Source organism: Streptomyces sp. NPDC017056, from assembly GCF_044332485.1.
GTDB lineage: Bacteria > Actinomycetota > Actinomycetes > Streptomycetales > Streptomycetaceae > Streptomyces.
Genome location: NZ_JBIRPD010000005.1, coordinates 282,655 through 394,646, shown reverse-complemented (window position 1 = coordinate 394,646; position 111,992 = coordinate 282,655). Strand labels below are relative to the sequence as shown.

General features: G+C 73.5%; 98 protein-coding genes and 1 pseudogene. 45 read left to right on the top strand and 54 right to left on the bottom strand.

The annotated features are described in order from the left end of the window. Nucleotides 1-86 precede the first annotated feature (86 nt). Nucleotides 87-308, top strand: coding sequence for a dodecin (locus ACH4OW_RS12515; protein WP_360130418.1), 222 nt, complete (start codon nt 87-89; stop codon nt 306-308). Nucleotides 309-320: 12 nt separating this feature from the next. Here the strand turns inward: ACH4OW_RS12515 and ACH4OW_RS12510 are convergent, their stop codons facing one another. The 11 genes from ACH4OW_RS12510 to ACH4OW_RS12460 form a co-directional block, all read right to left on the bottom strand. Beyond that, the gene (locus tag ACH4OW_RS12510) at nt 321-1,187 is read right to left on the bottom strand and encodes an ABC transporter permease (RefSeq protein ID WP_398027182.1); all 867 of its coding nucleotides are present in this window, start codon (nt 1,185-1,187) and stop codon (nt 321-323) included. Further along, nucleotides 1,184-1,969 carry an ABC transporter ATP-binding protein gene (locus ACH4OW_RS12505; RefSeq protein ID WP_398027180.1) on the bottom strand — a complete coding sequence of 262 codons (786 nt, stop codon included), beginning with the start codon at nt 1,967-1,969 and terminating at the stop codon, nt 1,184-1,186. Before ACH4OW_RS12505 ends, ACH4OW_RS12510 begins: the two co-directional genes overlap by 4 nt. Further along, nucleotides 1,966-2,724: a PIG-L deacetylase family protein gene (locus ACH4OW_RS12500; protein ID WP_398027178.1), complete on the bottom strand. Its 759-nt coding sequence runs from the start codon at nt 2,722-2,724 to the stop codon at nt 1,966-1,968. The genes ACH4OW_RS12505 and ACH4OW_RS12500 overlap by 4 nt, the downstream gene beginning before the upstream one ends. After that, nucleotides 2,721-3,377, bottom strand: a complete 657-nt coding sequence (locus ACH4OW_RS12495; protein ID WP_360130406.1) for a papain-like cysteine peptidase — start codon at nt 3,375-3,377, stop codon at nt 2,721-2,723. Before ACH4OW_RS12495 ends, ACH4OW_RS12500 begins: the two co-directional genes overlap by 4 nt. A gap of 71 nt (nt 3,378-3,448) precedes the next feature. After that, the gene (locus tag ACH4OW_RS12490) at nt 3,449-4,942 is read right to left on the bottom strand and encodes a glycoside hydrolase family 3 protein (protein ID WP_398027176.1); all 1,494 of its coding nucleotides are present in this window, start codon (nt 4,940-4,942) and stop codon (nt 3,449-3,451) included. Nucleotides 4,943-5,018: 76 nt separating this feature from the next. Continuing rightward, nucleotides 5,019-6,215, bottom strand: coding sequence for a hypothetical protein (locus tag ACH4OW_RS12485; RefSeq protein ID WP_398027174.1), 1,197 nt, complete (start codon nt 6,213-6,215; stop codon nt 5,019-5,021). Between the two features lie 201 nt (nt 6,216-6,416). After that, nucleotides 6,417-6,878, bottom strand: a complete 462-nt coding sequence (locus ACH4OW_RS12480; RefSeq protein ID WP_360130397.1) for a universal stress protein — start codon at nt 6,876-6,878, stop codon at nt 6,417-6,419. A gap of 88 nt (nt 6,879-6,966) precedes the next feature. Further along, on the bottom strand, nt 6,967-9,828 hold the full coding sequence (locus tag ACH4OW_RS12475) for a peroxidase family protein (RefSeq protein ID WP_398027172.1): 2,862 nt from the start codon (nt 9,826-9,828) through the stop codon (nt 6,967-6,969). Between the two features lie 141 nt (nt 9,829-9,969). Continuing rightward, nucleotides 9,970-10,539: a hypothetical protein gene (locus ACH4OW_RS12470; RefSeq protein WP_398027170.1), complete on the bottom strand. Its 570-nt coding sequence runs from the start codon at nt 10,537-10,539 to the stop codon at nt 9,970-9,972. Continuing rightward, nucleotides 10,536-10,889 carry a hypothetical protein gene (locus ACH4OW_RS12465; protein WP_398027168.1) on the bottom strand — a complete coding sequence of 118 codons (354 nt, stop codon included), beginning with the start codon at nt 10,887-10,889 and terminating at the stop codon, nt 10,536-10,538. Before ACH4OW_RS12465 ends, ACH4OW_RS12470 begins: the two co-directional genes overlap by 4 nt. 189 nt (nt 10,890-11,078) lie before the next feature. Beyond that, nucleotides 11,079-11,741, bottom strand: coding sequence for a PAS domain-containing protein (locus ACH4OW_RS12460; RefSeq protein ID WP_398027166.1), 663 nt, complete (start codon nt 11,739-11,741; stop codon nt 11,079-11,081). A gap of 105 nt (nt 11,742-11,846) precedes the next feature. Between ACH4OW_RS12460 and ACH4OW_RS12455 the strand changes: the two genes are divergently transcribed. From ACH4OW_RS12455 to ACH4OW_RS12435, 5 genes are all read left to right on the top strand, one after another. Next, nucleotides 11,847-15,041, top strand: coding sequence for a bifunctional cytochrome P450/NADPH--P450 reductase (locus ACH4OW_RS12455; protein WP_398027164.1), 3,195 nt, complete (start codon nt 11,847-11,849; stop codon nt 15,039-15,041). Between the two features lie 218 nt (nt 15,042-15,259). Then, nucleotides 15,260-15,403 carry a hypothetical protein gene (locus tag ACH4OW_RS12450; RefSeq protein WP_360130385.1) on the top strand — a complete coding sequence of 48 codons (144 nt, stop codon included), beginning with the start codon at nt 15,260-15,262 and terminating at the stop codon, nt 15,401-15,403. Further along, a complete protein-coding gene (locus ACH4OW_RS12445; protein WP_398027162.1) occupies nt 15,400-16,530 on the top strand; it encodes a methyltransferase domain-containing protein in 1,131 nt (376 codons plus the stop codon). Before ACH4OW_RS12450 ends, ACH4OW_RS12445 begins: the two co-directional genes overlap by 4 nt. 134 nt (nt 16,531-16,664) lie before the next feature. Beyond that, nucleotides 16,665-17,840, top strand: a complete 1,176-nt coding sequence (locus ACH4OW_RS12440; RefSeq protein ID WP_398027160.1) for an FAD-dependent monooxygenase — start codon at nt 16,665-16,667, stop codon at nt 17,838-17,840. A 64-nt stretch (nt 17,841-17,904) separates the two neighbouring features. After that, nucleotides 17,905-18,336, top strand: coding sequence for a hypothetical protein (locus ACH4OW_RS12435; protein ID WP_360130376.1), 432 nt, complete (start codon nt 17,905-17,907; stop codon nt 18,334-18,336). Here ACH4OW_RS12435 and ACH4OW_RS12430 read toward each other — a convergent pair. From ACH4OW_RS12430 to ACH4OW_RS12405, 6 genes are all read right to left on the bottom strand, one after another. Continuing rightward, entirely contained in the window at nt 18,333-18,860 is a 528-nt protein-coding gene (locus ACH4OW_RS12430; protein WP_398027158.1) for a DUF2165 domain-containing protein, read from the bottom strand. The two genes, ACH4OW_RS12435 and ACH4OW_RS12430, sit on opposite strands and share 4 nt — an antisense overlap. A 64-nt stretch (nt 18,861-18,924) precedes the next feature. After that, nucleotides 18,925-20,937 carry a glycogen debranching protein GlgX gene (gene glgX / locus ACH4OW_RS12425; RefSeq protein ID WP_398027156.1) on the bottom strand — a complete coding sequence of 671 codons (2,013 nt, stop codon included), beginning with the start codon at nt 20,935-20,937 and terminating at the stop codon, nt 18,925-18,927. Beyond that, on the bottom strand, nt 20,937-22,190 hold the full coding sequence (locus ACH4OW_RS12420; protein ID WP_398027154.1) for a hypothetical protein: 1,254 nt from the start codon (nt 22,188-22,190) through the stop codon (nt 20,937-20,939). The genes glgX and ACH4OW_RS12420 overlap by 1 nt, the downstream gene beginning before the upstream one ends. Before the next feature lie 12 nt (nt 22,191-22,202). Next, the gene (locus tag ACH4OW_RS12415) at nt 22,203-23,333 is read right to left on the bottom strand and encodes a cupin domain-containing protein (protein ID WP_398027152.1); all 1,131 of its coding nucleotides are present in this window, start codon (nt 23,331-23,333) and stop codon (nt 22,203-22,205) included. A gap of 1 nt (nt 23,334) precedes the next feature. Beyond that, nucleotides 23,335-25,143 carry a GMC oxidoreductase gene (locus ACH4OW_RS12410; RefSeq protein ID WP_398027150.1) on the bottom strand — a complete coding sequence of 603 codons (1,809 nt, stop codon included), beginning with the start codon at nt 25,141-25,143 and terminating at the stop codon, nt 23,335-23,337. A 12-nt stretch (nt 25,144-25,155) separates the two neighbouring features. Next, on the bottom strand, nt 25,156-26,226 hold the full coding sequence (locus ACH4OW_RS12405) for a gluconate 2-dehydrogenase subunit 3 family protein (protein WP_360130359.1): 1,071 nt from the start codon (nt 26,224-26,226) through the stop codon (nt 25,156-25,158). Between the two features lie 92 nt (nt 26,227-26,318). On the opposite strand from ACH4OW_RS12405, the gene ACH4OW_RS12400 reads away from it, so the two are divergent. From ACH4OW_RS12400 to ACH4OW_RS12390, 3 genes are all read left to right on the top strand, one after another. Next, a complete protein-coding gene (locus ACH4OW_RS12400) occupies nt 26,319-27,305 on the top strand; it encodes an NADPH:quinone reductase (protein WP_398027148.1) in 987 nt (328 codons plus the stop codon). Nucleotides 27,306-27,444: 139 nt separating this feature from the next. Beyond that, a complete protein-coding gene (locus tag ACH4OW_RS12395) occupies nt 27,445-28,854 on the top strand; it encodes an NAD(P)/FAD-dependent oxidoreductase (protein ID WP_398027146.1) in 1,410 nt (469 codons plus the stop codon). Then, nucleotides 28,844-30,712, top strand: a complete 1,869-nt coding sequence (locus ACH4OW_RS12390; protein ID WP_398027145.1) for a transketolase — start codon at nt 28,844-28,846, stop codon at nt 30,710-30,712. Before ACH4OW_RS12395 ends, ACH4OW_RS12390 begins: the two co-directional genes overlap by 11 nt. Here ACH4OW_RS12390 and ACH4OW_RS12385 read toward each other — a convergent pair. The 4 genes and pseudogenes from ACH4OW_RS12385 to ACH4OW_RS12370 form a co-directional block, all read right to left on the bottom strand. Further along, on the bottom strand, nt 30,696-30,845 hold the full coding sequence (locus ACH4OW_RS12385; RefSeq protein ID WP_398027231.1) for a hypothetical protein: 150 nt from the start codon (nt 30,843-30,845) through the stop codon (nt 30,696-30,698). The genes ACH4OW_RS12390 and ACH4OW_RS12385 overlap by 17 nt on opposite strands. A 3-nt stretch (nt 30,846-30,848) precedes the next feature. Beyond that, a pseudogene (locus ACH4OW_RS12380) lies at nt 30,849-31,007 on the bottom strand (GNAT family N-acetyltransferase); the annotation flags it as partial. Next, nucleotides 31,007-31,138 carry a hypothetical protein gene (locus tag ACH4OW_RS12375; protein WP_398027143.1) on the bottom strand — a complete coding sequence of 44 codons (132 nt, stop codon included), beginning with the start codon at nt 31,136-31,138 and terminating at the stop codon, nt 31,007-31,009. The pseudogene ACH4OW_RS12380 and the gene ACH4OW_RS12375, both read right to left, overlap by 1 nt. A gap of 150 nt (nt 31,139-31,288) precedes the next feature. After that, the gene (locus ACH4OW_RS12370) at nt 31,289-31,933 is read right to left on the bottom strand and encodes an endonuclease (protein WP_398027141.1); all 645 of its coding nucleotides are present in this window, start codon (nt 31,931-31,933) and stop codon (nt 31,289-31,291) included. Nucleotides 31,934-32,165: 232 nt separating this feature from the next. On the opposite strand from ACH4OW_RS12370, the gene ACH4OW_RS12365 reads away from it, so the two are divergent. Further along, complete coding sequence (locus ACH4OW_RS12365; protein ID WP_398027139.1) at nt 32,166-33,200, top strand: phosphatidylinositol-specific phospholipase C domain-containing protein; 1,035 nt, start codon at nt 32,166-32,168, stop codon at nt 33,198-33,200. On the opposite strand, the gene ACH4OW_RS12360 is transcribed toward ACH4OW_RS12365, so the two are convergent. The 5 genes from ACH4OW_RS12360 to ACH4OW_RS12340 form a co-directional block, all read right to left on the bottom strand. Further along, nucleotides 33,172-34,263, bottom strand: a complete 1,092-nt coding sequence (locus ACH4OW_RS12360; RefSeq protein ID WP_398027137.1) for a trypsin-like serine peptidase — start codon at nt 34,261-34,263, stop codon at nt 33,172-33,174. The two genes, ACH4OW_RS12365 and ACH4OW_RS12360, sit on opposite strands and share 29 nt — an antisense overlap. Before the next feature lie 181 nt (nt 34,264-34,444). Beyond that, nucleotides 34,445-35,515, bottom strand: a complete 1,071-nt coding sequence (locus ACH4OW_RS12355) for an alpha/beta hydrolase (protein ID WP_398027135.1) — start codon at nt 35,513-35,515, stop codon at nt 34,445-34,447. 28 nt (nt 35,516-35,543) lie between these two features. Further along, the gene (locus tag ACH4OW_RS12350; protein ID WP_398027133.1) at nt 35,544-36,470 is read right to left on the bottom strand and encodes a phosphatidylinositol-specific phospholipase C; all 927 of its coding nucleotides are present in this window, start codon (nt 36,468-36,470) and stop codon (nt 35,544-35,546) included. Nucleotides 36,471-36,607: 137 nt separating this feature from the next. Continuing rightward, the gene (locus ACH4OW_RS12345) at nt 36,608-37,651 is read right to left on the bottom strand and encodes a phosphotransferase family protein (RefSeq protein WP_398027131.1); all 1,044 of its coding nucleotides are present in this window, start codon (nt 37,649-37,651) and stop codon (nt 36,608-36,610) included. Between the two features lie 39 nt (nt 37,652-37,690). After that, nucleotides 37,691-38,449: a DUF4239 domain-containing protein gene (locus ACH4OW_RS12340; protein WP_398027129.1), complete on the bottom strand. Its 759-nt coding sequence runs from the start codon at nt 38,447-38,449 to the stop codon at nt 37,691-37,693. On the opposite strand from ACH4OW_RS12340, the gene ACH4OW_RS12335 reads away from it, so the two are divergent. Both ACH4OW_RS12335 and ACH4OW_RS12330 read left to right on the top strand, forming a co-directional pair. Next, nucleotides 38,448-38,723: a hypothetical protein gene (locus ACH4OW_RS12335; RefSeq protein WP_398027127.1), complete on the top strand. Its 276-nt coding sequence runs from the start codon at nt 38,448-38,450 to the stop codon at nt 38,721-38,723. The two genes, ACH4OW_RS12340 and ACH4OW_RS12335, sit on opposite strands and share 2 nt — an antisense overlap. Nucleotides 38,724-39,222: 499 nt before the next feature. Next, nucleotides 39,223-40,518, top strand: coding sequence for a cytochrome P450 (locus ACH4OW_RS12330; protein ID WP_398027125.1), 1,296 nt, complete (start codon nt 39,223-39,225; stop codon nt 40,516-40,518). Between the two features lie 61 nt (nt 40,519-40,579). On the opposite strand, the gene ACH4OW_RS12325 is transcribed toward ACH4OW_RS12330, so the two are convergent. Together ACH4OW_RS12325 and ACH4OW_RS12320 are read right to left on the bottom strand one after the other, a co-directional pair. Then, entirely contained in the window at nt 40,580-40,957 is a 378-nt protein-coding gene (locus tag ACH4OW_RS12325) for a hypothetical protein (RefSeq protein WP_398027123.1), read from the bottom strand. After that, complete coding sequence (locus tag ACH4OW_RS12320; RefSeq protein ID WP_398027121.1) at nt 40,948-43,905, bottom strand: helix-turn-helix domain-containing protein; 2,958 nt, start codon at nt 43,903-43,905, stop codon at nt 40,948-40,950. Before ACH4OW_RS12320 ends, ACH4OW_RS12325 begins: the two co-directional genes overlap by 10 nt. Nucleotides 43,906-44,253: 348 nt before the next feature. Here ACH4OW_RS12320 and ACH4OW_RS12315 point away from each other — a divergent pair, with 348 nt between their 5' ends. Then, nucleotides 44,254-45,180: an FG-GAP repeat domain-containing protein gene (locus ACH4OW_RS12315; RefSeq protein ID WP_398027119.1), complete on the top strand. Its 927-nt coding sequence runs from the start codon at nt 44,254-44,256 to the stop codon at nt 45,178-45,180. 49 nt (nt 45,181-45,229) lie between these two features. On the opposite strand, the gene egtD is transcribed toward ACH4OW_RS12315, so the two are convergent. The 4 genes from egtD to egtA form a co-directional block, all read right to left on the bottom strand. Beyond that, complete coding sequence (gene egtD / locus ACH4OW_RS12310; RefSeq protein ID WP_398027117.1) at nt 45,230-46,192, bottom strand: L-histidine N(alpha)-methyltransferase; 963 nt, start codon at nt 46,190-46,192, stop codon at nt 45,230-45,232. Beyond that, nucleotides 46,189-46,944: an ergothioneine biosynthesis protein EgtC gene (gene egtC / locus ACH4OW_RS12305; RefSeq protein ID WP_398027115.1), complete on the bottom strand. Its 756-nt coding sequence runs from the start codon at nt 46,942-46,944 to the stop codon at nt 46,189-46,191. The genes egtD and egtC overlap by 4 nt, the downstream gene beginning before the upstream one ends. Nucleotides 46,945-47,011: 67 nt before the next feature. Beyond that, nucleotides 47,012-48,325: an ergothioneine biosynthesis protein EgtB gene (egtB, locus tag ACH4OW_RS12300; protein WP_398027113.1), complete on the bottom strand. Its 1,314-nt coding sequence runs from the start codon at nt 48,323-48,325 to the stop codon at nt 47,012-47,014. Then, a complete protein-coding gene (gene egtA, locus ACH4OW_RS12295; protein WP_360130298.1) occupies nt 48,322-49,677 on the bottom strand; it encodes an ergothioneine biosynthesis glutamate--cysteine ligase EgtA in 1,356 nt (451 codons plus the stop codon). Before egtA ends, egtB begins: the two co-directional genes overlap by 4 nt. Before the next feature lie 279 nt (nt 49,678-49,956). Here egtA and ACH4OW_RS12290 point away from each other — a divergent pair, with 279 nt between their 5' ends. Both ACH4OW_RS12290 and ACH4OW_RS12285 read left to right on the top strand, forming a co-directional pair. Continuing rightward, the gene (locus tag ACH4OW_RS12290) at nt 49,957-50,469 is read left to right on the top strand and encodes a hypothetical protein (RefSeq protein WP_398027111.1); all 513 of its coding nucleotides are present in this window, start codon (nt 49,957-49,959) and stop codon (nt 50,467-50,469) included. Between the two features lie 119 nt (nt 50,470-50,588). After that, nucleotides 50,589-51,458: an alpha/beta hydrolase gene (locus ACH4OW_RS12285; protein WP_360130292.1), complete on the top strand. Its 870-nt coding sequence runs from the start codon at nt 50,589-50,591 to the stop codon at nt 51,456-51,458. A 25-nt stretch (nt 51,459-51,483) separates the two neighbouring features. Here ACH4OW_RS12285 and ACH4OW_RS12280 read toward each other — a convergent pair whose 3' ends face one another. Next, a complete protein-coding gene (locus tag ACH4OW_RS12280) occupies nt 51,484-52,299 on the bottom strand; it encodes a class I SAM-dependent methyltransferase (RefSeq protein ID WP_398027109.1) in 816 nt (271 codons plus the stop codon). 196 nt (nt 52,300-52,495) lie between these two features. Between ACH4OW_RS12280 and ACH4OW_RS12275 the strand changes: the two genes are divergently transcribed. Next, entirely contained in the window at nt 52,496-53,617 is a 1,122-nt protein-coding gene (locus ACH4OW_RS12275) for a selina-4(15),7(11)-diene synthase (RefSeq protein ID WP_360130286.1), read from the top strand. A 27-nt stretch (nt 53,618-53,644) separates the two neighbouring features. Here the strand turns inward: ACH4OW_RS12275 and ACH4OW_RS12270 are convergent, their stop codons facing one another. Further along, entirely contained in the window at nt 53,645-55,282 is a 1,638-nt protein-coding gene (locus tag ACH4OW_RS12270; protein ID WP_398027107.1) for a phytoene desaturase family protein, read from the bottom strand. Between the two features lies 1 nt (nt 55,283). Continuing rightward, complete coding sequence (locus ACH4OW_RS12265) at nt 55,284-55,745, bottom strand: SRPBCC family protein (protein WP_360130280.1); 462 nt, start codon at nt 55,743-55,745, stop codon at nt 55,284-55,286. 217 nt (nt 55,746-55,962) lie between these two features. Between ACH4OW_RS12265 and ACH4OW_RS12260 the strand changes: the two genes are divergently transcribed. Both ACH4OW_RS12260 and ACH4OW_RS12255 read left to right on the top strand, forming a co-directional pair. Next, the gene (locus ACH4OW_RS12260) at nt 55,963-56,847 is read left to right on the top strand and encodes a short-chain dehydrogenase/reductase (RefSeq protein WP_360130277.1); all 885 of its coding nucleotides are present in this window, start codon (nt 55,963-55,965) and stop codon (nt 56,845-56,847) included. 135 nt (nt 56,848-56,982) lie between these two features. Continuing rightward, entirely contained in the window at nt 56,983-58,101 is a 1,119-nt protein-coding gene (locus ACH4OW_RS12255; RefSeq protein WP_360130274.1) for a glycosyl hydrolase family 18 protein, read from the top strand. Here ACH4OW_RS12255 and ACH4OW_RS12250 read toward each other — a convergent pair. Next, nucleotides 58,045-58,926: a helix-turn-helix transcriptional regulator gene (locus tag ACH4OW_RS12250; RefSeq protein ID WP_360130271.1), complete on the bottom strand. Its 882-nt coding sequence runs from the start codon at nt 58,924-58,926 to the stop codon at nt 58,045-58,047. The genes ACH4OW_RS12255 and ACH4OW_RS12250 overlap by 57 nt on opposite strands. 163 nt (nt 58,927-59,089) lie before the next feature. On the opposite strand from ACH4OW_RS12250, the gene ACH4OW_RS12245 reads away from it, so the two are divergent. The 3 genes from ACH4OW_RS12245 to ACH4OW_RS12235 are packed head-to-tail and all read left to right on the top strand — an operon-like array spanning nt 59,090 to nt 62,441. Further along, nucleotides 59,090-60,088, top strand: coding sequence for an NADPH:quinone oxidoreductase family protein (locus tag ACH4OW_RS12245; RefSeq protein WP_398027227.1), 999 nt, complete (start codon nt 59,090-59,092; stop codon nt 60,086-60,088). Next, nucleotides 60,085-61,290, top strand: coding sequence for an acyl-CoA dehydrogenase family protein (locus ACH4OW_RS12240; RefSeq protein ID WP_398027103.1), 1,206 nt, complete (start codon nt 60,085-60,087; stop codon nt 61,288-61,290). Before ACH4OW_RS12245 ends, ACH4OW_RS12240 begins: the two co-directional genes overlap by 4 nt. Then, nucleotides 61,287-62,441 carry an acyl-CoA dehydrogenase family protein gene (locus ACH4OW_RS12235; protein WP_398027101.1) on the top strand — a complete coding sequence of 385 codons (1,155 nt, stop codon included), beginning with the start codon at nt 61,287-61,289 and terminating at the stop codon, nt 62,439-62,441. The genes ACH4OW_RS12240 and ACH4OW_RS12235 overlap by 4 nt, the downstream gene beginning before the upstream one ends. A gap of 37 nt (nt 62,442-62,478) precedes the next feature. Here ACH4OW_RS12235 and ACH4OW_RS12230 read toward each other — a convergent pair whose 3' ends face one another. Then, entirely contained in the window at nt 62,479-62,877 is a 399-nt protein-coding gene (locus ACH4OW_RS12230) for a hypothetical protein (protein ID WP_398027099.1), read from the bottom strand. Nucleotides 62,878-63,094: 217 nt separating this feature from the next. Between ACH4OW_RS12230 and ACH4OW_RS12225 the strand changes: the two genes are divergently transcribed. Then, on the top strand, nt 63,095-64,462 hold the full coding sequence (locus tag ACH4OW_RS12225; protein WP_360130259.1) for a hypothetical protein: 1,368 nt from the start codon (nt 63,095-63,097) through the stop codon (nt 64,460-64,462). Between the two features lie 9 nt (nt 64,463-64,471). Here the strand turns inward: ACH4OW_RS12225 and ACH4OW_RS12220 are convergent, their stop codons facing one another. Next, nucleotides 64,472-64,930 carry a cell wall hydrolase gene (locus tag ACH4OW_RS12220; protein ID WP_398027097.1) on the bottom strand — a complete coding sequence of 153 codons (459 nt, stop codon included), beginning with the start codon at nt 64,928-64,930 and terminating at the stop codon, nt 64,472-64,474. 112 nt (nt 64,931-65,042) lie between these two features. Between ACH4OW_RS12220 and ACH4OW_RS12215 the strand changes: the two genes are divergently transcribed. The 5 genes from ACH4OW_RS12215 to ACH4OW_RS12195 all read left to right on the top strand — a co-directional run bounded on the left by ACH4OW_RS12215 (nt 65,043) and on the right by ACH4OW_RS12195 (nt 70,229). Next, complete coding sequence (locus tag ACH4OW_RS12215; RefSeq protein ID WP_398027095.1) at nt 65,043-66,641, top strand: ABC transporter substrate-binding protein; 1,599 nt, start codon at nt 65,043-65,045, stop codon at nt 66,639-66,641. A 29-nt stretch (nt 66,642-66,670) separates the two neighbouring features. Then, nucleotides 66,671-67,636, top strand: a complete 966-nt coding sequence (locus ACH4OW_RS12210; protein ID WP_360130583.1) for an ABC transporter permease — start codon at nt 66,671-66,673, stop codon at nt 67,634-67,636. Continuing rightward, a complete protein-coding gene (locus ACH4OW_RS12205) occupies nt 67,629-68,543 on the top strand; it encodes an ABC transporter permease (protein ID WP_398027093.1) in 915 nt (304 codons plus the stop codon). The genes ACH4OW_RS12210 and ACH4OW_RS12205 overlap by 8 nt, the downstream gene beginning before the upstream one ends. Before the next feature lie 83 nt (nt 68,544-68,626). Further along, entirely contained in the window at nt 68,627-69,577 is a 951-nt protein-coding gene (locus ACH4OW_RS12200; protein WP_398027225.1) for an ABC transporter ATP-binding protein, read from the top strand. Further along, on the top strand, nt 69,570-70,229 hold the full coding sequence (locus ACH4OW_RS12195; protein ID WP_398027091.1) for an ABC transporter ATP-binding protein: 660 nt from the start codon (nt 69,570-69,572) through the stop codon (nt 70,227-70,229). The genes ACH4OW_RS12200 and ACH4OW_RS12195 overlap by 8 nt, the downstream gene beginning before the upstream one ends. 12 nt (nt 70,230-70,241) lie before the next feature. Here ACH4OW_RS12195 and ACH4OW_RS12190 read toward each other — a convergent pair whose 3' ends face one another. From ACH4OW_RS12190 to ACH4OW_RS12180, 3 genes are read right to left on the bottom strand one after another with little or no spacing between them, the layout of a single operon-like run. Next, nucleotides 70,242-71,768 (bottom strand): hypothetical protein, encoded by a 1,527-nt coding sequence (locus tag ACH4OW_RS12190; protein ID WP_398027089.1) that lies wholly within the window; start codon nt 71,766-71,768, stop codon nt 70,242-70,244. Further along, a complete protein-coding gene (locus ACH4OW_RS12185; protein WP_398027087.1) occupies nt 71,765-73,291 on the bottom strand; it encodes a sensor histidine kinase in 1,527 nt (508 codons plus the stop codon). Before ACH4OW_RS12185 ends, ACH4OW_RS12190 begins: the two co-directional genes overlap by 4 nt. After that, nucleotides 73,284-73,976, bottom strand: coding sequence for a response regulator transcription factor (locus tag ACH4OW_RS12180; protein WP_360130238.1), 693 nt, complete (start codon nt 73,974-73,976; stop codon nt 73,284-73,286). The genes ACH4OW_RS12185 and ACH4OW_RS12180 overlap by 8 nt, the downstream gene beginning before the upstream one ends. A gap of 203 nt (nt 73,977-74,179) precedes the next feature. Here ACH4OW_RS12180 and ACH4OW_RS12175 point away from each other — a divergent pair, with 203 nt between their 5' ends. Continuing rightward, complete coding sequence (locus ACH4OW_RS12175) at nt 74,180-75,457, top strand: glycosyltransferase family 4 protein (RefSeq protein ID WP_360130236.1); 1,278 nt, start codon at nt 74,180-74,182, stop codon at nt 75,455-75,457. 22 nt (nt 75,458-75,479) lie between these two features. On the opposite strand, the gene ACH4OW_RS12170 is transcribed toward ACH4OW_RS12175, so the two are convergent. After that, nucleotides 75,480-76,955, bottom strand: a complete 1,476-nt coding sequence (locus ACH4OW_RS12170) for a long-chain fatty acid--CoA ligase (RefSeq protein WP_398027084.1) — start codon at nt 76,953-76,955, stop codon at nt 75,480-75,482. A gap of 132 nt (nt 76,956-77,087) precedes the next feature. Between ACH4OW_RS12170 and ACH4OW_RS12165 the strand changes: the two genes are divergently transcribed. The 4 genes from ACH4OW_RS12165 to ACH4OW_RS12150 all read left to right on the top strand — a co-directional run bounded on the left by ACH4OW_RS12165 (nt 77,088) and on the right by ACH4OW_RS12150 (nt 81,561). Continuing rightward, a complete protein-coding gene (locus tag ACH4OW_RS12165) occupies nt 77,088-78,347 on the top strand; it encodes a cytochrome P450 (protein WP_398027082.1) in 1,260 nt (419 codons plus the stop codon). Next, nucleotides 78,347-79,411, top strand: a complete 1,065-nt coding sequence (locus ACH4OW_RS12160; RefSeq protein WP_360130227.1) for a beta-ketoacyl synthase N-terminal-like domain-containing protein — start codon at nt 78,347-78,349, stop codon at nt 79,409-79,411. The genes ACH4OW_RS12165 and ACH4OW_RS12160 overlap by 1 nt, the downstream gene beginning before the upstream one ends. A 60-nt stretch (nt 79,412-79,471) precedes the next feature. Continuing rightward, complete coding sequence (locus ACH4OW_RS12155; RefSeq protein ID WP_398027080.1) at nt 79,472-79,987, top strand: hypothetical protein; 516 nt, start codon at nt 79,472-79,474, stop codon at nt 79,985-79,987. Between the two features lie 86 nt (nt 79,988-80,073). Beyond that, nucleotides 80,074-81,561, top strand: coding sequence for an aromatic amino acid ammonia-lyase (locus tag ACH4OW_RS12150; RefSeq protein WP_398027078.1), 1,488 nt, complete (start codon nt 80,074-80,076; stop codon nt 81,559-81,561). A gap of 21 nt (nt 81,562-81,582) precedes the next feature. Here ACH4OW_RS12150 and ACH4OW_RS12145 read toward each other — a convergent pair whose 3' ends face one another. After that, the gene (locus ACH4OW_RS12145; protein WP_360130219.1) at nt 81,583-82,362 is read right to left on the bottom strand and encodes a DeoR/GlpR family DNA-binding transcription regulator; all 780 of its coding nucleotides are present in this window, start codon (nt 82,360-82,362) and stop codon (nt 81,583-81,585) included. A 269-nt stretch (nt 82,363-82,631) separates the two neighbouring features. Between ACH4OW_RS12145 and ACH4OW_RS12140 the strand changes: the two genes are divergently transcribed. The 5 genes from ACH4OW_RS12140 to ACH4OW_RS12120 are packed head-to-tail and all read left to right on the top strand — an operon-like array spanning nt 82,632 to nt 88,762. Continuing rightward, a complete protein-coding gene (locus ACH4OW_RS12140) occupies nt 82,632-83,930 on the top strand; it encodes an MFS transporter (protein ID WP_398027076.1) in 1,299 nt (432 codons plus the stop codon). 13 nt (nt 83,931-83,943) lie between these two features. After that, on the top strand, nt 83,944-85,545 hold the full coding sequence (locus ACH4OW_RS12135; RefSeq protein WP_360130213.1) for an FGGY-family carbohydrate kinase: 1,602 nt from the start codon (nt 83,944-83,946) through the stop codon (nt 85,543-85,545). Then, nucleotides 85,538-87,043 (top strand): FGGY-family carbohydrate kinase, encoded by a 1,506-nt coding sequence (locus ACH4OW_RS12130; RefSeq protein WP_398027074.1) that lies wholly within the window; start codon nt 85,538-85,540, stop codon nt 87,041-87,043. The genes ACH4OW_RS12135 and ACH4OW_RS12130 overlap by 8 nt, the downstream gene beginning before the upstream one ends. After that, entirely contained in the window at nt 87,040-87,672 is a 633-nt protein-coding gene (locus tag ACH4OW_RS12125; protein WP_398027072.1) for a histidine phosphatase family protein, read from the top strand. The genes ACH4OW_RS12130 and ACH4OW_RS12125 overlap by 4 nt, the downstream gene beginning before the upstream one ends. A gap of 40 nt (nt 87,673-87,712) precedes the next feature. Then, nucleotides 87,713-88,762: a 2-hydroxyacid dehydrogenase gene (locus ACH4OW_RS12120; RefSeq protein WP_398027070.1), complete on the top strand. Its 1,050-nt coding sequence runs from the start codon at nt 87,713-87,715 to the stop codon at nt 88,760-88,762. 65 nt (nt 88,763-88,827) lie between these two features. On the opposite strand, the gene lysX is transcribed toward ACH4OW_RS12120, so the two are convergent. Further along, nucleotides 88,828-92,145, bottom strand: a complete 3,318-nt coding sequence (gene lysX, locus ACH4OW_RS12115; protein ID WP_398027068.1) for a bifunctional lysylphosphatidylglycerol synthetase/lysine--tRNA ligase LysX — start codon at nt 92,143-92,145, stop codon at nt 88,828-88,830. Nucleotides 92,146-92,171: 26 nt separating this feature from the next. Continuing rightward, entirely contained in the window at nt 92,172-93,383 is a 1,212-nt protein-coding gene (locus ACH4OW_RS12110) for an Ig-like domain-containing protein (RefSeq protein WP_360130198.1), read from the bottom strand. A gap of 236 nt (nt 93,384-93,619) precedes the next feature. Here ACH4OW_RS12110 and ACH4OW_RS12105 point away from each other — a divergent pair, with 236 nt between their 5' ends. The 5 genes from ACH4OW_RS12105 to ACH4OW_RS12085 all read left to right on the top strand — a co-directional run bounded on the left by ACH4OW_RS12105 (nt 93,620) and on the right by ACH4OW_RS12085 (nt 98,035). Next, a complete protein-coding gene (locus tag ACH4OW_RS12105; RefSeq protein ID WP_360130195.1) occupies nt 93,620-94,585 on the top strand; it encodes an ABC transporter substrate-binding protein in 966 nt (321 codons plus the stop codon). A gap of 29 nt (nt 94,586-94,614) precedes the next feature. After that, nucleotides 94,615-95,391, top strand: a complete 777-nt coding sequence (locus tag ACH4OW_RS12100; protein ID WP_398027065.1) for an ABC transporter permease — start codon at nt 94,615-94,617, stop codon at nt 95,389-95,391. Continuing rightward, nucleotides 95,388-96,206: an ABC transporter permease gene (locus ACH4OW_RS12095; protein WP_360130189.1), complete on the top strand. Its 819-nt coding sequence runs from the start codon at nt 95,388-95,390 to the stop codon at nt 96,204-96,206. Before ACH4OW_RS12100 ends, ACH4OW_RS12095 begins: the two co-directional genes overlap by 4 nt. Then, nucleotides 96,199-96,963, top strand: a complete 765-nt coding sequence (locus ACH4OW_RS12090; protein WP_398027062.1) for an ABC transporter ATP-binding protein — start codon at nt 96,199-96,201, stop codon at nt 96,961-96,963. The genes ACH4OW_RS12095 and ACH4OW_RS12090 overlap by 8 nt, the downstream gene beginning before the upstream one ends. A gap of 118 nt (nt 96,964-97,081) precedes the next feature. Beyond that, a complete protein-coding gene (locus tag ACH4OW_RS12085; protein WP_398027060.1) occupies nt 97,082-98,035 on the top strand; it encodes an IS481 family transposase in 954 nt (317 codons plus the stop codon). Between the two features lie 44 nt (nt 98,036-98,079). On the opposite strand, the gene ACH4OW_RS12080 is transcribed toward ACH4OW_RS12085, so the two are convergent. Next, nucleotides 98,080-98,850 carry a YwiC-like family protein gene (locus tag ACH4OW_RS12080; RefSeq protein WP_398027058.1) on the bottom strand — a complete coding sequence of 257 codons (771 nt, stop codon included), beginning with the start codon at nt 98,848-98,850 and terminating at the stop codon, nt 98,080-98,082. A gap of 275 nt (nt 98,851-99,125) precedes the next feature. On the opposite strand from ACH4OW_RS12080, the gene ACH4OW_RS12075 reads away from it, so the two are divergent. Next, nucleotides 99,126-99,320, top strand: a complete 195-nt coding sequence (locus tag ACH4OW_RS12075; protein WP_360128415.1) for a hypothetical protein — start codon at nt 99,126-99,128, stop codon at nt 99,318-99,320. Nucleotides 99,321-99,345: 25 nt separating this feature from the next. Here the strand turns inward: ACH4OW_RS12075 and ACH4OW_RS12070 are convergent, their stop codons facing one another. The 3 genes from ACH4OW_RS12070 to ACH4OW_RS12060 form a co-directional block, all read right to left on the bottom strand. Further along, a complete protein-coding gene (locus ACH4OW_RS12070) occupies nt 99,346-100,557 on the bottom strand; it encodes a phosphodiester glycosidase family protein (protein ID WP_398027056.1) in 1,212 nt (403 codons plus the stop codon). A 131-nt stretch (nt 100,558-100,688) separates the two neighbouring features. Continuing rightward, entirely contained in the window at nt 100,689-101,369 is a 681-nt protein-coding gene (locus ACH4OW_RS12065; RefSeq protein ID WP_398027054.1) for a response regulator, read from the bottom strand. Continuing rightward, nucleotides 101,366-102,715, bottom strand: coding sequence for a histidine kinase (locus tag ACH4OW_RS12060; protein WP_398027052.1), 1,350 nt, complete (start codon nt 102,713-102,715; stop codon nt 101,366-101,368). Before ACH4OW_RS12060 ends, ACH4OW_RS12065 begins: the two co-directional genes overlap by 4 nt. A gap of 298 nt (nt 102,716-103,013) precedes the next feature. On the opposite strand from ACH4OW_RS12060, the gene ACH4OW_RS12055 reads away from it, so the two are divergent. Beyond that, nucleotides 103,014-103,688 (top strand): hypothetical protein, encoded by a 675-nt coding sequence (locus tag ACH4OW_RS12055; protein WP_398027050.1) that lies wholly within the window; start codon nt 103,014-103,016, stop codon nt 103,686-103,688. Between the two features lie 148 nt (nt 103,689-103,836). Here ACH4OW_RS12055 and ACH4OW_RS12050 read toward each other — a convergent pair whose 3' ends face one another. The 5 genes from ACH4OW_RS12050 to xylB form a co-directional block, all read right to left on the bottom strand. Then, a complete protein-coding gene (locus ACH4OW_RS12050) occupies nt 103,837-104,367 on the bottom strand; it encodes a hypothetical protein (protein WP_360128430.1) in 531 nt (176 codons plus the stop codon). A gap of 866 nt (nt 104,368-105,233) precedes the next feature. After that, complete coding sequence (locus tag ACH4OW_RS12045) at nt 105,234-106,652, bottom strand: family 2B encapsulin nanocompartment shell protein (protein WP_398027048.1); 1,419 nt, start codon at nt 106,650-106,652, stop codon at nt 105,234-105,236. Nucleotides 106,653-106,856: 204 nt separating this feature from the next. After that, nucleotides 106,857-108,266, bottom strand: a complete 1,410-nt coding sequence (locus ACH4OW_RS12040) for a family 2B encapsulin nanocompartment shell protein (protein WP_398027046.1) — start codon at nt 108,264-108,266, stop codon at nt 106,857-106,859. 315 nt (nt 108,267-108,581) lie between these two features. Next, entirely contained in the window at nt 108,582-108,884 is a 303-nt protein-coding gene (locus ACH4OW_RS12035; RefSeq protein ID WP_398027044.1) for a hypothetical protein, read from the bottom strand. Between the two features lie 249 nt (nt 108,885-109,133). Further along, nucleotides 109,134-110,657, bottom strand: coding sequence for a xylulokinase (gene xylB / locus ACH4OW_RS12030; RefSeq protein WP_398027042.1), 1,524 nt, complete (start codon nt 110,655-110,657; stop codon nt 109,134-109,136). 159 nt (nt 110,658-110,816) lie between these two features. Between xylB and xylA the strand changes: the two genes are divergently transcribed. Continuing rightward, nucleotides 110,817-111,980: a xylose isomerase gene (gene xylA, locus ACH4OW_RS12025; RefSeq protein WP_398027040.1), complete on the top strand. Its 1,164-nt coding sequence runs from the start codon at nt 110,817-110,819 to the stop codon at nt 111,978-111,980. Nucleotides 111,981-111,992 lie beyond the last annotated feature (12 nt).

Sequence of the window (111,992 nt, the reverse complement as noted above, 5' to 3'; positions counted from 1 at the left end):
GTGGAACCGGTGATTCCGGGCACCCGGAGCGGATACCGGCAGGACCAACACCTGCCTAACCCATACCGGCGGGTAAAGGAGCGGGCATGTCGAATCACACGTACCGGGTGACAGAGATCGTGGGCACCTCCCCGGAGGGCGTGGACGCCGCGATCCGCAACGGCGTCAAGCGGGCGGCGCAGACGCTGCGCGGACTGGACTGGTTCGAGGTCTCGGAGGTACGCGGCCACATCGTCGACGGCGAGATCGAGCACTACCAGGTCGGGCTGAAGGTCGGTTTCCGGCTGGAGGACTCCGAGGAGGGGTGACGGCGCCCCGGCTCACGAGTACCGGGTGACCAGGCCGCGGCGGCGGAAGGCGGCCAGCATGCGGCCCAGGAAGAACAGGGCCAGGACCAGCAGCGCGGCGGTGCCCAGCGTGGCCACGGCGAGTTCGTGCCACGGCGTGGGCCCGCCCGCTGCCAGGGTCCGGCCCGCTGCGAAGACGTGCGTGGTGGGCAGCGCCTCGGCGACCGGTTGCAGCGGCGCGGGAAGCGTGTCGACCGGGTAGAAGACCCCGGACAGCGGCATCACCACCGAAAGCCCGCCCCAGACCAGCGCCTCCGCCCCGCTGCCGTAGCGCAGCACCAGGCCCACCACCGCGAGGGCCACCGCCCAGCCGCAGAGCAGCAGCAGCGCCGCGACGGGAATCAGCCCGAGGCCCAGCGACGTCACGTCGAAGGCGTACGCGCCATAGGCCAGCGCGGCCACCATGCACGTGCTCAGCGCCGTGCGCACCAGGGCGAACAGGCCCACCCCGGCCAGGTACTCCCAGCCGCGCAGCGGCGTGCTGAGCAGCCCGACCACATTGCGTGACCAGGTCTCCTCCAGGAACCCGGTGGCCAGGGAGATCTGCGTCTGGTGGACCAGATGCCACAGGACGGTGCCGCTGAGCAGGAAGACCGCGAGCGTCGGCCCGGTGCCGAGGCCGGCGCCTTGGCCCGCGCCCGCCCCGCCGCCGGCCGCCTTCGCGGCGAACAGGCCGATGGAGCCGTACAGCAGCGTGTCGACGACCGGCCAGACCAGGACGTCGAAGATCCGGTGCGGGCTGCGGCGCAGCACCAGCCAGTGCCTGCGGGCGACGGCGCGTATCCGGTGCGCACTGGCCGCGACGGGCCCGTGCAGGCCGGATGCCTCGGTGGCGCTCATCCGGCACCCGCCCCCGCCCGGTCCAGGCCGTCGCGGGCCCGGTCGCGCTCGCGGTCACGCTCCTCCGCGAGGTGCAGGAAGACCCCCTCCAGGTCGCGCTGCGCGAACTGCCGCGCCACCTCCTCCGGCGTGCCGTCCGCGGTCACCCGCCCGGCCGCGAGGAAGACCACCCGCTCGCACAGCCGCTCCACCTCGACCATGTCGTGGCTGGTGACCAGCAGCGCGGTGCCGTGCCGCGCGCACAGGTCCAGGAGCCCGGTCCGCACCCGCAGGGCGATGTCCGGGTCCAGGGCCGCGGTGGGCTCGTCCAGGACGAGGAGCCGGGGGGCGTGCAGGGCCGCCTTGGCGATGCCTACCAGCGTCCGCTGCCCGCTGGAGAGTTCCGTGCCGATGGCGGTGGCCAGGTGGCCGATGCCGAAGTGGTCCAGGGCGCGTTCCACCGCCGCGCGCGGGGCGCGCAGCCCGTACAGGTCCGCGTACAGCCGCAGGTACTCGTGCACCCGCAGGCGGTCGGGGAGCGGCAGGTAGCCGGCCGCGAAGCCGACGCCGCGCATCGCGTCGGCGCGCCGGGCGGGCAACCGGTGGCCCAGGACGTGCACGCTGCCGCCGTCCGGCTCCACCGCGCCCAGGCACATCAGCAGGGTGGTGGTCTTGCCCGCGCCGTTGGGCCCGAGCAGGCCGACCCGCTCGCCCTCGTGCACGGTCAGCCGTACGCCGTCGACGACCCGGCCGCGGCGGTAGTCCTTGACCAGTCCGCGCGCTTGGAGGACAGGCTCGCTCACGCGACCTCCCCGGCCGGCTGCCGACGGCGTGCCGGCGACCAGACGCGTTCGGCCCGCAGCGGCCCGCCGCGGGCCAGCAGGCTCCCGTGGTCGGCGGCCAGCGGGGCGAGCTGCGAGCCGTAGCAGAGCACCGCCTCGCGCTTGCGGGCCCACTGCTCGTCGGTGAGGACGAGGTCGTGTGCGACGCCGAGGGCGTAGCGGGCCAGCAGGTCCTGGTACGCGGGCCCGTAGGCCGGGTTCCCGCCGAGCGCGCGGTCGGCGTCCGGCGTGCCCCACTCGGGCAGGTGGCCGGTGTACGGGAGGTCGGCGTACAGCAGGGGCAGCGGCGCGCCGAGCCCGTCGAGGACGCGCAGGGCGCGGTCGCGGACCCGCTGGTGGTCGGGCTGGTTGGTCCCGATGGGCAGCAGGACGAGCGGGAGCGGGGCCGGCAGCCCGGACAAGTAGGCGTCGATGCCGTCGAGTTCCCCGCCGTCGCCGTACGGGCCGTCGGGGTGGTCCAGTACGGCCTGGGAGACGCCGAGCAGTCCGGCGGCCCGCGCGTCCTCCGCGAGCCGGGCGCGGTGCGCCTCGGCGGCCGTCGAGAAGCCGCAGGTGCTGTCCCACCAGGAGACGGGGGGATCGCCCGCGGGGGCGCCGCCGAAGACGGTCACCACGGTCACCGGGGCGGGCAGCAGGGGGATGAGGCCCGCCAGGGAGAGGGCGGCGTCGTCGAAGTGCGGGGAGAGGATGACGGTGCGCGGCGGGGGAGGCGTCATGCGGGGGTCCTTAGTGCCGGGGGCGGTGCGGACACGCGCAGGGGCGTGCCGAGTACGGGGGCCAGGGCCGCGTCCCAGGCGGCGTCGTCGCCCTGCCAGCGGCCGGGGGCCGCGGCGGCGGTGGCCCAGGTGATGCCGGGGCCGAGCGTGGCGGCGTCGGGCGGCGTGGTGCGGCGCACCCAGTGCAGGGCGAACCGGTGGCCGGGGTGCTGCGCCGCGATCACCGCGCGCAGGCGGCGCAGGTCGGCGGCGGTCAGCTCGTCCCAGGCGTCGTGATGGACGTACAGCACGCGGGCGGGGGAACGGGCGAGGGAGCGCCAGCGTGCCGCCAGCGCGGCGAACTTGGCCCGCACCTTCGGGAACTGGTCGTCGATGTCCTGCTGGGTGAGCGGGGCGCCGGCGCCCGCCGCGGGGTGGAACTCGTGGTAGAAGCGGATGTCGGAGCCGCGGTCCAGGGCGCACCGGCCCTCGTCGAACGGTTCGGCCAGTCCCGGCCGCAGCACGTTGCTGAAGTCCTCAGCGACGGCCTCCACGACCGACTCGAAGTCGAGGTCGAGCCAGTCGAAGAAGTGGGCACGCCCGACGCCCGTGAAGCGCCGGATCTGGTACGTGGACTCGCAGTGGTACCCGAGCCCCACGCAGCTGTCGTACACGCCGGTTCCCCCTTGTCCGTGCCGTGGCCGTCCTCCCGTGTGCCCGGTGCCGCGCCGGGGCGGGCCGCCGTTCACGTGCGTAGCGGGCCGCGCCAGGTGCGGCCGCTCAGGTACTCCGCCGCCGCGGCGGCGTTGGCCAGCCCGGCGCCGCGGGTGAACAGGGTTGCCGGGGCGTCGCCGGGCAGCGGCCCGCCCGGCGCCAGGCCCATGTCCACGGTGACCAGGTCGGGGCGCCGGGCGCGCAGGGCCCGCAGCACCGCGAGCTGCCAGGGGTCGCGCGCCGCGTCCCGCACGACCACGGCGAGCGGTCCCGCACCGGCCGGCGCGCGGACCGCGGCGGGGTCGGTGCCCGGCTCCACGTCCGTGGCGGAGGCGAGCGCGCCGAGGCCCAGGAGCGGGGCGCGCAGCCCCCAAGGCGCCTCGCCGACCGCCAGGTTGGCGACGGTGGCCAGCCGTACGGTGTGCAACGGCCGGCCGTCGGCGGGCCGGGGCACGCGGTGCGCCCACAGGGCCCGGCGGGCGGCGGCCAGGCCGACGGCAGGCGACGGCCCGTCCGGTTGCCCGGCGCGTCTGCCCGGATCGGCCCAGGCGCGCAGCGACGCGACCCGGCAGGCCGCCTCCGCCACCCGTTCCAACGTCAGCGTGCCCCGGTCCAGCGCCTCCTGGACGGCGTCGTGGACCTCGGGCAGCAGCTTCTCGCCGTCGGTCGCGCCGAGCACCACCAGGTCCGCTCCGGCCGCCAGCGCGGCGACCGCCGCGCCGCCGTACCCCCAGCGCCGGACGATCGGGGCCATCTCCAGCGCGTCGGTCAGCACCACGCCCCGGTAGCCCAGCTGTTCGCGCAGCAGTCCGGTCACGATCCGCCGGCTCAGCGTCGCGGGCAGGCCGTCCAGCCGGGAGAGCCGGATGTGACCGGTCATCACGGCCCGGGCGCCGGCCGCGATCCCGGCGCGGAACGGCGGCAGGTCCACCGCGTCGAGGGACGCCGCGTCGCGGTCGACGTCCGGCAGTTCGGCGTGCGAGTCGGTCCGGGTGTCGCCGTGCCCGGGGAAGTGCTTGAGGGTGGCGGCGACCCCGGCGTCCTGGACGCCCCGGACGTACGCCGCGGTGTGCCGCGCCACCAGGTCCGGCCGGTCGCCGAAGGAGCGGACGCCGATGATGGGGTTGTCCGGGCGGGAGTTGACGTCCGCGCACGGGCCCAGGCAGAGGTTGACCCCCTCGGCCCGCAGGTCGCGGGCGATCGCCGCGCCCACCTCCCGCGTGAGCCCGGTGTCGTCGACGGCGCCGAGGGCGTGGCTGCCCGGGTAGACGCTGCCGCGCCGGTAGTCGAGCCTGGTCACGTCACCGCCCTCCTCGTCGAGCGCGATGAGCAGGTCGGGGCGTACGGCGCGAAGGGGCCCGGTGACCTCCTCGCGCAGCGAACCGGCGCCCGGGGGGAAGTTGGTGCCGAACAGGCCGACGCCCGCCAGGCCCGCTTCTGCCGCGCGGAGGATCCAGTCGGCGGGCGAGCGGCCTGCGTAGGCCGGCAGCAGGCAGGCGTTGACCAGGGAGATGTCGGCGCGCATGGCGGAGCCTTCCGGTACGGGAGGTACGGGGAGAAGGTGGGGCGGCCGGGCCGCTGCGGTCGGCGGCGCGGCGGGGTCAGGCGCCGGCGCGCCGCAGCACCAGCCCGACGCTGCCGCGCTTGCTCAGGTACGCGCGGCCGCCGCAGACCGGCTCCACCCGGGGCGCGACGAGCCGGGTCTCTTCCACCGTCCGCCATGCCGTGGACGCGGCGAGCCACGGGCGCAGCCGGGTGCGGAGCGCCTCTGGCTCCAGGGCGACGAACAGCAGGTCGGTGGGCAGGTCGTCGAGCAGCGTCAAGTCCTGCCCGTAGTAGAGCATTTCGACCAGCAGGTACGCGGCGCCCGCCGGGCCGTCCTTGGCCAGGCCCGCCAGGTCGTCGGAGCGGACCTGTACGGAACCGCTGCCGGCCTGGGCGGTGGCGAGCCGCGCGCGGAAGAGCGGGTTGGGTTCGGTGGCGTGGACGGAGAAGCCGTCCGCCGCGAGCCGGGAGGTCAACGCGCCCTCGCAGGCGCCCACTTCGACCAGGTGCCCCCGGTCGGGCGGGCAGTGGCGCCGTATCCAGGCGGCGGTCGTGTCCAGGCGCCGCGCCTCGTACGGCGAGGTGGCGAACTCCCACGGGTCGGCGACGGCGGCGGCCTCGTCGCCGAGGCTGGCGAGCAGCGCGAAGAGCCGTTCGCGTTCGCCGGGGTCGGCGGCGAAGAACCGCTCGACGGCGGGGATGCGCGGCGTCTGCACCACGAACTCCGGCGAGGAGGTGTCCAGGAGCGCGGCGCACGCGTCGTTGGCGAAGTCCAGCTTGGCGGCGACCTGTGCCCGTCCGAGGGGGCGGTCGAGGTCGCTGACGAATTGGAGGAAGGGGGAGTAGCCGACGGCGTGCCGCACGGTCAGCAGCGGCGTGGCGGTCGCGCCGGCGGCTGCGGCGAGCCCGGCGCAGGCGATGGCGGTGTCCCGGCCGACGCGGCCGCGGCTGCGCCGGTTGTCGGCGGGCGAGTGGGTCCACACGCGTGCGGAGCGGCCGTCGGCGGCCCTGCGGACCAGGTCGGCGAGGGCGTCGGGGCCGGGCGAGGCGGCGTCGTCGGCGCCGGACCGTACGTGCGGCGCGAGCAGGGCGAGCCGTTCGGCCGGGGTGGCGTCGGCGGGCAGGGGGAGGACGGTGCCCCGGTCGGCGAGGACCACGGTGGCCGGGCCGCCGCCGGGGTCGGGGTCGAGGAGGACGGAGAGGAAGTCGAGGACGGCGTCCTCGACCCGGAGTACGACCACGATTTCGATCATGGACCGGTCCCAGGTGCGGAGCTGGCGGGGGAGCGAAGCGGGTGCTGCGAGGACTGCGGTGGGTGGCGCGCCGTTCGCAAGGACCCTAACCGCCGCCGTCGGCGTGGTCCAGACCAATCTGGTTGAGGTCTGCATTCCGGCCGTGACCGTGGCCGGAAAAGGCCGGTCCGGGCGCCGTGCACCCGGACCGGGAAGGGCGGGCTACGGAACCACCGTCACCGGCCAGCGGCCCGCCTTGACCAGCCGCACCGCCACCGACCCCATGATCCGGTGCCCGGCGGACTCCGAGGCCCCCACCACCACGGCGTCCGCCGTCAGCTCGTCGGCCATCCGCACCATGCCGCTGTACGGGTCGCCACGCAGCGTGTGGAACTCCCAGCGCACGTCGTACATCCCCTGCACCCGCTCCGTCGCCTCGCGGATCTCCGCCATCAGCTCCTCGGCGACCTCGCTCGTGGCGTCCACGACCGGCGCCCCCATGGCCGCCCCGGCCGGCAGCACCGGCTGGACGTACACCAGGGCCAGCATGGAACCCTGCCGGCGGGCCAGCCCCGCCGCGTAGGCGGCGGCGCGCCACGACGAATCCGAGCCGTCGACGCCGACGACGATGACCTTCGGGCCGTCCGTACCGCGCTCGAAAGGCGCGGGCGTGTTCTCCTCCACGTGAGGAGGTTATCGGGCGCCTCCTTCCGCTCCTCGGCAGGGCTCCGCCGGGGCGCGCACCCCCGGTGGCACGGTGCGGCCGCGTCCCTCACGAACCCGGGCCGTCGCCGCGCACCGGGAGCACCGGCCGCCACGGCGCGAAGGCGCTCGCGTCGCGCGGCAGCATCGCGGCCAGCTCGGGGCAGTGCCGCAGGATGACCGAGTTCATCCCGCCGCGGGCGATCCAGTCCATGCCGAGCGGCGTGTACAGCTCGGGCCGGAAGTCGACGGTCAGGAACCGGTCGGACTGGATGCGGCGGGTCGCCATCAGTATGAAGACCCGGAAGGCGGTGTCGCTGAACCCGAAGCCCTTCGGCGGGTTCTCGGCGAACAGCCCCACCATCGTGTCGACCTCGTCGACGTTGCGGTAGACCTCCTTGAGCCGCGCCACCGTCCCCGGATCGGAGCTGATGTCCTCGAAGCGGGCCACCCGCGGCTTGTGCAGCCCCGCCCGGAAGTCGTTGTAGCGCGGCACCCCGCGCCGCCGGGTCCGTACGAGGTCGACCACCGACAGGTCGATGATCTCCCCGTCCCGTTCGAAGCGGGTCAGCGCCTGCGGGTAGTTGTGCAGGGTGATCGCGCCCGGGTGCGCGATGCCGAGCGAGTACAGGGTGTCGGTCAGCCCGGTCTTGCGGGCCACCGCCTCGGCCGCCACGCCCTGGATGTCGTCGAACGTGACGCTCTCCACGCGCTGCCCGAAGCGGTGCTCGCGCAGCTCGTAGTCGTCCGGGATCAGCGGGTGCATCCGGTAGACGGTGACGAAGTCCTCGGTCAGCGAGTACGGCACCTTATGGTGGTCGGGCAGGGTCTCGGGGATGCCGCGCAGGGCGTGCGACTCGACCAGCCACAGCCCCAGCTTGCTCAGCCACTTGTCCGGCGGGCCCTGCCAGTTGGTCTTCAGCCCGACGTCGATGGCCTCGGTGGCCAGGATCGCCGGCGTCCACTCCACCGTGTGGATCTTCGCGATCAGCGCCGCGACGATCAGCCGGGCCGTGTGGTAGATCCGGTCCTGGCTCATGGTGGGGTACTCGGCGTGCAGCGCGTCGCACAGCGCGTTGTGCTCCCGGGCGAAGAGCGTGTGCATCACGCTCAGGCCCAGCCACCAGTTCTCGTTGAAGCCGGTCAGCGGGATGCCGCCCGCGCCGACCGGGAGGTGGCCGTCCTCCAGGCGCAGCTTCGCGCCGTCCGGCTCGCGCAGCGAGCGCGCGGTGGCCTCGTCGCCGCCGTACACCTCCGAGCCGTCCCACCACGGCGAGGTGGTGTTGGTGAACAGCAGCGGCGGCTCGCCCGGCCGCTCGATGCCGACGTTCTCGGCGAACCGCATCACGTCCTCGGGCGGCCCGCCGGGCCGGTTCGTCCAGGCGCTGCCGGGCGGCATCGGGATCTCCACCGACCGCTCGCCGGTCTTGTACCGCCGGTGGTTGACCCAGTCGTGCACCTGGAACTGGATCCACGCCGCGGCGAGGATGTTCAGCGAGGACGCGGGCCGGAACGCCGTACGGTGCAGCAGCTCGCGCGCCGTGGTCACCGGGTTCGGCACGATGTCCAGGTCCGGCCGGTACACCGGCCGGAGGTTGCGGCCGAAGGTGGAGCCGATCGCGCCCATCCGGGGCTCCGACAGGTCGGTGGAGGAGCCGTCGTACGTACGGGCCGTCCGCGCGCCCTCGTCCACCGTCTCCGGCACCGGCACGGCCCGCGGCGGCGCCTCCGGAACCTCGGTGTCGATGAGGTTGAAGCGGCGCAGCGCCTGCCGCAGCGCCACCAGGTTGAGCAGGCTCAGGTTCAGCGGCAGCTTGTGCCAGGGCACGTACCGGTTGACGGCGCGGAAGGCGGCCCGCACGGGCACGCCGACGACGGTGTTGCGCAGCGGCTCCTCCGTGCGGAACCGGGTGCCGAGCCGGTGCCCGGCGCTCGCCCGGTACGCGGCCTTGCGCGCCCGGTTGAGGTTGCCCAGCGGGCGGAAGTCGTCCGTGGTGTGCCACGGGTTGAACGCCTGCGCCTCCACCCGGCGGGCCGCCGAGCGGGCCTCGGCAGTGGTCACGTCCTGCCGGGGGATCGTCAGCCGCCCGACCGGGACCACCGGCGCGTCCGCCTCCCGCCACTGCGCCGCGCCGTCCTCGACCGGGGTGCGCTTCTCGTTCACGAACCGCTGCACGCACAGCTCGAACTCGACGTCCGCCAGCGCCAGCCGCCCGGCCAGCTCGTGGCGCAGCAGGTCCGGGTCGTGCCGGTCGGGGGGCGGCGCGGGCGTGCCACCGGGCGCGGGCCGCAGCTGGTAGCGGACCGGACCGGCCTCGCCCCACAGCACCGCGCCACGGCTCCAGTACGTCTCGCGCGCCAGCGAGCCGACCGTGTGCCGCGTGGCGGCCTGCACGTTGCGGCGCATCCGCGCGGCCGTGCGCCAGCCCACCGCCAGCGGCAGCTTCACCAGCAGCCCGAACGCCTTCTGCACGGTGTTGCCGGCCCCCGCCATCGCCTTGGCGAACGCCACGAACTCCCGCGCGTCACGCGCGTGCGACACCGGGAAGTTGGTCGCCAGCAGGTCGTGCGTCTCCTCCGCCGACACCTCGACGCGCACGGCGATCCCCCGCAGGTCGGGCGCGATGTCCGGCTGTGCCGTACCGCTCGCGTTCGACAGCCGCACCATCGCGGGGTACTCCGCGCCCGGCTGCACGAATCCGGAGGCCAGCGCCGCGGGCAGCTCCTCGTCGAAGCGCAGCCTGGCGTTCTCCACGCCCAGCGCGGCCTTGGCGTGGAAGGCCCGCTCGACGCCCGGCGCCCCGCTGCTCTTCCGGTTCTTCAGCTGCACCCGCATCAACTGCCGCGCCAGCTCCTCGAAGACCACCCGCTCCGCCTCCGGGCTGCCGCCTTCGTACGTCTCGTACTGCGTGTGACTCACGGTGTCGGCCATGGCAGGACACCCTCCGTACGGAAGAAGGGCGCTTGACGCTACTCGCCCCCCGAGTGGCCGGACAGGGGGTGTTTCGGGCGGGATTGTGGATCTACGCGGAGGTCGGGCGAGCGGGCTGTGGTGGGGCGGGGAATGGACGGCTCAGGTCGGTCCGAGCGTCTCCGCCAGCAAGTGGGCCCATTCGCCGATTGTCCCCGCTTGGGCGGGATCTCGAATCAGCGAGTAGACGAACAGAGCCAGGGAGCCCAGAACGGAGATGCCGGCGGCGAAACGGTCCCCGGCATACGACCAGCTGGTGCGTTGCAAAGCCGAAGTCAACACCCGGTAGCCGATACCCGCTGCCACGACGAAGGACACGAGGGAATATAGCAGGCTCCACCACGTGGAGGGGCTGGGGCGGCTCGTGTATATCACCTGAATGCTCGTCCCCACGATGAGCAGCGGTACGGGGGTCAGCAAGAAGAGCAAGGCAGTGCCGAGGCCGTATAGGAAGCCACCTTCACAGTAATGGTCGTCAGTGGCGTAATCCGGAGATACGTAGGGCACATCTTCGTCGTCAGAGTCCAGTTCCCGGCCCGCACCCGGGCCAAAGTGGTAGTGGGTCTCGGTGATGTGCTGGTCGCGCCCCGCTTGGTAAACAGCCCCGTCGTCCGAAGCGCTGCCGTACATTCGCCAGTCGCGCTCCTCATCCTCCCATGAGGGGTGGCTCATCGTTCCGGAATGTATTGGTCGCGGCCAGCTTGGTAAACACGGCCGTGATCACGAACCTCGGCGCGTTGGGTGACATGGGGAGGCGGCGCGGGGTTCATAGCATGAAGTATGTGCGTCAATTGACGGACTTCTTCGGCGGCGGCGTGATCTGAAAGCAGGAGGGTCAACAGGCGCCCTTGCCATGTGGCATGTACAGATGAATCGTTCTGCGGCGCTCCTGCGGCTCCCCCGTGCGAGGTGGCGTAAGCTGCGTCGAGGTCCTGCATGCACGCTTCGACGTCGTCAGGGCGAAACCGGCGCCAGAGCGTCGCAACGCGCTCTCGAGCTTGTTGCCAGCCGTCAGTCGCCATGGCTGACACGATGGCTGTTCCTGCGGTACTTGCCAATTCAATGACCTGCGGGTCCACTTGCCCCCCCGAGAACCTCCGGCTGGCCTGCTCCGTGGCAGTCAGCTGTCGAGCGTCGACTATAGATGTCGGCACCGGCGCCTGGCTGCGGTCTGGACGAGATTCAGTCGCTGACCGCCTGCGGGTGGGCGCTCACTCGGCGTTCGCCGCCGGCGCCGGCGGCCATACCCCCGGGGCCAGGACGCCCAGGACGTACGCCTTGGCGACCAGGGCGGCGCGGCCCTGGACGCGCCAGCGGCGGGAGAGGCGGGTGAGGTGGTAGTTGACCCCGTCGACCGTGAGGCCGAGCCGGCTGCCGATGGCGGCGGTGGTGGCCCCGGACGCGGCCAGCGCGAGGATGCGGGTCTCGACGGGGTTGGCCGCCGCACGGGCCGGGGCCGGGGCGGGCGGGTCGTCGTGGACGCGGAGCAGGGCCAGCAGGGCGGGCAGGTGCTCCGACGGGTCGCCGACGGGATCGACCGTCAACTCGCCCTCCCGCTCGGCGCCGACCGCGCCGACCCGCCAGCGCACCCCGACCGGGTACCGGGACCTGCGGCCCTGGCGCAGCGCGTCGACCAGGCGGTCCACCTGCGCCTGCGAGCGGGGGCGGAAGAGGTCCAGCAGGTTGCGGCCGCGCAGCCGGCCGGGGGCCGCGCCCCACTCGGCGGCCATCGCCGGATTGGCGATCAGCACCTCGCCGTGCGCCGTGCACACCGCGACCGGCACGGGAATGCGGTCCAGCAGGATCAGGAAGTGGTTGTGCCACGAGCCCCCCTCGTACGGGCCCGCCGGGCCGCCCGCCATCGTCTCGTCCATTGCCCCTTCTCCGGTCCGGCCGCAAGAGCGGACAGCGAAAAACCACTGCACAATCATGCAGTTACCCGGCGTCGCACGGTACCCCGGGCGGGTCACGCTTGAGTCATGACCGAGACGATCACGTTCGCACCGTCCGACGCGGCCGAGCGCCTTCCCGAGGAGGTGCCGGTCGTCGACGTGTCGGCCGCCGGCCTCAGCTCCACGCCCCTCCAGCAGGCCATGGACCAGGCCCGCGAGCACGGCCCGGTGTTCCGGCGGCGGCTGCACGGCCACGAGACGACGTTCGTCTCCTCGCTGGAACTGGTCACCGAGCTGGCCGACGAGGAACGCTTCGCCAAGGGCATCGCGGTCGCGCTGGACAACGTCCGCGAGTTCGCCGGCGACGGCCTGTTCACCGCGTACAACGACGAACCGAACTGGGCCAAGGCGCACGACATCCTCATGCCCGCCTTCGCCCTCGGCTCGATGCGCACCTACCATCCCGCGATGCTGAAGGTGGCGCGCCGGGTGCTCGCCGCCTGGGACCGGCGCGCGGCCGACGGGACACCCGCCGACGTCCCCGACGACATGACCAGGATGACGCTGGACACCATCGGCCTGGCCGGCTTCGGCTTCGACTTCGAGTCGTTCTCCCGCGACACCGCGCACCCCTTCGTCGAGGCGATGGTCCGCTGCCTGGAATGGAGCATGAAGCGCATCGGCCGCACGCCGGACGGCGACTACACCGAGGAGGACGCCGCCTTCCGGGCCGACGCCGACTACCTCGCCTCGGTCGTGGACGAGGTCATCGCCTCCCGTACCGGCGAGGACGGCGGCGCGCACGAGACCTCCGACGACCTGCTCGGCCTGATGCTCGGCGCCACCCACCCCGCCGACGGCACCACGCTCGACCTGGCCAACATCCGCAACCAGGTCATCACCTTCCTCATCGCCGGCCACGAGACCACCTCGGGCGCGCTGTCCTTCGCCCTCTACCACCTGCTCAAGGACCCGGCCGCGCTGCGCCTGGCCCAGCGCGAGGCGGACGAGCTGTGGGGCGACGACACCGACCCCGACCCGTCCTTCGAGGACATCGGCCGGCTGCCCTTCACCCGCCAGGTCCTCAACGAGGCGCTGCGCCTGTGGCCCACCGCCGCCGCGTTCAGCCGCCAGGCCCGTACGGACACCCTGCTCGGCGGCCGCTACCCGCTGAAAGCGGGCCAGCTGGTCACCGTCCTCACCCCGATGCTGCACCGCGACCCGGCCTGGGGCGACAACCCGGAGCTGTTCGACCCCACGCGGTTCGCGCCGGACGCCGAGGCGGCCCGCTCCCCGCACGCGTACAAGCCCTTCGGCACCGGCGAACGCGCCTGCATCGGGCGGCAGTTCGCGCTCCACGAGGCGACGATGCTGCTCGCCATGCTGGTACACCGCTACCGCCTCATCGACCACGCGGACTACCAGCTGCGCATCAAGGAGACACTGACCCTCAAGCCGGACGGTTTCACACTCACCCTCGGCAGGCGCACGGCCGCCGACCGGGCGGCCCTGCGCGCGGCGCTGGCGGTACTGCCAGACGGCGCGGCCGAACAGGACGGCACGCGGCCCGGCGCGGACGACGGCCTGCCCACGCGGGTCCACCAGGACACCGCCCTGCTCCTCCTCCACGGCACCAACTACGGCACCTGCCGCGACTTCGCCGAGCGCATCGCCGACGAGGCCGCCGGCCTCGGCTTCGCCACCGAGGTGGCCCCGCTCGACACCGCGGCCGACGCGCTCCCCACGGACCGCCCGGTCGTCATCGTCGCCGCCTCCTACAACGGGCAGCCGACCGACGACGCGGCGCGCTTCGTGCAGTGGCTGGAGAGCACACAGGCGCGCGCCGAAGGCGTGCCGTACGCGGTCCTCGGCGTCGGCGACCGCAACTGGGCCGCCACCTACCAGCGCGTACCGACCCTGCTCGACGACCGCCTCACCGCCCTCGGCGCCGAGCGGCTCCTCCCGCGCGGCGAGGCCGACGCGTCCGGCGACCTGAACGGCGCCGTCAAGGCGTTCACGGCGGCCCTGCGCACCGAACTGCTCGTACGCTACGGCGACCCGGCAACGGCCGGCGCGGACGCCGCGGCCGGCGCCACGGACACGTCCTACACCGTCCGCGAGGTCACCGGCGGCCCCCTGGACGCCCTCGCCGACCGCCACGGACTCCAGCCGATGACCGTCACCGAGGCGTACGACCTCACCGCCCCCGGCCACCCCCGCGTCAAGCGCTTCCTGCGCCTCGCCCTGCCCGACGGCGTCACCTACCGCACCGCCGACCACCTCGCCGTACTCCCGGCGAACGGCCCCGCGGCGGTCGAGCGCGCGGCACGGGCACTGGGCGTGGACCTCGACACCGTCCTCGACATCCGCGCGGGCGCCGGGCGCCCGAGCCGGGACGCCCTGCCCGTCGACCGGCCGCTGACCGTACGGCAACTGCTCACCCACCACGTGGAACTGGCCGCGCGCCCCACCCCCGAGCAGCTCACGGCCCTCGCCGCCCACAACCCCTGCCCGCCCGAACGCGCCGCCCTCCAGGCCCTCGCCGCCGACGACACCCGCAGCGTCATCGACCTCGTCGAGGAGCACCCGGCCCTGCGCGGCGCACTGCCCTGGCCCGTCATCCTCGACCTGCTTCCGGCCCTGCGCGTCCGCCACTACTCCCTGTCCTCCTCACCCGCCGCCGACCCGCACCACGCCGACCTGATGGTCTCCCTGCTCCCCGGCGGCACCGGCTCCGGCCACCTGCACACCCTGGCGCCCGGCGACACCGTCCTGGCCCGGGTCCAGCCCTGCCGGGAGGCGTTCCGCCTCGACCCGGCCGACCCGGCACCGGTCATCCTGGTCGCGGCCGGCACCGGCCTGGCCCCCTTCCGCGGCGCCGTGGCCGACCGCCTGGCCGCCACCGGCCAACTGCCCCCCGCCCTTCTCTACTTCGGCTGCGACGCCCCCGACGCCGACTACCTGCACGCCGACGAACTACGAGCCGCCGAGACCGCCGGCGCGATCTCGCTCCGCCCGGCATTCAGCACCCGCCCCGAAAACAACTGCCGCTACGTCCAGCACCGCATCACCGCCGAGGCCGACGAGGTCGCAGCACTGCTGGACGCCGGGGCCCGGGTATACGTCTGCGGCGACGGCAGCCGCATGGCACCCGGCGTCCGGGCAGCCTTCCGCGAGCTGCACAAAGCCCGCACAGGCGCCACCGACGAACAGGCCGAGGCTTGGCTCCGCACCCTGACGGCCGCCGGCCGTTACATAGAGGACGTGTACGCAGCAGGCTGACCGCCGATACCACTGCGCGGCTTGCGCCCCGCCCCTACCTCGGCAGGAGGCGGGGCGCTTCGTCACGGGATGCGCGTTGAAGCGGCAGGCCGGACGCACGCTTCCGTGCGCCCCTCCGCGCCGGTGCCGGAGCCGGTCTGCTCTTGGTTTCTTTCCGTGGAACAGGGCATCTCTCCACTGCCGTGAACAGGACGGCAAGGACATGAAGGAGGTACCTCGTGCACGGACTCCGTATGGCGGTCCTGGCCGACGACGGTAAGCACGCCGGCCCGCCGAGCGACAAGCCGTGGACACCACCGCCGGACCCGCCGTCCCCGGACGGCAACGGCAAGGTGCTCATGGACGAAGAGCTGAAGCTGTGACGGCCGTTCCCCCGCGGGTGCACGAAGGCCAGGCCGCGCTGGTCGGCAAGCTGGCCGGGTGCGGCCTGCTCGTGCCGCCGTGGCGGGAGATCTGGGAACGCGTCCCCCGCGAGCACTGGCTGCCGGAGCAGGTCTGGGTCCAGCGGCCGGACCGCTGCGAGCCCGTGACCGACGCGGACGCGCGGTACCGGTTGGTCTACAGTGACTCGCCCGTGGTGACCCAGGTGGACGACGGCCGGGCCGGCGGCCCTGGCGTGGCCAGCTCCTCCAACTCCATGCCGTCCATGGCCGCGAAGATGCTCGGCCTGCTCGATCTCCGGGACGGGATGACGGCCCTGGAGATCGGTACGGCGACCGGCGACCTGGCGTCGAAGCTGTGTCTGCGCCTCGGTGACGCGAACGTCACGTCGGTCGAGATCGACGAGACCTTGGCGGCGCGGGCCCGTGACAACCTCGCGCGGGCCGGCCTGGCGCCTGCCGTCCACGTCGCGGACGGCGCGGCCGGGTGGGCGCCGGGTGCGCCGTACGACCGCGTCATCGCGACGTGCGCGCTGCGCACGGTCCCGCCCGCGCTCCTGCGCCAGCTGCGGCCGGGCGGTGTCCTGGTCGCCCCGCTGGTGCGTGACTTCTCTTCGGGGCTGTTGGCACGGTTCGTCAAGGACGCCGCGACCGGGGCCGTCACGGGCTCCTTCCATGGCGGCGCCTCGTACATGCCGATGCGCGCCCACCGGTCCACGGTGTCGTCGGCCGTGGACGGGACCACGCCACAGCGCTGCCACGAACTGCCCGACGGGCGGCTGGACGCGTTCACGGGCCTGGCCTTCGGCCTGTATGCCGGCGCCCGCCTGCCGGGGGTGCACATGACCGGGTCGTCCGACCGGCTCTTCCTCTGGGACGGGGCCGGCTCGGGGGTACTGGCCGAGGAGGGCTGGGCCGCGGTCTACGGCCGCGAACGCGACCTGTGGCAGGAGCTCCTGGAGGTCCGGCGGGAGTACGTCGCGGCCGGCCGGCCGCCGCTTGGCGACTTCGGGGCGACGGTCGCCGAAGCCGGGGAGCTGCGGGTCTGGCTGCGTACACCGGACGCCGTGGTCGAGCCGGCTCGTGTCGCTCCCGCGCTGCGGCCCTGACCGGTTCGGAGGCGAGGGCACCCGGGAGCCGGCCCCGCGCACGGGGTCTGGCTCCCGCCGTCCGCCGGCGGCAGTCTGGACGGTGGCGGGGCGGGGCTCCGCCCCGTGGCCGGCGATTCACCTGGGGGGACGCCATGACCCGTGCTCTGATCATCGGTGGTGGCATCGCGGGAGCGGTGACCGCGATGGCCTTGCAGAAGGCGGGCATCGAAGCGGAGGTCTTCGAGGCGTACCCGTCCGGCGCCGACGACGTCGGTGCCTTCCTCGTCGTTTTCGCCAACGGGCTGGAGGCGCTGCGCGTCATCGGCGCCCATGGCACGGTCGTGGCCAACTCCTTTCCCGCCGAGCGGGTGGAGTTCCTCAGTGGTACGGGCAAGCGGCTCGGCGAGCGTCCGCTGGCGGGCGCCGCAGGTGAGGCGGGCATGGGCCCCCGTACGCTCACCCGTGCCACGCTCTACCGGGTGCTGCACGACGAGGCGCGCCGCCGGGGGATATCCGTGCGGCACGGCAAGCGGCTGGTCGCCGCCGAGACCGTCAGCGACCGGCGGGTGGTGGCCTCCTTCGCGGACGGCAGCCGCGCCGAGGGCGACCTGCTGATCGGCGCGGACGGCATCCACTCGGTCGTCCGCAAGATGATCGACGCGGCGGCGCCCCGCCCCCGCTACACCGGCCAGAACACCGTCTGCGGCTACACCCGGGACGTCAAGCCGCCGTCCGCGCCCGACACCTACACCATGATCTACGGTAGGCGGGTCTTCTTCGGCTGTACCACGGCGCCGGACGGCGAGGTGTGGTGGTTCGCCGACGTGCCGGGCCCCGAGCGGTCCCGCCAGGACCTGGCCGCCGTCACCGCGGACCAGTGGCGGCAGCGGGTCGCCGCGCTCCTGGCCGGCGACCGCGGCCCGGCCGCCGACGTCGTCCGCGCCACGGGTGACCACATCGTCGGCTCCCACGCCTACGACCTCGCGACGACCCCGCAGTGGTACTCCGACACCATGGTGATCATCGGTGACGCGGCGCACGCCGCCGCGCCCAACGCGGCCCAGGGCGCCTCGATGGCGATCGAGGACGGCGTGGTCCTGGCCAAGTGCCTGCGCGACCGGCACGAGCCCCGGCGGGCCTTCGCCGCGTACGAGGAACTGCGCCGCGCCAGGGTGGAACGGGTGGTCGCGCACAGTGCCCTCATGGCCCGCCGGGCGGCGCCGGGTACGCTGCGGCGGGTGGTGCGCGACGTGCTGCTGCCGCGCAGCGTCGGACGCGGCGGCGACGGCGCCGACACGTGGCTGACCGGCTACCGCATCGAGTGGTGAGGGCGGGCGGCGGCCGGCACGTCCGGGCCGGTCCGCGCGCCCGTGAGTCGAGGAGTGAAGGTTCGTGACAGGTCTCGCAGGGCTTCTGCGGACGGGAGTACTGGGCGCGGCCGCACCCGGAGTCCGCTACCGCGACGTGGTGGCCCGCTGGGGCGAGCCGGACGCGTTCGCCAGTGAGGCTCCGGATCCGGTCTACTGCCTGTACGGCGATCTGGAGCTGGGGTTCACCGGAGCGGGAAGGCTGTGGCATCTGCAGGTCGAGTCCGGTGACCGTGCCGTCTCCCTGCCCAGTGCCCCGGGGCGGCGCACGCGTGAGCCCGTTCCGACGTTCGACCGGACGGTCGCCGAGCTGGCCGAAGACGGCTACCGGGTCACCGAGTGCACGCCTTTCGACCCCGAGGAAGTCTGGTATCGCGTCGACCGGTCCGGAGTGCTGTTGCGTTGGGACGCGGTGGACGGGCCGATGAGGGTGCACAGCACAGCCGTGGGCGTCTAGGGCGTGCTTGGCTGCCGCTCGTCGGCGGCCCGTAGCTGGACGATCACCAGTGCCACGCCCGCCACCACGAAGTTCCGCGTGGCGGCTTCCAGGCCGTTCCAGCTCTGTGACTGCCACATGGAGAACCACTCGCCGCCGATGGCTATGAAGCCCGCGCCGAAGAGCAGCAGCACCATCAGCAGGCCGGTGGTGCTCCAGCGCCGCGCGCCGGTGTGTCCGGCGCCCCGGCGCAGTGCCTGTGCCCACAGCACGGTTGCCGCGACGAGGAGCAGCGCCGCGACCGTTTCCCAGGTGATGATCAGGACGTAGGCGATGTTCTGGAGTGTGCGGGACTCTATGGCCCGCCACATCAGGTCGGGGTCCTTGAAGGTGGTGTCCATGGCCAGGACGTGCTGGACGAACGCCTGGTTGGTGCCGAAGTCGGTGATGTTGCCGAACGCGACGAGCGCCATGTAGAGCGCGACCGTGCCGGTGAGCACGGTCGCCGCGAGCGCAAGGGCCTGCGGTGGTCTGGTGGCGGGCATGGCCGGTCCCCCTGGTGTGCCTGGTCTGCGGTGGAGTGCTGACCTGGGCACTTTAGGGGCACCTTCAGCCGGATGGCAGGGCCGCCGTCGCTATCAGGACCGTGCGCGCCGGCACGGTGCGGACGTCCCCGGTCCTGAGAGGGGCCGAGGACGCCGGGGCGCCGTCCGGGGCCGTGGTGTCCAGCACCACTTCGTACACCGCGCCGAGCCGCCCGGGAACCGGGAAGTCCACCGCGTCGGCGCCGGAGTTGAGCAGCGCCAGGAGGTCGGCGTCCGGTGCGGGCGCGCGGTCCCCGGCGAGCAGGAAGGCCAGGAAGCGGGTGGCCGGGTCCTGCCAGCGGGCCGGGGTCATCGGGCGGCCCTCGCGGTCGTACCAGGCGATGTCGGGGGGATCGCCGGAGCCGGTCAGGAAGGTGGTGCGCCGGAGTGCCGGGTGCTCGCGTTGGAGGGCGACGGCGCGGCGTACGAAGTCGGTGAGCGGGGTGGGGGACGACCAGTCGTACCAACTCGTCTCGTTGTCCTGGCAGTAGGCGTTGTTGTTGCCGCCCTGTGTGCGGCCGAGTTCGTCGCCGCCGTGGAGCATGGTGCAGCCCTGGGAGAGCAGGAGGGTGGCGAGCATGTTGCGGCGCTGGCGTTCGCGTACGGAGATGATGGCCGGGTCCCTGGTCGGGCCTTCGGCGCCGTGGTTGGCGGAGCGGTTGTCGTCCGTGCCGTCGCGGTTGTTCTCGCCGTTGGCCTCGTTGTGCTTTTGCGCGTAGGTGACCAGGTCGGTCAGGGTCATGCCGTCGTGGCAGGTGACGAAGTTGATGGAGGCGTCGGGGCCGCGCCGTTCGGGGGCGTACAGGTCGGCGGAGCCGGCGATCCGGCTCGCCAGGTCGCCGACGGCCGGGCGGCCCCGCCAGAAGTCGCGGACGGTGTCGCGGTAGCGGTCGTTCCACTCGTTCCAGCCGGGCGGGAACCGGCCCACCTGGTAGCTGTCGGGCGCGCCCACGTCCCACGGTTCGGCGATCAGCTTGACGCGGCCGACGACCGGGTCCTGGTAGAGCAGGTCGAAGAAGGCGGCGAGGCGGTCGACGTAGCCGTACTGGCGGGCGAGCGTCGCGGCCAGGTCGAAGCGGAAGCCGTCCACGTGCATCTCGGTGACCCAGTAGCGCAGCGAGTCCATGATCAGGCGCAGTACTTCGGGGCGGCCGGCGTCGAGGGTGTTGCGGGTGCCGGTCGTGTCGACGTAGCGGGCCGGGTCGGCCGGGTCCAGGCGGTAGTAGATCTCGTTGGCCAGGCCGCGGAAGCAGAGTGCCGGGTCGTCGGGCGGGCCTTCGGCGGTGTGGTTGTAGACGACGTCGAGGATCACTTCGATGCCGGCGGCGTGGAGGGTCTTCACCATGTGCTTGAAGTCGGTGATCTGGCCGCCCTCGTGCCCCGCCGCGCTGTACGCGGCGTGCGGCGCGAAGAAGCCGATGGTGGAGTAGCCCCAGTAGTTGGTCAGGCCGCGGTCGAGGAGGAACGGCTCGGGGAGGAATTGGTGCACCGGCATCAGTTCGACGGCTGTCACGCCGAGGCGGTTGAGGTGCCCGGTGACGGCGGGGTGCGCCAGTCCGGCGTAGGTGCCGCGGAGCGGCGGGGGTACGTCGGGGTGCCGCGCGGTCAGCCCCTTGACGTGCGTCTCGTACAGGAACGTCCGCGACCACGGGTGGCGCGGCGCCCGGTCGTCGCCCCAGTCGAACGCCGGGTCGGCGACCAGCGGCAGGAGTGCCCGTTCCCCGACCGGCTTCAAGACCTTCGCGTACGGGTCGAGCAGCAGCTTGGAGGGGTCGAAGCGCAGGCCGCGCCCGGGTGCGAACGGGCCGTGCGCGCGGTAGCCGTAGCCCTGGCCGGGGCGTGCGCCGGGCACGTACGTGTGCCAGATGTCGCAGTCCACCGCCATCGGGACCCGCCGCTCACCGTCCTCGCCGAGCAGGCACAGCTCGACCGGGCCGCCGTACGCGCCGGCCGAGGAGTACACGGCGAAGGAGGTGCCGGAGCCGTCCCAATGGGCGCCGGGGCGGTACGGATCGCCGGGTACCGGAGGGGCGGCCATCAGTCGTAGCCGCCGAACATGAAGAGGGACGCACGCTGGTCGGCGGGGTTCATCAGCCCGTGCAGGTTGCCGCCCTTGAGGAGGGCGAGGTGGCCGGCGGGCAGCCGCCGCACCTCGAAGGAGCGCACCCGGCTGCCGGAGTCGGCCCAGTCGCCGATCACCATCAGCCCGTCGCCCTCCAGCATCAGGAAGACTTCCTGGTTGTCGCGGTGCCGGTGCAGGCCGATGCCGCAGGCCGGGTCCAGGACGTGCAGGTCCATGTAGGTGACGGCGAGGAAGGGTTCCACGTCGCCGCTCGCGTGCCCCTTGTTGCCGTACGCGTCGAGGTTGTACGGCTCCAGGGCGCGCCGCAGGTCATTGCTGCCGGCCCAGCGGCCGTACTCGCTGAACAGGGTGCGGAATTCGAGGAATCCGACACCGCCGTGCGGGTTGGCGCTGGTGCCCACGCCGAGGTAGTTGTCCCAGCCGCGGATCTTCATCTCGAAGCCCAGGCGTACCGATCCGGAGGGTGGGTCGGCGGACCCGGCGCCGTCCGGGCTCGCGGTCCAGCGCACGTCGACGTAGCAGGGGAGTACGGGGTGCATGGCGTGCCGCGGGGCGACCAGACGCAGGTCCTGGTTGGTCAGCTGGTCGCGGAGGAAGTCCTGGCCCAGCCCCGTGACGAGGTCGGGGCTCGGTTGGAGCAGCCCGGAGTCCAGCGCCGCCCGGCCGCGCGGGCCGAGGAGGTCGCGCAGCCCGTCGTCGACCCGGCCCCACAGCTCGACGGTGTAGAAGTCCGTCTCCTCGTCGTACGGCACCCGGACCGGCACCGGGCGGCTGCCCTGGACGGAGAGCACGCAGCCGATGGCGTCGCCGAGCTGGCCCGCCTCGCGCCACAGCGCGGAGTCGGGGCCGCCCCGGTAGGAGAGCTGGAGGAACGGCCCGCGCCAGTCGCCGACCTCGGCCCAGCCGCGCACCGCCCGGGTGTCGGCGAGGGTGAAGTCGCGGACGTTCTGCTTCTGGAAGTCGGTCTTGTCGTCCTGCTGTGTCGGGTCCAGCTGGTCCTGGTTGGGGGAGGAGGGGCCGTACAACTGGAGTGTGCGCAGCGGGTAGAGGTACTGGAGCGAACCGGGCTCGTACAGTTCGCGTTCGGCGGCGAAACGGGTGCGCTCGACCAGGCCCAGCAGCTTGAGCAGCGGGTTGTCCTCCGCGTAGTCCGGGGGTTTGACCGGGTCGACGCGGAAGACCGAGTCGGTGTGCACGATCTTGGGCATCGCGGGACCGCCTCAGGTGGTGTGGTAGAGGAACGCGACGAATTTCAGCGGCTCGGTGCCCGGGTTGCGGATGCCGTGCACGCCGCCGCTCTTGGTGTAGAGCACGCTGCCCGGGGTGACCGGCAGCTCCCGGCACTTGACCGGGCCGATGCCGAAGACGGGCCGCTCGACCAGCGGGTAGGCGGCGGTCGTCGGGTCGTCGCCGTCGCTCATGTACGCGGTGCCGGTGCCGGAGACGACGTAGTACAGCTCTTCCGAGCCGATGTGCCGGTGGGTGCCCTCCACCGCGCCGGGCGGCACCGTCACCTCGTGGAAGAACACCAGGTCACTGCCGAGTTCGCGTTGGAAGAGCCAGCGCATCTGCACGATGTTGTCGTCCCTGCGGTCCGGGTTGCCCTCGTCGGTCATGGCGTTGCGGTAGCTGACCGGCTGTATCCGCGAGGCGTCGGGAATGAAGAAGCCGCGCTGGAAGTCGAGGAGGTAGTTGCTGTCGGCGACGGTGTTGCGGGGGTCGCTGGGCTCCTGGGAGCGCGGTTCCTGGTGGGAGCGGAGGTAGGCGTTGTCCCACTGCGGGTTGCCCAGCCGCTGGCCCGTCGGGTACAGCACGCCGTCTTCGCGGAAGGCCATCGCCACCTCGGTGACCGAGCCGAGCAGCGGGGACAGCTGCGGCACCCGCGTGATCGGCGCGTCGCGGCCCATCAGGGGCAGCACCCGGTGGTCGTGCGCGGTGCCGTCCGGCGGCTCCAGGGTCTCCCAGATCTCCGCGGCGTACGCGCCGATGACCGGGTCCCAGTGCAGGGTGACGATCGCCTCGGCGGAGTCCGCCGGGTCCTCGCCGGTGACCTTGAGCCACGCCTTCGTACGGGGCCCCAGGCGCCGGTTGAACTCCCTGGCCTGCTCGACGAGGCGGATGCCGGAGTACTCGATGCGCAGCATCGGGCACAGCTTGCCGCCGCCGAGGAAGACGTCGCCCTTGATGGCGGTGCCGTCCGCGGAGCCGCGCACCTCGGCGACGTAGTAGCGGTAGCGGGAGGAGCGCGTCGCGTTGAGGTAGCGGGCGTGGTAGATCCGGTCGGGGTAGAAGACGACGCGGAAGATCTCGTTCTCGGGGTGGGTGTAGACCTCGTCGAAGCGGCTGTCCATGTCACGGCCTCCCGACCCTGTCCAGCAGCACGTCGCCGACGCGGAAGGAGTTGGCCTCGATGGTCAGCGTCGGGTTGGCGCTGCCCGAGGTCGGCATGAACGCCCCGTCGGTGACGTAGAGGTTGTCGAAGTTCCAGGCCCGGCAGTCGGGGTCGAGGACGGAGTCCGCGGCGTCCCGGCCGAACCTGGCGCCGCCCAGTACGTGGTTGGCGATCCGTACGACCGAACCGCCCACCGACCCCGAGCTGACGTCGCGGACGTCGCCGCCGCGCACCAGGATCTGCCGGCACTGCTCGGCGAGGGTGTCCATCAGCGCCCGGTCGTGCGGGTGCCAGGTCTTGATGATGTACGCGACCGGGCGGCCCCACTTGTCCTTGACGCCCGGGTGCAGCTCGATGCGGTTGTCGCGCTGCGGCACCTGGTTGGCCATGAACGCCACCGACAGGCGCCGCCCGAAGCTGTCCTCCAGGTAGTCCTCGAAGCCGTTGCCGACGATGCCGGTGTCGTACAGGTAGCCCTTCCACATGTTGTCCATGTCCATCGCGTGCCAGGTGCGGGCGAGCGAGATGGGCAGGGCGCCGTCGGAGGTGTTGTTGTAGATCACGCCGCCCGCCCACAGGCCCTGGGCGCGGAACCACTCGGGGCGCGCGCAGTGGTCGGTGGCCCAGTCCGAGTCCAGCGTCTTGGACTTGTCCGCGCGGCCCGGCACGATGCACTGCGCGCCGCCGAAGCAGTGCGTCAGGAAGTAGGTCCCCAGCAGGCCGTTGGCGTTGACGCGCTTGTCGAAGGCCGGGTCGAGCAGCGCGGACAGCTTCAGCAGCCGTACGGACTCGATCGCGGAGCAGGCGACGACGACGGTGCCGGCGGCGATCGTACGCGGCTGCCCGCCCGGGTCGCGGTAGTGCACCTTCGTCACGCGCGGGCCGTCCGCCTCCAGGTGTGTGACGGTGCAGTTCGCCCGCAGGTCCAGGACACCGCTGCCGTTGGTGTCGCGCAGCGGCGCCAGGAGGGAGACCCAGGTGTTGGATTTCAGGCCCAACGGGTCGCCGTAGCGGTTGACGAACGCCGTCTTGACGGTGTCGGTGTCGGCGGGCACCGTACGGCCGCTGGGCGCGTGGTCCCGGGTGATCACCGCGAGCGGCGTGCGGTAGCGGCGCATGCCGAGCGCGTCCATGCCGGCGGCCGCGTACGCGCTGATCGGGTTGGGGTCGAGCGGCGGCTGGTAGCGGTCCCGGGACGGCACCTTGGCCTGGCCCTCCCAGGTTCCGTTGATGCCGACCAGCTCCTCGGCCTTGGTGTAGTACGGCTCCAGAGCGGCGTAGTCCAGCGGCCAGTCGCGGGCCTCCCTGCGCACGTCGCCGCCCGGGTCGTCGCGCAGGTCGTCCCGCGCCGCGTTGAGGGTGGCCAGCCGCAGGTCCTCGGGGGTGAACCGGGGTGACACGCCGCCGTACAACTGCGTCCCGCCGCCCACCACTTGAGCCGTGTAGCCCTCGATGGTGACGCGGTCCCTGCCGTCGCTGTCGCGGTAGACGTGCGGCTCGTCGTTCAGGTCGGGCTCCACGTGGCTGGAGAAGTAGGACTCCCCGGTGTTGGCCACGCCCTGCACGGTGATGCGCTTCTCCGAACCGGTCGCGAAGGATTCGTCGCGCTTGAAGTCCGACAGCCCGGTGGGGCTCTGCGCCTGGGTACGCAGCAGCGGCCCCTTCTCCAGCATCACGACCCGGTGGCCGGCCCGCACCAGCGTGTGGGCGAGCGGCGAGCCGCCCGCGCCGCTGCCGATGACGACGATCGCGGCGCTCTCCCCGTCCATGCCGTCCCCCACTCAGCCGCGGTAGTCGGTGTTGTGGCCCAGCGGCGACTCCATCGCCCGCCGCCAGTCGAAGAGCGTGCCGTCCGCCGCGTCCCGGAACCTGCTCTCCAGGTACATCCAGCCCGCCGCGCCGGAATTCCCGCCGTGTTTCGGGTGGACGAAAGCGCCGGTCATCGCGTGCCGCCGCAGAAGCAGCAGGAAGAACCGCGGACTTCCGTAACGGGAGTAGTCCCAGCCGTCCACCTTTTCGGTTTCCATCTGCCGGTAGAGATCCGCGTACATTTCCGGCGGTGCGGCCGCCGGGTCGAGGCCGCCGAAACGGGACCGCATGATTTCGCCGATGATTTTGAGGCAGGTGTGGTAATCGTCGGCGTGGTGCTGCTCCTGGCGGGCGATCAGTTTGTCGATGTAGTTGACCGTGCCTACCTCGTCGTCGAGCTGGTAGGCCAGCGGGAATTCCTCGTCCCTGGCCGCCCGGTCCAGCGACTCGTACACGCCGCGTACGAAGCGCCGGTTCTCGTCGAGCCGGAAGGGCAGCAGATGGCACACCAGCCGGCCCAGCAGGTCGCGTTCGGCGCGGCTGAACGACAGCGGCACGGTGCAGGCGTCGGTGAAGAAGCGGGACCACGGCTCGCCGTTGTCCAGGACGGTGCGCTGCGGGTTGACCGGGTCGAGCACGTACACCCCGTCCACCGCGAACTTGTACGTGTGCACCTGGCCCTTGGGGACGCGCACGGTGGCGGCGCGGAACCCGGTCGGCTCGCCCGCGAACACCAGGGGACGCAGCGGCACCGGCGAGTGCAGCGGCCCGAAGGTGCCCAGCACGGCCACCGAGGCGGGGGCGGTGCGGCGGCCGTCGTACACGAAGGTCACGTCGTTGTACCGGTACGAACCGGCCGCCGACGCCCCGTCCCAGTGCGCGTCGACGACCGGGAAGCGCCACGCCTCGCAGATCGCCGCGCGGGCGTCGCCGGCCGCGTACTGGCCGAAATCGTGGCGGGGTTCCGAACTGTCCCGGGCGAGATATTTGGTGCAGTGATTCAGAATGTACTGATCGTCTTTCTCGATGACCTCGATCTTCACCGCGCACCCCCGAGCCGTCTTGAGGTGCCATCGAAAGTATTGCGCGCGGCGGGGGTTGTCCACGCCGTCGGCAGGCGCCGTATCGTGCCCGTATGCGCGCCGCTTGGTACGAGAAAATGGGGCCGGCCACAGAGGTGTTGCGCGTGGGGGAGCTGCCCACTCCCGACCCCGGACCGGGGGAACTGCGCATCCGGTTGGCGTTCTCCGGGATCAACCCGGGGGACGTGAAGAAGCGGCAGGGCTGGCCGGGTGCCGCCGCGCCCGCCTACCCGCGGACCGTGCCGCACAGCGACGGGGCGGGGGTGGTGGACGCGGTCGGCGAGGGCGTGTCCGCCGCCTGGGTCGGCCGCCGCGCCTGGTGCTCGTACGCGCAGAGCTACCGGCCGTACGGGACCGCCGCCCAGTACACGGTCGTACCGGAGGGCTGCGTCGGCGCCCTGCCGGACCAGGTGACCGCCGAGCAGGGCGCCTGCCTGGGCATCCCCGGCATCACCGCGCACCGCGCGGTGTTCGCCGACGGCCCGGTGACCGGGCGGACGGTGGTGGTCGCGGGCGCGCTGGGCAGCGTCGGCCGCGCGGCGGCCGCCCTGGCGCGGCGCGGCGGCGCACGCGTGATCGGCACGGTCACCCGCCCCGGCCAGCTGGCCGCGCTTCGGGCGCTGGGCGTGGACGCGGCGGTGTGCGCGGGGGCCGAGGCCCTGGACGCGGTGCTCGCGCTGACCGGCGGCCGCGGCGCCGACCGGGTCGTCGAGGTCGCCTTCGGCGCCAACGCGGCGTGCGACGCGCGCCTGGTCGCCCCCGGCGGCACGATCGCCGCCTACGCGACCGGCGAGCCCGCCCCCGCGCTGCCCTTCTGGCCGCTGGCCTTCAAGAACGTGACGCTGCGGCTGCTGGGCTACGACGACTTCCCCCGCGAGGCGGTACGCCTGGCCGTCGCCGACCTCACCGCCGCGGCCGCCGTGGCCGAGCTGCGCTGGCCCGTCGCCGCCGTGTACCCCCTCGACGCCGTCGCCGCCGCGCACGAGGCCGTCGAACGCCCGAAGGCGCCGGGCCGGGTGCTGCTCGCCCTGCCGGACTGAGCGGGCCCCGTGGGCCCCGGCGCCCGGTGGCCGAACGGCGACCGGTGCCGCGCGGCTGGGCCGGACGGCGTACATACCCGCCCGGAATGCGGGCACCCGGGCCGATCAGGGCAGGACGACTGGGTGAGAGGAGACGCAGATGGTGGCGGACAGCCGTGACCGCAAGCGGCCGCGCGTGGTGATAGTGGGGGCCGGCTTCGCCGGGTACGAGTGCGCCCGCACGCTCGCGAAGAAAGCCAGGGGCGCCGCTGAGATCGTGCTGGTCAACCCCAACGACTACTTCCTCTACCTGCCGTTGCTGCCCGAGGTGTCGGCCGGAATCCTGGAGCCGCGCCGGGTCTCGGTGTCGCTGACCGGCACCCTGCCCGGCGTCCGGCTGGTCCTCGGCCAGGTCGCAGGGGTGGACCTCGAAGGCCGCCGGGTCCAGTACACCGACCCGGAGGGACGCACCGGCTCGCTCGGCTACGACCGCCTGGTGCTGACCGTCGGCAGCGTCAACAAGCTGCTGCCCATCCCCGGCGTCGCCGAGCACGCCCACGGCTTCCGCGGCATGCCGGAAGCCCTCTACCTGCGCGACCACATGACCCGGCAGATCGAGCTGGCCGGCGCCGCCGAGGACCCGGCCGAACGGGCCGCCCGCACGACCTTCGTCGTGGTCGGCGCGGGCTACACCGGAACCGAAGTGGCCGCGCACGGCGTGACGTTCACCCGGTCGCTGGCGCGCCGCAACGCCGGGCTGCGCGGCGCGCCCCAGCCACGCTGGATCCTGCTGGACCTCGCCGACCGGGTACTGCCCGAACTGGACGAGCGGCTGTCGCGCACCGCCCACCGGGTGCTGAGCAAACGCGGCGTCGAGATCCGCACCGGGACCTCCGTCAAGGAGGCCACCTCGGACGGGGTGCTGCTGGACGACGGCACCTCCGTCGACACCCGGTCGCTGATCTGGTGCGTCGGCGTACGGCCCGACCCGCTGGTCGAGTCGCTGGGGCTGCCCACCGAGCGCGGCCGGCTGTGCGTGGACGAGTTCCTCGCCGTGCCGGGCCACCCCGAGGTGATCGCCTGCGGCGACGCCGCCGCCGTACCCGACCTGACCAGGCCGGGCCGGACGACGCCGATGACCGCCCAGCACGCGCAGCGCCAAGGGAAGGTCGCCGCGCACAACGTCGCCGCCTCCTACGGCCGCGGCGAACCGCGCGCCTACAAACACCACGACCTGGGCTTCATGGTCGACCTCGGCGGCGTACAGGCCGCCGCCAACCCGCTGCACGTCCCGCTGTCGGGACCGGTCGCCAACGCCGTGACCCGCGGCTACCACCTGATGGCGATGCCGGGCAACCGCGTACGGGTCGCCGCCGACTGGCTGCTGGACGCGGCGCTGCCGCGCCAGGGCGTGCAGCTGGGCCTGGTGCGCTCCTGGTCGGTGCCGCTGGACACCGCGGCACCCGAACTGGCCCGCATCCCGGCGGGCGCACGCGACGGGGAAGACGGGGAACCGGCACCGGACGCGTCCGGTGCCACCGACAAGCGGAAGGAACCTGATGACCACTGAGCAGGGACCGGGCGACGACGCCCGGTACGGCCGGCTGCGCGAGCTGGCACAGCAGCTGAGGGTGGACGCCGTACGGGCCGCCGACGCGGCCGGCTCCGGCCACCCCACCTCCTCGATGTCCGCCGCCGACCTGGGCGCGGTACTGCTGAGCGAGCATCTGCGCTACGACTTCGACGACCCGGAGAACCCCGGCAACGACCACCTCGTCTTCTCCAAGGGGCACGCCTCGCCCCTGGTGTACGCCATGGGCAAGGCGGCCGGCGCGCTCTCCGACGAACAGCTGCTGAGCTTCCGCAAGAACGGCAGCCTGCTGGAAGGGCACCCCACCCCGCGCATCCCGTGGGTGGACGTGGCCACCGGCTCGCTCGGCCAGGGCCTGCCCATCGGCGTCGGCCTCGCCCTGGCGGGCCGGGACCTGGACCGGGTCCCGTACCGCGTGTGGGTGGTGTGCGGCGACAGCGAGATGGCCGAGGGCTCGATGTGGGAGGCGTTCGAACACGCCGGGTACGAGAAGCTGGCCAACCTCACCGCCATCATCGACGTGAACCGGCTCGGCCAGCGCGGCCCCACCCGGCACGGCTGGGACCTGGACGCCTACGCGCGCCGCATCCGGGCCTTCGACTGGCACACCGTCGAGGTCGACGGGCACGACGTGGTGGCCGTCGACCGGGCGTACGCCGAGGCGGCCGCCACCACCGACCGGCCCACCGCGATCATCGCGAAGACCCGCAAGGGCCAGGGCGTGCGCGAGGTGGCCGACCAGGAAGGCAAGCACGGCAAGCCGCTCAAGGACGCCGCCGAGGCGATCAAGGAGCTGGGCGGCGAACGCGACCTGCGCGTACGGGTGCGGCCGCCGCGCGAGGCCCGCTCGCGGCTGCGGCCCGGCGGCGGCCGGCCCGAACTGCCGGACTACAAGGTCGGCGACTCCGTCGCCACCCGCAACGCCTTCGGCGAGGCACTCGCCGCCCTCGGCGCGGCCCGCGAGGACGTGGTCGCGCTGGACGGCGAGGTCGGCGACTCCACCCGCGCCCAGATGTTCGGCGACGCCCACCCCGACCGGTACTTCCAGTGCTACATCGCCGAACAGCAGCTGGTGGCCGCCGCCACCGGCATGCAGGTACGCGGCTGGGTGCCGTACGCCACCACCTTCGCCGCGTTCCTCAGCCGCGCCTACGACTTCGTGCGGATGGCCGCCGTCAGCCGGGCCGGCCTCAACCTCGTCGGATCGCACGCGGGCGTCGCCATCGGCGAGGACGGGCCGTCCCAGATGGGCCTGGAGGACCTGGCGGCGTTCCGCGCCGTGCACGGCAGCACCGTCCTGTACCCGTGCGACGCCAACCAGGCGGCCCGCCTGACCGCCGCCATGGCCGACGCGCAGGGCATCCGCTACCTGCGGACGTCCAGGGGCGAGAGCCCCGTCATCTACGGGCCGGCGGAGGAGTTCCCGATCGGCGGCAGCAAGACGCTGCGGGCCACCCCCGAGGACCGGATCACCATCGTGGCCGCCGGGGTGACCGTCCACGAGGCGTTGGCCGCCGCCGACACCCTGGCCGGCGAGGGCGTGCCCGCCCGCGTCATCGACCTGTACTCCCTCAAGCCGGTGGACCTGCCCACGCTGCGGGAGGCCGCCGAGGTCACCGGGCGGATCATCACCGTCGAGGACCACCACCCCGAGGGCGGCCTCGGCGACGCGGTACTGGACGCCTTCACCGACGGCGGCCCGGTGCCGCGCCTGGTCCGGCTGGCGGTGCGCACCATGCCGGGGTCGGCGTCCCCGGAGGAGCAGCTGCGCGCGGCCGGCATCGACGCGCAGGCGATCGCGGCGACGGCGAGGGGGCTGCTCACGAAGTCGCCGTGAGGGCCCGCCGGTAGCCGTCCCGGGTCAGCGCGTGGACGGTGCACGGGCGGCCGAGGACGGTGTCCTCGCGTGCGGGCGTGAACCCCAGGCGCCGGGCGACGGCGGCCGAGGAGGTGTTGCCCGGGGCGACCATGGCGGTGATCCGCTCCAGCTCCAGGGTTCCGAAGCCCCACGCGAGGACGGCCCGCGCGGCTTCCGTGGCGTACCCCTTGGCCCAGTGCGCGCCGCGGCCTGCTGGCGGGTGTAGCTGCCGACGAACCGGTTGACCTCTTCGTCGGCGTGCAGACGCACCCATTAGTCGGTGGCGGCCTCGGTGAGCGGGCGCAGGCGCAGGCGTTCGGTGGTGATCATTTCCGCCGCCGCGAGCCCCGGCACGATCAGCACGGCGCCGACGGGCCCGAGCCAGTGGGCGCCGAACCACGCCATCCCCGCCTGCCCGACCAGGGGCGCGGCCCAGACACCAGCGTAGACCGCCGCCGAGGCGAGGCCGGTGAGCAGGGGGGCCGCCGCCGGTGGCGGTGTTGACGACGCGACAGCTGCCGAAGCGGTCGACGCCGGCCCCCAAGCGCCCAGGGCTCACTTCGTGTCGCGGATCTCCTCCGCGCCTTTCTTGTCGAGTGCCGCGCGGACCAGGGCCGCCGCCAGTACCGCGGGCTCCGCCTTGCCCGCGGCCTTGAGCAGCGCGTCGGGCGACGTCGGCAACCCGGCGCGCTCCGCGCCCTGGAGCGCCTTGGCGTCCAGGTGCGGTGCGAGTTCCGGCCAGACGGCCTGGGCCTCCCGCAGGAAGATGTCCGTGCCGGCGGGCCCCAGGCCGGGGACCTCGCGCAGCAGCTTGCGGAGCCGGTCCGTGTCGCCGTCCGCCGCGTCCCGCATCCGGCGCAGGTCGCCGCCGTACTTGTCGAGCAACAGGTCGGCGCCGTCACCCAGTTGGGTCGCGGTGCGCTCGTCGTAGCGGCGGTAGCCGCCCTCGCCGAGGGCGTCCACCCGCTGCTGCCAGGTGGCGTCCTTCATGCGCCGCGCGTCGCGCAGCCCCGCCTTCGACAGTGCACGCGAGGCCGCCACCGCGATACCGGCCTGGATGCGGGCGCTCAGCAGGCAGGAGAGGACGAGTAGCTGGTACAGGGGTTGCGGCGTGTCTTTCAGGCGGATGCCGGCCTCGTCGGCGTAGGTCCGGCCGTAGGTGTCCAGGAGGGCGCGGATCCGGGTGCGGTCGCCACTCATGGCCGGCCCCGGAGCGCGGTGTCGTTCGCAGGTGTGTCCACGGTAACCACGATGCCGTACATGTCCTCCACGTCCTGGTTTGCTGGGTCGACACGGCGTTTCCCGCTCCGCGTACCCACCCGGTGGCCGGACCATCCGTCAACTCCCGTACGCTCTGCTTCGACCGGAGGGGCTGGTGACTCCGGAGCCGGAGGGGGCTGCCGGGGAACCAGTGGAACGAAAGCGGGGGAACATGAGCAGAACACGGAGCGCGGGAACGGCGGCGGTCGCCGCGGCGGTGATGCTGGCGGTGGCGAGCCCGGCCGGCGCGGCGCAGCCCGCCGGATCGTACGGCGCCACCACCTCCGTCGGCGTCCACAACGCCTACGAGAAGGCCAAGTACCCGTACTTCGCCGACGCGTTGGACTCGGGCGCGAGCCTGCTGGAACTGGACGTGTGGACGAACGCGCTGGGCAAGTCCTGGCGGGTCTCGCACAGCAACCCGCTCGGCAACAACAGCAACTGCGCCAACGCCGCCACCGCGGGCGAGCTGCACACCAAGAAGCGTGACCAGGACCTCGGCGGCTGCCTCGCCGACATGAAGGCGTGGCACGACGCCCACCCCGGCCACCGGCCGATCATGGTCAAGGTCGAGCTGAAGGACGGCTTCAACGGCCGGAGCGGCCGGGGCCCGGCCGCCTTCGACGCGCTGGTCCGCTCCCGGCTGGGCGACGCGGTGTACGGGCCCGGCGACCTGGCCGCCGGCCACCGCGACCTCGACGAGGCCGTACGGGCGAACGGCTGGCCCGCCCGGTCCGCGCTGAACGGCAAGTTCCTCTTCGAGCTGATCCCGGGCACGGTCGAGGAGAACAACCCGCTCGACAAGCTGTGGACCGACCGCGAGTACGCCGCCCACCTCAAGGACCTCGCCGCCCGCGGCAGGCTCGCCGAGGCCACCGCCTTCCCCGCGGTGCACGGCGCGGCGGCGGGCGACCCGCGCACCCGGTACGCCGACGCGGCGCTGCGCCCCTGGTTCGTGGTCTTCGACGGGGACGCCGCGGCGTACACGAAGGGCGGCATCGACACCGCCTGGTACGACAGCCGCCACTACCTCCTGGTCATGACCGACGCGCACAAGGTGCCCCCGGCCATCGACGGCACCAGGCCCACCGAGGCCCAGGCCCGCGACCGCGTCAACCTGCTCGCCGCCGCCCACGGCAGCTTCGCGACCGCCGACTGGTACCCGCTGCCGCAGGTCCTCAAGACGGTGGTGCCGCGCGGCGCGTAGCCGGCGGGTCCGTGTCCGGCGTCCACACCCGCTCGCCGGCCGCGCGCCGGTAGAGGGCGGCCGTGCCGGGGCCGAACCAGCTGCTGTACGAGGTCTCGTCGTCGCCGCCCTCGTCGAGGCCGCCGATGACGCCGGTCACCGTGCCGAGGCCGGTGGCCGGGTCGACGTCGGTGAGCATCGGGCCGCCGCTGGTCCCGTTGGGGAGGCCGGCGCAGTCGAAGCGCAGCTGGGCGGGCCGGCCGGCGGGCACGCCGCTGGTGGTGTTCTGGCAGCCGACGGGGCTCTCCAGGTCGTCCGGGTAGCCCACGGTCCGCGTCGGCAGGCCGGCGGGCGGGGCGAAGCGGATCCGCTCGGCGCCGGTCAGGTCCTCGACGCGCCGCCCGCCCGGGGCCGCGTGGTGCGGGCGGCGCACCCGCAGGAACGCCACGTCGTAGGCGTCGTCCCGGTCGTCGGCCCAGCGCGGGTCGACGTCGATGCGGTACGGCACCCAGGCGCCGTACGGCAGGACGCCGTCGTGGTAGCCGGGCGCGAAGACCAGATTGGTGCGGAAGCCGCCGTCGTACACGCAGTGCGCGGCGGTGACGACCAGGTCGCCCGCAGCGGAGTGCACCACGCTCGCGGTGCAGTGGTGGTCGGCGTCGCCGTCGCCGCCGGGTGAGAAGAGCGGGCCGACGGCGGGGACGACGGCTGCCGGTGCGGCCCGCAGCGGCCGCGAGACGGGCAGGCCGGTGGCGCCGGGGCCCCGCTTCTCCGCCGCGGCCCCGCCCTGCTGCCCGGCCGCTCGGACGCCGGCGCGCGCCGGTCCCGGGCGTTCGGTGTACGGGCCGGAGAGCAGGGCGTCGGCCGCCGCGTCCCCCTCGGCCGCGTCCGCCGCGTACGTGCCCCCGGCCGGGTCGCCGGCCGCCAGGTGGCCGCCGTGCGCGACGGCCCGTACGGCCAGGACCGTGCCGGCGCAGGTGAGGACGAGCGCGGCGCAGAGGCCGAGGGTGGTGGTCCGGCGGCGCTTGCGCTGCCCGCCTGCGGACGGTGGCGGCGTGCCGCCGTCGCGCTCGGTCGTACTCACCTGCTGATGCGGCCCGTCCGTGAGGCGGCGTCACCGCGGGCGGGGCCGGGGAGCCGGGAGTGGATGTTCCGCCCTGTCTGATGCGGGAATCGGGGTGCCCGGTTGCCCGGCCGCGCTCTTTTCACCCGGTTGGCGCATGCGGCGCGGGGCCGGGGCGGGTGCCGGGACCCGCCCGCGGGGCTCAGGCGCCCAGCGCGCTCATCAGCATCGGGAAGGACGCGACCAGCTCACGTTCCCAGTACGGCCAGGTGTGCCCGCCCTTCGAAGCGCACACGGTCGCCGGGATGCCCAGCTGCCCCAGCTTGGCGCGCAGCTGCTGGTTCATCCCGTACACGGTGCGCTCGACCGGGTCCTGCGTACCGTGCGCTGGCGGGTCGGTGCAGCGTGCGGGCGACGGCGCGGGCGGGGTGTCGCCGTTCCCCCACGACCAGCCGGGCCCGCCGTCGGTGGTCCCGTCCCCGTACGAGAGGTACAGCGGCGTACCGCGTAGCGCGGCCGCCTGTTCGAGGGGGCTGTTGCGCTTCCACAGCCACTGCTGCCGCAGGTCGGCGGGGTTGTCGGTGTCGAACGGGTAGCCGGGCTCGCCCCAGACCCGCTTCCAGTCGGCGAGGCAGGTCAGCGCGCCCAGCTTGACGCCGTCCGGGCCGGAGAACCCGCCGTCGGTGGACCGGTACAGGGGGTGGACGGCGCCGCTGTACGAGGCGGCCGCGCGGAACAACCCGGGCCGCGCCGCGGCGAACTTCAAGGCGCCCAGCCCGCCCATCGACAGGCCCGCGACGGCGCGCTCCGTCCCGGCGCGGTAGTCCCGCTCCAGCAGCGGCCGCAGCTCGTCGAGAAGGTACGTCTCCCAGGCAGGGGAGCCCCAGTTGTTGTAGTTGTACCAGTTGCTGTAGCTGCTGCACCCGCTGGTCTCCGGCATGACCACGAGCACGTCGCGGTTGGCCGCCAACTGCTCGACGTGTGTGTTGTCGGTCCAGTCCTTGTGGTTGCCGCCACCGCCGTGCAGGAGCCACAGCACCGGCCAGGTGCGCTCGGCGTTCTTCGACCAGCCCTTCGGCAGCAGCAGCCGTACCCATTTGACCGGAGCGTCGGTCTCGGGGGAGGAGATCGCAAGATCCAGCATGCGGTCGCCGACCGGTACTTCCGCGACGACGCGTGCCGGATTGCCGGCTGTGTGCGCGGGATTGCCGGCCGCGTTTGCGGGCAGGCTCGCCGCCGGGACGGTGAGCAGCGCCAGCAGCAGTGCGAGCAAGAGATGCGGAAGTCTTCGCGTCGCCATGTCAACCGCCCGTGTTGTGCCGGATGAGTGTCTCGGCCAAGCCGTACGCGTTGGGAAAGTCCATCGGGACGATGCCGAGCCCCGTCCAGCCGCTCGCCTCCGACCCGGTCAGCAACTTCTTGACCTGCGGGTTGAGACGGTCCGCGTTGGAGCGGGGCGGCAGCAGCGCCGCGGTGCTGACGTAATTGACGAACAGCTTGCCCGGCTCCTTGACCGCCTTGCGGAACTGCCCTTCGATCAGCGGGTACTTGCGGAAGGGCTCGGCCATGTAGTCGTCCTGGACGTCGAAGACCCGGGGGTCGGCGTAGCGCACGCCCGGCAGCCCGTCGGAGTCGGCCAGCAGCACGACCTTCCCCCGGGCCTGCCCCAGGGTGGGCAGCGTGCCGTCCAGCCGGAACAGCGGCCGCCAGCCCTTGCCGTCCAGGTAGATGTCGAAGATCCGGCGGAACTCCGCCGCGCTCTCCTCGGAGTACTCCTGCTTGACCCGCATCAGCACGGTCTCCGACGGATGCGCCTGGAGGAACGCACGGCACGCCACCAGGACGTCGCCGAACATCAGGTGCTGGTAGAACGCGCCGTGGTGGATCGCGAACACCGAGTCGACGGCCCGGCAGCGGACGTCCAGGAACCGGATGCCGCTGTCCAGCTGCTCGGCGATGCCGGTGTTCTGGCAGGCCACCCAGGGGCCGCCGTGCCGTGCGCCGGAATCGTGCGTGCCCGGGACGGAGAGCCGTTGTACGGGAGTGTGGTCGCCGAGGGCCGACATCCAGTCCCGTACGGAGGCCGCGCGCCGGGTTCGCGTGGCGGCGCGCCCGGCGTACGTGGGGCGCGCCGCCGCCGCGGCCGTGAACTGCCCGCTGCCCGCGCCCGTCAGCACCCCCGCGGCCGACACCGCCGCCGCCCCTTTGAGGAATCTCCGCCGGTCCATGCGCCCGCCCCCGTCCCTCCGCCACCTGCGCGAACACGTGATCGCAGCATCGAAGCACAGGACGGGCACGCTGAACAGGCGGCGGCGGGCGAAGGGCGGGTGACAACCCCGTTACGAAGCCAGCGCGTTGGCGGGCCTCAGTCCTCTGGCGGCCGTTGGCGCGGTGGCGGGGTGAGAGCGGGCCAGCGGTCGAGCATGCGGGTGCGCAGAGCGCCGGCGAGACGGCCGAGGCGGTGCAGGTCGTCACGGTCGGCGGTCAGCTCCGCGACGACGCCGAGCCGGTACGCGAGCCGCTGCCGCGCGGTGACGGTGCCCCACTCCCAGTCCTCCTCCGGGAGCCTGGCGAGCTGGTCGGTGGCGCCCCGCTGGGCGCGCTGGACCAGTGCGTCGCCCCGTACCAGCCAGCCCGCGCACGCGTCGGTGAGATCACCCGGCGGTGCGGAGCCGGTCGCGTCCCGCCAGGCCGCCCGGTACGCGGACTCGGCCTCGCGCAGCAGCGGTCCTGGCGTGGCCGTGACACACCAGCAGGTCGGGAACCCGATGCGCAGGTAGGCGAGTTCGGTGAGGCCGTTGCCCAGGGAGGACTGCTCGAAGTCGACGAACCGGATGCCGTCCGGGGTGTGCAGGTCGTTGCCGGGGCACGGGTCGCCGTGCAGCAGGGCGCGGCCGGGCGCGGCGCCGAGCCGCCGTATCAGGGCCTCCAGTTCGGCGTCCGTCCCGTCCGGCACGGGGACCGCGAGGCGCCGGGCGAGCGCCAGGAAGGCGGCGGTGTCGCTCCGTTCGGGGCCGGACCAGGCGGGCAGCGGTACGCCGTCGGCGGGTACGGCGGCGGTGGCCGCGTGCAGCCGTGCCAGGGCCGCCGCGTAACCGACCACCCAGTCCGGCGCCGGGCGCCGGTGTTCCACGTGTTCCAGTACGAGCACACGGGCGGCCGGGTCGGCGCCGAGCAGTCGCGGTACCACTGGCGGTGTCACCCGCGAAGCCAGCCGCAGCGCGGCCACTTCGCGGGTGTACCGCTCGCCGGCGTCCGCGCCGTCGACGGCCTGCTTGACCACCGCGGGCGTGCCGGAGAGCTCGATCCGCCACACCCTGGAGCGCGGACTGCTGCCCAGCCGCACCGCGGCGCGGGCCGGGCCGAGTCGATCCCGTAGGGCATCCGTGAACGGCAGCTCAGACGACATGCGCGCATGATCGCACGAAGGGGAGCGGCCGTCACGGCGTCACAGCCCCGGGAAGAGATCCGTGAAGGCGTCGGCGGAGGTCGAGATGCCCTGGCTGAACGGTGCGTCGAAGTCCCAGACCAGGAAGAGCAGGAAAGCGATCAGCGCGCTGAACAGGCCAGCCATCAGCAACTCCCGTGGGGAGCGGCGGATTTGCAGGGTGAAGATCAGCCCGACGGTGATCACGGCACCGGTGATCAGTCCGAACCACACCACCGGCGGCAGGGTCGGCGCGATGCTGTCCGCGCGTGCGTTGCGGGCGTCGTCCGCCGTCGCCACCTGGTCGAGCAGCGGCTGGTAGGACTGGCTCTCGTAGTCGTTGCGCGGGTGGTAGTCGGTCACGTCGGCGCGGACCTTGTCCAGGAGCTGCGTACCGCGCTCGGTGATCCGGTCCTCCTCGGCCATGGTCGGCCACTCCTTGTGGACGAGGTGGGAGACGTAGGCGTCGACATCCGCGCGGATACGCTCCCGGGTGGCCTCGGGGTAGGCCCGTACCCGCTCGCTGACCTCGTGCAGGGCCTGTGCCTCGGTGCGCACGGAGTCCGCGGCGGCGCCCCGGGCCTCCCACACGCCCGCGATGGCCAGGCCGAGGACGATCGCGTACACCACGCCCACCATCATCGTCATGTACTCGATGACGTCGGGCGTCTCGGAGGGATCGTCGTCGTCGCCGATGCGGCGCTGCTTGAGGACCGTGATGCTCAGGACGACGGCGCACGCGGCGGCCATCGCGATGACCAGCACCAGCCATTCCGACATGGTGACCTCCTATCAGGAACGGCGCCCGGCGGAACCGGACGAGCTGGACGAACGGGGGCGCAGCGCGGCGGCCGCCAGCACGGCCGGTGCGGTGACCAGCAGCGTCGTGGTGACGATCGAGCGGCTCGCCCGCGGCTTGCGGGCCGACGGCGTGTACGCGTGGGGCGGGACGACCGACGGTGCGGGTGTCGGCGTGGGCTGTGGCGCCGGCGGGCGGCTCGACGGCGGCGGCGCCGCCGGGGGAGGCGGCGGGGGCGGCGTGGGGCCGCGGTAGGTGGGGCCGGGGGCCGGCCGGGCGGGTGCCGGTACGGGCGCCGGCGCGGACGGGCGCGGAGGCGTGGCCGTCGGCCGGGGCGGCGGCGTCTGTGTCTGCGGTGGTGAGGGCGTGGGCTCGGGCGGCTTGGTGGGGGAGGGAGTGGGCGTGGGAGTGGGTGTGGGTGTGGGTGTGGGTGTGGGTGTGGGGGTAGGCGTGGGGGTGGTGCAGGGCCACGGCCATGGCCACGGCCGGCAGGGCGGGATCGGCCAGCCCGGCGACTGGGCGCCCGGATCATCGTGTTTCCCGGCGCTCGCAGGGGTGTCATCGGGGCGCGCTTGCGCCACGGCGGGCGCGAGGAGGACCACGAGGATGACCAACAGCGCTATCAAAGCGGCAGGTTGGAGGCTGCGGAAACGTTGCGATCGCTGCACTCGGTGATATTGCGCAGCGCATGCCGTCATCAGCCGTCGAGTGCGCCCGATTCCCTCGAACGAGGGATTATCGTACGGTCGCGTGCGTGAGAGCAGCCGATGTGTTCATCCCGCGGACGTACGCCACCGGTGTCCCGTACGCGCTGTTCCGCCGGCTGCGCGCGACCGGCCCGGTGTGCTGGGTCGAGGAGCCGCCGGTCGGCGGCTGGCCCGCCGGGCCCGGATACTGGGCCGTACTGCGGCACGCGGACGTCAAACACGTCCTGCGCACCCCCGAGGTCTACTCCTCCTACCTGGGCGCCACCCAGATCCGCGACCCCGACACCGAGGAAGACCTCGCGTTCGTCCGCGCGATGATGCTGAACCAGGACCCACCGGACCACGCGCGGATCCGGCGCGTGGTCGCCGCCGCCTTCACCCCGCGCGCGGTGCGGGAGCTGGAAACCGTCATCGACGCGCGGGCGCGGGCCCTGGTGGAGGACGTGGCGCGCGCAGGCACGGCGGACTTCGTGGCGGTTGCGGCAGACCTGCCGGTATGGACGCTCGCCCATGTCATGGGGGTGCCCGAGGAGGACCGGCAGTTGCTGTTCGACTGGTCCAACCGGGTCATCGGCTACCAGGACGACGAGTACGCCGCGTCCAGCACTGCCGACCCCGCGCTGCTCAGCCCGATGGGCCGGGCGGCGCTCCGGCACCGTCCGGCCCCGGCGGCCCGCCCGGACGGCCGCCCGGTGAACCCGCGCTCCCGCCGGGCGCTGGCCGACATGTTCGCCTACGCCCACGCGCTGGCCGCGCGCCCGCGCCCCGGCAGCGTCATGGCGCACCTGAGGGAGGGCGGGCTGACCCGCGCCGAGTTCGAGAACATGTTCTTCCTCTTCGCGGTGGCCGGGAACGAGACGCTGCGCAACGGCATCCCGGGCGGCCTGCTCACGCTCCTGCGGCACCCGGACCAGTACGCGCGCCTGCGCCGGGACCCCGGCCTGGCGGGCCCGGCGGTGGAGGAGATGCTGCGCTACTGGCCACCGGTCATCGACTTCCGGCGCACCGCGACGCGGGACACCGAACTCGGCGGGCAGCGCATCCGGCGGGGCGAGAAGGTCGTGGTGTACCACGCGTCCGCCAACCGGGACGAGACGGTCTTCGACGACCCGGACCGCTTCGACGTCGCCCGCACCCCGAACGACCACGTCAGCTTCGGCTTCGGCCCGCACTTCTGCCTGGGCAGCCACCTCGCGCGCGTCCAGATGCGGGCCGTACTGCGCCACGTACTGGACCGGCTGCCCGGCCTCGAACTCGCCGGGGAACCGGTCCGGCTGGTGTCCAACTTCCAGAACGGGCTGAAACACCTGCCGGTCAGGGTGCGGGCGGCGCCGGCGCCGTGACCGGGCGTACCGCGGTGCGACGCTGTTCACGGACGGGAACACGGCCTCGTCGGCGAAGCGCTCACCGTTGATCGCGCCGCCGGCCACCGTGGAAGGCACGGACGGCCCGCACCACTCCCGCTCCGAGGAGCAGGGCGGCAGAGCCGCCGGCGCAGAGGTGGAAGAGCGCGTTGAACCAGCCGGGACCGGCCGAGGTTTCCGTGGAGCCGTCCGCGAAGACGCAGGTGGTCTCCGGCGGCCAGGCGCCCGTACGGATTTCCTGGAGCGGTGCGCTGTGCTCGAAGAACCCGAGGGCGCATTCCTCGTCCATGGCGCCGGCATGCGCTCCGAGCCAGGCCAGGCCGTAGGTGATCAGGAAACCGGTCAGCAACCAGGCGAAGACGGCCCACAAGAGGCCGGCCGCGGAGCGATGCCTGCGCCAGGGGCGCTTCATGCGCATGGCATGCCCACCGAGAGCTGCGGCCAGTGACGGGTGGAGTCGAGGCGGCAGATGCGGGCGGTGACCTGCCGGGGGTCGAGTTCCCACAGGCGCGGGGCGTGGCTGCCGCCGGCGCCGGCGAGGCTGTTCCCGTCGGGGGCGAAGGCGACCGCGTGCGCGACGCCGCTGTTCCCGGTCAGCGTGGCATCGACCCGGTGCGTCGTCGTGTGCCAGAGGCGGATGGCGCGGTCGTCACACGCGATGGCCAGGTGCCGGCTGTCCGGGGAGAACGCCAGGCCGGCCACGCGGGCCGGCCGGGCGGTGAAGACGCCGGTCTGCCGGTGGGTTGCCGTGTTCCACAAGTGCACCGTGTCGTCGGCGCTGGCCAGGACGCTTCCGTCAGGGCTGAACGCCACAGCCTGTACCGCGCCGCTGTGACCGGTGAGCGTGGCCAGTGGCCGGTGTGTCCGCGCCTGCCACAGACGTACCGTTCCGTCGGCGCCCGCAGTGGCCAGAACGCTGCCGTCCGGGGAGAACGCGGCGTGGGTCACAGCACCGGAATGCCCGGAAAGAACTGCGGCCTGCCGGCGTGAGCGGACGTCCCACAGGCGCGTCGTGCGGTCGCTGCCCGCGGTGGCCAGCGTCCGGCCGTCGGGGCTGAAAGCCACCGACCGGACGCCGCGTGCGTGCCCGGCGAGGGTGGCGGTTTCCCGGTGCGTGGTGGTGTCCCACAGCTTCACGGTGGCGTCGTCGCCGGCCGCGGCGAGGATGCGGCCGTCGGGGGAGAACGCGAGGCCGCGCACCCCGGAAGTGTGGCCGGTGAGGGTGGCCGTCAACTGGTGCGTGGCCGTACTCCACAACTTCACCGTGCGGTCGAGACCCGCCGTGGCCAGGGTGCGCCCGTCCGGGGAATACGCGACGTCCGTCACTGTGCCGGCGTGGCTGCCCAGCTGATCGGCGCTGAACGCGGAGTAGGCACTGAGCAGGCTGCTGCGGGCTTGGGTGGTGGGAGCCCTGCGGTAGGCATTGAACGCAGTGAGCATGGCTTGCTCGGGGTCGTCGCGGAGCAGTGTCTCGGCCCGGGCCGCGAGTTCCTTGGAAAGGGCGATACGGCGCTGGTCCAGCGCCGCCCGGCTCTGCTGGACGGCGACGGCCACCGCCAGGAGGGCCAGGACGAGCAGCACGGCGAGGCTGTGGGCCAGGATGCGCAGGCGTCGTAATCGGCGTTGCTCGGTCCGTCTTTCACTGGTCTCGCGGTCGGTACTCGCTGTGAGGAATGCTCGCGTCGTGGGGGTGAGCAGCACCTTTTCGTGCGGGTCGGTGAGCCAGCCGCTGGTGACGTTCAGCCGGGCGCCCCGGTACAGCAGACTCTCGTCCCGGCCCTCGCGTTCCCACTCCGAGGCCGTTTCCGTGAGGAGTTGGCGGGCCCGGAGAGTGGCGCGGTCCTCATCGAGCCACTGGCGCAACCGCGGCCACGCGCGCAGGAGCACCTCGTGCGCCAGTTCGATGTGGTCAGCATCGACGGTCAGCAGGCGTGCCTGGGTGAACACCTCGAGGACGGCTTGGGCGGCCTCCCGTTCCGGGCCGCTTCCGAGGAGGCTCTCGCGAGGGGCGCGGCGGCTGGTGTCGTGTTCCTCCCCGAGGGAAACCAGGTGCAGCAGCAGGCGCCGGGCCGTCGCTTGCCGGTCCGGGCTCAGGGCGGCGTAGGTACGCTCCGCCGTGGTGGCCACGGCCCCCGGGATGCCGCCTGTCAGTTGGTAGCCGGCCACCGTCAGTACACCGTTTCGCCGGTGCTGCCAGGTACTCATGAGTGCGTGGGAGAGCAGGGGAAGGATTCCGGTGCGGGCGAGGCCGAGTTCTGCCGTACTTCCGGGGCTTACGCCGGCGTCGCGCACCAGGACTTCGACCAGCCCCGGCTCGATCTCCAACCCGGCCTCACGGGCGGGCCCGGTGACGGCCTCGCGCAGCTGCGCCTCGCTCATGGGGCCCAGGGCGACGTGCCCGCGCTGCAAGGCGGCCCCGAGCCCGGGATAGGCCAGGCACCGGTCGTAGAAGTCGGCGCGCACTCCGAGGACGACCAGGGCGGGCGGCGGTCCGGCTTGCGGCCGCGCGGCGGACAGGGCGAGGAGTGTGTCCACGAAGGCGGTCCGCTCGTGTTCGTTCCGGCAGAGCGTGAACGTCTCCTCGAACTGGTCGACCACGAGCACCAGCGCGGCGAGCTGCTTCCTGCCGGCGTCATCGTCGGCTTCGTCCGCGGGTGTTCCGGCGCCCGCCGCGGCCTCGGCCGTCCGGAATGCGCCCGCGGCGGCAGCCACCGCCGTCGCGAACGCGTCCGCCCCTTCGCGTAATGCCTCGACGAGCCGTTGCCGCGGAGTCCCCGTCACCCTTGCCACTTCGGCCGGAAGGTTCTCCAGCGGATGCTCGCCGGGCGTGCAGACCACCACGGGCCAGTCCCGGCAACCGCTTACGGGTAAGGCGCCACGGGCCAGCGCGGGTAACAACCCGGCCCGGAGGAGGGAGGACTTCCCCGCGCCGGACGGGGCCGTGACCATCAGGATGCCCGGGTGCCGGAGCCGCTCCGTCAGCTGGGCGACCAGACCGGCGGTGGCCTCGTCGCGCCCGAAGAACCAGCAGGAGTCTCCCGGCCCGAAAGCGGCCAGTCCACGGTAGGGGCATTCTTCTTGATCTCCCGGCCGGGATTCCCGGCCGGCTTTCCTGGGCGGCCGGACGAGCAGTTCCAGTGTTCCGCCGGTGCCCAGAGCTTCGTCACAAGCGCGGGCGAGGTCCCATGTCAGGGCTTTCTCGCCGTTCTCGACCTTGCTCAGGTACCCCTTGCTGTAGAAGGCCAGCTCGGCCAGCCTGGCCAACGAGACGCCACGTTCCAGCCGTAAGCGACGTAACTGCCGGCCGCTCCGGGAAATCGGAGCCGCGTCGCGCGAAGAGCCGGGCCCGGGGACTCCGCCTGCCACTGACTGTTCCCTTCTAGCGTTGTCCGACCAGGGGGACGCCGCCCGCCGTTCTTCCACGCGCCGCCCCCACGAAGATCATTTCAGTCCCGCGGAGGCACGGCAACGGTGCGTGCGCCGCATCCGTGGAACGGGACGGCTTTGCGCACGTCGGGGCCTGTTTCCCGGTTCAGGGTCCGGAGAGGAAACCGGGAAACGCCTGGACCGCCGGCCGCCGGTCGGCTGAGCTGTTGCGCGTTGGCCTCACGAGGCGGGTGGTGCTGGGGGGACACCACACGGGGGCGCCTCGGAGGCCGGCACCTCCGGTGACGACAAGCCCTCACCGGAGCGGCACATCGACAGGGAGAATCCGTGTTCCGAACAGACCGAGTGCGCCGCCGTTTCCGTCTGGCGAGGGCCGCTGCCGCCGCTGCCGTAACCGTCGCCGCGGCCGTCCTGCCGACGGCCTCCGCCACCGCCGCCACGCCCGGCCCGCCCGTCTCCGCACCCGCCGCGCACGCGGCACAGGCGGAGGAACGGCCCGCCGCCGAGCGCCCGGCCCTGTACGCCCGCGACCACTCCGGTGTGCTGTGGCGGTACGAGGGCACCGGCTACTCGGCCAGACCGTTCAAACCGCCGGTGAAGATCGGCGGAGGGTGGGACGAATACGTCGAGATCACCTCGCTCAACGGCACGGCCGCCGACGGAACGGGCGACGCCGTGGCCGTCAACACCGAGGGGATGCTGTTCTTCTACAAGGGCAGCGGCAACCCCTCCCAGCCCTTCGCCCCGCGTATCCAGATCGGGCTGGGCTGGGACCGGTACGTCAGCATCGCCGGTGCCGCCGACGCCAACCACGACGGCAAGGCCGACCTGGTGGCCCGCGACCGGAACGGTGTCCTGTGGTTCTACGCGGGCACGGGGGTCCCCGAGGAGCCCTTCGAGCCTCCGGTACGAGTGGGCGGCGGCTGGCACGCCTACCAGATGGTGGTGACCTACGGCGACGGGGTCCTGGCCCGCGACCTGGACGACGTGCTGTGGGTCTACAAGACCTCGGGCTCCGTCTACCCCTCCGAGCCGTTCTACCCCCGTGTACGCGTGGGCACCGGGCTGGCGGGCTACGCCGACTTCGCCGGTGTCAGGGACATCGACGGTGACGGGTTCGCCGACGTGGTGGCCCGTGACTTCAACGGCAAGCTGTGGCTGCACGGCGGCGAACGCAGCCAGGGCATGATCATCCCCTCGGAAGGGGGCAGCCTGATCGGCGGCGGCTGGAACATCTACAACAAGCTCTTCTGATCCGGCCGCGCCGTGGGCGGGGCGGCAGGTGCCGTCCCGCCCACGGGCGTCAGGTCCGTACGGACAGGGACAGCGCGAACCGTCCCGCCTCGTCCGTCCACCACTCGCGCAACTCGAAACCGGCGGCGCCCAGTTCCCCGCGCACGCCTTCCTCGCGGAACTTCGCCGAGATCTCCGTCCTGATCTCCTCGCCCGCGGCGAAGGGCACCACGAGGTCCAGCGCGGGCACCTTGACGGTCAGTTCCCTGCGGGCCCGCAGCCGCATCTCGATCCACTCCCGTTCGGTGTCCCACACGGCGACGTGCCGGAAGTCGTCCGGGTCGAAGTCGGCGCCCAGCTCGCGGTTGATGACGTTCAGCACGTTCTTGTCGAACTCTGCGGTGACGCCCTGCGCGTCGTCGTAGGCGGCGACGAGGGTGGCCTCGTCCTTGACCAGGTCGGTGCCGAGCAGCAGCGCGTCGCCGGGGGCCAGGAGGTCCCGTACGGAGCGCAGGAAGGCGGCCCGCTCGTCCGGGAGCAGGTTGCCGATCGTGCCGCCCAGGAAGGCCAGCAGCCGCGGCCCCGGGGTGCCGGGCAGCGCGAACCCCTGCTGGAAGTCGGCGACCAGCGCGTGCACGGTCAGCTCCGGGTGCGCGGCGAGCAGCGCCTCGCCCGCCGCGGCCAGCGCGCTCTCGCTGACGTCGACCGGTACGTAGGTGTGCAGGCCGGTCAGTGCCTTGATGAGGTGGCGGGTCTTGTCGGACGAGCCGGAGCCCAGCTCGACGAGGGTGCGGGCGCCGGTCGCCGCGGCGATGTCGGCCGACCGGCTGATCAGGATCTCCCGTTCGGCGCGGGTCGGGTAGTAGTCGGGCAGGGCGGTGATGGCCTCGAAGAGGTCGCTGCCGCGGGCGTCGTAGAACCACTTGGGCGGCAGCTGCTTGGGGGTACGGGTCAGTCCGTGCGCCACGTCGGCGCGCAGCGCGGCCGTGGTGGCGTCGGCGGGCAGGGTACGGGTGACGGCGAGGGGACTCACGCGGCGGGCTCCTTGAGCGGGGTGAGGCGGACGTCGGTGGGCGTGGCCGCGAGCAGGGTGTACGCGGGTACCTCGGTCCAGTGGGGGGAGTCGTCGTACGGTTCGGAGGCGACGGTCGTGCCGCGGCCGGGTTCGGCGCGGTAGAAGAGCGAGTCGCCCCAGTTGGTCGCGGCGATGGTGGCGCCGTCGGTGAGCAGCAGGTTCAGCCGGGCGCCCGGCGCGGCGGCGGCCACCGCCGTGACGGTGTCGGCCAGGGCCTCCGGCGCGGCCGTGCCGGCGCCGAGCCGGTGCTGCACCAGCGCCCACAGGAACGCCGCGTCGCAGCGGGCCTGGAGGGACAGCAGCCGCTCCGGCGGCAGCCCGGCGGCCAGCACCGCCAGCGAGCCCGGCCAGCCCGGCACCGCTCCGTTGTGGCTGAACAGCCAGGGGCCGGCGGCGAACGGCGCGGCGGCCGCCTCGCCGTCGGCGCCGGCGAGAGTGGCGTCCCGTACGGCGGTGAGCAGTGCGGTGGTCCGCACCACCCGGCACAGGTCGAGGATGCCGGTGTCGCCCCAGATCGGCCCGGCCCTGCGGTACCGGGCGGGCACCGGGTCGCCGGGCGCGTACCAGCCGACGCCGAAGCCGTCCGCGTTGACCGTGCCGTTGACCTGGCGGCGCGGTTCCCACGACTGCCGGTACAGGCCGTGCGGCGGCGCGGTGATCAGGTCGCCGAGCGCCACTTCGGGCCCCAGGTAGGCGAGGTGACGGCACATCAGCGACACCTCCCCGGGGCGGCCGGTACGGCGGGCGGTCCCTCCGGCGCGACCGGAGCCGGGGCGCTCACGAGGCCGTGCCGGCGTCGCGGGCGGTGCGGAACCCGGAGAAGATCTGGCGGCGCACCGGCAGGTCCCAGTTGCGGAAGGTGCCCCGGCAGGCGACCGGGTCCACGGCGAACGAACCGCCGCGCAGCACCTTGTAAGGACCGCCGAAGAACACCTCCGAGTACTCGCGGTAGGGGAAGGCGGCGAAGCCGGGGTAGGGGAGGAAGTCGCTCGCTGTCCATTCCCATACGTCGCCGATCAGTTGGCGTACGCCGAGCGGTGACTGGCCGTCCGGGTAGCTGCCGACGGCGGCGGGGCGCAGATGCCGCTGGCCCAGGTTGGCATGCGTGGGGCCGGGGTCCTCGTCGCCCCACGGGTAGCGCCGGGAGCGCCCGCTGACCGGGTCGTGCCGGGCGGCCTTCTCCCACTCCTCCTCGGTGGGCAGCCGGCGGCCCGCCCAGCGCGCGTACGCGTCGGCCTCGTACCAGCTCACGTGCAGAACCGGTTCGTCCGGCGGCACCGGCTCGGTGACGCCGAAGCGCCGCCGCAGCCACTGCCCGCCCTCCTGCCGCCAGAACAGCGGGGCGCGCAGCCGGTGTTCGCGTACGTGCTCCCAGCCCTCGGCGGACCACCAGCGCGGTTCGTCGTACCCGCCGTCCTCGACGAACCGCAGGTACGCGCCGTTGCTCACCGGCGTGGTGTCGATGCGGAAGGACGGCAGCAGGCGCCGGTGCGCGGGGCGTTCGTTGTCCAGGGCCCACGGTTCGGTGGAGGTGCCCATCGTGAACGGGCCGCCGGGCACCAGCACCTCGGCGGGCAGGATGCCGTCGGAGGTCACCGGCGGTTCGGGGGCGGTGAGCGCGGCCGGGCCGCGGCGCAGTTGGTGGGTGATGAGCATGGTCTCGTCGTGCTGCTGCTCGTGCTGCGCGATCATGCCGAAGGCGAAAGCGGAGTCCAGCAGCGGCCCGCCGCGCAGCGGGCTGCTCTCCAGCACGTCCAGCACCCGGTTGCGTACGTCCGCCACGTAGCCGTGTGCCTCGGCCGGCGGCAGCAGGGGCAGCGACGGCCGTTCGGCGCGCGGGTGCTCGAAGGCGTCGTACACGGAGTCGATGTCGGGGCGCAGCGCGTCACGCTTGCCGACCGTGCGCAGCAGCCACTGCTCCTCCTGGTTGCCGATGTGCGCCAGGTCCCACACCAGCGGCGACATCAGGGGGGAGTGCTGGGCGGTGAGGTCGTTCTCGTCGACGCAGGTGGTGAGCAGGCGGGTACGGTCGCGCGCGGCGAGCAGGGCATGCGCCGCGCGCTCCCGGAGCGACTCGGGATCGAGGGTCACTGACTGTCCTTCCCGGGGGTGAGCTCGTCCTCGTACGCGATGACCGGTTCCGGCGGTGGCGCGGTGGCCACCGGCCAGGGCGGCTTCGCCGGCGGTGCGGGCGCGGGCTCGACCGCGTACGCCGTGTCCAGCAGGTCGTCCGCCGGGCAGCGGCCCCGCGCGACGTAGCGTTCGGCGAACTCCGCCACCGCGCCGGTCACCTCGGCCGACGCGCCCAGCCGCGGCAGCGCCTCCTGCGCGATGGCGAAACAGGCCAGCGCGGCGGCGTGCAGCTCCGGGTCGGTCAGCGCGCCGCGGGTGGCGTGCCGCCACAGCGGGTTGCGCGGCGCCGGCCGCGAGCCCGCCGTCTCCGCGAGGGGCTTGACCACGCGGTACGCGCTCTCGGCGGCCTCCGGGTCGTCGAAGAGCGCGGCCGTGACGGCCAGCGGCACGATCCAGCCGCCGTCCCCCGGCTGCGCGTCGATCATGCGCAGCTCCAGGTGCCCGCGCGGGCGTACGGGCGGGAAGAGCGTGGTCACGTGGTAGTCGAGGTCCTCCTCGGTGGGCGGGCGCGGCGAGCCCGTACGGACCCAGTCGCGGAAGGTCAGCCCCTCGGGCGCGTCCCACGGCCCCTCGTCGCTGCGGACGCACATCACGGGCGCGTCCAGGACGTACCCGGCCCACGCGGCGCGCGGATCGGGCCCGTCGGGCGGCGCGAGGGTGCGGGCCGGGTCCATCTGCGACCACACCACTTGGCGGGTGGTGCGGTAGCCGGTCGGGCAGCCCTCGCTGACCGGCGAGTTGGCGAACGCGGCGACCAGCACCGCGCCCAGCAGGTGGGCCATCCGCCAGCGCCGGCCGAGCCCCAGGGGGCCCGGCTCCTCGTGCCCGGCGTCCACGCAGACCTGCACGGAGGCGGTGCCGCACATCATGGATCTGCCCGCGCCGCCCCAGCGGTCGAAGTACGCCTCCATGGCGTCGTAGCGGGGCTGGGCCAGCACGCGGTGCGGCGGGTGCCAGGGGTTGTGGCCGTGGCCCGCCATGCCGAGGCCCAGCTCCCGCATGGCGGGGCGGACCAGCGCCAGGTCGGCCGATACGGCTTCGACGCACGCGGTGAGGGAAGTGGCGGGGAGCGAGCTGAGCTCCAGCTGGCCGCCGGGTTCGAAGGTGAGGGCCGACCGCAGGGGGAGGGCGCGCAGTGCGGTGGCCGCGTCGTGGTGTCGTTCGGGGGCGACGGGACATCGGGGGTTGTGGGCGTCGTGGACGAGCCATTCGATCTCGACGCCTATGTAGCGGGGTGGTCCGGTCTTGAAGCAGATGCCACGCAGGTGGGCCTCGAGCTCCGCCTCCGTGACCGACGGCCGTGCGGGCATGGGATCCAACTCCCTCGGGTCGGGACGGCGGCTGCCGTCCGACGGCGGAATTGCCGCCCTCCACCTAAGCGGGTGCGGGCGGTGCGCTCAAGGGCTCATTCTCGTCGGGACCGGACGCCGGCGCGAGGCCGCGGCGGCGCGGCGGCACGTCCGGCGGCCTCCGGCACCGGCTCCGGTCTGGCATTTCGCTTCCGAACGGCCGTTCGTATTCGTGTGCGGGAGCGAGGGAACGGGCGAAGGTAAAATCACGGTCAGGTACGTACCGGACGAGGGGACGCGATGACGAGAGCGGGCAGTGGCGGACGCGGTACGGGCCCACGCCCGCTGGCCGTCTTCGACCTGGACGGCACGCTCGCGGACACCGCACACCGCCAGCGTTTCCTGCAACGGCGGCCGCGCGACTGGAACGCGTTCTTCGCCGCCGCGCCGGACGACCCGCCGCTTGCCGAGGGCGTGGCGCTGGTCCTCCGAAGCGCGGCGGAGTGCGAGATCGTCTACCTCACCGGCCGCCCCGAGCGCTGCCGCAAGGACACCCTGGCCTGGCTCGACCGGCACGGCCTGCCCCAGGGCGAGCTGTGGATGCGGCCGGACGACGACCGGCGGCCCGCCCGCCACACCAAGCCGGCACTGCTGCGCCGCATCGCGGACGGCCGCGAGGTGCGCCACCTCGTGGACGACGACGAACTGGTCTGCGACGCCTGCGAGCAGGCCGGCTTCCCCGTCGTACGCGCCCGCTGGGCGGCGGCCTCCGCCGACCTGAGGGACGCCCAGGAGCGCGAGGGCCGCACCTGATCCCGTACGGGCACGCCGCGCCGTCACCCGGCGCCGTACCGCGCCGGGGCGAGCGTGTCCGCGTCCCGCGGCCCCTGAGAGGGTTAACCTCCTGGACGACGACGCGGGAGGAACGGGAGATGGACGGTACGACCACGGGCGTGGCCCACGTGGACGGCGTACGGCTGCACTACACCCGCGCGGGCTCGGGACCGCTGGTGGTACTGCTCCACGGCTGGCCGCAGACCTCCCGCTGCTGGCGGCCGGTCCTCGGCGAACTGGCCGGGCACTACACCGTGGTCGCGCCCGACCTGCGCGGCTACGGCCGCAGCGACAAGCCCGTCTCCGGCTACGACAAGCGGCGGATGGCCGCCGACACGGCCGCGCTCGTCGAGACGCTGGGCTTCGAGCGCGCCAGTGTGGTCGGGCACGACCGGGGCGCGCGGGTGGCGCACCGCTGGGCCCTGGACCGGCCCGAGCAGGTGGAGCGCGTCGCGTTCCTGGACATCGTGCCGACCCGCGAGATGCTCCGCCGCCTGGACGCCACCATCGCCGCCGGGTACTGGCACTGGTTCTTCCACCTCCAGCCCGACCTGCCCGAGCGGCTGGCCGGCGCCGACGTCCGCGGCTACCTGGAGTACTTCTTCGAGCGCTGGACCTACAACCGGCACGCGCTGACCGACGAGGCCGTGGACGCGTACGTGGCGGCGTTCTCCCGCCCCGGCGCGCTCCGCGCGGGCTTCGACGACTACCGGGCCACGGAGGCCGACACCGCCCTGGACGACGCGGACTTCGCCGAGGGCCGGCTGCTGACCGTGCCCGTACTGGCCCTGTGGGGAGCGGTCGGCCTGCCCGCGCAACTGCCGACGCTGGACATCTGGCGGGACTACTCCGCCCGCCCCGAGCTGGTCACCGGCGCGGAGATCCCCGCATGCGGCCACTTCATCCCGGAGGAGGCACCGGAGGCGCTCCTCGCCCACCTGCGCGACTTCCTGCCGGCCCCCGCGTAACGGCCGGAGCCCGCCGGCCGCGCGTTCACACCCGCCCGCTGCCCAGCAGCGCCGCATGCGGCAGCACGAGCACCCCGTCCGGCCCGGCGAACTCCGCGCACAGCGCGTCGCAACGGCGTTTGACTTCGGCGACGACCGCGGGCGGTTGGCTCGTCAGAACCTGCCCGACCGAAGCCACCCCGGCAGCGGGCCCGCTCCACCACTCCTCCGGAGTGGCCCGGTGCTCCCACACGAGCGTCCGGCAGCGGACGCCGGTGAGCCCGGCGTCGCGCAGCAGCCGGGCGAACCCTTCTTCGGTGCGCGGGAAGTCGTCCTCGGGCGCGAGCGTGGGCAGACGGGCGGGGCGGGTCACGCCGGCGGCCTGCATCGCGCGCCCGACCAGCGTCTGGCCGGGCGCCGCCGGGGCCGCCCACAGGGTCAGCGCGAGCCGGCCGCGCGGCCGGGTGACCCGGCGCAGTTCGGCGAGCGCCGCCCGGGGCCGGCCGACGTGGTTGAGGACGAAGTTGCCCACCACCGCGTCGAACCGGCCGTCGGCGAAGGGCAGGCAGGGCAGGGCGGCGACGCACACCTCCGTGTCCCGCCCGGCGGCCGCGGCGCGGGCGGCCATGCCGGGGTCGGCGTCCACGGCCGTCACCGTGGCGCCCCGGCCGCTCGCTGCGCGGGCGGCGGTGCCGGTGCCGGTGCCGGCGTCGAGTACCCGCGAACCCGGCCGTACCCCGGCGGCGTCGAGCAGCGCGGGGACCGGGTGGGCGCAGAGTCCGGCGAAGCTGCGCTCGTACGCCGTGACCCGCCCGGCCCAGGTCCGGCGTTCCGCCGCGTCGAACGCCGTGAACATCCGCATGGCGGCCGCGTCCTTTCCCCGATGGCGAAAAGAAACCGGATGGGAGCCCTCCGAAACTTGTCATAGGCACGAAGACGCTATTGGATCAGCGGGGCGCGCTGCGTACGATGCGCCTTAGTTGATCACTCAAGGACCGGCGTCCCCTTCACCCCCACCCGGCCGAGAGTGCCACACCGATGCTGAGAGGTGGTCAGGCGTGGGACCCGAGCTGACCGTTCCCCCGACCTACTCGCCCATTCCGCCTGCCATCCACCCCCGGCACGAGGAGATCGAGGCCCGGACCGCCGCCTGGGCGCAACGATTCTCCATAGGCTCGGACGAGCTGCGCGGACGCCTGGTCACCCACGGGATCGGCGGCTTCGCGGCCCGCATCCTGCCCGAGGGCCGGGAGGAGGTCGTCTCCCTGCTCGCCGACTTCGTCCTGTGGCTCTTCGGCGTCGACGACGGCTACTGCGAGGAGAGCGACCTCGGCCACGACCCGGGCGAGCTGACGGGCGTGCTGCACCGGTTGCTGCGCGTGGCCCAGAATCCCGAGGCCCCGGTGCTCCCGGGCGACAGCCTCGCCGAGGGGCTGCGCGACCTGCGGCACCGCGTGTCCCGCCACGGCACCGCCGGGCAGGCCGCCCGCTGGGTCGACGCGCTGCGCGAATACTTCTTCTCCGTGGTGTGGGAGGCGTCCTACCGGCGCTCCGGCGCCGTGCCGAGCCTGCCCGACTACACCCTGATGCGGCTGTACGACGGGGCGACCTCGGTCGTCCTGCCGCTGCTGGAGATGGGCCACGGCTACGAACTCCAGCCGCACGAACGCGAGCACACGTCCGTGCGCGCGGCGGCCGAGATGGCTTCCTTCATCATCACCTGGGACAACGACATCTTCTCCCACCACAAGGAGAGCCGGGGACCGGGCTACTACCTCAACGCCCTGCGGGTCTTGCAGACCGAGTACGGCATATCCCAAGACGAGGCCCTGACCACGGCGATAGCCCAGCGGGACCGCGTGATGACACTGTTCATGCGCCTGAGCGCACACCTGCGGCAGCAGGGCAGCCCGCAGCTGCGCCAGTACCTGCACAACCTGGGCTCCTTCATCCGGGGTTCCCAGGACTGGGGCATCACCTCGCTGCGCTACACCACCCCTGACGACCCGGCCCGGCTGCCGTCGACGCTGCGCTCCACGCCGACCGACGACAGCCACGCGCCCCTCGACATTCCCGTCATCTCCTGGTGGTGGGACCTGGTGCCGGCCGTGCACGCCCCGGCGCGCGAAGCGGACGACGGCGCGCGCAGGCACGCGTGCGCGGCACAGCCCACCGGCTGACCGGGCGACCGCGGCCGCCCGGCCCGCTCATTCGGCCGGGTCGTCAGGCCGGTCGCCGAGCCGGTTGCGGCTGGTCAGCGCCCGCTGGAAGCGGCTGAGCGCCCCGCTCGGCGACCGCTTGCGCAGGGCGGCGCGCGCGGCGTTGGCGCCGGGCGCGCCGTGCACCCCGCCGCCCGGATGCGCTCCGGCCGAGGCCAGGAAAAGACCTTTGACCGGTGTCTCCGGGCGCCCGGTGCCCGGCACCGGACGGAAGACGAGCTGCTGGTGCATGGCGGTCGTACCGCCGTTGATGGCGCCGCCGTGCAGGTTGGCGTCGAGCGCCTGGAGCGTGGGCGGCGCGAGGATCCGGCGGTCCCGCACGCGGGCGCGGAAGCCCGGCGCGTAGCGCTCCACCTGCTCCTCCACCCGGTCCGCCATCGCCTCCTGCTCCCCGTGGCTCCAGGAGCCGGTGATGCCCGCGTCCCCGGCGTCCGCGCGGACCTCGTGCGGTACGTGGGTGTACGCCCAGGCCGACTCGGTGCCGGCCGGCGAACGGGTGGCGTCCGCGGTGGTCATCTGCCCGAAGAGGGCGAACGGCCGGTCCGGCACCCGGCCCGCCGCGAGCTGGGCGGCGAACCGCGTCAGCTCGTCGACGCCGTCGGCCAGGTGCACGGTACCGGCGCCCGCCGCCTCCCGGGCGGTCCAGGGCACCGGGCCGTCCAGCGCCCAGTCGACCTTGAACGTCGCGAAGTCCCACTGGAAGCGGCGCAGGTCGGCCAGCAGCCGGGTGGGCAGGTGCCGGCTGTCGACCAGTTCGCCGTACAGGGACGGTACGGAGACGTCGGCCAGCACGGCACGGCCCGCCGGCACCGACTCGCCGCCCGCGGTGCGCACCGCCACGGCGCGGCCCGCCCGTACGACGACCTCGGACACGCGCTCGCCGCAGCGCAGCACACCGCCGCGCGCCTCCAGCCGCCGCACCAGGGCTTCGGTCAGGGCGCCCGCGCCGCCGACCGGCACGGGAAAGCCGTGCGACTGGGCCAGCATCGACATCAGCCAGCCGAACCCGCCGCTGCCCGCGGCCTCCGGCGCCAGGTCGGCGTGCAGGGCGTTGCCCGCCAGCAGAAGCCGGCCGCCTTCGCCGCCGAACTCCTCCTCGCCGAGGCGCCGTACGGGCAGCACCAGCGTGCGCGCCAGCCGCAGGCCGCCCGCGCCGCGCAGCCGGGCGGCGAGCCGGATCGTGGGCCGTACCGGCGGGAACGGCGTGAACAGGGCGTGCAGGATGTCGGGGCCGACCCGGTCCCAGATGTCGCACAGCCGCCGCCAGGCGTCGCCGTCGCCCGCGGCGAAGCGGTCCAGGCCGTCGGCGGTGGCCGGGCGCCGGCGCTCCAGCACCGCGCACCTCCCGTCGGACAGCGGGTGCGCGAGGACCCGGGGCGCGTGGCTCCACCGCAGCCCGTGGTCGCCGAGGCGCAGCGCGGCCAGCACCGGCGAGGCCGCGGCCAGCGGATAGAAGGAGCTGCACAGGTCGTTGACGTAGTCGGGGTGGACGCCCCGGTCGCTGCGGACCGCGCCGCCCGCCTCGGGCTGCGCCTCCAGCACCTCGACGCTCCAGCCGGCGTCGGCCAGCAGGTTGGCGGCCACCAGCCCGTTCGGCCCTGCCCCGATCACCACCGCGTCCGGCATCTCAGAACGCCCCGCTCGGCTGTCGTCCGGGCCTGCCGCCCTCCACCACCTTGGCCAGCCTGCCGAGCATGCTGCGGTGCCGGATCTGGAGCAGGGCGTCCAGCACGGCGTTGTGCAGCAGCCCGCCGGGCCCGCGCAGCGGGTGTTCGTCCATGATGACGAGGCTGTGCTCGCCCCAGGGGCGGATCTCGGCGGCGATCCGCGCGGTGCCCAGGGCGCCGCTCTCGATCTCCAGCTCCAGTTCCCTGGGCGGCTCGACCCGCCGGACGATGGTCCGGCCGCTCAGCGACCACGGCCCCACGCGCACGCTGTACGCGATCGAGGAGCCCAGCTCCGGCCAGTCGCCCTCGGCCGGCTCCGACCGGTAGGGGCCGACCACCCACTCCTGGTAGCGGGCGCCGTCGGCGAGCACCGCCCACACCGCGGCGGGAGGACTCTTGATCAGCTGATGTCTTACCGCCATGCGGTCTCCAACGTCGGGGGGAGCCGGTCGCGGGCGTCCGGCTGCCGGTCTGGGCCGGTCTGCGCGCTTCGGCCTTCGGGACCATGACCGGGTGCCCCTGACGGGCCGTACGACACCGGCCGGACGGGTTTCGTGCCGGGCCCCGGCGGCGGCCCGGCGTTACGTTGGACGGACCCGCCCGCCGACCGGCACCGTACGCAGACGTGGAGGCCCGCCCATGAGCCGACAGCTCCCCCTGCGCGGGCGCACCGCCGTGGTCACCGGCGCCGCGCGCGGCCTGGGCGCGGAGATGGCGCGTTCACTCGTACGGCGGGGAGCCGGTGTCGCGCTGCTCGGGCTGGAGGAGGACGAGCTGGAGCGGGTCGCGGCGGAACTGCCGGGGAACGCGGAGTACTGGCCGGTCGACGTCACCGACGAGGACGCGATGGACCGCGCCGCCGCGCTCGTGGAGCGCCGCTTCGGGCCGCCGTCCGTCGTGGTGGCCAATGCCGGGGTGGTGGCGGGCGGCCCGTTCCTCGACACCGACCCGGCCGTCTGGCGCCGGGTCGTCGAGGTCAACCTGATCGGCAGCGCGGTCACCGCCCGCGCCTTCCTGCCCGCGCTCCTGCGCACCCGGGGCTACTTTCTCCAGGTCGCCTCCCTCGCGGCCATCGGCCCGGCGCCGATGCTGTCGGCGTACTGCGCCTCGAAGTCCGGTGCGGAAACCTTTGCGCAGGTGCTGCGCGCCGAACTCGCCCACCGCGGCGTGCGCGTCGGCATCGCGTACCTCAGCTGGGCGGACACCGAGATGGTCCGGGCGTCCGACCGGCAGGAGGCGATGCGGGAACTGCGCGCGCACCTGCCCTGGCCCGCCTCGAAGACGTACGACGCCGCGCCGGTGGCCGACCGCCTGGTGCGCGGCGTCGAACGGCGGGCCGCCACCGTCTACGCACAGCCGTGGCTGCGCGCGGGGCAGGCGGTGCGCGCCTGCCTGCCGGGCATCGTGACCGAGGGCTCGCGCCGCGCGTTCCTGCGCCTGGCCGGGCGCGCCGACCTCGCGGGGACCGGCCTGCTGGGGGCGGGTGGCCGCGCGGCGGAGCACTCCGGCCGCCGCTTCGTCTGACCCGCTGCCCGCGCCCCGCTTCCCGCGAGCCGCTCGCACCGGCCCGCGCGCACCGACGCGCTTCCGTGTGCGCGGCGGCGGCCGTTCGGCGGAACCGGCGCGGCGGGCGCCCCGTACCCGGGACAGGCTCGGGGCATGGACCAAGCATCGGCTTCCCGTACCCGGTTCGGGCTCGCGTTCCTGCTGGCGGCGGCCGGGGTCGCCGCGGCGCTCACCCCCGGCGCCGCGGCCCACGGCCGTACGGACGGCACGGCCGCGCACCGGGCTCCCGCCCCTCCGCCGCCCGCCGCCACGGACTCCGCCCGTACGGTCTCCGCCTGGTTGCCCTACTGGGACGACACCGAGGCCGCCTATCAGGACGCGCTCCGGCACGCCGCCCAACTGCACACCGTCAGCCCGTTCTGGTACCGGGCGACCTCCGGCACCACCGTCAAGGGCGAGCACGGCGCGGGGAACCGGCGGGTCGTCGACGGGCTCCACAGGGCCGGCATCAAGGTCGTCCCCACCGTCACCGAGGCCATGAACGCCGGCACCATGGCCGCGCTGTTCCACGACCGGGCCCGCCGCACCGCCCACGTCTCGGCCCTGCTGCGGCTGGTCGCCTCGCGCGCGTACGACGGCATCGACCTCGACTACGAGACGATGGCCACCACCGGGACCGCCCGTATGCGCGACCGCGTGCGCACCGGCTACGCCCTGTTCGCCGACGAGCTGTGCGCCAGGCTGCACGCCAAGGGGAAGCTGTGCGTCGTCACGGTCATGGCCCGCACCGCCGGCTCCGGCAAGGCGTACGACTACGCGCGCCTCGGCCGGGCCGCCGACCGCATCCGGATCATGGGCTACGACCTGCACTGGGCCGAGGGCTCCCCGGGCCCGCTGTCCTCGCTCGCCTGGTACGAGGAGTTCCTGCGCTACGCCACCGGGACCGTGCCGCGCGACAAGCTGGAGGTCGCCTTCCCCGGCTACGGCTGGGACTGGACCCTGGGCGTCAAGGCCAGGGCCGGGCACCTGACCTGGAAACAGGCGGAGGCGCTGCGCCGCCGCAAGGGCGCCGCCTACCGCTTCGACACCAAGTCCGGCACGCCGCACTTCACGTACAAGGCCGGCCGGTCCGTGCACCACGTCTGGTACCAGGACGCGCGCGGCGTCGCCGCGCACCTGCCGCTGCTGAAGAAGTACGGCGTGCGGGGCACCGGGCTATGGGCGCTCGGCTTCGAGGACCCGGGGTTCTGGAAGGTGCTCCGCGGCGAGTAGCCGCAGCGCCGCCTCGGACGGGCTGCCGGGCCGGGCGGTGAACATCAGCAGGCTCTGGCCCGAGCCGTCCGGCGTGTGCGTCATCTCGAAGTCCAGCTCCATGGCGCCCACCAGCGGGTGGTGGAAGCTCTTGACGCCGAAGTTGCAGTTGCTGACCGCGTGCCGCGACCACAGGGTGCCGAACTCGTCGCTCTTCATGGTCAGCTCGCCGATCAGCTCGGCCAGCCGGTGGTCGTCCGGGTGCTGCCCGGCCGCCATGCGCAGCGAGGCGACGGCCCGCCGGGTCTCCGTCTCGCGGTCCGGGTACAGCTCGCGGGTGTGCGGGTCGAGGAAGAGCAGGCGTTGGGTGTTGGGGCGGTCCAGCGGCCGCTCCGGGCTGTCGAAGTCCAGGTGCCCGGCCAGCAGCGCGTGCCCCGGCCGGTTCCAGGCCAGTACTTCGAACCGGCGGCCGAGCGCCACGGCCGGCACCCCGCCCAGCGCGCCGAGCAGCTGGCGCACGCCGGGGCGTGCCCGTTCGGGCCGGACGGCCGGGCGGCGCCGGGCCCGGGTGGGGCGGGCGAGGTCGCGCAGGTGGGCGCGTTCGTCGGCGGTCAGCCGCAGGGCGCGGGCGAGCGCGTCCAGCACCCCGTCCGAGGCGTTGTGGCTCTGGCCCTGTTCGAGCCGGGTGTAGTAGGCGACGCTCACCCCGGCCAGCTGTGCCAGCTCCTCGCGGCGCAGGCCCGGTACGCGGCGCCGGGCGCCGTAGGAGACCAGGCCGACATCCTCCGGCTGGAGGCGGGCGCGGCGGGTCTTGAGGAAGTTGCCCAACTCGGCGGGTGTGTCCATGCCGGTCAGTGTCGTCCACCCGGGTCGCGGTGTGCCTGTCCCTGCCAGTACCAGGATCTCCCGATCGGCTGTTCCCTCCGGGATACCGACCGCTTAGTATGCCGAGGGTCGCGGGGTCGGGCATCCCGCGCTCCCCGCGTACCCGAGGTCTGTGGAGGCACCAGTGAAGGCATGGCGCGTACACGAGAACGGCGAGCCTCGCGAGGTGATGCGGCTGGAAGAAGTGCCGGACCCGCAGCCGGGAGCGGGGCAACTGCTGCTGCGCGTCCGCGCCGCGAACGTCAACTTCCCCGACGCGCTGCTGTGCCGCGGCGAATACCAGGTACGGCCGCCGTTCCCCTTCACGCCGGGTGTGGAGATCTGCGGCGAGGTGCTCGCCGCAGGTGAAGGCGCGACCGCCGAAGTGGGCGCCCGGGTGCTGGCCCAGCCGCCGTTGCCGGGCGGTGGCTTCGCCGACCTGGTGGTGGTGGACGCGACGGCGGTCCGTCCCGCACCGGAGGCCCTGGACGACGCGGAGGCCGCCGCGCTGCACATCGGCTACCAGACCGGCTGGTTCGGACTGCACCGGCGGGCCCGGCTGCAACCCGGCGAGACGCTGCTCGTGCACGCCGCGGCAGGCGGCGTCGGCAGCGCCGCCGTCCAGCTCGGCAAGGCCGCCGGCGCGCACGTCATCGGCGTGGCCGGCGGCGCCGAGAAGGCGGCCGTCGCCCGCGAACTGGGCTGCGACCTGGTGCTGGACCGGCGCACCGACGACCTCGTCGCCGCCGTGAAGGAGGCCACCGGCGGCCGGGGCGCGGACGTCGTCTACGACCCGGTGGGCGGCGACGCGTACGCCAAGTCCGTCAAGTGCGTCGCCTTCGAGGGCCGCATCGTGGTCGTCGGCTTCGCCAGCGGCACCGTACCGGCCCCCGGCCTCAACCACGCGCTCGTGAAGAACTACGCGATCCTGGGCCTGCACTGGGGTCTGTACAACACCAAGGACCCGGCCGCGGTCGACGCCTGCCACGAGGAGCTGGCCAAGCTGGCGGCGCAGGGCGTCATCAGGCCGCTGATCGGCGGCCGCGTACCGCTGTCCGGCGCGGCGGAGGCGGTGCAGCGGGTCTTCGACGGCACCACCACCGGCCGCCTCGTCGTCGTCCCCGGCCTGGAGGACGTGCGATGACAGAGACCACGACGACCGGGAGCATCGACGCGGACGCGCTGCGCCGCCGTACCGCCGACCTGCTCGCCGCCCACCCGCCGGCCGGTACCGCCACGCCCGACTTCCTGCGGGCCCGCTTCGACGCGGGGCTGGCCTGGGTCCACTTCCCGCGGGGCCTCGGCGGGCTCGACGCCCCGCGCGCGCTCCAGGCGGTGGTGGACGCCGAGTTGGAGGCGGCGGGCGCGCCGGACAACGACCCGCGCCGTATCGGCATCGGCCTCGGCATGGCCGCCCCCACCATCCTCCGCTTCGGCACGGACGAGCAGAAGAAGCGTTTCCTGCGGCCGCTGTGGACCGGCGAAGAGGTGTGGTGCCAGCTGTTCAGCGAGCCCGGCGCCGGGTCCGACCTCGCCGCGCTCGCCACCCGCGCCGTACGGGACGGGGACCAGTGGGTGGTGGACGGCCAGAAGGTCTGGACGTCCGGCGCCCACCAGGCCCGCTGGGCGATCCTCATCGCCCGTACGGACCCCGGGCTGCCCAAGCACCGCGGCATCACCTACTTCGTGTGCGACATGACCGACCCCGGCGTGGACGTGCGCCCGCTGCGGCAGATCACCGGCGAGGCCGAGTTCAACGAGGTCTTCCTGACCGGCGTACGGATTCCCGACGCGCACCGCCTCGGCGAGGTGGGGGAGGGCTGGAAGGTCGCCCAGACCACGCTGATGAACGAACGGGTGGCCATCGGCGGCCTCCGCATGCCGCGCGAGGGCGGCATGATCGGTGTCGCGGCCCAGACCTGGCGCGCCCGCCCGGAGCTGCGCACCCACGACCTCCACCAGCGGCTGCTGCGCCTGTGGGTGGAAGCGGAGGTCGCCCGCCTGACGGGGGAGCGGCTGCGGCAGCAGCTCGCCAAGGGCCAGCCGGGGCCCGAGGGCAGCGGCATGAAGCTGGCGTTCGCGCGGCTGGCGCAGCAGATCAGCGGCTGGGAGGTGGAGTTCCTGGCCGAGGACGGGCTGGCGTACGACGACTGGACGCTGCGCCGCCCCGAGGGCGTGGACTTCACCGGCCGCCAGGCCGGCTACCGCTACCTGCGCGCCAAGGGCAACTCGATCGAGGGCGGCACGTCCGAAGTGCTGCTGAACATCGTCGCCGAACGCGTCCTGGGCCTGCCGCCCGAGCCGCGCACCGACAAGGACACCGCGTGGAAGGACCTCCCCCGATGACCGCTCAGCACGGGGCCCCGCCCCTCGCGGACCCCGACCTCCTCTACTCGGAGCCGGAGGACGACCTGCGGGCCGCCGTCCGCTCGCTGCTCGCCGGCCGCGGCGGCCCGGCGGCCGTCCTCGCGGACCTCGAAACGGGCCGCGCGTACGACACCGGGCTGTGGCGCTCGCTGGCCGCCGGCATGGGCACGGCCGGGCTGCTGGTTCCGGAGAAGCTCGGCGGGCAGGGCGCGGGCGCCCGTGAGGCCGCCGTGGTCCTGGAGGAACTGGGCCGCTCGGTGGCCCCGGTGCCGTACCTGACCAGCGCCGTCCTGGCCGTGAGCGCGCTGCTCGGCTGCGACGCCGACCGGCAGGAGGTGGCCGGGCCGCTCGCCGCCCTGGCGGGCGGGGGGACCGTCGGCGTCCTCGTCCTGCCCCTGCCGACGGCTCCGGGCACGGTGCCGGAGCCGTCCGTACGGGCCGCCGCCGACGGTGCGCTGACCGGCACGGTGACCGGCGTCGCCGACGCCGCGGCCGCCGACGTCCTGCTCGTACCGGCCCAAGGGCCGGACGGATACGCCCTGTACGCCGTGGACGCGACGGCGGACGGGGTGCGGACCTGGCCCGGCACGCCGCTCGACCTGACCCGCACGCCGGGCCGCGTCACCCTCGACCGGGCCGCCGGGCGGCTGCTCGCCGGGCCGGAGCTGGCCCCCGCCGCGGTGTCGGGGGCGCTGCTGGCCGGCGCCGGGCTGCTCGCCTCCGAACAGCTCGGCATCGCCGAATGGTGCCTGGCCGAAACGGTCCGGTACACCACCGAGCGGACCCAGTTCGGCCGCCCCGTCGGCTCGTTCCAGGCCCTCAAGCACCGCATGGCCGCACTCTGGCTGGACGTCGCATCGGCCCGCGCGGCAGCCCGCAACGCCGCCGACGCGCTGGCCACCGGCAGCCCGGACGCGCCGGTGGCGGTCGCGGTCGCGCAGTCCTTCTGCGCGCCCGTAGCGGTCCGCGCGGCCGAGGAGTGCATCCAGCTGCACGGCGGTATCGGCATGACCTGGGAGCACCCGGCACACCTGTTCCTCAAGCGGGCCAAGGCCGACGAGATCGCCCTGGGCACTCCGGGGCACCACCGCGAGGCGCTCGCGGGGCTGGTGGGCATCCCGGCTCCGTAGCCGACGCGGATGACGGGCAGGGGAGGGCGCCGCCGCGCTACCCGATGAGGCTCAGGGGCCCGCTGACGTCGCTCTCCCCGCCGTCCTGTGTGGCCACCTCCACCGTGTAGGTCGTGCCCGGCGGCACGGTGGGGAGCGTGGCCAGGGCCTCTCCGGCCTTCTTGCTGCCCGCCTTCGGTGCGACCAGCGACAGCCGGTCGTGGCTCCCGGACGGCGTACGGACGCTCAGCCAGACGTCCACCTCCTTTCCCGTCGTGTTCGACCACTGGACCAGGACACTGCCCGCCACCTTGGCGCTCGCGCCCGCGGCCGGCGTCGTGACCTTGACGGCCGGGTCGGCGACGGCGGGAGCGGCGGCCGGTCCGACCGCGAGGGCTCCCGCGGCGACGGTGGTGGCGGCTCCGACGGCCAGGCCCTTGGCTTTCGCCGTGCGCATCGTGACCTCCGTTGGTCGGGTGCGGTCGGGCGGAGCCTGCCCGCGCGGCGAGATCATCACCGGTTCCGGCGCCACGGCCACCGCACCGGCGGCTCCCGGGCGGCCGGACCGCCGCGGTTGCGCGACACTGTGCGCCCGCGCCGTGGTCCCGTATCCCGCGCTTGCCCGTTACACAAGCGTTATGTCTAAAAAGTGTGGTTCGGGTAGCGTCGTACTCATGAAGATCGCAGCCCGCCGCCCCACGGCCTCCGGCCCGGCGCTCCTCCTGTCGGCCGTCCTCCTGGCGGTGCTCACCGCCGTGGCCCCCGGCGCGCGGGCCGCCGGCGGGCTCGACGAGGCGGCGGAGGCACTGAAAAAGGGCCCGGTGTACGTGGACCCGCGGGCTTCCGGCGAACTGTCGGCGGCCGACGCGGACGCCCTCGCCAAGAAGATCAAGGACGCCGGGAAGCCGGTCTTCGTCGCGGTGCTGCCCAAGGCCGCCGAGTACCGGCCCGAGACCCTCCTGAAAGACCTGCGGACCAAGACCGGCGTCAGCGGCGTCTACGCCGTCGAACTCGGCGACCGGTTCAACGCCGCCGCCGACGCCCGGGTGATGTCGCGCAATTCCGTGCGCAACCTGGTCGGCGCGGTCCAGCGCTCCGGCTACGGCACCACCAAGGAGCGCCTGAACAGCTTCGTCGACACCGCGTCCCGGCAGGCGTCCGGCCACGAGCCGGCCTCCTGGGGCGGCGACGGCGGCGGCGTGAGCACCGGCGCGCTCGCCGGCCTGGGCGCGCTGGTGGTCGTCGGTGGCGGCGGCGCCTTCGCGCTGTACCGCCGCAACAAGAAGAAGCGCGCCGAGGAGGAGCGGGCCGCGCTGGAGCAGCTGCGCGTCGTGGTGGACGAGGACATCACCGCCTTCGGCGAGGAGCTGGACCGGCTCGACTTCAACCCCGGCGAGCCCGGCGCCGACGACGCGATGCGCACCGACTACACCCACGCGCTGGACGCGTACGAGAACGCCAAGGCGGCGATGGGCCGCGCCGAGCGCCCCGGCGACGTCGAACAGGTGACCAAGGCCCTGGAGGACGGTCGGTTCGCGCTCGCCACCCTGGCCGCGCGGCGCGAGGGCAAGCCGCTGCCCGAACGCCGGGTGCCGTGCTTCTTCGACCCGCGGCACGGCCCGTCCGTCGCCGACGTGGAGTGGGCGCCGGACGGCGCGGCGCCGCGCACGGTCCCGGTGTGCGCCGCCGACCGGACGCGCCTGGAGGAGGGCCAGGAGCCGATGGCCCGCACCGTGCAGACCGAGTACGGGCAGCGGCCCTACTGGGACGCGGGACCGGCCTACGGGCCCTGGGCGGGCGGCTACTTCGGCGGCGGCATGCTGCCGGGCCTCCTCATGGGCACGATGCTGGGCAGCGTCCTGACGGGCCCGTCCGCCTACGCGTCCGGCCTCGGCGGCGGCCCGTCGGGAGCCGAGGGCGGCGACGTCTCCGGCGCCGACTTCAACCCCGACGACTTCTCCGGCGGTTTCGGTGGCGGCGGGGACTTCGGCGGCGGTTTCGGTGGTGGCGACAGCGGCGGCTTCGGCGGCGGCGACTGGTGAGGCCGCCGGCTACCGGCTGACCGCCGCGTCCCGCACCCGCTTGGCCCCCAGGAAGCGCACGTAGCGCGTCCGGCCGGCGAAGTCCGCGTAGGACCACACGGCGGGCCGCCCGGCCTCCCTGCACAGGTGCAGCACCCGGTCGGGCGCCAGGTGTACGCCCACGTGGGCGCCGTACCCCGCGGGCTGCCCCGGCACTGCCCCGGCGTCGAAGAGCACCAGGTCCAGCGGGCCCGGCGGCTCGGCCCGCACGGTCGCCACCGTGTCCGCCCACAGCTCGGCGGACCGCAGCGGCGGCACCTCGCGCCCGAAGTGGCGGAGCACGGCGTAGGCGTAGAGCTGGCAGTTGGCGCCCTGCGTCACGTCGTACGGATGGCGGCCCGGCAGCGGGGGCGCGCCGGGGTGCCGGGCGCCGGCGTAGGGCACGTCCCGCAGTGCGGCGGGCAGGCGCGAGAGCGGGTCGGAGGTCATCCGCCCATGATGCCGGTGCCGCCGGGTGGGGGTGGCGGGGATTCCGTTTCTTACATGCTGTTTAATTGCCTGCGCTTTGCAACAACAGACGATCTGCAGTAGGGGAGTGGGCATGACGGCCCGGTCGATACGGTCAGCGGCCGCCGCGGCGCTGGCGGCAACGGTGGCGCTCACGGCGGCGGCCTGCTCGACGCCCACCGGCGGCAAGAGCGGCGCGGCCGGCGCCAAGGACTCCGCCGTGGTCGGCATCGCCTACGAGCCGGAGAGCCTGAGCCCGCTGCTGGGCTACGGCAAGGACGGCAACTCCAAGATCTTCGACGGGCTGCTCACCCACGACGCGGACATGAAGCTCCGGCCCGCGCTCGCCGCGAAGCTGCCCGAGGTCTCCGATGACGGCACGACCTACACGTACACCCTGCGCGACGGCGTGACGTTCAGCGACGGCAAGCCCTTCACCGCCGACGACGTGGTCTTCACCTACGAGACCATCCTCGACGAGAAGACCAACAACGCCTCCAAGGCCGAGCTGGACGCCCTGGACAAGGTCGAGAAGAAGGACGCCCGCACCGTCGTCTTCCACCTCAAGTACCCCTACGCGCCGTTCGCCGAGCGCACCGTCCTGCCGATCGCGCCGAAGCACGTCGCGGGCAACCAGGACGTCAACACCGGCTCGTTCACCACCAAGCCGATCGGCACCGGGCCGTACGTCCTCACCAACTGGTCCAAGGGCGAGAAGCTCACCTTCAAGGCCAACCCGCACTACTGGGGCGGCGCCCCCAAGGTGAAGAACTTCACCATGGCGATCATCAAGGACGACGACGTGCGCGCCACCCGGCTGCGCTCCGGCGACCTCGACGGCGCCATCCTGCCGCCCAACCTCGCCGCCACCTTCAAGTCCGACAAGGACAAGAAGACCCTGACGGCCAAGACCTTCGACTACCGCAACGTCACCCTCCCCACCGCCAACGAGGTCACCGGCGACAAGGCCGTACGGCAGGCCCTGGACCTCGCGGTGGACCGCAAGGCCATGGTCGACGGCATCCTCGACGGTGCAGGCAAGCCCGCCTACGGGCCCGTGCCGACCGACAGCCCCTGGTTCGCCAAGGGCACCGAGCGCACCCACGACCTGAAGAAGGCCGAGCAGATCCTCGACGACGCGGGCTGGGAGAAGGGCGGGAACGGCATCCGCGCCAAGGACGGCCGGCCCGCCTCCTTCAAGCTCTGGTACCTCGCCGGGGACAAGCTCCGCCAGGAGCACGCGCTCGCCTTCGCCTCCGACGCCAAGAAGGCCGGCATCGAGGTCAAGGTGGAGTCCGGCCCCTGGGAGGCCATCCAGCCGAACATGAAGACCGACGCGGTGCTCGCCGGCGGCGGCAGCCCCGCCGACCCGGACTTCGACCAGTACCTGCTGCTGCACTCCTCGCTCGCCGGCGACGGCTTCAACAACATGTCGCGCTACGACAACCCCAAGGTCGACAAGGCGCTGGTGGACGCCCGCCGCACCGACGACAAGGCCGCGCGCAAGGCCGGGTACGACACCATCCAGCGCGAACTCGCCGACGACCCGGCGTACATCTTCCTCACCCACATCGACCACCTGTACGTGGTCAAGGACCAGTGGAAGGACCTCACCACCCAGGTCGAGCCGCACGACCACGGCCTGGCCTCCGGCCCGTGGTGGAACGTAGAGGACTGGCAGCCCGCCAAGTGAGCCGCCTCGCACAGCTGCCCTGGGGGCCGATGGCGCGGATGACGGGACGGCGCGCGCTGCTCGCCGTCCCGGTCCTCCTCGCCGTCACCCTCGGCGTGTTCGCCGTCGCCGCCGCCGCGCCCTTCGACCCCGTCAAGGCGTACGCGGGCACCGCCGGGCTCACCGCCTCCCAGGAGAACCTGGACCAGATCCGGCACAACCTCGGCGTCGACCAGCCGCTGCTCGGCCGCTGGTGGCACTGGCTGACCGGCGCGCTCACCGGCGACCTCGGCGACTCCGCGACGCTGCGCGCCCCCGTCTCCCAGGTCATCGGCGAGCGCATCGGCTGGTCGGTGCTGCTGTGCGCGCTGGCGTTCGTGATCGCCGTCCTCCTGGGCACGCTGCTGGGCGTACTGGCGGCCCGGCGGCGCGGCTCGGTGCTCGACCGCGCCGTCACCTCCGCCGCCTACACACTGGAGGCCGCCCCGCCGTTCTGGCTCGGGCTGCTGGCCGTCTGGCTGTTCGCGCTCAAGCTGGGCGTGCTGCCGGCCGGCGGGCTGACCGACACGGCCAGCGAGGTCGCCACGGCCGGGCAGGTGGCGAGCCACGTCGTCCTCCCGGCACTGGTCCTCGCCGTCTCCCAGCTCCCGTGGTTCGTCCTCTACGTACGCCAGGGGGTCGGCGACGCCCTGGAGGAGGACCCGGTGCGCGGCGCGCGGGCCCGCGGCCTGAGCGAGCGCACCGTCCTGCTCCAGCACGCCCTGCGCTCGGGGCTGCTGCCGGTCCTCACGCTGATCGGCTCCCGGGTACCGGAACTGATCACCGGCGCCCTGCTGGTGGAGACCGTCTTCAGCTGGCCCGGCATCGCGGCGGCCACCGTCGAGGCGGCGACGAGCGTGGACTTCCCGCTGCTGGCGGCGCTGACGGTGCTCGCCACCGCCGCCGTACTGCTCGGCAACCTGCTCTCCGACCTGTTGTACGGACTCGCCGACCCGAGGGTGGGCTTCGATGGCTGACACGCTCAAAACGTCCCGCGGGGCGACCGGTGCCCCCGCCGCCACCGCCTGGCACCGGCGCTCCGCGCGCCGGGACGGCCGCGGCACCCGCACCCTGCGGGTCCGCACCTCCGCCGTCCTGGTGGCGGCCGTCGTCCTCGCCGTCGTCGTGGTGCCCCTCCTGGTCCCCCTCGACCGGCAGGCCGTCGACCTCGCCGCCAAGCTCCACGCGCCCTCCGCCGCCCACCCCTTCGGCACCGACGATGTGGGCCGCGACCTGCTGCTGCGGTGTGTCTACGGCCTGCGCGTCTCGCTGCTCGTCGGCGTGGTCGCGGCGCTCGCCGCCACCGTCATCGGCACCGCGGTCGGCGCGCTGGCCGGGGCGCTCGGCGGCTGGGCCGACCGCGGCGTGATGCGCGTCGTCGACCTGTTCTCCTCCGTGCCGCACCTGCTGCTCGGCATCTTCATCGTGGCGATGTTCCGGCCCGGCGTCTGGCCCGTGATCATCTCGGTGGCGCTGACCCACTGGCTCTCGACCGCCCGCATCGTGCGCGCCGAGGTCCTCTCGCTGCGGTCACGCCCGTACATCGACGCGGCCGTCTCCGGCGGCGCCTCCCGCCTGCGGGTCGCCGTCCGCCACCTGCTGCCCGGCGTACTGCCGCAGGCCGGGCTCGCCGCCGTCCTGATGGTGCCGCACGCCATCTGGCACGAGTCCGCGCTGTCCTTCCTGGGCCTCGGGCTGCCCGCCCACGAGGCGAGCCTCGGCAACATGGTCAACAGCGCCCGCAGCTCGCTGCTCGCGGGCGACTGGTGGCCGACCCTCTTCCCCGGCCTGTTCATCATCGTCCCGACGCTCGCCATCGCGGGCCTGGCCGGCGCCTGGCGCGAACGCATCAACCCGCGCCGCCGATCGGAGCTGATGCTGTGAACCCGCCCGCCACACCGCCCACGCCCGCCGCGCCCGCCGCGCCTCCCGTCCTGTCCGTGCGCGGGCTGTCCGTACGCTTCCGCATGCGCGGCGGGCGGCACGTCGCCGCCGTCACCGACGCCTCCTTCGACCTCGCGCCCGGCCGGTGCCTGGCACTCGTCGGCGAGAGCGGCTGCGGCAAGTCCGTCCTGGCCTCCGCGCTGCTCGGCCTGCTCCCCGGCAACGCCGAGACCGCCGGCACCGCACACCTGGACGGCGTCGAACTGCTCACCGCCTCCGAACGCGAGCTGTCCCGCTCGGTACGCGGCCGCCGCATCGGCCTGGCGCCGCAGAGCCCCGCCGCGCACCTGACGCCCGTACGCACCGTACGGGCCCAGCTCGAAGAGACCGTCCGGGAGCTGACCGGCACGCCCAAGCACGCCCTGCGGGCCGCCGCCGAGCAGGCCGCGGCGCGGGCCGCCTTCCCCGCCGACCACCTCGACCGGCACCCGCACGAACTCTCCGGCGGCCTCGCACAGCGCGCCGCCACCGCCCTCGCCCTGGTCGGCGACGCCCCGCTGCTCCTCGCCGACGAGCCGACGACCGGCCTGGACCGCGACCTGGTGGACCGCACGGTCGACGAACTGCGCCGCCACATCGACGCCCCCGGGGACGCCGAGGGCGCCGGCCGGGCCCTCCTCATGATCACTCACGACCTGGCGGCGGCCGAGCGGATCGCCGACCGGGTGGCCGTCATGTACGCCGGCCGGATCGTCGAACTCGCCGAAGCGGCGGACTTCTTCGGCACCCCCGGACCCCGCCACCCCTACGCCCGCGGCCTGCTCGACGCCCTCCCGGACCGCGCCTTCGCGCCGATCCCCGGCATGCCGCCCGAACTGGGCGCCCTCCCGCCGGGCTGCGCCTTCGCCGCCCGCTGCGACCGCGGCACGGACGTCTGCGCGACCGCCGTGCCCGCACTCGCGGACGGCACCGCCTGCCACCACCCGCTGGAAGCGCCGGCGGCCGCCGCACAAGGAGAGGCAGCCAGTGCTTGAACTGTGCGCGATCACCGCGGGATACGACCGCAGCCGCCCCGTCGTCCGTGACGTGTCGCTGCGCATCGCGGCCGGCGAGTCCGTGGGCCTGCTCGGCCCCAGCGGCTGCGGCAAGTCGACGCTGGCCCGGGTGGCCGCGCTGCTGCACTGCCCGGACGCCGGCACCGTCGTCCTCGACGGGCAGCCCGTCGGCGGCTACCGCCACCGGGCCACGCGCGCCCAGCGCACCGCGTACGGCGTGGTCTTCCAGCAGCCGCGGCTGTCCGCCGACCCCCGGCTGCGCCTCGCCGACCTGATCGCCGAGCCCCTGCGGGCCACCGGCCGCCGCACCGAGATCCCGGGCCGCCTCGCCGAACTGGCCCCCGCCGTCGGCCTGGGCGCCGACCTCCTGGCCCGCCGCCCGCACGAGGTCAGCGACGGCCAGCTGCAACGCGCCTGCCTGGCCCGCGCCCTGGTGCTCCGCCCCCGCTGGCTGATCTGCGACGAGATGACCGCCATGCTCGACGCCTCCACGACGGCGGCCCTGGTGGCGGTCGTGGAGGAGTACCGGCGCACGTCGGGAGCGGGGCTGCTGGCGGTCGGACACGACCGCGTGCTGCTGGAACGGTGGTGCGACCGGACGGTGGGGTGGGGGGAGCTCGGCGGCCCGTAGCGTCCGGGCGGGTCACCCGGTGGCGGGGCGTTCTTCGAGGGTGATGTCCACGCCCGGGGCGCTGTGGCGGTAGGCCGGGGAGAAACCGGCGCGGGCGAGGGCCTCTTCCCGGGACGCGACGGTGCGGGCGGCGGCCTGGCGGGCGCCGGAGGAGAGGTGGTTGCAGCTGATGTGCCACACGCGGGGCGTGCGGGCCAGACGCTGGTCCAGAAGGGCCGGCCCGGCGGGCAGGTTGTCCAGGGCGCCGAGTGCGGCGGCCGTCCGGGCGGCGCCCAGGTCGGGGCGGCCCGTGAACGCCTCCTTGAAGGCGGTGGCGATCAGACCGCACCGCGCGCCGCTGAAGAGGACGGCGTCGCCGGGGGCGTCGTGGACGCGCAGGGTCCTGATCACGGCGCGGGTGTCCCACTGGCGGCTGTCCTCCTGGCGGATGGCCAGGTGGGACGCGGCGATGGGGACGGACAGCAGGAGGACGAACAGCACCTGCCCGTACGGGGGGACGACGGTGGCGGCCAGCGCGAGCAGCAAGGCCAGGGCCGGCAGGCAGAACAGCAGGTAGCGGTAGGCGAAGAGGGGATGGCCGAGGGAGACGGCCATGAGCAGCAGCGGGGGCACCACGAGCCAGGGCACACCGACCGCGAGGGCCAGGGGCGCGGCCCTGCGGCGGCGCACCGCGAGGAGGCCGAGGGCGGCGAGGGCGGTGCAGGTGAGCAGGAGTTTCAGCGGGGCGGGAAGCGTGCCCTGGCCGGGAGTGAGGAGCCAGGTGAAGTAGTTGAACGGCGTCCCGGCGGTGACCGGTGCGGCTTCGCCCACGGCGGAGCTCTGGGCGGAGGCGAGGACGAGCAGCGGGACGACGGCGGCGACGCCCGCGGCCAGCGCCGCCAGCAGCCGTACGACGACGCGGCGGCCCGGGCGCCGGAGCGCCACGGTGACCACGTGGGCGGCCACCAGCAGCAGCCCCAGCAGGTTGAACCAGCCCAGCAGGGCGGTCAGTACGGCATAGCCGACCAGCCACCGGCCTTGGGCACGGCCGGACAGGATCTTCACCAGGGCGCCCGTGGCCGCCACCGCCACCGCCATGACGAAGGCGAACGAGCGGGCCTCCTGCGCGTACCGCGACGCGGTCGGCAGAAGGGCGAGCAGCAGCCCCGCGTACAGTCCGGTACGCGGACCGCCGAGCAGCCGCCCCAGCCACGTCAGGCCGCCTGCCGCGACGGCCACCGCCACCGCGGACGGCACCCGCGCCGTGCACTCGTTGAGCCCTCCGTTCGCCTGCCCGACCAGCCACATCAGTACGTAGTGCAGGCCGTGCACCGCGTCGGCCCGCCCCAGCAGATCCATCAGCTGCGGCCAGGACCGCCGCGCCACGTCGATGGTGACGACCTCGTCGGTCCACGCGGAGGGGTCCCAGTTCCCCGATACGCCGAGGACGAGCGCGAGAACCGGCGGCGCCCATCCGGCCACGCGCAGGCACCGGGCACGGACGGCGGAGACGCCGGGTACGACGGGTAGGGCGGGGCGGGGTGCGGTGGTTGTTGTCACGGGGAGGTCTTGGCTGCCGGGAGCTGGAGGGTGAAGGTCGTGCCGGGGCGCGGGTGCCCGGTGTGAGCGGTGAGGGTGCCGTGGTGGCGGTGGGCGATGTCGCGGGCGATGGCCAGGCCGAGACCGCTGCCGCCGGTGTCGCGGGCGCGGGCCTCGTCGAGGCGGGTGAAGCGCTCGAAGACCCGTTCCAGGTCGTGGGGGGCGAGCGGGGTGCCGTCGTTGTGTACGGAGACGTCCCACCCCTGCCCGCGCGGGGTGATGGTGAGCGTGACACGGGCGGCGGCGTGCCGGTGGGCGTTGTCGAGGAGGTTGCGCAGCAGCCGGTGGAGCTGGAGGGCGTCACCGTTCGCGGGCGCTTCCTCGGGGAAGGGCCCGAGGACCACGGGGTGGCCGAGGTGGTCGTACTCGTGGGCGAGTTCGTGAGCGATCTCGACCAGGTCGACGACGTCCCGGAGCTCGGAGGTGCCGGGGCGGGCGAGGTAGAGGAGGTCGTCGGTGACACGGCGGAGCCGGTCGGTGGCCCTGAGGGCGTCGTGGACGGCGTCGGTGAGGTGCTCGGGGTGGGCGAGGGCGACTTCGAGCTGGGTGTGCAGGGCCGTGAGGGGCGAGCGGAGTTCGTGGGAGGCGTCGGCGACGAAACGCCGCTGTTGTTCGGCGGCTTCTTCGAGGTGGTTCAAGGTGGTGTTCGTCGTCTCGGCCAAAGCGCGGATCCGGTCGCGGGCAACGGGTACCGGAACCCGCCGGTGCAGGTCGGTGGTGTCGGTGATGTCCGCCACCTGCGCGCGGATGGCCTCGACGGGTTTCAGGGACCGCCGGGTGGTGATCCACGCGGTGGCCGCCACGATCAGGGTGGCGGCGGGGACGCCGGCCTTGAGGGGCACTTCGAGGGTGGCGACGGCGGCGTTGGCGTCGTCGGGCGGAACCAGGTGGTAGACGGTGCGCCGGCACCTGCCGGGCGCGTCGGCGGGGTCGGTGCAGCGGCGGTCGGGCAGGGTGTAGCGGGCACCGACGGCGGTGAGGTCCCGGTGGAGCAGGCGTTCGACGCGTAGGCGGGCCTGCGTCCGGACCGCCACGGCGTCGGGATCGTCTCCCTGGGGGAGGGCGGCCTCCAACTGCGCGTGCCACCTCTTCGCGAGGCCGCGGGTCCGCTCGGCGCTGAGGGTGACGGTGCGGGCCCAGTCGCTGCCCGCGCCGGGCGGGGCGGGCGGCAGAAGCCCGGCGAGGCCGTCCAGGGTGACGGCGATGCCGGGGGCGGGGTGGAGACGGCCGCTGTCGTCGATCTCGGCCTTGGGCCAGAAGCCCCGCTCGAAGACGTGGCTCTGCTCCGTGGTCGCCTCGGTCGCCGCGGTGGTCCGGGCCTGGACCGCGGCGAGGTGGGCGGTCTGCCTGAGGGTCTCGTCGTGGACGTGGCCGCGCAGCCACCACGCTCCCGCCGTGAAGACGACACAGGCGGCGAGCCCCGCGAGGAGCGCGGCCCGGGCCTCGGTCGGTATCCACCGCAGCAGCCCGGCCCGCTCAGCCACCGGTGCTCCCGGTGGGGGCGAGGCGGTAGCCGTAGCCGCGTACGGTCTCGATCGAGCGGGTCCCGTGCGGGGCGTCGATCTTGCGGCGGAGCGCGGAGACGTACACCTCGACGATCGAGGCGTCGCCGCGGAAGGCCGGGTCCCACACCTCGTCGAGGATCTCGCCCTTGGACAGCACCCGCCCCTCGGCGCGGATCAGCGCGGCGAGCACGCCGAACTGCTTGCCGGTGAGATGGACGGCCGTGGCGCCGCGCCCGGCCCGGCGGGTGGCCAGGTCGACCCACAGGTCCCCGTGGCGCAGCACGGGCGAGGCGCCGGCGCGGCCGCCGCGTCGCAGGAGGGCCCGCAGCCGGGAGAGGAGGACGACGTAGGAGAACGGCTTGGTGAGGTAGTCGTCGGCCCCGGTGTCCAGCCCCTCGGCCTCGTCGTGCTCGCCGTCCTTCGCGGTCAGCATCAGCACCGGCGTGGTGACGCCGGCGGCCCGCAGCCGGCCGCACACCCCGTAGCCGTGGAGGCCGGGCAGCATCACGTCCAGGACGACGACGTCGTGGTCCCCGGCCAGCGCGAGCGCCAGGCCGGTGACGCCGTCGGTGGCGACGTCCACGGTGTAGCCCTCGGCGGTCAGGCCGCGGCGGATGGCGGGGCCGACCTGGGGATCGTCCTCGACGAGCAGGATGCGGTGCACGCCATTAAGCGTGGCACACCTTTCGTTCTGCTTCCTTAAGAAAAATTCAGGCTCAGGTCAGGGCCGGGCGCCGGCGCCGGGCTTTCAGGTTTTCTTCGGGTCGGTGTGCGCAGAATGCGGCCGTCCAGCCCGTCCGGCGCCGTGCCGTCGCGGGAGGTGGGACAGCCCGAACTCAGGATGCGCTTTCAGAGGTTGGACGGCCCGTGCACATTGTCTTTCTCATTCACAATGCCTACGGCATCGGCGGCACGATTCGGGCCACGTACAATCTCGCTTCGGTATTGTCCGAGCAGCACGACGTGGAGATCGTCTCGGTTTTCCGGCACCGCGACGTTCCGGTCATTCACGTGCCGGCGAAGGTGCGGCTGACCCACCTGGTGGACCTGCGTGCCGCGTCCGCCGGTTTCGAGGGCGACGACCCCCGTCACGCGGAGCCCGCCAGGATCTTCCCGCGCGCCGACGGGCGGCACCGGCAGTACAGCCGTCTCACTGATGCCCGCATCGGCCGCTTTCTGGAGCGGCTGGAGGCCGACGTGGTCGTCGGGACGAGGCCCGGTCTCAACGCGCACGTCGCCCGCCAGACACGCGCCGCCGGCATCCGCGTGGGGCAGGAGCACCTGACGTTCTCGGGCCACGGTTTCCGGCTGCGGCACGAGATACGCCATCGCTACCGGCTGCTGGACGCCATCACCACGGTGTCCGAGTCCGACGCCCGGACGTACCGGCGGCTCCGTTTCCCGGGGGTGCGGGTGGAAGCGATACCGAACAGCGTTCCCCGGGTTTCCGTCGAGCCTGCCGACGGCAGCGGAAAGGTCATCGTCGCGGCGGGGCGGCTGATCCCGCTCAAACGGTACGACATTCTGGTCAAGGCGTTCGCCGAAGTGGTACGCAAGCACCCGGACTGGCAGCTCCGGATTTTCGGCGAAGGCGACACCACGGGCAATGAGCGGGATTCCCTCACCGGCCTGATCGGTGAACTCGGGCTGGCGGACCACGCGCATCTCATGGGCAAGGCCGACCCGCTCGAACCGGAATGGGTGAAAGGGTCGGTCGCCGCCTCGGCCTCCGACCGCGAGTCGTTCGGCATGACCATCGTCGAGGCGATGCGCTGCGGTCTGCCGGTGGTCTCCACGGACTGCCCCGTCGGACCGCGCGAGATCGTCGAGGACGGTACCGACGGCTTCCTGGTGCCGCCCGGCCGCGCCGGCGACCTGGCCGCCGCGCTGCTCCGGCTCGTGGGCGACGACCGCCTGCGCCGGCGCATGGGCGAGGCGGCGCTGCGGAACTCGGCCCGCTTCGACCCCTCGCTCATCGCCGAGCGGCACCAGGACCTCTATCAGGACCTGCTGCGGCGCGGCCCCGGACGCCGCTCCCTCGGCTTCCGGCGGAATGCGGGCTTCCACGTACGTACCCGCGCCTTCGACACGGCGCACGCCGCGCGCTCCACGGCGCGTGCCGTGCTGGGCAAGCTCGGTTCCTGAGCCGAGCCGGATACGCGGCGGCTCAGGCCGGGCCGTACCGGTCCTTGATGTGCTGCCGTGCGGCCTTGCCCGTGGCGGAGTGGGGGAGCGCCGTCGCGATGACGGCGGAGCGGGGGATCTTGTACGCGGCCAGCCGGCCGGCCAGAGAGGCGAGGACCTCGTCCGCGTCGAGGGCCGCGCCCGGCGCCGCCACCAGGACCGCGCGGCCGACCTCGCCCCACTCGGCGTCCGGCACCGGAATGACGGCGCACTCGGCGACGTCCGGGTGGGCCAGCAGCGCGTGTTCGACCTCGGACGGGTAGACGTTCTCGCCGCCCGAGATGATCACCTCTTTGACGCGGTCGACGACGGTCACCCCGCCGTCGGCGGCCAGCCGGGCCACGTCGCCCGTGCGCAGCCAGCCGTCCGCGAACGCGGCTTCGCTCTCCCGCGGCCGGTTCCAGTAGCCGGCCATGACGTTCGGGCCGCGCACGAGGAGTTCGCCGGTCTCCTCGGTGGCGGCGTCGGCGGCGGCACCGTGGCGTACCACGCGGACGTCGGTGAAGAGGTGGGGTACGCCGGCGGGCCCGTCGTGCGTCAGCAGGACACCCGGCGCCGCCTCGGTCAGGCCGTACCCCCGGCGCAGCACGAGCCCCCGGCGCGCGTACGTGCCGACCAGCGTTTCCGGCACCGGGGCCCCGCCGCACACGAGGGTGCGCAGGCAGGACAGGTCGGCCTCGTGCCAGCGCGGGTGGGCGGCGATCCGCCGGAACATCGTGGGGACGCCGAACACGGACGTGACGCGGTGCCGTTCCACGGCTTCGAGGGCCGCGCCCGCGTCGAAGCCCTCCATGAGCACGCAGGTGCCGCCTTTCAGCAGCACCGGCAGGGCCTGCATGCCCAGTGCCGCGGCGTGGTAGAGCGGCGCGGCGATCAGCGCGACCTCATGGGACGTCAGGTCCTCGTCGATCAGGACGTTGACGGCGTTCCACGTGAGGTTGGCATGGGTGAGCACGGCTCCCTTGGGGCGTCCGGTCGTGCCCGAGGTGTAGAGGATCAGGCAGGGGTCGTCCGGGGCCGTCGGCACGTCGGGGAGGCCGGCGGGCGGTGTTTCGTACGCGCCCCCCACGTCGATCGCGTCGTCCACGTCGATCGTCGGCAGGCCGCCCCAGTCCTCGCCGCCGTGGCCGGAACCCGGTCTCAGCAGCACCCGGGCGCCGCAGTCCGCCAGTTGGTAGGTGAGTTCCGCCGGTGTGAGCCGGGTGTTGAGCGGGACGAACACCGCGCCCAGCAGGCCGGCCGCGAACAGGGACGCGACGAAGGCGGGCCGGTTGGGGCCCAGGTGGGCCACCCGGTCGCCCTTGCGCACGCCGTGCAGCAGCAGCGTGCGGGCGACGTGGGTGGTGTGCGCGTGCAGGGCCGCGTAGCTGACCGGTGCCCCGTCGTGGATCAGGGCCGTTCGGTGCGGCGTGCGGCGGGCCCGCCGTGCGGGCCAGGAGCCGATGCCCTCCTGGTGCATGAGTGTGTCCTGTCGCCTTGGGGGTGAGACCCACGCGTCACCCGTGCGGGCGAGCAGCGTAGTGATGAAATATTACGGATGGTAATTTATAAGTGACGATACGTGTTCAGTGAAGTGAGTGGGGAGGCTGCGGTGACCGCTGGTCCGAATACGAAGCTGCTGATGGACGCGCGTGTGCGGCTCAGCCCCGCGGCCGAGCGGATCGACACCCGCGGCGAGCCGCCGATGTGGCGCACGGATCTCCCCGACGGCTCCCCGGCCTGGGTCGCCACCGGATACGACGCCGCGCGCCGCATCCTGACCGACACCGCCTTCGCCAAGCCGGCCGTGCGGGGCGGCGAGCGCTGGCAGCGCTACCTCGCCTTCACCGGCCCGCAGGTCACCCAGAGCATCGTCCGCAGCATGCTCAACATCGACGGCGAACCGCACCGGCGGCTGCGCGAACTGGGCGCGGTGGCCTTCACGCCGGAGCGGGTACGGGCGGCCACCGCCCAAGCGCGGTCGCATGCCGGGGCGCTGCTCGACGAGATCGCCGGACAGGGCCGGGCCGACCTCGTACGCGACTTCGCCCACCCCTTCGCCGTCCGAGCGATCACCGGACTCCTCGGATATCCGCCCGACTTCGCCCGTCGCGCCATGGAGCTGCGGCGCTGGGTCCCGTCACCGCTGTTCGATCCCCCCGGCTCACCGGCCCGCCGGCAGTACGCGGCCGACCGGGAAGCCATGAGCGAGCTGATGCGCGACCTCGTGGCCCACCGGCGGCGCAGTCCGGGGCCCGACGCCGTCAGCGAGATGGTCGCGCACGCCGACGCCGCCGGCCTCGACGAGGGGCAGCTGACCTCCACCCTCTTCCTGCTGCTCGTCTCCGCCTACGAGCCCGTCAGCGACTTCGTCACCTCGGGCCTGTACGCGCTCTGGCAGCGCCCCGAGCTGCTCGCCGACCCCGACCGCGTCGCCGACGGCCTCGACGAACTGCTGCGCTACACCTCGCCGCTGGCGGCCACCATGCCGCGCTTCGCCACCCGCCCGACCGAGGTGTACGGCGCGCGGCTCGAACCGGGCGACGCGGCGATCGTGCACATCGCCCTGGCCAACCGCGACCCGAACCGCTTCGCCGACCCCAACCGGCTCGACCTGACCCGGAAAGCCGGCCAGGACCTCGTCTTCGCCCACGGCCCCCACTTCTGCCTCGGCACCCAATTCGCCGTGCAGCTGTGCCGCACCGCCCTGGACGCGGTCCTGCGCCGGCTGCCGGGCCTCGCGGCGGCCCAGCCGCTCGACACGCTGCCCTGGCAGCGCGGCTCGACCGGCGGCATCACCCATCTGCACGTCACCGCGGGACTGACCGAGCTGCCCGTCACTTTCCAGCCCCGGCACGCGGTGGTGTCCTGATGGCCCGCGTCACCGGCCTCTCGGTCCTCACCGCGTACGGCCGCGGCCCCGAGGCGCTGTGGAAGGGCCTGGCCTCCACGACCCCGGCCACCACCCCCGTCGCCCGCTTCGACACCTCCCGCTACCGCGCCCACCACGCCGCGACGCTCCCCGGCACCCCCGACCTGTACGCGGAACTGGCCCACCTCGTCAGCGAGTCCTGCGACCAGGCCGGCCTGTCGGCCGACGACCGGGCCGCCACCCCGCTCGTCCTCGCCCTCCACGCGGGCCCTGACACGGCCGCGCTGGCCGCCGAACTGGCGGGCTCCTGCGGCCTGCGCGAGGCGCTCACCGTGCACACCGCCGCCTGCGCGGCCTCGAACACCGCCCTCACCGAAGCGGCCCACCTCATCGGGACCGGCGCCGAGCCGCGGGCCGTCGTCGCCGGCGGCAGCTTCGTCGACGCGAGCATGTTCGCCGCCTTCGACAGCGCCGGCATCCTCGCCCCGGACGGCGTCTGCCGGCCGTTCAGCGCCGGCCGCGACGGCCCGGTGCTGGGCGACGGAGCCGCCGCCGTGGTCCTCGAACGCACCGGCACCGCGCGGCCGTGGGCCGACGTCCTGGGGTGGGGCAACGCCGCCGAGGCCCATCACGTCTGCCGCCCCCACCCCGAGGGTCGGGGGCCCGCCGAGGCGATCGCCACAGCGCTGCGGCGGGCCGGCGTCGAGCCCGGCCGGATCGGCTACGTCAACGCCCACGCGACCGCCACCCCCGCCTTCGACGCGGGAGAGGCCGCCGGCATCGTGCGCGCCCTCGACCCACACGGCGTGCGCGTCCCGGTCAGCTCCACCAAAGCCCTGCACGGCCACTGCCTGGAAGCCTCGGGCCTGGTGGAGCTGGCCGTCTGCGCCCTCGCCTTCCAGCAGCAGGAGCTGCCCGTCAACGCCAACTTCCTCGCTCCCGACGAGGACTGCCCCCTCGACCTCGTGCTCGACACCGGCCGCTCCCCGCGCTCCGGCTACGCCCTCAGCCTCAACAGCGGCTTCGGCGGCGTCTGTACGGCCCTCCTCCTGGCGGCGCCGTGAACCCGACCACCCCGTGCCGTACGACGTCGTGAGTGCGGCACAAGCTCCCATGAGGACGCCATGGAACTGATCGTCCAGAACCGTGCCCAGTGGCCGCCCCCGGACGACCCCTCGGCACGCCTGCCGGAGGTCCCGCGCTTCGAGACCTCCGCCTTCGCGCCCCTGCTGGTGGCCGTCGGCGAGCGCTGCCTGGCCGACCGGTACGGCGCGCCGCCGCTGCCCCCGGAGCTGGGACCGCGCACCGCGCTCGTCCTGGCGGCCACCCGGGGCGACACCGTCACCCAGACCGCCATCGACGACGCGGTGGCCGAGGGGCGGCAGGTGCCCAAGCCACTGCTGTTCCAGAACGTGCCCTCCACGGCGCTCGGCCACCTCAGCGCCGTCTGGGGCCTGACCGGCCCGCTCGTCTCCACGCTCGCCGTGGGCGGCCTCCCGGCCGCGGCGAGCGCCACCGCCGCCCGCCTCGTCGCCGCCGGCGACGCCGACCAGGTCCTGGTCATCGCCGCCGACCCGGGCGACAGCCCGGCGGCACCCGGCACGGCCTGGGCCTACCTGCTCACCGCCGGTACGTCCTGACCACCGGTACCGACCGCCACACCGGCCCGACCGACCGCGGCCGCGCGCCCCGGCGCGGCCCCACCGACCCCCATACAAGGAAAACGATGCCCTCGAACCTGAGGCCCTCCACGGCCGAGTTGCTGTTCCCTTCGGTGCTGACCCCCGAAACCCTCGAAACAGCCGCCGGGCCCGTCGTCGTACGCCTCGACGACGCCTCCCTGGAAGCCGTCGCACGCTGCCACGAGTACCTCCACACCTGCATCGCGAAAGGCCGCGAGATCTACGGCACCACCACCGGCTTCGGGCCGCTGGTCGTCTACGCGGGCCAGGACGAGGGCGCCGACCAGTGCGAGAACGTACTCAGCCACCTCGAAGTCGGCCAGGGCCGGGACCTCGACCCGCCGGTCGCCCGCGCCGCCCTGCTCACCCGCCTGTGGAGCCTGGCCCGCGGCCGGTCCGGCGTGGCCCCGGACGCCGTCGAAGCCCTCGTGGCGATGCTCGGCACGACCTTCGCGCCGGTGATCCCCGAGTACGGCTCGGTCGGCGCCAGCGGCGACCTCGCGCCCCTCGCGCACGCCATCCGCTCCCTCCAGGGCCGCGGCGACGCCTACCTCGGCACCACCCGCATGCCGGCCGGCAAGGCCCTCGCCGAGGCCGGGCTGCAGCCGGTGCGGCTCGCCGGGCGGGACGCGCTCGGCCTGGTCAACGGCACGTCCGTCACCGCCGCCGTGGCCGGCCTGGCGCTCGCCCAGCTGCACCGCTCGGTCCGGGTCGGCACCGCGCTGACCGCCCTGCTCGCCGGGGTCCTCGGCTGCCGCCCGGACTTCACCGCCCCCGAGATCTTCGAGGCGCTGGGCCACGACGACACCGCGGAACGCGCGGCCGACCTGCGCGCACGGCTGGCGGGCCACGAGCCCAGCGGCACCCGCGCCCTCCAGGAGCCGTACACCCTGCGCTGCGCGCCGCACATCCTCGGCGCGGCCGCGACCAGCCTGCGCCACGCCCGCCAGGTCGTCACCGACGACCTCAACGGCATCAGCGACAACCCGCTCTTCTTCCCCGAGCGGGACGTCGTCGCGCACGGCGGCAACTTCTTCGGCCAGCAGGTCGCCTTCGCCGCCGACCTGATGACCAACACCGCCGCCCAGGTCGCCAACCTCGCCGAACGCCAGCTGGACCTGCTGATCGACCCCCGGCGCAACGGCGGCCTCAACCCCGTGCTGGCCGAGGACCCCGGCCGCGACCACGGCGTCCAGGGCGTCCAGCTCGCCGCGACCTCCCTCGTGGTCGCCATGCGCCGCGACACCACCCCGTCGGCCATGCAGAGCATCCCCACCAACTTCCACAACCAGGACATCGTCCCCTTCGGCACCCAGGCCGCGTTCACCGCGCTCCGGCAGGCCCGGACGCTGCGCCTGCTGCACGGCTCCCTCGCCGTCGCCCTGCGCCAGGCCGTCCACGTCGGCGCGCGGCGCCCCACCGCCGACGCGTGCGCCCGCGTCCTGGACGCCCTCGGACCGACCGTGTCGCGGGACCGGCCGTGGGCGGTGTCGGTGCGCGCCGCCGCCGACGTGCTCGACCGCGCCTGCTGACCCCGGGCCCGTACCGGGCCCTCAGGGCCGGGGCACCACCATCACCTCGGTGCCCCGCGCCCGTACGGCCCGTACCTCCGCCGCCGGCAGCCCGTCGTCCACGATCAGCAGGTCGAAGTCGGTCAGCGGCGCCAGCGCGTACAGCCCGCCCTTGGTGAACTTGGTGTGGTCGGCGACCAGCACCCGCCGCCCGGCGCTCTCCATCATCGCCCGCTTGACCTGCACCGTCTCCGGCGAGGTGTGGTAGCAGCGGCCGTTGGTGACGGCGGTGGTGGACATGAACAGCACATCGGCGCGGAAGGCGCGTACCGCGTCCGCCGTGTGCAGGCCCATGAACGCGTCGTACGCGGGGAAGTAGGCGCCGCCCAGCGTGATGAGCGAGATGCCGGGCTCCTTGGCGAGGGTGGTGACGGCCGGCAGCGAGTTGGTGATGACGGTCAGCGGCGCGTGCTCGGCGAACCGGTGCGCCAGCAGCAGACAGGTGGTGCTGTCGTCGAGCAGGACGGTCTGGCCGGGCACCAGCAGCGTCGCCGCGGCCCGCGCCAGGGCCTGCTTGGCCGGCGCCATGACCGCCATCCGGTCCGCCACGCTCCCGTGGAACTGCGCCGACGGCAGCCCGGTGGCGCCGCCGCGCACCTTGCGCAGCCAGCCCTGCGCCTGGAGGGCGTCCAGGTCGCGGTGGGCGGTCATCAGGCTGATGCCGTACTCCTCGGCGAGGTCCGCGGTGCGCACGAAGCCCCGGGCGACGACCGCGTCACGCAGGCGGCGGCGCCGCTCCTCCTGGGCTTCGAGCCGGTCCATGGTGCCTGCCTTCCGCGCCGCGCCGGTGCCGCCGGGCGGCCGGGGCACGACATACGCCGTGTGAATTCGCCGCGTTATGTTCGCACGGATTTAACGTGGCGTGCGCGGGCGGCGCAGCCCTCACCGGCGGTGCCGGTACGACACAACACGGCAGGCCACCGGCCCGATGCGAAGATTTCCGGCCACCATTGACGCCTGTTTCGGCCGGACTGTTGCATCGGCTCCGTCCGCTCCGCAGCCCCCCTGCCGCCGTAGAAAGGGGAGATTCGATGACGAAACCTCCTCCGCGTTCGCTGATCACACGCCTGGGCATACCGCCGACCCTCGCCTGGGGCTACCTGGGCCTGCTCCTGTTCATGATCGGGGACGGCGTCGAGTCCGGCTATCTCTCGCCGTACCTCATCGACCAGGGCATCTCCGCGTCGCGGGTGGCGCTGCTGTTCACCGTCTACGGCGTCGCGGCCGGCCTCGCCGCCTGGCTCTCCGGCGTACTGTCCGAGCTGTGGGGCCCGCGCCGCGTCATGTGGGCCGGCCTCGCCATCTGGTGCGCCTTCCAGGTCCTCTTCCTCACGGCGGCCGTGCCCCTGGCGAACTACCCCCTGATGATGCTGGCCTACGGCCTGCGCGGCCTCGGCTACCCGCTGTTCGCGTACGGATTCCTCGTCTGGATCGCCGGGGTCGCGCCGCAGGCCCGGCTCGGCGCCGCCATGGGCTGGTTCTGGTTCGCCTTCACCGGCGGCCTGCCCACCCTCGGCTCGCTGACCGCCGGCGGCCTCATCCCGCACATCGGCGCGTACGCCACGCTCTGGGCCGCCCTGGCCCTGGTCGCCGCGGGCGGCCTGATCGCGCTGCTGCTGGTCCGCGACGACCGCGGCGGCAGGCGCCCGCGCACCGGGGGCGACGGCCCGCTGGCCACCCTGGCGGGCAGCGTCACGATCCTGTGGCGCAACCCCCGGGTCGGTGCCGGAGCCGTCGTCCGCACCGTCAACACGGCCTCGCAGTTCGGCTTCTTCGTCATCCTGCCGGTGCACTTCACCCGGACCGTCGGCTTCACCCTCACCCAGTGGCTGCACCTGCTCAGCGCGATGTTCGCGACCAACATCGTCGCCAACCTGCTCTGCGGGATGATCGGCGACCGGTTCGGCTGGCGCCGCACCATCGCCTGGTTCGGCGGCGCGGGCTGCACCGCCAGCACCCTGCTGCTGTTCTACGTGCCGCAGGCGGCGGGCGCCAACTTCCCCCTCGCCCTGGTGGTCGCCGCCTTCTACGGCGCTACGCTGGCGGGGTACGTCCCGATATCGGCGCTGATGCCCTCGCTGGAGCCGCGGCACAAGGGCCGGGCACTGGCGGCGCTCAACCTGGGCGCCGGGGCCAGCACCTTCGTCGGACCGGCCGTGGTCGCGGCCTTCGCGGGGCCGCTCGGCGTCGAAGGGGTGGTCTGGATCTTCGCGGGGATGTACGCGGCCGGCACCGCGCTCACCGTCTTCCTGAAGCTGCCGGACGAGCCGGGTACGGACCGCGGTGCCGCGGCGGCCGCGCCGGCGCCGTCCGCCGCGGCACCGGCGTGAGAGGACGCACCTGATGTCCGTACTGACCATCGACGTCGGCACCACGATGATCAAGTCGGTCGTCTTCGACGACCGGGGCCGGGAGACCGCCGTCTCCCGGCTCGCCACCGAAGTGCTCCGCCCCCGTCCCGGCTGGGCCGAGCAGGACATGGACGCCGTCTGGAACGCCGTCGTCTTCACCGTACGCAACGCCCTGTCCCAACTCGCGGCCGGTCCGGGCCCCGCCGACCCGGTCTGGCTGGTGTCCTTCACCGCCCAGGGTGACGGCGCCTGGCTGGTGGACGACCGGGGCCGCCCCACAGGCCCCGCGGTCCTGTGGTCCGACGGCCGCGCGGGCGACGTGGTCGGCCGCTGGCAGCGCGACGGCGTCCTGGAAGCCGCCTTCCGCCGCAACGGCTCGCTGACCTGCGCCGGCATGCCCAACGCGATCTTCGCCTGGCTGGCCGCCAACGACCCGGACCGGCTCGCCCGCTCACACGCCTCGCTCACCGCAGCCGGCTGGCTGTTCCTGCGCCTGACCGGCGTCACGGCCATCGACGAGTCGGACGCCTCGGCGCCCTTCCTCGACCACGCCACCGGCGCGTACGACCCGCACGTCGTCGACCTCTTCGGCCTCACCGGGTACGAGCGGCTGCTGCCCAAGGTGCTGGGCGAGCACGAGCGGATCGCCGAGATCACCCACGAGGCCGCCGGGCAGCTCGGACTGCCCGCCGGACTCCCCGTCGTCATGGCCCCGTACGACATCGCCGCCACCGCGCGCGGCGTCGGCGTCGTCAACCCGGGCCAGGCGTGCAGCATCCTCGGCACCACCCTGTGCACCGAGATCGTCCGCAAGACCGTGGACACCACCGGCGAACCGTCCGGCATCAACATCGCCTACCGCGGCAGGGAACGCGTCCTGCGCGCCTTCCCGACCCTCAACGGCGCCGAGGTGCTCGGCTGGGCGGCGCGCATGCTGCACCTGTCCGGGCCGCCGGAACTGGCCCGGCTGGCCTTCGAGTCCGAGCCGGGAGCGCACGGCCTGATGTTCCTGCCGTACCTCTCCCCGGCGGGCGAGCGGGCGCCGTTCCTCGACGCGCACGCCCGCGGCGGATTCTGGGGCCTGTCCCTGGAACACACCCGCGCCGACATGGCCCGCGCGGTCTTCGACGGCCTCTCCCTCGTGCTGCGCGACTCGCTGGCCGCCTCCCGCACCCACGTCACCGAACTGCGCCTGTGCGGCGGCGGCGCCAACAGCGACGCGTGGTGCGCGCTCATCGCGGACGCGACCGGCGTGCCGACCGCCCGCTCCGGCGACACCGAGCTGGGCGCCAAGGGCGCCTTCCTCACCGGCCTGGTGCTGTCCGGCGCCGAGTCCAGCATGCACAGCGCCGCTTCCAAGTACGTACGGATGCGCACCAGTTGGGAACCGGACCCGGAGCGTTCGGCCTGGTACGGGGAACTGTACGAGGACTTCCTGCACTGGCGCGCCCTCGCCCGAGAGGCGGGCTGGCGGCCCGGGACCGCGAGGGGAGCGGACGGCACCGCCGAAGCCCCCGACCGGCCACCGGCCCTGGCCCGGCACCTCTCCGCACCACCCGAACCCCTCGCCCAAGGAGCCCCCCACCGTGTCTGACGCCCTGACCGCCGACGCCGTCTGGCTCGGCCTCGACCTCGGTACGCAGAGCGCCCGCTGCGTCGCCGTCGACGGGACCGGGCAGCTGCTCGCCGCCGCCTCCCGGCCGCTGACGAGCCACCGCGACGGCAGGCGCCACGAGCAGCGGCCCGAACAGTGGTGGAGCGCGCTGTCCGCCGCCTGCCGCACGGCCCTGGACGGTATCGACCCGGCCCGGATACGGGGCCTCGCCCTCGACGCGACCTCCGGCACGATCCTCCTGGCCGACGCCGACGGCACCCCGCTCACCCCCGGCCTCATGTACGACGACGGGCGCGCCGCCGACCAGGCCGCGGCCGTCAACAAGGCTGGGGGAGCGGTGTGGCAGGAACTCGGCTACCGCAGCATGCAGCCCTCCTGGGCGCTCCCCAAGCTGCTGTGGCTGCTGGAGCAGGACCCCGGGCCCGCCGGGCGCGCCCGGCTGCTGCACCAGGCCGACTTCGCCACCTGGCGCCTGACCGGCCGCCAGGTGCCGTCCGACGCCAGCCACGCCCTCAAGACCGGATACCACCTCGTCGACGAGCGCTGGCCGGCCGCGGAACTGTCCGCGCTCGGCGTGCCCGCGCGCATCCTGCCGCAGGTGGTCCGGCCCGGCACCGTCCTCGGCACGGTGTGCGCCGCGGCGGCCGGGGCCACCGGCATCCCGGAGGGCGCCACCGTCGTCGCCGGGATGACGGACGGCTGCGCCGCCCAGATCGGCGCCGGCGCCCTGGAACCCGGCGCCTGGAACTCGGTGCTGGGCACCACCCTCGTCTTCAAGGGCGCCAGCCCGCACCTGATCCGCGACCCGGACGGCGTCGTCTACTGCCACCGCGGGCCGGACGGCACCTGGCTGCCCGGCGGCGCCTCCAGCTCCGGCGCCGGCGTCATCGCGCGGCACTTCACCCCGGAGGACGGCGACGACCTCGACGCGCTCACCGCACAGGCCGCACGCGAAGGCCGCGACTGGGACGCGGTCACCTACCCGCTGGTCTCGGCGGGCGGCGAACGCTTCCCCTTCCGCGCGCCGGACGCCGAACCCTTCACCCTCGGCGACGTGTCCACCCGCGCCCGGCAGTTCCACGCCTACCTGCTCGGCGTCGCCTGCGTCGAACGCCTCTGCTTCGACTACCTCGACCACCTCGGCGCCCCCGTCGACGGGCCCCTCACCTTCACCGGCGGCGGCGCCCGCAACCCGTACTGGAACCAACTCCGCGCCGACCTGCTCGGATGCCCCGTCCGCCTGCCCGAACAGGCCGAAGCAGCCCTCGGCATGGCCGTGCTCGCCGCCACCTCCGGCGGCGCCACCCTCCGGGAGGCCGCCGCCGCGATGGTCCGCACCGGCGCGCCGGTCACCCCCGACCCGGCCCGTACCGCCCGGCTGCTCCCCGCCTACCTCCGCTTCCTCGACGAACTCACCCACCGTGGCCTGCTCGGCCGGACCGTGGCCGACCACGCCCGCAGGAGGGCCGTACAGTGACCGACTTCATCCTCGTACGCCACGGCGAGACCGAGTGGCACGCCGAGAACCGCTACGCCGGGCTCACCGACGTCGCGCTGACCGGACGCGGTGAGGAGCAGGCGGCGGCCCTCGCCGACTGGGCCGCCACCGCCCGCCTGGACGCCGTCTGGTGCTCCCCGCTGTCCCGCGCCCGCCGCACCGCCGCGCCCGCCGCCGCAGCCTGCGGCCTCGCGCCGCACGTCGACGCCCGCCTCTACGAGGTGGACTTCGGCCGCGGCGAGGGCCTGACCAGAGCCGAGATGCACCGGCGCTTCCCGGAGGAGCTGGCGCGGTTCCTCGCCGACCCGGTAGGGCACCACCTGCCCGGCGGCGAAGACCCGCGCGCCGCCGCGGCGCGCGCCGCCGACTGCCTCGCCGACATCGAACGCGCCCACCCGGACGGCCGCGTCCTGATCGTCGCCCACTCCACCCTCGTCCGGGTCCTGCTCTGCCACCTGCTGGGCATCCCGCTCGCCGACTACCGCCGCGTCTTCCCGCAGCTCCTCAACGGCGCGCTGACCGAACTGCGCGTCCGCGACGGCCAGGCGGCACTGCTGCGCCTGAACGTTCCCGCCGTCCCCGCGCCGGTCACCGCACCACTGCACTGACCCGCACCGCCCCCGCACCCACCCCAGGAGAAACACCCCCATGAGCAGCCCCACCGTCCTCGCCGCCGGCAACCACTTCATCCTCCCCAGCCTGCTCGCCGAGGCGGTCACCGAGGCCACCGGCGGCGCGGTGGCCGCCGGGCAGATCCGGGAGCTGCAACTGCCCTGGCCGCACACCCCGCTCGGCAAGGTCGCCGAGGTCGACGAGGCATCCGGTACGGAGGACCAGCTCATCGAGGCGCTCCAGGGCGTCCGCGTCTGCGTCACCGAACACGCCGCGCTCACCGAGCGCATCCTCGCCCACTGCCCCGATCTGCAACTGTTCTGCGTCGGCCGCGGCGGCCCGGTCAACGCCAACCTGGAAGCCGCCACCCGGCACGGCGTCGCCGTCTGCTACGCCCCCGGCCGCAACGCCACCGCCACCGCCGAGCACACCCTTACCCTGCTCCTGGCAGCCGCCCGCGGCGTCGGCGACACCCACACCGACCTGCGCCAGGGCGTCTGGCGCGGCGACTACTACGACTACGACAAGTGCGGCATCGAGATCGAGGGCACCACGGTCGGCCTGATCGGGTACGGGGCGATCGGCAGCCGCGTCGCCAAGGTGCTGGCCGCCATGGGCGCGCACGTCCTCGTCCACGACCCGTACGCGGCCCCCGAGGCGCCGGCCGGCATCGCCGAGCAGGTCGGCCTGGACGAGCTGCTGAACCGCTCGCGCATCGTCTCCCTGCACGCCCGCCTCACCGAGGAGACCCGCGGCATGATCGGCCGCGCGCAGATCGCCGCCATGCCGCGCGGCTCCGTGCTGGTCAACTGCGCGCGCGGCGCGCTCCTGGACTACGAGGCGGTCTGCGACGCGCTGGAATCGGGCCACCTCAGGGGCGCCGGCTTCGACGTCTTCCCCGAGGAGCCCGTCCCGGCCGCCTCCCGCCTGCTGACCGCGCCCGGCGTCGTCCTGACCCCGCACATCGCGGGCGGCAGCCGCCAGGTCGCGCACAAGGCCGCCCGTATCGTCGCCGCCGAAGCCGCCCGCTTCCTGCGCGGCGAACCCCTCGCACACTGCGCCAACCCCGCGGTGCTCGGCGGCTGACCCGCCCGCCCCCGGCACGACGAAGGGCCGCCCCCGGCTGGGAGCGGCCCTCGGTCTTCGGGTGCCTACCGGCGCCGCACCAGCGGGAACGGCAGCGTCTCACGGATCGACAGACCGGTGAGGAACATGACCAGCCGGTCCACGCCGATGCCCAGACCACCGGTCGGCGGCATCGCGTATTCGAGGGCCTGGAGGAAGTCCTCGTCCAGCTCCATGGCCTCCGGGTCGCCGCCCGCCGCCAGCAGCGACTGGGCGGTCAGCCGGCGCCGCTGCTCGACCGGGTCGGTCAGCTCCGAGTAGGCGGTGCCCAGCTCGGTGCCGAACGCCACCAGGTCCCAGCGCTCGGCGACCCGCGGGTCCTTGCGGTGCTGGCGGGTCAGCGGCGAGACGTCGGTGGGGAAGTCCTTGTAGAAGGTGGGCAGCGTGGTCTTCTCCTCGACCAGCCGCTCGTACATCTCCAGGACGATGTCCCCGCGGCCCATCTCCGCCTTCACCGGCACCTGCGAGGCGTTGCACAGGCGGCGCAGCACGTCCGGGTCCGTGTCCGCGTCGACCTCCTCGCCCAGGGCCTCGGAGATCGCGCCGTAGACCGTCTTGACCGGCCAGACACCCGAGATGTCGTGCTCCACGAGCCGCCCGCTCGCGTCCGCCTTGCGGGCGGTGGCGCTGCCGAACGCGGCGACGGCGGCGCCCTGGATCAGCTCCCGGGTCAGGTCGAGCATCACGTCGTAGTCGGCGAACGCCTGGTACGCCTCCAGCATCGTGAACTCGGGGTTGTGCTTGTAGGAGATGCCCTCGTTGCGGAACGTGCGTCCCATCTCGAAGACCTTCTCCATACCGCCCACGCACAGCCGCTTGAGGTACAGCTCCGGCGCGATACGCAGGTACAGGTCCAGGTCGTAGGCGTTGATGTGCGTCTGGAACGGACGCGCGTTGGCGCCGCCGTGGATCTGCTGGAGCATCGGCGTCTCGACCTCCAGGTAGCCGCGCTCGATCAGACCCTGGCGCAGCGCCTGCACCGCGGTGCTGCGGGCCCGCAGGTTGTCCCGCGAGTCCGGCGAGACGACCAGGTCCACATAGCGCTGGCGGACCTTGGCCTCCGGGTCGGTCAGACCGCGCCGCTTGTCGGGCAGCGGGCGCAGGCACTTGGCCGTCAGCCGCCAGTGCGTGACGAAGACCGTCAGCTCGCCGCGGTCGCTCGCGCCGACCTCGCCCTCCGCCTCGATGTGGTCGCCGAGGTCGATGTCGGCGCCGAAGCGCTCCAGCTCGTCGGCGCCGGTGTTCTCGCGGGTCAGCGCGACCTGGAGGTCGCCGGACCAGTCGCGCAGCACGGCGAACAGCACACCGCCGTGGTCGCGGGTGAGCAGCACCCGGCCGGCGATCCGTACGACCTTGCCGGTGTGCGTACCGGCCTCCAGGTCCGGGTGCTCGTCGCGGACCTCGCCGAGCGTGTGCGAGCGCTGCACGCCGACCGGGTACGGGTCGGTGCCCTCCTCGCGCAGCCGCTCCAGCTTGCGGTGCCGCACGCGGACCTGCTCCGGCAGCGCCGCCAGCTCCCGCTCGCGCAGCTCCTCCTCGCTCGCCGCCGGCTGCTCCACCAGGCCCAGCTCGTCCAGCGACGGCAGGTTGGCGGTGCTGGCCGGGGTGAGCGCCCGCTTCTTGTGGCCCTTGCCCCACAGCTTGCCCAGGCTCGGTACGGCCACGAAGCCCTCGGCGATGCCGGAGGCCAGGCCGATACGGGCCAGGGCGCCGGTGTCGGCGTAACACAGGAAGCGCGGGTACCACTCGGGCGCGTACTTCGCGTTGGAGCGGTACAGCGCTTCGAGCTGCCACCACTTGGAGAAGAACAGCAGCAGCTTGCGCCACACCTTCAGGATCGGCCCCGCGCCGATGCGCGCGCCCTCCTCGAAGGCCGACCGGAAGACCGCGAAGTTCAGCGAGATGCGGCGCACACCGATCTGCCCGGCGTGCGCGCACAGCTGCGCGACCATGTACTCCATCACGCCGTTGGGCGCGCTGCGGTCGCGGCGCATCACGTCCAGCGAGATGCCGTCCTTGCCCCACGGCACGAAGGACAGCAGGGCGATCATGTTGCCGTCGCCGTCGAACGCCTCGGCCAGCAGGCAGTCCCCGTCCTCGGGGTCGCCGAGCCGGTCCAGCGCCATCGAGAAGCCGCGCTCGGTCTCGGTGTCGCGCCAGGCGTCGGCCCGGTGGATGACTTCCTGCATCTCGGCGTCGGACAGCTCGGAGTGCCGGCGGACCCGGAAGGTGGCGCCGGTGCGCTCGACGCGGTTGACGGCCTGGCGGGTCACCCGCATCTCGCGGCCGTCCAGGTCGAAGTCCTTGACGTGCAGGATCGCCTCGTCGCCGAGCTGCAGCGCGCTCAGGCCGCTGCGCGCGAACGCCTTGGCGCCGTCCTCGCTGGCGCCCATGACGGCGGGCTGCCAGCCGTAGCGCCCGGCGACCTTGAGCCACTCCTCGATGGCCGGGGTCCACGCCTCGCGGTCGCCGACCGGGTCACCGCTGGCCAGGCAGACGCCGGCCTCCACGCGGTAGGTGACGGCGGCCTTGCCGCTGGGGGAGAAGACCACGGCCTTGTCGCGGCGGGTGGCGAAGTAGCCGAGCGAGTCCCGGCCGCCGTAGCGGGCCAGCAGCGCCCGGATGCGGGTCTCCTCGTCACCGTGCAGCGCGGCCTCCATGCGCTGCGAACGGAAGAGCGTCAGGGCGGCGTTCAGCAGCGCCACCGCGCCGAACAGGCCGAGCAGGAAGATGATCCAGTGCGGCGGGTGCCCGTGGAACTGCCGGCCGCTCAGCAGACCACCGCAGACCCGGTCGGCCGCCCACAGCAGCCGGCTGTCCGCGCCGTGCTCCAGGTTGCCGGGGAAGAGCGACACCAGGCCCCAGCCGACGAGGATCGCCACCGCCAGGCCCGCGACCAGCACGCCGGCGGCGCGCCAGAACGCGCCGCGGCGGGTGACCGCGTAGAACTCGCGATGCGCGACCAGCAGCAGGATCAGTGCGGCCGAGCACAGCACCAGGGAGAAGAAGTACTCCCAGTAGCCGTCCACGACGAGGATCGCGTCCGTGAGCGTCACCAGCACCATGTAGACGACGGCGAACCACAGCGCGACCCGTTTGCGCGCGGTCATGGCCGCGGCCAGCAGGAAGAGGAAGACCGCGTACGCGAGGTTCGGTTCGACCACGATGGTCAGGGTGTCCAGCCAGTAAATGACCGGTTTCAGGCCGCGCCGCAGCGGCCCGATCAGCGCCGTGACGGCGCAGAAAAGCCCGAGAAGGCTGAAGAAAATGGCGAAGCCGTTGGGCACGCGGCGACTGAAGCGCGCCCACGCCGTTATTTGGTCCTGGTCCTGCACGGTGCTCATTCCGTCACACTAGGCTCTGTAGGGGGTCAGCTGCTCGATGGGAGGGCGCTCTTCTTCTGCCACTGGGACCAGTCGACCATCCAGTCCCCGAAACCGTTGTTCTCGGCCGCCCTCCCCCGTACGGAGGAACCGGTGACCTCGAACGGGTCTCCGACGCGCACCTTGGAGTAGAGCCAGTCGGCGTCGGCGTCGGTCAGCCCGATGCAGCCGGAGCTGTTGTTGACGCGGCCCACCTTGTCGGCGTTCCACGGCGCCGCGTGCGCGTACGTGCCGGAGCTGGTGAGCTTCATGGAGTCGCGGACCATCTTGTCGTATGCGTCGCCCAGCCCCACGGTCTCGGAGTTCATGTTGATCGTGCCCTCCTTCGCCAGGAGCGGGAAGATGCCCGTCCAGGTGGAGTGCTGCGCGTCCGGCTTGCCGGCGGAGAAGGGGATGTCCTTCACCTCCTTTCCGTTCTCGTTGAACGTCAGGTGCTTGCTGTCCAGATCGACCTTGACCACCTGGCTCGCGCCGATGGTGAAGTTCAGGTCGTAGTCCTTGGCGAAGTACCGGCCGCCACCGGAGTCCACGCCGTTCAGGTCGGCACGCAGCCCGACCTTGGTCCCCGGTTTCCAGTACTCCTTCGGCCGCCAGTCCACGCGGTCCTTGCCGGAGTGGTCCTTCACCCAGCCCCACGCACCGGTCGTGCCGTTGTCGGTGGTGACCTTCAGGTGCCTCTCCACGGCGGCCTTGTCGGTCACCGGGAAGTCGAAGGCCACCGAGACGGGCTGCGCCACACCGACCGTGGCGCCCTGCGAGCCGGGGCTCAGCTCGACCTTGTTGAGCTTGTCGGCCTTGGCGGTGGTCAGGGACTCCTTGACCTCGTTCGTGCCGCCCTGGGCGTTCTTCGCCTCGACCGCCACCGAGTACTTGGTGGCGGGCGCGGTCGGCTCGCCCGAGGTCCACACCTTGCCGCCGTCGCCCAGCCCGCCGGGCAGCCGGCGGCCCTTCGGGTCCGTGACCACGACCTTGACGAGGCTGCCGCCGGCCGCGCTGACCCGGAGCTTGTCGCCCGCCTTCACGGTCCTGGTGCCGTTCGCCGCCCCCAGCGACACCCGTACCGGGTCGCCCTTGGAGGCGGAAGCGGCGGGGCCTCCGCAGGCGGTCAGCGCGACGATGCCGAGCAGCGGCACCAGCGCCGGCACGGCGCGTGCGAGCCGCGGCGGCCGGTGGCCGTGCGGGGCGGGGGCAGGACTCATGGGCGTGCTTTCCGTGTGCGGTCCGGCGGATGTCGGCCGCTAAGACGGAAACCATCCACGATTCGTTGCGGTGCGTGACGTGATCCACGCCACGCCGCGCCACCGGAGCGCGACGCGCTCGCGCGGTGGCGTGGTCCCGGCATCCCGGGTGTCCCTGCGCGCTGTCCCAGCGGTTCCTTCCGGTCGCTCGTCCGTGCACCGTTGACGACGCCCCCTCCCGCCCCTACGGTTCCCGCGTGTATCGCTTACGGGCCGCCGCGGCGGCGACAGCAGCACTTCTCCTCACCTCCACGGCATGCGGAAACGGCGGTTCCGGGTCCGGCGGCGGCAACGGCACCGACAACATCGAGATCGGCGCGCTCCCCATCGTGGACACCGCCCCGGTCCACCTGGCCGCGTCGCACGGCTTCTTCGCCCGGCACGGCATCAAAGCCAAGATCACGCCGGTCCAGGGCGGCGCGTACAGCGCCTCCGGCATCGTCAGCGGCCAGTTCGACTTCGCCTTCAGCAACATCACCACCCTGCTCACGGCCCGTGAACAGGGACTGCCCCTCAAGGCCGTGGCCAACGGCGTGGCCTCCACCGGGCAGGCGGGGCCCGGCAAGGACTACAGCGCCGTCCTCGTACCCAAGGGCAGCGCCATCAAGTCGGCCAAGGACCTGCCCGGCCGCAACATCGCCGTCAACCAGCTGAAGAACATTGGCGACACCACCATCAGGGCCGCGGTGCGCCGGGCCGGCGGGGACCCGGAGAAGTTGAAGTTCACCGAGATCCCCCTGCCCGACATGCCGGCGGCGCTCGCCGCCGGGCGGGTGGACGCCATCTGGACGGTGGAGCCCTTCCAGACCCAGGCCATCGACCAGGGCGCCCACGACGTGTGCTGGCCCTTCGCCGAAGCCGTCGACGACCTCACCGTCTCCCTGTACTTCACCAGCGAGAAACTGCTCCGCGACAAACCCGACCTGGTCAAACGCTTCACGGCCGCCATCAACGACGCACTGGCCCACGCCCGCGCCCACCCCGAAGCGGTCCGCGCGGAACTCGGCACCTACACCAAGATCCCGCCCTCGGTCGCGAAACGGATCGTGCTGCCGAAATGGCCCACCGCGATCAACCGCGCATCCGTACAGAGCATCGCCGACCTGGCGCGCAAGGACGGCGTACTGAAGAAGCCCGCCGACGTCGGCGCCCTGCTGCCGTGACCCGCGGGGCCGGGCGCGCCGGGGCGCCGATGAGCGCGCCGCGCACCGCCGCCCTCGGGCTCGCCGGCCTGACCGCCCTCTTCGCCGTCGCCGAGGCCGTCCCCCGGCTCGGCCTGGTCGACCCGCGCCACCTGCCGCCCGCCACCGCCGTCCTGCGCCGCCTCGCCGCCGAACTGGGCGACGCCACGCTGTGGACGGCGCTCGGCGAGACCCTGCGCTCCTGGGCCCTCGGACTCGCCATCGCCTGCTGCCTGGCCATCGCCCTCGGCGTCCTCATCGACACCGTGCCGGGGCTGCGCGCCGCCACCGCCTCCACCATCGAGTTCCTGCGCCCCATCCCGTCCGTGGCGCTGATCCCCCTGGCCACCCTCCTGTTCGGCGCCGAGACCGGCTCCACCCTGCTCCTCGTGGTCTACGCCGCCTTCTGGCAGGTGCTCATCCAGGTGCTGTACGGCGTGGCCGACGTGGACCCGGTCGCCCGGGAGACCGCCCGCAGCTACCGCCTCGGCCGCTGGGCCCGCCTGCGCCACCTCGTGTGGCCGACCGCGCTGCCGTACGTGATGACCGGCCTGCGGCTGGCCGCCGCGGTGGCGTTCATCCTCGCCGTCACCGCCGAACTGGTCATCGGCAGCCCCGGGCTGGGGCTGCGCATCCAGCTCGCCCAGTCCGGCGGCGCGGTCACCGACGTGTACGCGCTGATCGTGCTGGCCGGCCTGGTCGGGGTCGGCGTGAACGCGGCGGTACGGGCCGTCGAGCGCCGGGTGCTGGCCTGGCACCCGTCCGTACGGGGCGAGGCGGCGCGGTGAGCCCGGCGGGCAAGCGGACCGCGGCGGCGGGCGCGCTGCGCCGGGCCGGCCTGCACCTCCTGCGCGTCCTGGGCCTGCCCGCCCTGCTGGTCCTCGGCTGGTGGGCCTACAGCTCGGCGAGCCCCACCTTCTACCTGCCGACGCCCGGCCGGGTCGCCACGGCCTTCACCGAGGTGTGGTTCTCGGCGCGCATCACCGAGGACGTACTGCCCAGCGTGGGCCGGCTGCTCGCGGGCTACACGCTCGCCGGCCTGCTCGGCGTCACCCTCGGCGTGGCCATCGGCTCCTCGCGCACCCTGCGGGCCGCCGCCGAACCCGTCCTGGAGTTCTTCCGCGCCGTGCCACCACCCGTCCTGGTCCCCCTGATCATGCTGCTGGCGGGCCTGGACACCGCGATGAAGGTGCTGGTCATCGTCTCCGGCTGCGTCTGGCCCGTCCTGCTGAACACCGTCGAGGGCGTACGCGCCGTGGACGAGGTGCTCGACGACACCGGCCGCTGCTTCGGGCTGCGCGGGCCCGCCCGGCTGCGCCACCTCGTCCTGCCCGCCGCGAGCCCGCAGATCATGGCGGGGCTGCGGCAGGCCCTGTCCATCGGCATCATCCTCATGGTCATCGGCGAGATGTTCGCCAGCACCTCCGGCATCGGCTACACCGTCGTCCTCTTCCAGCGCGGCTTCGCCATCCCCGAGATGTGGAGCGGCATCGTCGTCCTCGGACTGCTCGGATTCGGCCTCTCGCTGGCGTTCCGTGCCGCCGAACGCCGCATACTGGCCTGGCACTCGGCGCGCGGCGGGGAGCGGGGACGGCATGCTTGAGATCACCGGACTGGGCAAGGTCTACGAGGGGCGCGGCGGCGCCGAGGCGCTGCGGAAGATCGACTTCCGGGTGGACGGCGGTGACCTGGTCTGCGTGGTGGGGCCCTCCGGCTGCGGCAAGACGACGCTCCTCAAATGCGTCGCCGGGCTGCTTCCGCCGACGACAGGCGAGGTGCGGGTCGCGGGCCGCCGCGTCACCGGCCCGCCGCCCGGCATGGCCGTCGTCTTCCAGGAGTACGGGCGCAGCCTCTTCCCCTGGATGACGGTGCGCAAGAACGTCGAACTCCCCCTGCGCGAGAAGAAGGTGCCCGCCGCGCGCCGCCGCACGCTGGTCGACGAGGCACTGTCCGCCGTCGGCCTCGCCGACGCCGCCGCGGCCCACCCCTGGCAGCTCTCCGGCGGCATGCAGCAGCGTGTCGCCATCGCCCGCGCCATCGCGTACGAGCCGCAGGTGCTCCTGATGGACGAGCCGTTCGCCGCCGTGGACGCGCAGACCCGCGCCGAGCTGGAGGACCTGCTGCTGACCCTGTGGCGCCGGCTCGGCGTGACGACGCTGCTGGTCACCCACGACATCGACGAGGCGGTCTACCTGGGGCGGCGGGTGCTCGTGCTGTCCTCCGCACCCACCGTCGTCCACGAGGACCTGCCCGTCGACCTGCCCACCACCCGCGACCAGATCACCACCCGCTCGTCCCCCCGCTTCACCGAACTACGCGCCCACGTGTACGCGCAAATCAGGCACGTGAAGGGGGGCTAGGTGTGTTGTCTCGGGACGTTGGTGACAGGCGACGCGCCGTGCGTGGTGCTTGAACGAGGTGAGGGCCTTCTGGCTCGGTGTGGATTGCGACATCTACCGCCGAGTGCAGGAGACCCTCGTGATCCACCGTAACGCTCCACTGACCCCGACCGGCCGCCTGCGGCTGGCCCGGTGCGTCGTCGAGGAGGGCTGGCCGGTGCGCCGGGCGGCCGAACGGTTCCAGGTCAGCCACACCACAGCGGCCCGCTGGGCCGGCCGCTGCCAACGCCACGGTCACGCAGGCATGGAAGACCGCTCCAGCAGGCCCCACCACCAGCCGCACCGCACGCCCGCAGCGGTGGAGAACGAAGTCGTCCGCCTGCGACGCGAGCACCGGATCGGCCCACTGCGACTGGCCGTCCGCGCCGGAGTCGCCCCCTCAACCGCCCACCGCGTCCTCAGCCGGCACGGTCTGCCGCCGCTGGCCGCCACCGACCGGGCCACCGGCGAGCCGGTCCGCCGCTACGAACGACAGCGGCCCGACGATCTGCTCCTCGTCGACGTCAAAAAACTCGGCCGCATCCCCGACGGCGGCGGCCACAGAGCTCTCGGCCGGGCCGCCGGCCGCAAGAACCGCGTCGGCGCCGGGCTCGCCTACCTGCACACCGCCCTGGATGACCACACCCGCCTCGCCTACACCGAAGGCCTGCCCGACGAGAAGGCAGATACCTGCGCGGGCTTCCTGATCCGGGCCACGGCCTGGTTCGCCGCCCGGGGCATCACCGTCGAACGCGTCCTGACCGACAACGCCTGGGCCTATTCCAAGAACACCTGGCGCCGCACCTGCCGCGAGCTGGACGTCCAGCCGCGCTGGACCCGGCCCTGGCGCCCGCAGACCAACGGCAAGGTCGAACGCTTCCACCGCACCCTGCTCGACGAATGGGCCTACCACCGGCCCTACACCTCCAACACCGAACGGCAGACTGCCTTCGCCGACTGGCTGGACTGGTACAACTACCACCGACCCCACACCGGCATCGGCGGCCACACCCCAACCAGCCGCGTCACCAACCTCCCCGAACAACACACCTAGGCGCGCCGTACGAGGCGCCGCGGAGCGTACCAGCACCGGTGACGTCAGCCGGAAGAGAGAGGGCCGCACACCAGGAACGCCAGTAGCAGGACCGAGCACAGCACCTCCACGGCGCCGACCACCGCGATCCGCGGGCCGCGCCCGGGCAGCGCAACGGCGCGCAGGCAGAACAGCGCGAAGGGCACCGCCAGCCACGGGTCGAGCGCGGCGGCGGCCACCACCGCGAGCCCGTGGTAGACGCCCGACGCCACCCGGAAGGACCGGCTCCCCCGCTCCCGGATCATGGTTTTCACGTAGAGCACGGTCCCGGTGAAATACAGCAGACAGGCGAGGGCGGCCGGCCATGCGCCGGAATCCACGGTGCCGTTGCCCAACCGGTCGGAGACGAGCAGCATTCCGCAGGCGGGCACGGCCGCCGCGATTCCGTTGACCGTGGCGCGTTCCCCGTTCCGGTGGGCGTAGACGATATTGACGGCGAAGAAAGGCGCCGCACACAAAGCGGCGACCAGCAGCCAGGGATGCGCCACGGCAAGCGGAACGGCACACGCGGCAAAGGCCGCAGCGAATCCGGCCAGCGGCGCACGATGGCGGAGCGGCGCCCGGGAGTTACGGGATATCCGGCGCAGCCGGACGTACTGCTGGGCGTGGAACGCCGCGCAATAGGCGAGCAGCCACGCGGGCAGCAGCACGGCATGCCACCCGTCGAACCCGCCCAGCAGCGCTCCTGCCAGGAACGGCATCAGGAGCATGGCCCAGGCGCCGTGCTGGTTCGGTATCCAGCGGCGCAGCACGCGCCGCACCCGCGATGTGCTCATCCCATGAATATAGGCGGCGGCCCATACGGTTCGGATGCGCCCTGGTCCCGGACCAAAGGCCCCTGAATCAGGGGCAGTAGGCCCTATCGCGCCAGCGTCGTCCGCATTCCATGCCGGCCGCACGACGCGGAATGCGGCCGGTGCCGTCCTGCTGCGTCCGGTGACCCGCAGTGATCACCTGGATGGCGCATCGGCAGAGCCACGGAGAAAGGTGCGGAATAAGCCAAACTGGCGCACGCTGTCGTCCGTTCGGGCGGCGGGTGAGGAGGTTTGTCGTGGCTATTTCGATCTCGGTCGTCGTGCTGCTCGTCGTGCTGACCGTCGTATTCCTGCGCAGCGGGCGGCTGAAGTTCACGCACGCCCTCGTGTGCATGCTGCTCGGCTTCTACCTGGCGAGCAGCAATCTGGCGCCGGACATCCAGAACGGCCTGTCCGGCGCCGCGGACGTCGTCAGCAGCGTCCGGCCGTGACCGTGCCCCGCAGCGACGCGCGGGGTCACCCCCGCGAGAACACGCCGACCGCGTTCGGCACCGGCCGTTCCGCGCCCCCGGAGGGGTGATTGCGCACGGTCGCGCCGGGGCTGCCCGGCGCGCGCGTGACCAGGGCCGAGGAGCCGCCACCGTCCAGGTTGACCGCGTCCCGGGCACCCAGCCGGTCCATCAGGTCGGCCAGTTCACGTACCGTCATGCCCGCCCGCCCCGGCGCGCCGTCCAGCGCCAGCAGGTACAGCGTGCGGCCGCCCGCGCCGGCGCCTGCGGAGGTCCGTACGGCCGGGGTGACCGTGTCCAGGCCGTCCAGCGGCCGGTCGTGCCGCACGATCGGGAAGCCGCCGACGGCGAAGCGCAGCGGTGCGGGCCGGTGGCCGACCAGGTCGTGACCGATCCGCACCCGGTCGCCGACATGCAGCTTGCGCAGCTGCCGGGCGCCCTCCTCCCGGCCGACGAGCGTGGCCGTGCCCCGGGCGATGCCACCCCGGCCGGGCACCTGCGCGACGCTCGTCACGCGGCCGTGCCGGACCGTGACCTCGTACGTCTCCGTGCTGCACGGCGCGGCCCGGTCGGTGTCCGTGCCGCAGGTCGCCCGGACGCGCGAGGTCGGCCCCCAGCGCGAGGTGAACGCGCCGATGCCGTTCACCGGCAGCGCGTACTGGTTCAGGCCCTTGAGCGGGAGCGCCCCGTCGGCGGTCAGCGCGGCCCCGCGCAGGGACAGCCGGTCCAGGCGCGCGCGGCGGTCGACGCCGACGCCGATGACGTCCCTGGTGTTCGTGCCGGGCGGCAGGGCCGGGCCGAAACGCTGTCCGTCGGGCACCGCCGCCTTCAGATGACGTCCGGAGGCGATGGCCGGGCCCACCGGGGCGCCGGTCGCCTCGACTCCGGGGTGCTGGGTCTCCGTTATGTTGAAGAAGTCCCCGTTCACGGCGGCCACCGCGGCCCGCGCGTCGGCCAGCCGGGAGACCGGGGCACGCGCGCCGACCGCACCGGGGTACAGCAGGTCCACCGCGACGCGCGGATCGGTCAGATCCACCGTCAGGAGGTGGCCGTGCGCAGTGCCGCGCGCCACCACCACGTCGAACTCACGGTATTGCACCCCCGGCGCGAGCCGGACCGCGCGCCCCAGTCGCAGGGTGTCGTCCGAGGTGGCCCCGGCGGCCACCCCGCTCCCGGCCAGTACGCCCCACGCCGTCAGCGCCGTCAGTACCGCGCGCACACGAACGAATCGATTCTTCACGATCCCCCCAGACGTCGCGGCAACTGTCCCATGGGCACGAGGAGCCCACTATGGCCCGGAGGTATCAGAAATCCGTACAACCGCCGTACGGTCGTCGTGTCGCCCCGGCCTCACCCGGAAACGGGGCCGGCGAGCCCGGTCTCCCAGGCCCAGGCGGCGATGCCCACCCTGTTGCGCACGGCCAGCTTGGCCTGGACGTTGGCGATGTGGGTCTTGACGGTGCCCGCGGAGATGAACAGCTCGGCGCCGATCTCGGCATTCGTCAGGCCCCGGGCGACGAGCCGGGTGATCTCCCGTTCCCGGTCGGTGAGCGGATCGACGGCGTCCGCCACCGGCGGCGGGGCCAGACGGTGTAGCAGCCGCACGGTGACCTGCGGGCTGATGAGGGTGTCCCCGGCCATCGCGGCCCGTACGCCTTCGATCAGCAGGCCGGGCCCCGAGCGCTTGAGCAGAAAGCCGCAGGCCCCGTGGCGCAGCGCGGTGTGCACGTAGTCGTCGTGGTCGAAGGTGGTGACGACGATGACCCGCAGCGGGTTCGCCGCCTCCGGGCCGGCCAGGAGGCGGGTGACCTCCAGGCCGTCGAGGCGGGGCATCCGGATGTCGGCGAGGACCACGTCGGGGGAGAGGGAGCGGGCGAGTTCCACGGCGGTGCCACCGTCGGCCGCGGTCCCCACCACCGTCATGTCCGGCTGCGAGTCGAGTATCAGCCGGAATCCGCTGCGCACGTCCTCCTGGTCGTCGGCGATCAGGATGCGGGTGAGCGCGTTGGCGGGGCGCGGGGGCACGGTCATGGTGTGAGTCCGGGGAGAGGGGAGGCGGGGGCGGCGAGAGGGTTGGCGGGCAGGGAGGTGGCGGGGAGGGGGCTGGTGGGCAGAGGGTCGGTGGAGATGGGGTTGGTGGGGAGGGATGTGACAGGGAGGGGGTTGGTGTGGAGGGGGTCGGTGGGGAGGGAGGTGGCGGGCAGGGTCACGGTCAGGCGCCAGCCGTCTTCGTACGGCCCGGCGTCGAGCGAACCGCCGAGCGCCTCCACCCGTTCGGTCAGGTGGATGAGACCTTGCCCGCGGTCGCGGCGGCCGAGCGGGGAGGCGTCCGGGCGCCGGGGCGCGTCGTTGGTGACGCGGATCGCGACGGCCGGGCCGTCCGCCTCCTCGGCGGGTCCGACGGCGACGGTGGCGAGGGCCGCGTCCGGCGCATGCCGGCGGATATTGGTCAGCGCCTCTACGACGACGCGGTACGCCGTCGCCGCGGCCTCGCGCGAGAGCGCCCCGGTCACCCCTGGCGCGATGTCGAGGCGGGCGCGGGTACGGCCGGTGTCGCCGAACCGCCGCACGGTGTCCGGTAGTTGGTCGATGCCGGGCGGAGCCTCCCGGGCGCCCGCGGACTCCGGTTCGTCGCCGTCCGGGGCGCGCAGTATCCGTACCGTACGGTCGATGGAGGCCAGCGCGCCGAGACCGGCCCGCTCGATCCGCTCCAGGGCCGCGACGGCCGCCTCCGGGTCGTGCTCGGCCACGAACCGGGCCGCCTGTGCCTGGACCACGATGCCGCTCACGTCGTGGGCGACGAAGTCGTGCAGGTCGTGGGCGAGTTCGAGCTGCTGGGCGCGGCGCGCCGCGAGCACCGCACGGCGCCTGCCGGACTGCATCGCCCGCGGGTAGCCGCCGGCTATCGACGCGGTGAAGACGGGCAGCGACCAGAAGGCGGCTATGCCGAGGTACTCGAAGAAGGAAGCCTCCGGGACGAGGCACAGGGTCCACAGCGAGATCGCCGACCCCGCGCACACCGCGCCCGCCACCACCTGCCGCGGCGGCGCCCAGCGAAACGTCGCGGTCAGCAGCACCGTCAGCAGCGCGGATGCCGCGAGCAGCCAGTAACCGCCCGCGAGACCGGCGGAGGCCGGCGTGGCGAAGGCGGCCACGAGCAGCAGGACTCCGGTCCCCGTGGTGGCCGCGCCGATCCACCCGTGCGAGCGCGGCCAGGCGACGATCCCGCCGAGCAGGGTGCCGACGGCGGCGAGCGCCGGCACGGTCGCGTACGCCGGGGCCGCCCCCGCGAGATGCAGTGTTACTGCCGCGACGAGACCGGCGACGGCGAGTCCGCCCAGGACGGCCCGGTCCCACCGTCCGTCACGCTTCCGCACTCGCGTCGCCACGCTCGCGCGGGCCCGCGTTCTTTCCATTCCGTTCCGTCGCACTGCCCCGCCCCCCGAAATCCCCGTCCGTTGTCCGACAACACGAGCATAAAGATCTGCCCGCCCGTGGTCTCTCTGCCGAACGGCAGAGAGATGACGCTGGTCAGAGCACTTGATCTGCCGATCGGCGGATGGTGGCGAACCCCGGCCGGGGCGGAAGCTGATCTCGGCAGCCGGCGGGCACAGCGGCCGGGGCAACCGACGACGGTGTGAGCGGCTTTGAGCCGCCAGGACGAGGGAGTTCGCCATGTTCCGTTCATTCACCACTCCGCGCTCCGCAGCGGACCGCATGGGCCGGGCCGCCGGGACGGGCACGGGCGGCCGGGCGCCCCGCCGCCTCGTGCAGGGACTGGTCGCCACCGCTGCCGCCTTGGCGGCCACGGGGACCTGCCTGGCCACCACTGCCACCGCCACCACCGCCGGCCAGCAGGCCGCACCGGCCGCTCACTCGAAGACGGCGGCGAAGGACACGACGAGAGAGGCGAGCCTCACCGGCGCCGCGAAGATGTACCGCGAGGACGGACAGCGGGTCCACTTCTCCTTCGACGCGCACGGCTTCGGCCCCGAGGAGGCCGGCGGCACCTCGCGTGGCACCTTCCGCTTCAGCCACTTCACCGCCGACGGCAAGGAGGGCGCGCACTTCGAAGGCCGCATCGACTGCCTGATCACCGGCGGCCCGGTGGCCACCGCGACCGGTGTCATCACCCGCTCCGACCACCCCGACGGCCGCGTCGTCGGCAAGCGCGTCGGCTTCACCGTCTACGACAACGGCAGGCACGACCGACTCGGCTACAGCTGGGCCGGGAGCTCCATACCGGAGATGACGGTGCCCAAGTGCCTGAGCGCCGCCCCGTACGAGACCGTCGAGACCGGTGACTTCACGGTGCGGCATGTCATGCCGCCGGTGCCGACCGGTCGCTGACCACCCGACCGGGAAGGCGGCGCGGAAACGAGACCGCTCCTCCGGCCCGGGCCGGAGGAGCGGGAGCTTCACGGGGACGGGGCGCGTCTGGGGACTCGCGCCGTAGCGGTGCCGGTGGGGGGTGGCAGCGTGGACCGTGCTACCTGCGTCAGGCGTGCGCGCCCGCCGGGGGAGTGGTCGGGCAGACCACGCGGGTGGCGGGGGTGTAGAAGGTGCCGTCCTTGGCGGGCAGGCCGCCGGCGAACTCGTAGTAGATGTACGAGTAGAAGGCGACGTCGGGGTAGCCGCAGGAGGAGTCGGCAGCGATCTTGTAGGTCATCGTGACCTTACGGGTGGCGCCGGGGGCGATCGGCACGGAGTAGGAGGCGCCCTGGCCCGCGGTGCACGTCACTCCGGGGTCGGCAGTACAGGCGCCCCAGGTGTACTTGAGGCCGCTGGCCGTGGAGGTCTCCCACGTGGGCTGGAAGGACTGCCACACGAACCGCACGTCGGCGGTGCCGGTGTTGGTGAAGGTCATGGTCACGGTGACGTCCGAGCCGGGGGTGGCTTGCGTCTTGTCCACGGTGAAGGCGAGCGCCGGGGTGTCCGCTGCCGCGGCGGGGGAGGCGGTGCCGAGCCCGAGGATGGAGACGACGAGGGCGAGGAGGGCGGCCAGGCCGACCCTGCTGAATCTGCTCATTGTTCTGCGCATGACCAGGGAGCGTAAGGCGTGATCCGTCTTTTGGGGCCGTTAGGAGAGAACCTGTTTTTTCCACCGATAAGGTCTGGCCACGCCCCAAATGCAGTCCTGGCGGCCGGAATTGCGCGAAGCGGCCGGATCCGGGTGCCGGCGCGGTGCCCCCTGGCCGCCTCCGCCGGCCGCGGCGGCGTCCTTCGGCGGCTCGCTCACAAGGTTCGCGAAAGGCCGTAAGGCTTTGTGCAAGGGGGAAAGGCAGGTGGTCGGGCGGTGGCGGACATCGCATGGAAACGCGCTCGCTGACACGGCGCCCGGGGGCGAATTCCCAGGCAGGGCGCGGGCAAGCCCCTCCGGGCGGGACGCATGGGCCGGGCGTGCCGTGAGAGACGCGGCGGTTAGGGGGGACGAGCGAAGCGGCGCTGGCGGGCCTTCCGGCGGCGTCCGTGAGGCTTCGCCTACGGGCCGCGGCGGGGGCGGGCCGCTGCGGCCGTCTCGTGCCGGAGTGGCGGTGGCCGCGCTTCCGGTGTCCGGCCGGAGTCGCCGGGGCTGGCGTAAAGCCGCCGCACCGGAGGGAGGGGAGGGCGCGGTTCCGCGTCCAGGTTGGTAATGACGTCTAGTCAGGAGCTAGTCAGGAGGCTGCTGTGGCAGCAGGGTTGATGCGGTCTGCGCAGGGCGATGGCCCGTGCGCGGAGGGCCCGGTGCAGCCCGCTGTGCACCTCGGAGGGTGGCAGCCATTCCTTGCGCGGCTTGGCTACACAGGCGTAGTTGCTCAGTGGAGGGGCCGCCCGGTCGTCCATACGGATACAAGGAGTCGGTACGGGCAGCGAAAGGGCGCCGCCCGGGGAGGACGGCGCCCGGTGGGCGAGGTGTCAGTGCCCGATCTCCACGTCCTCCAGGATGCCCAGCGCGTCCGGCACCAGCACGGCCGCCGAGTAGTAGGCGCTTACCAGGTAGTTGATGACCGCCTGCTCGTTGATGCCCATGAAGCGGACCGACAGGCCGGGCTGGTACTCGTCGGGAATGCCCGTCTGGTGCAGGCCGACGACGCCCTGGTTCTCCTCGCCGACACGCATCGCGATGACGGAACTGGTCTGGTCGGGGTTGATCGGGATCTTGTTGCACGGCAGCAGCGGGATGCCGCGCCAGGCCCGTACCGCCGTACCGCCGATCTCCGCGCCGGTCGGGTAGATGCCGCGGGCGTTCCACTCCCGGCCGATCGCCGCGATGGTCCTCGGGTGCGCCAGCAGGAACTGCGTCTTGCGGCGACGCGAGATCAGTTCGTCCAGGTCGTCGGGGGTGGGCGGGCCGCTGCGGGTGTGGATGCGCTGCTTGAGGTCGGCGTTGTGCAGCAGGCCGAACTCGCGGTTGTTGACCATCTCGTGTTCCTGGCGCTCGCGCAGCGCCTCGATGGTCAGTCGCAACTGCTGGTCCAGCTGGTTCATCGGGTCGTTGTAGAGGTCGGCGACCCGGGTGTGGATCTTCAATACGGTCTGCGCGACGCTCAGTTCGTACTCCCGCGGCGCGAGCTCGTAGTCGACGAACGTGCCCGGCAGCGCGGGCTCGCCGACATGGCCCGAGGACACGTCGATGGCGGCCTCGCCGTGCTTGTTCTGCGGCGGGACCTGAGCCGTGCGGTAGCGCTCCAGGTGGTCCCGGAGCCCGGGGGTGCGGTCGGCCAGCTCCTCGTACTGCGCGCGGGGCAGCGACAGTACGGTCGCCCGGGTGACGGCGTGCACGGAGTGCTCCCAGGTCGCGTCCGGCGCCAGCAGCGCCGCCTCGCCCAGGTGGTCGCCGTCGGCGAGCACGCCGAGGACCATGTCGTCGCCGTACTTGCCGGTGCCGATACGGTTCAGCTTGCCGTGCGCGACGAGGATGACGCGGTCGGCCGGCCGCCCCCGTTCCACCAGTACGTCGCCGGGCGCGTACTCCTCCTGTACGAACCGGCCGGCCAGCGCCTCCAGCGCCGCCGGGTCGTCGAAGTCGCGCAGCGGCGGCAGTTCGCGCAGCTCGGCGGGGATAACCCGGACGTCGGAACCGGTGCTGGTGAACTCCACCCGGCCGTCACCGAGGGTGTGCGTCAGACGCCGGTTGACGCGGTACGTGCCGCCGGAGACCTGGGTCCACGGCAGTACGCGCAGCAGCCAGCGGGAGGAGATCCCCTGCATCTGCGGCGCGGTCTTGGTCGTGGTCGCCAGGTTGCGTGCCGCGGCGGTCGCCAGGCTGGTCCGTGCCTGGTCGGATTCCTGGGGGGCGCCGGGTCCGGGCGTCGGGTCCGCCGATGTGGTCATGGAGGTACTCACCTGTTCCTGTCGGTCGTGTCAGCGTGGTGTGATGCGGCGGCCGCGGCCGGGCCGCACAGCGCATGGCACCGGAATGCGGGGCGTTGGCGGGACCGCGAATATCGGGCGGAGTGCGCCGGAACGTGTCCCGTACGCCAATTCTCGGTAAAGGGTTTTTCAGCCGCTCTTCCATGGCGGCCGGAATGCGGTGGGTCAGTGGCCGATTTGCACGTCTTCCAGAATTCCCAGTGCGTCCGGCACGAGAACGGCGGTGGAGTAGTAAGCGCTGACGAGGTAGTTGGCGACCGCCTGGTCGTTGACCCCCATGAAACGGACCGAGAGGCCCGGCTCGTATTCGTCGGGGATTCCCGTCTGGTGCAGCCCGACGACGCCCTGCTTGTCCTCGCCGGTGCGCATCGCCATGAAGGAGGTGGTGCCGTCAGGACCGAGCGGGATCTTGTTGCACGGGAAGATGGGCACCCCGCGCCAGGAGGGCAGCGAGTGCCCCATCATGTCGACTGCCGTCGGGTACAGGCCGCGGGCGCTGCATTCGCGGCCGAAGGCGGCGATCGCCTTGGGGTGGGCGAGCAGGAAGCTCGGGTCCTTCCACACCGTCGCGAGGAGTTCGTCCAGGTCGTCGGGGGTGGGCGGGCCGCTGCGGGTACGGACGCGCTGCTTGAGGTCGGCGTTGTGCAGCAGGCCGAACTCGCGGTTGTTGACCATCTCGTGTTCCTGGCGCTCGCGCAGCGCCTGGATGGTCAGCCGCAACTGCTCCTCGACCTGGTTCATGGGATCGCTGTAGAGGTCGCCGACCCGGGTGTGGGCCCGCAGGACCGTTTGCGCGACGCTCAGTTCGTACTCGCGCGGCCGGAGCTCGTAGTCGACGAAGGTGCCCGGCACCGGCGGTTCGCCGTGGTGCCCCGAGGCGACCTCGATGGCGGACTCGCCGCTGGCGTTGTGGGGCGGCGCGGTGCTCGCGCCGGCCGCCGCGAGGTGGTCGCGCAGCCCCTGCGAGCGGTCGGTGATCTCCTGGGCCGCCTGCCGGGGCAGCTCCATGACCGTCACCCGCGTCACCGCGCGGTAGGTGTACTCCCAGGAGGCGGCGGCGTCGGTGAGCAGCCGGTCGCCGAGGTGGTCGCCCCCGGCGAGCGCCCCGAGCACCGTCTCGTCGCCGTACTTCCCGGCGCCGATCCGGTCGACCCGGCCGTGCGCGATCAGGACGAGGCGGTCGGCCGGCGTGCCCGCTTCGGCGATCACGTCGCCCGGCGCGTACTCGCGCTGCGCGAAGCGCTCGCCGAGCGCGCCGAGCACACCGGTGTCGGTGAAGTCGCGCAGCGCCGGCAGTTCGCGCAGCTCGTCGGGGATGACGGAGACGTCGGTGCCGGAGATGGCGAAATCGACGCGGCCGTCGCCGACCGTATAGGTCAGGCGGCGGTTGACGCGGTACGTACCGCCGGAGACCTGCACCCAGGGCAGCAGCCGCAGCAGCCAGCGCGAGGTGACGCCCTGCATCTGCGGCACGGTCTTGGTGGTGGTGGCCAGGTTGCGTGCCGCGGCCGTGGTGAGGCTGGAATTCTGCGGTTCGCCCCCGGGGGCGGGAATTGTCTCGTCCGTAACCGTCACGGCTGCGCCACCAATCTTGGGAAAGTTGAAAAGCGGACGGCGGGTGGGTCACGGACGTTCCGCGGGGCGAGGTCCGTGCCGCTCGCCGCACTGAACATAGTCGTGTCGTTTTATTCGGGGCAATCACTCAAAAGAGTGGCATAAAAAATAATTGAGATGGACAGGTTTAGTGGAATCCGTTGTTGGAAAGGGTGCCGGGGTGATTCGGCGGGAGCGGCGTCGTCCGGTGCGCGGCCGCATTAATACTTCGCGGTGACGGGCCGGGTTATGCACCGGAGAGCGGCCGGGTAACGGCAGGTGTCCGGGGCCGCCCTTTCAGCCGGTGGCGGTCGGCCGACTGGGGCCGAGCGGCCCGTACATCTCGGTGAACGCCATGTCGGCGTACCGGCCCAGGCTCGTCAGAAGCCCGGCGGACTGCTCCTGGGGCACGCCGCCCGCCGCCGTGTCGGCGTACTCCTCCAGCACCAGGTAGGCGCCGGGCTCGGGCAGCGTGAACCAGCGGCAGGCCGGGCTGCCGGGATCCGGCCCGGTCGCCTCGTGCAGTGCGGTGGCACTCCGCTCGGTGCCGTCCTGACGGCGGTCGCTGACGTCGAACCGGGCACGAACAAAGATGCTCATGCCCGGCACCCCATCACAACTCACGCGCCGGCGGTACGGCAGCGTCCGAATCCGTTATGCGGACCCGGTTTTCCGGCCACTGCCGGGTACCGCCGGCCCGCCCCGCCCCGCCCCGCCACCGGCCACCGCCGGGCCGCCCCGCCACCGCCCACCGCCGGACGCCCCACGGTCGGCCACCGCCAGCCCGCCCCACCGCCACCCACCGTAAGTCGCCGCCAGCCCGCCCCACCGCCCGGTTCGCCGCCGCGGTCAGGCACCCAGCAGCGGCCCGCCCTCCGCGAGTGTCCGTGCCAGCCGCTCCCGCGCGGTGGTGTCGCAGGGCACGGCCTCGTACTCGGCACCGCGCGCCGTCCCCCACCGCCGGGCAACCGCCGCCGGGTCCTCGCCCAGCAGCAGGCCCGCGGCCTGCGCCGCCGCGCCCAGAGCGACTAATTCACCGGCCTCGGGCACCACCACAGGCCGCCCTGACAAGCGACGTACGGTGTCCCGCCACGCGCGCCCGCGCGCTCCGCCGCCGATCAGGAACAGTGGCGCGTTGGCCGGTACGTCCTCGTCCACGATCCGGTCCAGCGCCTGGAGCAGCGCGAACGCCGCTCCGTCGTAGGCCGCTTGGAGCAACTGGCCGCGGGTGGTGTCGTGCCGCAGGCCGTGCAGCAGCCCGGACGCGTGCGGCAGGTCCGGCGTGCGCTCGCCGTCGAGGAAGGGCAGCACGACCGCCGTCCCGCCGGGCTCGACGTCCTCGCGTTCCAGCCCGAGCAGGGCGGCGATCCGGTCGACGGCGAGCGTGCAGTTCAGGGTGCAGGCCAGCGGCAGCCAGTCGCCGCGCGCGTCGGCGAACCCGGCGACCGTGCCCGACGGGTCGCCGGGCGGGCGCCGGGTGGACACCACGTAGACCGTGCCCGAGGTGCCCAGGCTCAGTACGGGCTGTCCTGGACGCAGCCCGAGCCCCAGCGCCGCCGCCATGTTGTCGCCGGTGCCGGCGGCGACCAACGCGCCGTGCGGCAGCGGCAGGTCACCGGTGCGTACGGTGCCCGCCGCCTCGCCGGGCAGCGCCACCCGCGGCAGCGCCTTCGGGTCCAGGCCGATGTGCCCGAGGATCTCCTCGTCGTAGGACTCGCCGGCCGGCGACCACCAGCCGGTCCCCGACGCGTCTCCGCGGTCGGTGACCGCCTCGCCGCTGAGGCGCTCGGTGAGGTAGTCGTGCGGCAGCCGTACGGCTGCGGTCGCGTCGGCCGCGGCGGGTTCGTTCTCGCGCAGCCAGGCCCACTTGGTCACGGTGAACGCGGGCAGCGGTACGCTCCCCACCCGCCGTGCCCACTCCTGCGGCCCGCCGAACTCGTCAAGCAGGCGCCGGTGCTGGGGCGCCGACCGCACGTCGTTCCAGAGCAGCGCCGGACGCACAGGCCGCCCTGACGCGTCGAGGGAGACCAGGCCGTGCTGCTGGCCCGCCACGGACACGGCCGCCGCCTGCCGTACGGCGTCACCGCACCGGTCCAGCGCCTCGCCCAGCGCGCGCCACCACTGCTCGGGGTCGCTCTCCTTGCCCGCGCTCCCCGAAGCCGCGCCGCCGGAAGCCGTACCGCCGGAAGCCGCGCCGCCGGAAGCCGTACCGCCCGAAGCCGTACTACTGAAAGCCGTACCGCCGGTGACGACGTGCGGGGCCTGGCCGCGGGCCACGACCTCGCCGGTCGCGGCGTCGACCACCAGCGCCTTGGTGGACTGCGTGGAGCTGTCCACGCCGACGACGAGTGGCCCCGTTGCCTGTGTGCCCATCGCGCTCTCCCTCCGGACCGCGGGGTGCGGCCTCGCGGGATGCCGGACGCCACGCCCGTCGAATGGCTTCCCCGGCGTGCTGCCGGAATATTAGTTTGGCGATTTGTAAAGCGCTATCACGTCGTAAAGCGCTGCCACGAATTGGCCGAGGGAGCCGCGATGCGCTATCAGCCCGTGCCCGAGGACAAGTTCAGTTTCGGTCTGTGGACGGTCGGCTGGCAGGGGCGTGACCCGTTCGGGGACGCCACCCGCCGCCCGCTGGACCCGGTCGAGTCCGTCCACCGGCTGGCGGAACTGGGCGCGTACGGCGTCACCTTCCACGACGACGACCTGATCCCCTTCGGCTCCGGTGACATCGCGCGCGAGGCGGCCGTCAAGCGTTTCCGCCAGGCGCTGGACGCCACCGGCCTGGCCGTTCCCATGGTCACGACCAACCTCTTCACCCACCCCGTCTTCAAGGACGGCGCGTTCACCGCCAACGACCGTGGCGTACGGCGCTACGCGCTGCGCAAGGCTCTCCGCAACATCGACCTGGCGGCCGAGCTGGGGGCGCGTACGTACGTGGCGTGGGGCGGGCGCGAGGGCGCGGAGTCCGGCGCGGTCAAGGACGTCCGCGCGGCGCTGGACCGGATGAAGGAGGCGTTCGACCTGCTCGGCCAGTATGTCGTCGAGCAGGGCTACGACCTGCGCTTCGCCATCGAGCCGAAGCCCAACGAGCCGCGCGGCGACATCCTGCTGCCCACCGTCGGCCACGCGCTCGCGTTCATCGAACGGCTGGAGCGGCCGGCGCTGTACGGCGTCAACCCCGAGGTCGGGCACGAGCAGATGGCCGGGCTCAACGTTCCGCACGGCATCGCCCAGGCCCTGTGGGCGGGCAAGCTCTTCCACATCGACCTCAACGGGCAGTCCGGCGTCAAGTACGACCAGGACCTGCGTTTCGGTGCCGGAGACCTGCGCGCCGCCTTCTGGCTGGTGGACCTGCTGGAGACAGCGGGCTACGAAGGCCCCCGGCACTTCGACTTCAAGCCGCCGCGCACCGAGGATCTGGACGGGGTGTGGGAATCGGCGGCCGGCTGCATGCGTACGTACCTGATTCTCAGGGAGAGCGCCGCGGCCTTCCGCGCCGACCCGGTGGTGCAGGAGGCGCTGCGGACATCCCGGCTGGACGAGCTGGCCCGGCCCACCGCGGCGGACGGGCTGGCCGGCCTGCTCGGCGACCGTACGGCGTACGAGTCCTTCGACGTCGCGGCGGCGGCCGCCCGCGGCATGGCGTTCGAACGGCTCGACCAGCTGGCCATGGACCATCTGCTGCGGGTGCGCTGACCGCCAGGGGCT

Excerpts from the sequence above, each read along its gene's own strand:
- ACH4OW_RS12345 (WP_398027131.1), bottom strand. The coding sequence starts at position 37,651 with ATGTCGTCTGAGCTGCCGTTCACGGATGCCCTACGGGATCGACTCGGC.
- ACH4OW_RS12470 (WP_398027170.1), bottom strand. The coding sequence starts at position 10,539 with ATGAGCCACCCCTCATGGGAGGATGAGGAGCGCGACTGGCGAATGTAC.
- ACH4OW_RS12215 (WP_398027095.1), top strand. The coding sequence starts at position 65,043 with ATGACGGCCCGGTCGATACGGTCAGCGGCCGCCGCGGCGCTGGCGGCA.
- ACH4OW_RS12390 (WP_398027145.1), top strand. The coding sequence starts at position 28,844 with ATGACCACTGAGCAGGGACCGGGCGACGACGCCCGGTACGGCCGGCTG.
- ACH4OW_RS12335 (WP_398027127.1), top strand. The coding sequence starts at position 38,448 with ATGGTGACCTCCTATCAGGAACGGCGCCCGGCGGAACCGGACGAGCTG.
- ACH4OW_RS12370 (WP_398027141.1), bottom strand. The coding sequence starts at position 31,933 with ATGAGTGGCGACCGCACCCGGATCCGCGCCCTCCTGGACACCTACGGC.
- ACH4OW_RS12250 (WP_360130271.1), bottom strand. The coding sequence starts at position 58,926 with ATGGACACACCCGCCGAGTTGGGCAACTTCCTCAAGACCCGCCGCGCC.
- ACH4OW_RS12350 (WP_398027133.1), bottom strand. The coding sequence starts at position 36,470 with ATGGACCGGCGGAGATTCCTCAAAGGGGCGGCGGCGGTGTCGGCCGCG.
- ACH4OW_RS12135 (WP_360130213.1), top strand. The coding sequence starts at position 83,944 with ATGTCCGTACTGACCATCGACGTCGGCACCACGATGATCAAGTCGGTC.
- ACH4OW_RS12080 (WP_398027058.1), bottom strand. The coding sequence starts at position 98,850 with ATGAGCACATCGCGGGTGCGGCGCGTGCTGCGCCGCTGGATACCGAAC.
- egtA (WP_360130298.1), bottom strand. The coding sequence starts at position 49,677 with ATGCCCGCACGGCCGTCGGTCACGGAGGCGGAGCTCGAGGCCCACCTG.
- ACH4OW_RS12110 (WP_360130198.1), bottom strand. The coding sequence starts at position 93,383 with ATGAGTCCTGCCCCCGCCCCGCACGGCCACCGGCCGCCGCGGCTCGCA.
- ACH4OW_RS12235 (WP_398027101.1), top strand. The coding sequence starts at position 61,287 with ATGACCGCTCAGCACGGGGCCCCGCCCCTCGCGGACCCCGACCTCCTC.
- ACH4OW_RS12400 (WP_398027148.1), top strand. The coding sequence starts at position 26,319 with ATGCGCGCCGCTTGGTACGAGAAAATGGGGCCGGCCACAGAGGTGTTG.
- ACH4OW_RS12460 (WP_398027166.1), bottom strand. The coding sequence starts at position 11,741 with ATGGACGAGACGATGGCGGGCGGCCCGGCGGGCCCGTACGAGGGGGGC.
- ACH4OW_RS12230 (WP_398027099.1), bottom strand. The coding sequence starts at position 62,877 with ATGCGCACGGCGAAAGCCAAGGGCCTGGCCGTCGGAGCCGCCACCACC.
- ACH4OW_RS12410 (WP_398027150.1), bottom strand. The coding sequence starts at position 25,143 with ATGGACGGGGAGAGCGCCGCGATCGTCGTCATCGGCAGCGGCGCGGGC.
- egtC (WP_398027115.1), bottom strand. The coding sequence starts at position 46,944 with ATGTGCCGTCACCTCGCCTACCTGGGGCCCGAAGTGGCGCTCGGCGAC.
- ACH4OW_RS12375 (WP_398027143.1), bottom strand. The coding sequence starts at position 31,138 with ATGGCGTGGTTCGGCGCCCACTGGCTCGGGCCCGTCGGCGCCGTGCTG.
- ACH4OW_RS12100 (WP_398027065.1), top strand. The coding sequence starts at position 94,615 with ATGAGCGCGCCGCGCACCGCCGCCCTCGGGCTCGCCGGCCTGACCGCC.
- ACH4OW_RS12155 (WP_398027080.1), top strand. The coding sequence starts at position 79,472 with ATGGAACTGATCGTCCAGAACCGTGCCCAGTGGCCGCCCCCGGACGAC.
- glgX (WP_398027156.1), bottom strand. The coding sequence starts at position 20,937 with ATGGCCGCCCCTCCGGTACCCGGCGATCCGTACCGCCCCGGCGCCCAT.
- ACH4OW_RS12365 (WP_398027139.1), top strand. The coding sequence starts at position 32,166 with ATGAGCAGAACACGGAGCGCGGGAACGGCGGCGGTCGCCGCGGCGGTG.
- ACH4OW_RS12055 (WP_398027050.1), top strand. The coding sequence starts at position 103,014 with ATGTTCCGTTCATTCACCACTCCGCGCTCCGCAGCGGACCGCATGGGC.
- ACH4OW_RS12265 (WP_360130280.1), bottom strand. The coding sequence starts at position 55,745 with ATGGCGGTAAGACATCAGCTGATCAAGAGTCCTCCCGCCGCGGTGTGG.
- ACH4OW_RS12490 (WP_398027176.1), bottom strand. The coding sequence starts at position 4,942 with ATGCGCGCCGACATCTCCCTGGTCAACGCCTGCCTGCTGCCGGCCTAC.
- ACH4OW_RS12205 (WP_398027093.1), top strand. The coding sequence starts at position 67,629 with ATGGCTGACACGCTCAAAACGTCCCGCGGGGCGACCGGTGCCCCCGCC.
- ACH4OW_RS12415 (WP_398027152.1), bottom strand. The coding sequence starts at position 23,333 with ATGGACAGCCGCTTCGACGAGGTCTACACCCACCCCGAGAACGAGATC.
- ACH4OW_RS12160 (WP_360130227.1), top strand. The coding sequence starts at position 78,347 with ATGGCCCGCGTCACCGGCCTCTCGGTCCTCACCGCGTACGGCCGCGGC.
- ACH4OW_RS12430 (WP_398027158.1), bottom strand. The coding sequence starts at position 18,860 with ATGCCCGCCACCAGACCACCGCAGGCCCTTGCGCTCGCGGCGACCGTG.
- ACH4OW_RS12395 (WP_398027146.1), top strand. The coding sequence starts at position 27,445 with ATGGTGGCGGACAGCCGTGACCGCAAGCGGCCGCGCGTGGTGATAGTG.
- ACH4OW_RS12145 (WP_360130219.1), bottom strand. The coding sequence starts at position 82,362 with ATGGACCGGCTCGAAGCCCAGGAGGAGCGGCGCCGCCGCCTGCGTGAC.
- ACH4OW_RS12510 (WP_398027182.1), bottom strand. The coding sequence starts at position 1,187 with ATGAGCGCCACCGAGGCATCCGGCCTGCACGGGCCCGTCGCGGCCAGT.
- ACH4OW_RS12090 (WP_398027062.1), top strand. The coding sequence starts at position 96,199 with ATGCTTGAGATCACCGGACTGGGCAAGGTCTACGAGGGGCGCGGCGGC.
- ACH4OW_RS12340 (WP_398027129.1), bottom strand. The coding sequence starts at position 38,449 with ATGTCGGAATGGCTGGTGCTGGTCATCGCGATGGCCGCCGCGTGCGCC.
- ACH4OW_RS12420 (WP_398027154.1), bottom strand. The coding sequence starts at position 22,190 with ATGCCCAAGATCGTGCACACCGACTCGGTCTTCCGCGTCGACCCGGTC.
- xylB (WP_398027042.1), bottom strand. The coding sequence starts at position 110,657 with ATGGGCACACAGGCAACGGGGCCACTCGTCGTCGGCGTGGACAGCTCC.
- ACH4OW_RS12150 (WP_398027078.1), top strand. The coding sequence starts at position 80,074 with ATGCCCTCGAACCTGAGGCCCTCCACGGCCGAGTTGCTGTTCCCTTCG.
- ACH4OW_RS12485 (WP_398027174.1), bottom strand. The coding sequence starts at position 6,215 with ATGATCGAAATCGTGGTCGTACTCCGGGTCGAGGACGCCGTCCTCGAC.
- ACH4OW_RS12035 (WP_398027044.1), bottom strand. The coding sequence starts at position 108,884 with ATGAGCATCTTTGTTCGTGCCCGGTTCGACGTCAGCGACCGCCGTCAG.
- ACH4OW_RS12475 (WP_398027172.1), bottom strand. The coding sequence starts at position 9,828 with ATGGCCGACACCGTGAGTCACACGCAGTACGAGACGTACGAAGGCGGC.
- ACH4OW_RS12240 (WP_398027103.1), top strand. The coding sequence starts at position 60,085 with ATGACAGAGACCACGACGACCGGGAGCATCGACGCGGACGCGCTGCGC.
- ACH4OW_RS12255 (WP_360130274.1), top strand. The coding sequence starts at position 56,983 with ATGGACCAAGCATCGGCTTCCCGTACCCGGTTCGGGCTCGCGTTCCTG.
- ACH4OW_RS12270 (WP_398027107.1), bottom strand. The coding sequence starts at position 55,282 with ATGCCGGACGCGGTGGTGATCGGGGCAGGGCCGAACGGGCTGGTGGCC.
- ACH4OW_RS12140 (WP_398027076.1), top strand. The coding sequence starts at position 82,632 with ATGACGAAACCTCCTCCGCGTTCGCTGATCACACGCCTGGGCATACCG.
- ACH4OW_RS12210 (WP_360130583.1), top strand. The coding sequence starts at position 66,671 with ATGGCGCGGATGACGGGACGGCGCGCGCTGCTCGCCGTCCCGGTCCTC.
- ACH4OW_RS12065 (WP_398027054.1), bottom strand. The coding sequence starts at position 101,369 with ATGACCGTGCCCCCGCGCCCCGCCAACGCGCTCACCCGCATCCTGATC.
- ACH4OW_RS12050 (WP_360128430.1), bottom strand. The coding sequence starts at position 104,367 with ATGAGCAGATTCAGCAGGGTCGGCCTGGCCGCCCTCCTCGCCCTCGTC.
- ACH4OW_RS12220 (WP_398027097.1), bottom strand. The coding sequence starts at position 64,930 with ATGACCTCCGACCCGCTCTCGCGCCTGCCCGCCGCACTGCGGGACGTG.
- ACH4OW_RS12515 (WP_360130418.1), top strand. The coding sequence starts at position 87 with ATGTCGAATCACACGTACCGGGTGACAGAGATCGTGGGCACCTCCCCG.
- ACH4OW_RS12455 (WP_398027164.1), top strand. The coding sequence starts at position 11,847 with ATGACCGAGACGATCACGTTCGCACCGTCCGACGCGGCCGAGCGCCTT.
- ACH4OW_RS12385 (WP_398027231.1), bottom strand. The coding sequence starts at position 30,845 with ATGGTCGCCCCGGGCAACACCTCCTCGGCCGCCGTCGCCCGGCGCCTG.
- ACH4OW_RS12045 (WP_398027048.1), bottom strand. The coding sequence starts at position 106,652 with ATGACCACATCGGCGGACCCGACGCCCGGACCCGGCGCCCCCCAGGAA.
- ACH4OW_RS12325 (WP_398027123.1), bottom strand. The coding sequence starts at position 40,957 with ATGCGCATGAAGCGCCCCTGGCGCAGGCATCGCTCCGCGGCCGGCCTC.
- ACH4OW_RS12465 (WP_398027168.1), bottom strand. The coding sequence starts at position 10,889 with ATGGCGACTGACGGCTGGCAACAAGCTCGAGAGCGCGTTGCGACGCTC.
- ACH4OW_RS12260 (WP_360130277.1), top strand. The coding sequence starts at position 55,963 with ATGAGCCGACAGCTCCCCCTGCGCGGGCGCACCGCCGTGGTCACCGGC.
- ACH4OW_RS12500 (WP_398027178.1), bottom strand. The coding sequence starts at position 2,724 with ATGACGCCTCCCCCGCCGCGCACCGTCATCCTCTCCCCGCACTTCGAC.
- ACH4OW_RS12170 (WP_398027084.1), bottom strand. The coding sequence starts at position 76,955 with ATGCACCAGGAGGGCATCGGCTCCTGGCCCGCACGGCGGGCCCGCCGC.
- ACH4OW_RS12280 (WP_398027109.1), bottom strand. The coding sequence starts at position 52,299 with ATGCGGATGTTCACGGCGTTCGACGCGGCGGAACGCCGGACCTGGGCC.
- ACH4OW_RS12120 (WP_398027070.1), top strand. The coding sequence starts at position 87,713 with ATGAGCAGCCCCACCGTCCTCGCCGCCGGCAACCACTTCATCCTCCCC.
- ACH4OW_RS12290 (WP_398027111.1), top strand. The coding sequence starts at position 49,957 with ATGACGAGAGCGGGCAGTGGCGGACGCGGTACGGGCCCACGCCCGCTG.
- ACH4OW_RS12285 (WP_360130292.1), top strand. The coding sequence starts at position 50,589 with ATGGACGGTACGACCACGGGCGTGGCCCACGTGGACGGCGTACGGCTG.
- ACH4OW_RS12440 (WP_398027160.1), top strand. The coding sequence starts at position 16,665 with ATGACCCGTGCTCTGATCATCGGTGGTGGCATCGCGGGAGCGGTGACC.
- lysX (WP_398027068.1), bottom strand. The coding sequence starts at position 92,145 with ATGAGCACCGTGCAGGACCAGGACCAAATAACGGCGTGGGCGCGCTTC.
- xylA (WP_398027040.1), top strand. The coding sequence starts at position 110,817 with ATGCGCTATCAGCCCGTGCCCGAGGACAAGTTCAGTTTCGGTCTGTGG.
- ACH4OW_RS12225 (WP_360130259.1), top strand. The coding sequence starts at position 63,095 with ATGAAGATCGCAGCCCGCCGCCCCACGGCCTCCGGCCCGGCGCTCCTC.
- ACH4OW_RS12200 (WP_398027225.1), top strand. The coding sequence starts at position 68,627 with ATGCGCGGCGGGCGGCACGTCGCCGCCGTCACCGACGCCTCCTTCGAC.